The sequence below is a fragment of the Arthrobacter sp. A2-55 genome, assembly GCF_025548615.1.
Taxonomy (GTDB): Bacteria; Actinomycetota; Actinomycetes; order Actinomycetales; family Micrococcaceae; genus Specibacter; species Specibacter silviterrae.
Map to the genome: position 1 here is coordinate 1 of NZ_JAJLOZ010000005.1, position 112705 is coordinate 112705.

Below are 112705 nucleotides of genomic sequence, written 5' to 3' on the forward strand. Positions count from 1 at the left end.
ATGCGGCCATGGCCTAGGCTGGGGCCATGGACTCCCAGCCTGGTTCGATTCCCCAAGCCCTTGCCGGCGCATCAGCCGGAGCCTGGCTCAAGCCCCTGCTCGACGAACAATGGCACGACATGCACGCGGTGGTGCCGCGCGGCTTCCCAGCCTATGCCCGGATCTTCCACCCTCTGGAGCGCGACCGTCCGCAGGACACAGGGTCGTGGCATGGCCATGAACTGCCGGCCATGGGAGAGCTGGAACAGCAGCGGGTGGGCTGGGCCGCCGTCGCCCGGGCCTTTGGCACGCTCATGCACCCGCTGGCCCAGCTCCACCGCCTGATGGGACCGGTGACACCGATGCTCGGGCCCCTGGACGAGGCAGGCTGGCGCTATTCGAAACCGGACATTGGGAACCTTGCTACGGACGTCCTGGCTGCGGTTGCCACCCACCTCTGCAACCACACCGGCACGCCTGACGAAGGCGTAAGTGCCATTTGGGAGGGCTGGGGCGGGCTGGCCACCTCCGCCGGCTATGCCGAGCTGCGCCTGTCTGACGACGGCCAGTGGGACAACCCGTTGTCCCGGGAACCCGGCTCCGGGCTGCTGTCCGCGGCGGTGGCCGACGGCGAAAAACTGGAACTCCCGAACCGCAGCTACTACCTTTTTTCTGCCGGGCCACGGTTCTACACCGACCCCGAATGGGTGAACCGCGTGCCGTGGCACCATTCGCCGCTATGGCCGCAATCGCCCAGCATTTTGTGGCCCGCCGACCGGAGTTGGGTCATGGTGTCGGAAATCGATTTTGACTCCACCGTGGTGGCTGGCAGCAGGGAGCTCATTGCAGCCCTGGTGCAGGACCCTGCAGTCGAGGCGCTTGCGCTGGGGGAGGGCGCCGACCTTACCTGGGATGCCGACGTCCCCAACCGGCCCGCCGGATAACCGGCCCGCCGCTGGCAACGTGCCGCACGGGACGCCTCACCGCCGGTTGCACACGCAGGATCGCTGGCGCATAGGCACAGCAAAACCCGGGTTCGTTTGTGCCCCGCCGCGTCGAAAGTGCGGCGCGGCCCGTATACGGTAGATGTATGTCTAGTTCCGTTGGCGACACAGCCTCATCCAAGCCCATCCGCACCCGCAACATTCCGGCCGAAATTGCCCGCTCATGGCTGCTGGTGCCCGCCACGCGCCCGGAGATCTTTGACGAGTCAGCCAGCTCACGCGCCGACGCCGTCGTACTGGACATTGAAGACGCCGTGGACCCCAAGAAGAAGGACGGCGCCCGCCAGGACGTCATCGACTGGCTGCGCAACGGTGGAAAGGCCTGGGTCCGCATCAATGACGTCCACTCCGATTTCTGGGCCGACGACGTGGCGGGCCTGCGCAACATCCCCGGCCTCCTCGGCGTCATGCTCGCCAAGACCGAGAATGCCGAGCAGGTCAAGGAAACCTACCACCGCCTGGACGGCAAAACCCGCGTCCTGGCGCTCGTCGAGTCGGCGCTGGGCATTGAGGAAGCCAACAACATCGCCCGCGCGGAAGGCGCCTTCCGCCTCGCCTTCGGCTCCGGCGACTTCCGCCGCGACACCGGCATGGCCGCGGACCGTGAGGCCATGGCCTACCCGCGCGCCAAACTGGTCGTTGCCAGCCGCGTCGGCAACCTGCCCGGCCCCATCGACGGCCCCACGGTTGGCACGAACCACCCCATCCTGCGCGAGCAGTCCGCCATCACGGTGTCCATGGGCATGACGGGCAAGCTGTGCCTGGCCATTGACCAGACCAACATCATCAACGAGGTCATCAGCCCCACCCCCACGGACGTTGCCTGGGCCACGGACTTCATGGACGACTTCAAGGCCCGCGGCGGCGTCATCCGCGACGGCTCGGACCTGCCCCGACTGGGCCGCGCCGAAAAGATCATGAAGCTGGCCGTGGCCTACGGCGTCCAGCCCGCGCTCTGAACCGTGGCTGAGACCGGCCCGGCACTGGTCCGCGGCGTTTCGTGGACCCCTGCCGGGCCGTCGCTGTCCCTTACCGCGGACGACGGCGGCGCCCGGGTGCCGCTGCAAGCCGGCCAGTGGCTGCGGTTCAGCGTCCTGGCGGGGAGCGGCATTCCGGCCCGGTACTGCCTGGGGTACTCCAGCGTCCAGGGGCCGGAAGAGTCGCAGCATTTTCCGTGCCCCAGCGGTGCAGCTGCCGAGCGCGGCTACCAGTGCGGCGCGTGCTTTGCCCGCGACGATTTCCGCTTCATGCACGACTTTCACCGCAGCGGCATTGCCCCGCCCGGTCTGAAGGCCTACCTCGCGCAGCCGCACTGGCTGTATGTGGCCACCTTCGCCGATGGCACCACCAAGGTGGGCACGGCTTCCCAGCGCAGCAAGTGGTCCCGACTGGCGGATCAGGGCGCCGTCGTGGCCCGGTATGTTGCACAGGCCGGCGACGGCTCCGTGGTGCGGGTGCTTGAGGACGCCGTGTCTGCGAATCTTGGCCTGACGCAGTTTGTCCGGGGTGCCGGCAAGTTCGCCTCGCTCCTCCAGCCCCGCCCTGCCGCCGATGTGGAGGAGGTCAACCGGGCTGCCGCCGCCGTGGTCAGGGAATTCCTGGGCACGCAGGCCCTTGATGGCTTTGGGGTGGTTTCGGAGCAGTGGGAACGCAGTGCCATTGCGGCTGGTGTGGCTGAGCCCAGCCAGCGCATTGCCTACCCCCAGGAGCTCAAGGCGGGCACCCACGGCATCCGGCTGGACTCGCTGCTGGGTCCTTATGCCTTGGTTGGCGTGGACGGATCCGGGACAGCGTTCCTTGCCGACCTCACGGCCCTGAAGGGGCACAAGATCCTATTCGGCGACTACGCCATCGACGTCCCGGCCCTCCAGGAATCGCTTTTCTAGGCTCCATTCCGTGCTCGAGCAGCGAGCTCTGCGAGCGCGTCAGACCCGGCGTCGAGACCCGGCGTCTGGGTCCGGGAAGGGCGCCCAGCCCCCTCCTCTACACTGGGGGTGTGCTTAACGACTTTTGGGAAACTGCCCCGCCCGCCTACAAATACGCGGTCTTTGGCGGCATGGGCCTGACCGCCATTGGCATCATCATCATCGTAGTGGGCGCAGTGTCCTCCACGCCCGCGCTGACCTTCGTGGGGTTGCCGTTCGTCGGCGTCGGGCTCGTGGCCCACATGGTGTCCCTGGGCCTCCGCGCCCGCGCCGTCCGCAAGTCGCTCAGGGAAGCGGAACAGCGGAACAAGGCCTAAACCGCTGGGGGCGTGCCAAACCGCCGGCGATGGGTGAAATTTCGCACGCCGCCGACTGTTTGGCACGCCGTGGCCATTACTTGTCCGCCGGCAACGGGCGCAACGCCCGCAGGCACATGATGGCCGCGCCGAGCATCAGCACCACGCCCACCAGCGCCACCAGCCCCGAGCCGGAGTCGAAGGCATGCCGGGCGGAGGCCAACAGCGCCTGGCCCTGGGCCGCCGGCAGGCCGGCCGCAACGTCGATGGCGCCGCCCAGCGTTTGCCCCGCCGTGTGGCTGTCACTGGCAGACAGTCCGGCCGGCACGGCAACATTCATGCGGTAGGCGGCGGCGAGCACGCTGCCCAGGATGGCAGTGCCAAGCACCGAACCCACCTCGTAGGCAGTCTCCGAGATGGCTGACGCGGCACCTGCCTTGGCCGGCGGCGCAGCGCTGAGGATGAGGTCGTTGGAGATGGTTTCGGCAATCCCCACCCCGGCACCCAGCACGGCAAAGGCCGCAATGGTGCCCGCCACGGATCCGTCGGCATTGAGCCACACGATCAGGAACCCTGCGGCGTTGAGCAGCAGGCCGCCGGCCACCAGGTGTGAGGGCCGGAAGAACTTTGCCAGGGATGCGGCCAGCAGGCCCGTCACAATGGAAATGACCAGTCCGGGCACCAGCACAAAGGCGGCCGCCGTGGGGGAGAGCCCCACCACCAGCTGCAGGTGCTGGGTGATGAAGTACAGGAAGCCCACCAGGGAGAAAATGCTCAGCAGGTTGGCCATCACGCCGCCGGAAAACACCGGGTTGCGGAACAGCCGGACATCCAGCATGGGGTCCGGCCTGCCCAGCTGGCGGCGCACAAACACCACCCCGAGGGCCAGGCCCGCCACTATAAAGGCCGCGTTGACGAAAGTCAGGCCGGTCTGGGCAATTTCCTTGATGCCGTAAATGGCCGGCACCATGGCTCCCAGTGACAACGCAATGCCCAGCGGATCGATGCGGCCCGGGGCCGGATCCTTGGACGCCGGCACAAAGATCGGGGCCAGGACCAGCAGGGGGATGAGAACCGGGACGGACAGCAGGAACACCGCGCCCCACCAGAAGTGTTCCAGCAGGAACCCGCCTACAATGGGGCCCAGTGCCGCGCCGCCGGAGAAGCAGGCAGCCCAAATCGCGATGGCTGTGCGGCGCTGGTCGTGGTGCACAAACAGGTTGCGGATCAGCGAAAGCGTGGAGGGCATCAGCATGGCGCCGAAGATTCCAAGCAGGGCGCGGTAGCCAATCAATGCCATGGCCGACGGCGCGAAGGCCGCCAGTGCCGACACCAGCGCAAAGCCGGTGCTGCCAATCAACAGCAGGCGCCGTCGGCCAAAGCGGTCGGCCAGGCTGCCCATCGGCACCAGCAGCGCGGCAAGCACCAGCGGGTAGATGTCAATGATCCACAGCAGTTCGGTTGCGGAAGGAACCAGCGCCAGCGAGATGGAGGGGATGGCAAAACTCAGCACCGTATTGTCCACCGAAATCAGCAGCACCGGCAGCATCAGCACGGCCAGGGCAATCCAGGCGCGTGTGCCTGCGCGGGCGGGGCCGGCGGCGAGGGTGGTAGCGGGGGTGTTGAGTGACAGGGCCATGCCATCAACTCTATACCGTCCAGCCGGTATAGTAAACCGTCTGGACGGTGTACTGCATCACTTCTTGTAGTCTTGTCCAATGACTACACAACCTTCGGCGCGCGAGCGTGTCCTTGCCGCCTATGAGGACTTGCTGATCAACGACGGCCCCCGGGCAGCCACCCTGGATGCCGTTGCCGCCGCAGCCGGGGTGTCCAAGGGCGGGCTGCTGTACCACTTCAAGAGCAAGGAAGCCCTGACCGAAGGCCTGCTGGGAAAACTGGCCGAGCTTGCCGCCGTCGACTTTGAACTCATGGCCAATGATCCCGAAGGGTGCGCCAGTTATTACGTGCGGACCAGCGTTTTTGGCGGCACGGTTTTTGACCGCTGCGTGGTCGCCGCCATGCGCCTGGCCCAGGGCGAGGACAGCACCGTGCGGGCGGCATTTTTGGCCATGCACGCCACCTGGTACCGGCTCATCCTGGAAGACATCGGGGACCCTGCAGTGGCGCGCGCAGTCATGCTGCTTGGCGACGGCCTCTACTTCAACGCCGCCCTGTTCGGCCTGCCCACCGATGCCAAGAACGACGGCGGCACCCAGGACGCCGTCGACGTCCAGTCGCTGCTCGCCGTGGTCCGGCAGCTGCGCTCCAGTGTCCGGGCCTGAAGCCCAAGCCACGCCCATCGCCCGGTAACGCTCACCGGGCTCCCACCGCTCGCAAGCTCGCGGCGGGCCCCTCGCCCGGTAAGCTTGAGACCATGACCATCAACCCCGAATTGCAGGGACGCAGCTACCCTGCCGGCGACGTTTACAGCGTTGGACGCGAGTCGATCCGCGAGTTTGCCCTCGCCGTCAAGGCCACCCATCCGGCGCACTTCGACGTCGCTGCCGCACGGGAACTCGGCCACGCCGACCTCGTGGCACCCCCCACCTACGCCATCATCGTGGCGCAGCGCGCAGACGCCCAGCTGATCAACGATCCCGATTCCGGCATTGACTTCTCCCGCGTGGTCCACGCGGAGCAAAAGTTCTCCCACCACCGCCCCATCGTGGCCGGTGACGAGCTCGTGGCCGAACTCCACGTCGACACGGTCCGGGCCATGGGCGGCGGGGCCATGATCACCACACGGGCCGAAATTTCCACCGTGGCCGGGGATGCCGTCGCCACCACAGTTTCCGCCATCCTGGTGCGCGGGGAGGGCCAGTAATGAACTTTTCAGAACTCGCAGTGGGCCAGGTCATCGGCACACGCTCGCTTGAAATCACCCGTGCTGACCTGGTCAAGTATGCGGGCGCATCCGGGGACTTCAACCCCATCCACTGGAACGAGCGCTTCGCCCGCGAAGTGGAACTGCCCGGCGTCATTGCCCACGGCATGTTCACCATGGGCGCGGCAGTGCAGCTGGTGACGGACTGGGCCGGTGACCCCTCCGCCGTCGTCTCCTATGGCACCCGGTTCACCAAGCCCGTGCCGGTGGCGGACCTGGACGGGGCGCCGGGTGCCGTCGTCGAAGTGACCGGAACCATCGGCGCACTGGATGAGTCGGCCGGAACGGCCCGGATTGACCTGGCCGTGACGCTGGACGGGCAAAAGGTGCTGGTCAAGGCGCAAGCCACGGTCAGCATGGCGTGAGCGGGCTCGATTCCAAAACCGTCGGGGCGTGGCGCAACGGCGTGGTCGCGGCCTATGCCGGTTCCGGACTGGTCTTTTCCACCTGGGTCTCCCGCATCCCGGCCATTCGCGACGACCTGGGCCTGACGCCCGGCACCGTGGGGTTGATTCTGCTGTGCATGTCGCTGGGATCCTTTACCTCGGTGGCGGCCTCCGGACTGGTGGTGCTGCGGCTCGGCTCAAAGCTGACCACGCGCGTCTGCACCACCATCCAGGCCGTGGGCATGGTCATCATGGGGCTGGGCGCCAGCGTTTTCGTCAACCCGCTGGTTGTGGGCGCCGGCTTGGTGGTGGTGGGCCTGGGCACCGCCAGCTTCAACACGGCCTCCAACATTGAGGGCGCCGCCGTGGAGCGGGCGCTGGGCAGGCACATCATGCCGCGCCTGCACGGCTCCTTCAGCATTGGCACTGTGGTGGGTGCCGGGCTTGGAGCCCTCGCCGCCTCCGTGCACCTTCCGGTTGCCATCCACGTCTCGGTCATGGCCGCCATTGTCTGGACCGCCATCTGGTTCGCCACCCGCCACTACCAGGCGGACTCGCGTTCCGCGCAGGAGGCGCGCGGGCAAGGAGCCGTCCAGCTGGGCGAGCTTGATTCCGTGCCGGGCACCGGCCCCATCCCCCTTGTCAGGCCGGGAACGACGGCGCGTCCCCCGGCCAAGGGGGCGGGCCCGCCGGCCGATCCGGCTGCTGATGCAGCGGCTGCGCTGGCGGCGGAGTCCCGGAGGCTGGCCCAGGCCAAGCTCGACGGCAAGGCCAAGATTGCGGCCGCCTGGCGGGACCCCCGCACCCTGCTGATCGGCGTGCTGGTGCTGGGGCTCGCCCTGGCTGAAGGTGCCGCGGGGGACTGGGTGGCCTTGGCGCTGGCTGACGGCTATGGCTCGTCCAACGCCACCGGCGCGCTGGGCTACGGCATTTTTGTCTCCGCCATGACGGTGGGCCGCTTTGCCGGGACCACGATCCTGGACCGCTATGGCCGGGTGGCGGCACTGCGGACCAGTGCCGCGCTGGCCGTCGTCGGGCTTGCTGTCTTTGTCTTTGCCCCCAACCAGGAGATCGCCCTCGCTGCCCTGGTGCTGTGGGGCCTGGGTTCCGCCCTTGGCTTCCCCGTGGGCATGTCCGCCGCCTCCGACGACCCCGACCACGCCGCGGCCCGCGTGTCGGTGGTCTCCACGATCGGCTACGGTGCGTTCCTGGGCGGGCCCCCGCTGCTGGGGCTGCTGGCCGAACACATCGGGGTGCTCCACTCCCTGTTGGCCGTCCTGGTCATGCTGGTGGTTGCCTTCATGCTGAGCCCCGTGGTCCGCAAGCCCGCAGGGGCAGTGCCGGAAAGGGCTAGTGTTGAAGGGTGAGTGAGACTGTGCTGCTGAGTTCCCTGACCACCCTTGGCGTGGGAGGGCCCGCACGCAATTATGTGGAAGCGGCCACCGAGCCCGACATCATCGCAGCTGTCCGTGCCGCGGACAGCGCGGGGGAGCCGCTGCTGATTGTTGGGGGCGGCTCCAACCTGGTGATTTCGGACCAGGGTTTTGAGGGCACGGTGCTCAAGATCGCCAGCCAGGGGTATGCCGTCAACGCGGAGGATTCCTGCGGCGGTGCCTCCGTGGTGGTCCAGGCCGGCCACAACTGGGACGACTTCGTCCACCAGTCGGTGCTGCACGCCTGGAGCGGACTCGAGGCGCTGTCGGGCATTCCCGGGTCCACCGGCGCCACGCCCGTGCAGAATGTGGGTGCGTATGGTGCCGACGTGTCCCAGACCATTGCGGCCGTGCGAGTGTGGGACCGCGAAAACAACGCCGTGCACACCTTCACCAACCATGAACTGAAGTTCGGTTACCGGGACTCCATCATCAAGGCAACCACCGTCAATGGATCCCCCCGCTACGTGGTCCTGACGGTGGAATTCCAGCTGCTGCTGGGCCGGATGAGCGCCCCGGTCAAGTATGCCGAGCTGGCCCGCCGGCTGGACGTCGAGGCGGGCAGGCGCGCCAACTCGCTGGAGCTGCGCCGAACTGTCCTGGCCCTGCGCGCGTCCAAGGGCATGGTCCTGGACCCCGCAGACCGCGACACCTTCTCCACCGGTTCCTTCTTCACCAACCCCGTTGTCCCGGCAAACGTTGCGGACGCCCTGCCAGCCGATGCCCCGCGCTGGCCCGCCGGGGAGGATGGCGGCCTGGTCAAGCTCAGCGCCGCCTGGCTCATTGAACACGCCGGCTTTGCCAAGGGCTACGGCCTGGCGGGTGAGCTCGCAGCCGGCGGTCTCGCCGAGGGGAACAACCACGCCGGGGCGCCGCGCGCCTCCCTTTCCACCAAGCACACCCTGGCCGTCACCAATCGCGGGGGAGCCGCGGCAGAGGACATCCTGGCCGTGGCCCGCGAGGTGCGCAACGGCGTCGAACGCAAGTTCAACATCACCCTGCACCCCGAGCCGGTCCTGGTCGGCTGCTCCCTCTAAACTCCGACGCTCGGTTGCAATCGGGGCTGTTTTCACCGACCCTACCGCACATTCGGAGCATTTTTCACGAACGCTTCCTCACCGTCGGCCACCGTCGGCGACGGCCCCCTACCCCGGTAGGGGGTCAGAACGGCTCCCCGGGGTGATGTGCCGGCGGTGCCCTTTTACATAACGTAGAAGTTAGATTCAGACTTTTTCGTTTACGTGATGATTGGGCATCCGTGAGGCACTTTGAGGAGCACAATGTCATCCGCAACGCTTGACTCGACCGAACTGCTGGAAGAGGCGCCTGCCGCCAAACCAGTGAGGAAGCGCCCCGCACGGGACCGCCATGTCACCGACTTCATCCAACTCTGCGAGCAGGTCCGCGATGCCGGCCTCATGGAGCGCGACATCAAATGGTATGTGGGCCGCATGGTCCGCCAGGGACTGGGCTACCTTGCAGTGCTCGCACTGTTCCTCACGCTCGGCCAAAGCTGGTGGCAGCTGGTCACGGCCGTGCTGTTCGCGTTCCTGTGCACGCAAACCGCCTTCCTCTCCCACGACGCCGCCCACCGCCAGGTGTTTGCCTCCGCCAAGAAAAACGCGTGGCTGGCCCGCACTGCCGGCAACCTGTTTGTGGGCCTGTCCTATGGCTGGTGGATGAACAAGCACGGCAAGCACCACCTGAACCCGAACAAGATTGGTGTGGACGGCGACATCGATCCTGGCGCCCTCGTGTTTGACCCAGAGAACGCCGCCAAGCGAACCGGCTTTGCCAAGTGGTTCGCCCGCCGCCAAGGGGCGTTTTTCTTCCCCCTGCTGACACTGGCAGCGCTGGACCTGCACATCTCCGCCGTCGGCCGGGTCCTGGACCGCAAGCAGATTGTTCCCGAGCGCAAGGCAGAGATCGCCATGCTGGCCGTCCGCCTGGTCATCCTCCCGGCCTTCACCGTCCTCTACCTCGGATGGGCGATCGGCCTGGCCTTCATCGCCGTGCAGGTCATGGCGCTGGGCGTCTACATGGGCGGATCCTTCGCCCCGAACCACAAGGGAATGCCGCTGGTTCCCAAGGACGTCAAGATCGACTTCATGCGCCGCCAGACCCTCATGAGCCGCAACATCTCCGGCGGCTGGTGGGTGGATGCAGGCATGGGCGGGCTGAACTACCAGATTGAGCACCACCTCTTCCCCACCATGTCCTCCAAAAACCTCAAGGCCGTCCAGCCCATGGTCCGCAAATATTGCGCCGAGCGGAACATCACGTACACCGAAACCACGCTCGGTCAGTCGTACATGATCGTGATGCGCTACCTCAACCGCGTGGGCCTGGGCCAGCGAGACCCCTTCGAATGCCCCATCACCGCCCAGCTGCGCTCCGCCCGCTGACGCCGATCTGGCACTAGATTGGGTGCATGACCCCCAGCGTCACACCCGCCACCCTGGCCAGGCTCCGACTCGCCGCCCAGTGGATTCTGCCCACGCCCGCCCGCCCCAGCACGGGGCCGGCGGGCGTGGTGCGTTGGCTGACGGCCCTGCAGGGACAGGACTTCCCCGGCGCCCTGTGGTCCATCGGCCTGCGCTCGGGAACCGGCCGCGCCGCCGTCGAGGAAGCTTTCGACCGCGGGGAAATCGTCCGCTCATGCCCACTGCGCGGCACCCTGCATGTCACCGCCGCCGAGGACGTCGGCTGGATACTCTCGCTTACTGCCGGGCGCATGAGCCAGGGCCAGGCAACGCGCCACCGCCAGCTGGGAATTACGACGCCGGACGTGGACCGGGTGCGCGGCCTCGCCCTTGCGCTGCTGGAACAGTTGGGCGGCCGGGCCACGCGCAACGAGCTCTTTGCCGCCTTTGAACGGGCCGGCCAGGGAACCAAGGCCCAGCGCGGCTACCACCTCTTGTTCCTGCTCTGCCTCGAGGGCACCCTGGTCCAGGGCCCCGTCAGCCGCGGAACTGGCAACGGCCAGTTCTACGTCAGCTCCGAGGCGTGGATCGCGAATCCGCGGGTCCTCGACCGAACGGAAGCGCTGACCGAACTGGCCCTGCGCTACTTCCGCAGCCACGGCCCGGCCACCGTCAAGGACTTCCAATGGTGGTCAAAGCTGACCCTCGCGGACATCAAGGCGGGCCTGGACCAGGCGAAGGATCGGCTGGACACGGTGGAATGCGGCGGCGAAACGTACTGGCTTGCCCCCGAAACCGCCGGGCTGCTGGGCGGAACCGCACCCGGCGCGCGCTCGGTCGTTTTGCTGCCGGGCTTCGATGAATACCTGCTCGGCTACACGGACAGGAGCGCGGCCCTGGCACCCCACCACGCGCCGCTGACCGTGCCAGGCGGCAACGGCATGTTCAAGGCAACGGTGGTGGCGGGCGGCCAGGTGGCCGGGACCTGGCGCAAAGCGCAAGGCGCAGCCGAAAAGCAAAGGGAGGTGGCCGGCGTCGTCCTTCCAGACTTTTTCACGGAGCTGGGCCCCAACCAGCTCAAGGCACTGGAAAAGGCTGCGGCCGGGTACAAGCGCTTCCTGGGCTAAAGCTTCCCGACGGCGATGGCCAGCATGCGGCGCAGAGGCTCGGCCGCGCCCCAGAGGAGCTGGTCGCCCACGGTGAACGCGCTGACATATTCCGGACCCATTTCCATCTTGCGGATGCGGCCCACGGGAACGTCCAATGTGCCGGAGGCGGCCACCGGGGTGAGGTCCGCCATGGACGCTTCCTTGGTGTTGGGGACCACCTTGGCCCACTCGTTGTCGTTGGCCAGCAGCGACTCGATTTCGGACACCGACAGGTCTTCGCGCAGCTTCAAGGTCAGCGCCTGGGAGTGGGAACGCATGGCGCCGATCCGCACGCAGAGCCCGTCCATGATGACCTGGTTGTCGGCGGAGGTACCCAGGATCTTGTTCGTTTCCACCCCGGCCTTCCATTCCTCGCGGGACTGGCCGTTGCCCAGGTCGGAATCGATCCAGGGAATCAGCGAGCCGGCCAGCGGCACACCAAATTGCGAGGAGTCAATGCCCTCGCGCTGGTGCGCCAGGACCTTGCGGTCGATGTCCAGAATCGCGGACGCCGGATCAAGAAGTTCCGAGGAAACCTCGGAGTTAAGAGTGCCGAACTGGTTCAGCAGCTCGCGCATGTGGCGGGCGCCGCCGCCGGAGGCCGCCTGGTAGGTCATGGCCGTGCCCCATTCGACCAGGCCGTTCTTGAACAGCCCGCCCAGGCCCATGAGCATGCAGGAAACCGTGCAGTTGCCGCCGATGAAGTCACGGGTGCCGTTCGCCAGGCCCGAGTCGATCACAGAGCGGTTGATGGGATCCAGGACGATGATCGAGTCGTGGTTCATGCGCAGAGTGGAGGCGGCGTCGAGCCACAGGCCGTCCCAGCCGCGGCCGCGCAGCTCGGTATGGACCCGTTTTGTGTAGTCGCCGCCCTGGGCCGTGACGATGATGGGCAGCTTGGCCAAAGTGTCAATGTCAAAGGCGTCTTCGAGGGTGCCGGTGTCGCCGCCTGAAATCGCGGGGGCCGTGCCGCCGGCGTTGGAGGTGGAGAAGAAGACGGGGTTGATGCTTGCGAAGTCGCCCTCGTCCTGCATGCGCTGCATCAGGACGGAACCGACCATGCCGCGCCAGCCAACCAGGCCGACGGAAGGAACACTGTTATTGGTCATGGTGCCAGTTTAGTGGGCGCCGCACTGTGCCCGAAGTTCGTTTCACCCCATGAACAGGCTCGACGGCGTTTCCCGCCTTTCGTGCGCGGCTGAGGCTGGCCGTCAATATTTGATGTTCTTGGCCAGGTCGGGGTATTCCCTTTCCCACTTCTCGCGCAGGCGGGCGGTGCGAAAGCCAATCCAGCTCATCAACAAACACACGGCAGCGAAGCCGAACATCAGCAACACGCCGGAGAAGTCGCCGCCACTCGCCCAGAGCCAGATGCTCGCGATAATCGTTCCAATTGCAAACACGATGGGGATGGAACTCTGGATCCGGATGTTGCGGGGCTTGAGCGGGGTCTCGGCCCCGTTGACATACACGCCGCGGGCGTAGGAGTACGGGCCGTAGTTGCTCAGCATCCGCTTGCGGTCCCGGACGAGGTTGTTGTGGTGCGGTTCGTATGGTTCGTCGGGCTGCTGTGGTGCTAGGTGCGTCATGGGCGCCCGCCCTGACTACTCCGGCGCCACAAATTCCGTCTCGCCCTTGGCCCACAGGGTGAAGCGGTATTCGGTGCCGTTCCTTGACGTGTGCCACCCCTTCACGGGGGATGCGCCGCGGAACGACCATTCCGGCCCCAGGGCAGGCGCCTGGGTGTCACCTGGCACGTCTGTGTTAATAACGGTAATGGCGGCCACGTTGCACGAATCCATGGCCTGGGCGAAGACCTGCCCGCCGCCGAGCACCCACACTTCATTGCCGCCGGGGGACAGCTGCGCCTCCACGAGTGCCTGGTCCAGTGAATCAAGAACGACGGCGCCTGCCGCCCCGGGTGTCGACCCCCACCCCTCCTGGCGGGTCACCACGATGTTGGTGCGCCCCGGCAGGGGCCGGAACTTTGCCGGGAAGGAGTCCCACGTCTTGCGGCCCATGACCACGGGGTGCCCCATGGTGACCCGCTTGAACTGCGCCATGTCCTCGGGCAGCTGCCAGGGCATGCCGCCGTCGGCCCCTATCACTCCCTGGTTGGTCTGGGCCCAGATCATGCCGACAATGGGCTGGGTGAACCGGTACAGCTCGGGGGAATCGGGGGTGCTCATACGGCGATCGGTGCCTTAATCGTGGGATGGTGCCGGTAGTCCACCAGCTCAAAGTCGTCAAACTTGTAGTCAAAAATTGATTCCGGAGTGCGGTTGAAGCGCAGCTGCGGATAAGGGTACGGCTCGCGGGAAAGCTGCTCGCGCACCTGCTCCAGGTGGTCGTCGTAAATATGCACGTCGCCGCCGGTCCAGACAAACTCGCCAGGCTCCATGTCCAGCTGCTGGGCCATCATCATGGTGAGCAGGGCGTAGGAGGCAATGTTGAACGGAACGCCCAGGAACATGTCCGCCGAACGCTGGTACAGCTGGCAGCTCAGCTTCCCGCGGCCGTCCTCCGTGGGGGCAACGTAGAACTGGAAGAAGGCGTGGCACGGCGGCAGCGCCATGTTCTTCAGCTCGCCCACATTCCAGGCGGAAACGATGTGGCGGCGCGAATCCGGATTCTCCCGGAGGGAGTCCATCACGGCGGAAATCTGGTCTATGTGCTCCCCGTCCGGCGTGGGCCACGAGCGCCACTGGACGCCGTAGACGGGACCCAGCTCGCCGGCGTCGTCCGCCCATTCATTCCAAATCTTGACGCCGTTTTCCTGCAGCCAGCGCACATTGGAATCGCCGCGGAGGAACCAGAGCAGTTCCAGGGCCACCGACTTGAAGTGCACCCGCTTGGTGGTGATGAGCGGGAAGGAATCGGCCAGGTCAAAGCGCAGCTGGCAGCCAAAGACACTGCGCGTGCCGGTGCCGGTGCGGTCCGATTTCGCCGTGCCGTTTGCAAGCACGTCCCTCAACAGGTCCTCATACGGGGTCACAATAGTCACGCGCAACAGTCTACTTGCCCAGCTGCCGCAGCCGGCCCTGCAGCAGCGCCAAGAGAGTTCCGTCATCCAGCCCGGCCCGCCGGCCTTCCGCCACCAGATGTTCGACGGCGGCCAGCACCTCGGGCGGCCGGGTTGCCCCGGCAGGTGGCTGGCCCCGGCGGGTGGCCGCCACCACCGTGCCCTGGCGCCGGTGGGTGGTGACGACGCCGGCCGCCTCAAGTTCCCTGTAGGCTCGGGCCACGGTCCCGGCGGCCACGCCGAGATCGCCTGCCAGGCTGCGGACAGTGGGGAGCCGAGTTCCGGGAGGCAGTTCGCCCACGGCGACGAGGGCGGAGATCTGGCTGAGGACCTGTTCGAAGGGGGGAGTGGCCGTTTCCAGGTCGATGGTGATGCGGGCTTCCATGGCGGGCTAACCGTCCAGGTCGGCGGAGGTTTCAGCCGACTCCGGCAGGAAGTCCGCCGGAGAAACAGCCCGGACGGGAAAGACCAGCATCAGTGCCGCCAAGGCAATACAGACGGCACCCAGCGCCGCCAGGTTTGGCTGCGGTGCCAGGGGGTTGGAGTCGGCCTCATTTGGCAGCACCATCACCACGGCGCCGAGAACAGTGAACCAGCCGGAGGCGACTGTCCGGCCAATCCTGAACAATGCGCGCCGCCGCAGGGCACCATCAAGTGCGGGCCAGGCCTTTCCGAGCGCTGGGCGCCGCAACACCTGCCAGGCAGCCAGGGCGCCCGCGGCCGCGACAGCCAAGGCGCACAGAAGCGGAATATCGAAGAATGTCGCGGGCCCGCCTGTTCCGTTCCATCCCGCACTGGTGCCAAGGCCCTCGGTCCTGGCACGCCACACTTGGTTCAGTGCGATGGCCAGTCCCGCCGCGGCGATGATGAGTGCAGCGTAGAGCGGCCAGGGGATGGACTTGCTCAGGTGTTTGTGCGGCAATCCCGGCGTCGCATAGTTGCGCCGTAGCAGCACTTCCAGCCCCGCGTATGTCAGGAGGATGAAGACGGTTGCCACGACAGCCGGCCCCATCCAGCCCAGCCAGGTCATGAGGAGTGCGCCTGCGAAACCGCCCACCACGGCCGCCGGTACTACTGCGGCGATGGTGGAATCCGCGAGGCGCGCCGCATCGAGCCCGGTGTTGGCCAAAGCGCCACGGCCGGGGCCGTGGCCGGCATGGGGCCCGGAGGCGGCCGGGGACGCCACGTCCTCGATGAAAGGAGGTTTCCAGAAAAGCATCGATGCCAGCACCGCAAGATTGGTCAGGGCCAGCCAATTCACCGAGGACGTGGCGGTGGAACCCGGGGCAAGCTGCACCAGGTAGTTTCCGGCAATGGCGGCGAATCCCGATGCCATGGTGGCGGAAATCCGCAGCAGCCGGTTCATGCCAACAGTTCGCAGCGTCTTGTTTTGGACACTGTCCAGGGCTTCGAGGGACCTCCGGGAGGCAATGAGCGCCATTACGGCAAAGGTCCCCGCCGCCAGGATGGCCAGCGACGCACCCAACGCGGTGGCGAGCATCCAGCCGGGCACCCGCCCGTCCAGCGGGCCATACCACGTTCCCTCCGTGGGTGAGCCCGCCAGCCTGACAGGGTGCCCCGGCGCGAAGGCCAGGTACGCCACGGTGCCCGCCGAGAGGAGGAAAACGCCAAGGACAGTCCATCCAAGGGCCGGTTCAATAAAATCCCGCACCCTGCGGTATTCCAGGACGGCCACGCGCTTCGGGGATTTCGGGGCGGGCCAGGAAAGCTGGCCAAGCAGGTGCACCACCAAAACTGCCACCACGGGGCCGATGAGGGCCGCAAGTGGGATCGTGTCCCACGGGTTGGGGACGGCCGCATCAAGGGGAATGGAGGGACCTGCCGATTGCGGCGCGGGCATGATGCCGGCCCTGTTGGCTGCTGCCTCGCTGCTGAGCGCCCAGGTGATGATGCCGGTCCACAGCGTATGGTTGCGGATGTGGTCCAGTGCCCGTTCAGGCCGCGGGCCCCACTTGACCAGCCGCAAGTACAGGTAGGCGATGATGATTGCACCAACGGCGCCCAGTATTAGCGCCTCCGCCCAGTTGATGCCTAACACGGTTTCCCCCTCCGCCAGCCATCTTTGTACCAAGCGTACGGTACAAAGTTGCGGGAGGGGAAGGCTCAGTCCTCGTACGGCTTGTGCTGCTCCACCGCCACGATCCATCCGGGGTTGTTGACCGACACATGGGCCACCAGGATCTCGCCCGGGGCCAGGTGCGGGTCCTTGATGGGAAGCGCGGCGGCCAGGGACGGGTCCATGTGCCCCGCCAAGGTGCGCAGCACGGAAGGCAGCACGGGGCGGTGGGTGCACACGGCCACCGGGCTGGACTTGGCCAGCAGCCGTTCCACCACGGCGGCCGACTTGGCAGGGTTGCGCTTGTGGTCAGCTTCAGTGAGCGCGGGGATGACCTTCACCTTGGCCTTGGTGGCCTGGGCGTACGGGGAAATGGTGGCGATGCAGCGCATCCAGCCGCTGGTGAGGATCTTGCCGGGGTGCCAGGCCATCAGCAGCCGCTGCAGGTACAGCGCCTGCCGTTTCCCGGTGGCAGCGAGGGGGCGGTCACCCTCGGCGCGGGTCCACGCCGAACGCGGCTTTGCCTTGGCGTGGCGGACCACCAGCAGCGGCCACGTGGCCAGTGTTCCTGCCTCAAAGGCGGCGAGCAGGGCATCAAGCGGCTGGACGTCGGAGGGGTTGGACAGCAGCCCGCGCGCCTTGTTGGGGCTGCACCAGACGGCGGTGTCCACTTCCTTCCCGTCGGGCATGGGCGGGAGGTCGTCGACGGCGGCGGCCCAGTAGTGGACTTCCTTCAGGCCGGGCTTGACGGCGTAGCGGATGGCGGGCAGCGGAATGCCCAGGGTGATGGGCAGCCCCACTTCCTCATACACCTCACGCACGGCGCACTCGGCCAGGGTTTCGCCGGCGTCCAGCTTTCCCTTGGGCCAGGACCAGTCGTCGTAGCGCTGGCGGTGTATCAGCAGCAGTTCAAGCTTCTTCTTTTTCACCCGCCAGCACAGCGCCCCGGCGGCGTACACGGACACTCCCGTGCCGCCGTCGTCGGCTGCTTCTTCCAAATGCTCCGTGGTCCGCATTACCGGCGAAGGGTTGAACGCTGTCGGGAATGGCTGGCTATCAGCCAGGACTGGATGTCGGTGAGGGGGCTGCCGTCGGGGTCCAGGTGGTGTCGCTGCCATTCGCCTTCATTGTTCAGGTGCCAGCTAGAGGTGCCGGCATCGAGGTAGCGGTCAAGGAGTTCGTTGACTTCGTCAATGTCGTCCTTGTTGGAAATCCTGACCAGGGCCTCCACCCGGCGGTCAAGGTTGCGGTGCATCATGTCCGCCGAGCCGATGTACACCACGGGGTCCCCGCCATTGGCAAAGGTGAACACGCGGGAGTGCTCCAGGAAGCGCCCCAGGTGGGAGCGCACCGTAATATTTTCGCTCAACTCGGGGACGCCGGGGCGCAGCGAGCAGATGCCGCGCACTATGACGCCCACCTCCACGCCGGCCTGGGACGCCCGGTACAGCGAATCGATGATGGCTTCGTCCACCATGGAATTGACCTTGAAGCGCACCTGGGCCGGCCGTCCGGCGGCCTTGTTGGCGATTTCGGCGTCAATGCGTTCAATCAGCCCGGACCGGACGGAGCGCGGCGCCACCAGCAGCCGTTCAAATTCGGACTTGGGCGCGTAGCCGGACAGCTGGTTGAACAGCTTGGAGAGGTCCTCGCCCACCTGGTTGTCTGCCGTGAGCAGGCCCAGGTCCTCGTAGTAGCGGGCGGTGCGGGGATGGTAGTTGCCGGTGCCGATGTGGCAGTAGCGGCGCAGACCGTCCTGCTCCTGGCGGACCACCAGGGACAGCTTGCAGTGCGTCTTCAGCCCCACAATGCCGTACACCACGTGCACGCCGGCCTGTTCCAGCTTCCGCGCCCAGGAGATGTTGGCCTGTTCGTCGAAGCGGGCCTTGATCTCCACCAGGGCCAGCACCTGCTTGCCGGCCTCAGCCGCGTCCACCAGGGCATCAACAATGGGGGAGTCACCGGAGGTGCGGTACAGCGTCTGCTTGATGGCGCGCACCTTGGGGTCCGAGGCGGCCTGCTCCAGGAACGCCTGCACCGAGGTGGCAAAGGAATCGTAGGGGTGGTGGAGGAGGATGTCGCGGCGGCGCATCGCGGCGAAGACGTTGGCGGCCTTGGACGTCTCGGATTCGTTGAGGTGGCGCGAGGTGTGGCCCAGGTGTTTGGGATAGCGCAGGTCGCTGCGGTCAATGTTGCCAATGATGGAGAGCCCGCGCAGGTCCAGCGGGGCCGGCAGCGAGTAGACCTCGGTGTCCTCAATGTCCAGCTCTCGCACCAGCAAGGCCAGTATGTTCGGATTGATGTCGGTGGCCACTTCAAGGCGCACGGGCGGGCCGAACTTGCGGCGCAGCAGTTCCTTTTCAAGGGCCTGCAGCAGGTTTTCGGCGTCGTCCTCCTCAACTTCCAGGTCCTCGTTGCGCGTGACGCGGAAGGTGTGGTGCTCCAGCACTTCCATGCCCGGGAACAGCTGGTCCAGGTGCTGGGCGATGACTTCCTCCAGCGGAATGAAGCGGGCCACGCGCCCGGGCACAGTGCCGGCGCGGGGGCCGTCCACGGAGACCAGCCGGGGCAGCAGGTCCGGGACCTTCAGGCGGGCAAAGAGCTCCTTCTCGCTGACCGGGTTGCGGACCACCACGGCCAGGTTGAGCGACAGGCCCGAGATATACGGGAAGGGGTGGGCAGGGTCCACAGCCAGCGGCGTCAGGATCGGGAACATCTTTTCCGCGAACATCTCACCCAGCTGGACCTTGGCTGCGTCGTCTAGCTCTTCCCAATGCACCAGGTGGATGTGCTCATAGGCCAGGGCGGGCCGGATTTGGCTGGCAAACACGTGAGCGTGCCGTGCCTGCAACTCGTGGGCTGCGCCGCTGATCTGCTCCAGCACCTCTATGGGGCTCAGGCCGGCCGGGGACGGCACGGCCAGCCCGGCGGCGATGCGGCGCTTCAGCCCGGCCACGCGCACCATGAAGAATTCATCCAGGTTGGAGGCAAAAATGGAGAGAAAGTTCACGCGTTCCAACAGGTGGAGCTCCGGGTCCTCGGCAAGCTCCAGCACGCGGGCGTTGAAGGCAAGCCAGCTCAGCTCGCGGTCCAAAAACCGGTCCGGGCTAATGTCCCCGGACGGGGTCAGGTTGGGCTCAAATTCCGGAATGTCGATGCGGTCCTGCGTGGCCCGCGCCGCCTGGACCTCGCCGGAGCCAAAGCGCTCCCGGCCAAATGACGCTGCGGTCTGCACCGGCCGCGTGTATTCGCGTTTCATGGATGAATCCTCAAAAAAGTTGGTGCTGCTTCACAATCGGTGGTGCCCTGCTTCAACACTACAAGGCGGCGGTGCCGGAACGGGAAATGCCGTGCGGCGGACGGTCACTCATGATGTGGCCGACACCGGCCCGTACATCACATCGGAGTCCCACTTGGTGAATCCGAGTTTTCGGTACAGGGCCACGGCCGGCTCGTTGTCCGCGTCCACGTACAGCATGATGGCGCTCAGGCCGCGGTTTTGCAGGTATTCAATTCCCTGGGCGGTCAACGTCCGCCCCAGTCCCATGCCTTGGGCCGCGGGCGTGACGCCCACCACGTACACCTCACCCATGGCAGCTTGGCCGGTGCGGGCCGGGTGGACCTTGGTCCAGTGGAAGCCCAGGATGTCGCCGGCGTCGTTGACGGCCAGGAAGAACCCTGCCGGGTCAAACCAGGGTTCCTCCATGCGGGCCTGCAGGTCCGCGGGGGTCATGGCGCCCTGTTCGGGGTGGTGGGCAAAGGCAGCGGCGTTGGCCGCCAGCCACGGGCCCTCGTCCTGGTGCGGCACAAAGGTGCGCAGGCGGACGCCGTCGGGCGTGGGAAAGCTGCTTGGTGCAGCAGGGGTGTCCGCCGGCGCGTGGCGGACCAGGCGCATGCGCCACAGTTCGCGGATGGCGCGGTAGCCGTAGCTTGCGGCTAGGTCCGCGGCGGCCTCATGGTCACCGTGCGACCAGGCCTTGATGCCCAGCAGCCCGCGCACCGCCACGAGTTTGTCCACCAGCATGGTGCCGACGCCTTCGTTGCGGTAGTGGGGGTGCACCGCGATCTCCAGCACGCCTTCACTGCCATTAAGCACGACGACGGCCACTCCGGCCAGGTCCTCGCCCTCGGTGGGGGATTTCTCTTCCGGTGCGTGGGTGAGCAGCGTCAGGACGGTGTGCGGGCCGCCTGCCTTCGCCTTGAGCTCCACGAGCGACTGCTCGGAGAACGGCGGGTTGCCGTCCTCGTCTTCGGCCGCCCCCACCAGGTCAAGGATGTCGCGCAGGGCTTCGGGCTGGGGGGTGCCCTCAATCACCGTGACGGGCCAGGTGCTGCTGTTTGCTGGGCTCATGTCCACAGCCTAGTGGGCGCGGGCGGCCCAACGCGAGACACACGGGCGGATTTTCGGGGCCGGCGGCCGGCCGGTTTGCGTGCAGCGGTGCCGCTCGCCTAGAGTTTGAGGGCAGCATCAGGGGGGATGCACCAGTGGGGTGTCCTCGATACGTTCGACCCGTATGTCCTCCACCAAAGAATGGCCCGCCTTCCTCCGGGAAGCGGGCCATTTTGCATGGACCCGGTCCGGGTCAGGCATCCGCCAGTTCGTCGTCGTCGGACGTTTTGCTGATGGTCAGGCGGTAGCCCACATTCCTGACAGTGCTGATCAGGCTCTCGTGGTCGGAACCGAGCTTGGCCCGCAGCCGCCGCACGTGGACGTCCACGGTGCGCGTTCCCCCGTAATAGTCGTAGCCCCACACCTCGTTCAGCAATTGCGCCCGGGTGAAAACCCGTCCCGGATGCTGGGCCAGGTACTTCAGGAGTTCAAACTCCTTGTAGGTGAGGTTGAGTGCGTTGCCGTGGACACGGACGGTGTAGCTGTCCTCGTCGATGATGACCCCTGCCGCCTGGATCTCGTGGCTGACGGCGTCCTCCGCACCGGCCACGCGGGTCAGTGCCAGCCGGATGCGGGCTTCAACTTCGGCCGGGCCCGCGGATTCCAGCACCACGTCGTCGGCCGCCCAGGACGCGGACACGGCAGCCATGCCGCCCTCAGTCAGCACAAGCAGCAGCGGGACGCTGATGCCGGTGGCCCGCAACAGCTGCGTCAGCGAGCGGGAACCGGCCAGGTCCTTGCGGGCATCGACCATGATCAAGTCTGAGGGCTTGGCATCCAGCAGTGCGGTGGGGACGGCGGGGAGAATGTGCACGGAGTGGCTGAGCAGTTCCAGCGCAGGCAAAACATCCACGGAACTTCCGTGGTTGTTGGTCAGCATGAGTATCTGCGACATGACTTCCTCCAAAGTGCGGGGTGCGCATCTTTGAGCGACGAACCACTGAATGTCCTGCTGCCGGGATCCGGCTCGGGTGCGGCTCGGCTGCACCTGGCCCAACGCACCGGCTGCGGGGGTTTTCCACAGTGTACCGCCACAATAGGGCAGGATTGGTGTGTGAAGTCATCAACTGCGGGACTTGTTGGAATTGCCGCGCTCGCTGCCATTGTCGCCGGCCATGCGCTGGGGCTCGCCTACACCGTGGTCCTCGGTGTGGTGCTGGCGGCGGTCTTTGGGCTCGGCTGGCCGCATTACCTGGGCATTCCGGCCAAAAAAACCTTGGGCACCGTCATCGCCTTGACGGGTGCCGGTTCAGCCGCCACGGCAGGCCTGACCCGGGATTCAAACTACCTCACATGGACGCCCATCTTCATTGCAGTTGGTTTTGGCGCCGTCATGGTGGTGCAGCTGATCCGCGGCACCGGCCAGGCACACCGGCTTGAATCCACGCTGGGGGCGGGCGCCGGCGTCGCCATTGCCGGGCTGGCCGGCGGTTGGGTGGCGTCCTACCGGTTCCTGGGCGAACCCGGCATGACGCTGATCACCGCCATTAGTGCCGCCGTCGCCCTGGGCATCGGCATGCTGGCCATTCCGGACCGGGTCTCCGCCCCGCTGGCCATCGTCCTGGCCGCGCTGGCCGGACCCCTGGCGGCGCTGTTGTTTTCGGACGTACGCATCATTCCTGCGGCAGTCCTGGGGGCGCTGCTGGCTGCCGTAATCGCCGGCTTCCACCGCCTGCGGACGCTTTCCGGGCCGGTCCGCAACGTCATCGGGGGTGTGTCGGCTGCGCTGGCCCCCATCCTCTCGCTCGGGGCGCTGGTTTATTTCGTCGATAAACTGCTTCTGACGTAGCTCCGCAAAAGATCACGATAGGATGGCACCATGAGCGTACTTGCCTTGGAAATTTTCTTCATCTGCCTGCTGGTACTGGCCGGCATCACCATGGCCTGGTTCGCCGGTCTGGTGGTGTGGCGCCTGTTCAAGGGCCAGCAGTAGCCTCCATGGCCATTGAGATCCCCACGGGCCTGACCCCCGAACTGGTCCCCCTTTCCTGGCTGCTGGGCACCTGGACCGGGCACGGCCGGCTGGGCGAGGGAGACGCGGATTCGGGCTATTTCACCCAAACCGCGACCTTTGCCGCGAACGGGCTCCCGTACCTCCAGTACACCGCTGAAACCTGGCTCACCGACGAGGATGGCACGGTGCTGCGCCCCCTCGCCGTCGAGACGGGCTTCTGGCAGCTGGACCGCACCCTCAACGACGCCGACGGCGGCCCCGGACTGGTCCCGGCCGACATTGTGCCGGCCTTGCGCACCGCCGACGACGTCGAAGCCCTCCGCAATGCCGACGGCGGCTTCGACATCATGGCCACCATCGTCCACCCTGGCGGCATCTCCGAACTGTATTACGGCAGCATCAAGGGTCCGCAGATCCAGCTGTCCACCGACGCCGTCATGCGCGGCGCCGGCTCCAAGGACTACAAGGCGGCCACCCGCATCTTTGGCCTGGTCAACGGCGACCTCTACTGGCGCTGGGACGCGGCCGCACAGGGCAAGTCCCTCGAGGCCCACGCCTCAGCAGCACTCCACAAGGTCGCGTAGGCGGCTCTGTGCCGCTGCCGGGCCCGGCCGCCGGCGTGATGATAGTCCGGACGGGTCAGGCACGTGCCGGAATAGGCCATTCAGGGAAGGCGTTGCACACGTTATGAGCTATAAGAGTCCTTTGCTAAACCGCCATGGAGCCGTGCTTGCGGGAGGCCTTGATGCGGGCGTTGCCTCGCACTACGGGGATCCGAACCGGGAACAGCGGCTGCTGGCGGGGTACAACGGCCTGCCGCCCACAGCCGTGGTGGACCTCTCACACCGGGGCGTGGTCACGGTGTCCGGCCCCGACAGGCTGAGCTGGCTCAACACACTTTCCTCCCAGGGCGTCACGAAACTTGAACCCCGCGTGGGCACCGAACTGCTGCTGCTGAGCCTGCAGGGCCGCATTGACTACGATGCCCGCGTGGTTGACGACGGAACCACCACCTGGCTGATTGTGGAAACCGCCGAGGCCGCCCCGCTGGCTGACTGGCTGGCGTCCATGAAGTTCATGCTGCGCGTTGAGATTGCCGACGTCTCCGCCGACTGGGCCGTGCTGGGCTCGGTGGCCGAGGTGCCCGAGTGGGACTCCCTGCTCCAATGGACCGACCCCTGGCCCCACATCGGGGCCGGCGGCTACAGCTACGCCGCCGTCGATGAATCCGAACACCCGGGCCTGGAACGGCCGTGGCACGAATACCTGGTGCCGGCTGCGGACCTGGTGGCCACCGTTGGACAGCGCCCCCTCGCCGGCGCCTGGGCTGCGGAGGCCCTCCGGATTGCCGCGTGGCGCCCCCGCCGGGGCGCCGAGACGGATGAAAAGACCATTCCCCATGAACTGGACCTGCTGCGCACTGCAGTGCACCTGTCGAAGGGCTGCTACAAGGGCCAGGAAACCATTGCCCGCGTCCACAACCTGGGCAGGCCGCCGCGCCGGCTGGTTTTCCTGCAGCTGGACGGCTCGCAGCACACCATTCCGGCCGCCGGCAGTGCCGTCTATGACGGCGAGCGCCAGGTGGGCCGCCTGACCAGCGTTGCCCAACATTATGAGATGGGACCCATCGGCCTGGCCGTCATCAAGCGCACCGTGGACCCGGAGGCGGTCCTGATGATTGACGACGACGGCGAAAAGTACGTGGCGGCCCAGGAGCTGATTGTGGCCACCGACGCCGGCCAGGTGGTGGGGCGCGCCAAGGGCTTCCTCCGCACCCCGCACTAAGCCCCGCAGTAGCCGGAAAAAACGTCAACTCCTGTGATCCGCGCCATTGTGCCCCAATAGTCCACGTGGAATAATTCTTATGGGCTAGATGGAAGGCAGGGTCATGGAGCAACAACAAGAGGCACAGAACAAGCGGCTCACGCCCCTGGCTGTCGCGGCACTCGGCCTGTTGGCGGAACGTCCCATGCACCCCTACGAGATGTACCAGGTGCTCATGCACCGCAGGGAAGACCGCCTGGTCAAGATCCGGCCGGGCACGCTGTACCACACGGTGGGCCGGCTGGCAGCGGCAGACCTGGTCAAGGCTGCGGGCACCGAGCGGGACGGAAACAGGCCCGAGCGGACCACTTACGCCATACTCGAAGCCGGCCGCGAAGCCTTGGAAACGGAACTCAAGAAGCTGCTGGCGCAGCCGGCAGTTGAATACCCCAGCTTCCCGCAGGCCGTGGCCGAGGCACACAACCTGCCGGCCGGCGTCGTGCTTGGCCTGCTGGGGCAGCGGATTGCGGCACTGGAAGCGCACGCGGCGGAGCTGGAAGCAGACCAGCGGAACGCAATATCCCGGGGCGTGGAACAAAGGTTCTGGGTGGAAGTGTTGTACCAACAGGCCATCACCAAGGCAGAGCTGGACTGGATCCGGCAGCTGCACTCAGACATCACCACCGGCGCGCTGCCATGGCAGCCGGACGAATTCTTCGACCAAACGGCTCGAAACAAACTTTAAGGAACAAGCATGGAAACCGTGGCAAAACCTTGGCCCGCGCTATGGGCGCTTGTGCTGGGGTTCTTCATGATCCTGGTCGACTCAACCATCGTCTCGGTGGCCAACCCGAAGATCATGGAGGGCCTGCACACCGACATCAACTCCGTCATCTGGGTGACCAGCGCCTACCTGCTGGCATACGCCGTCCCGCTGCTTGTCACCGGGCGCATGGGAGACAAATACGGGCCCAAGAACCTGTACCTGATCGGCCTGAGCGTGTTCACGCTGGCGTCGCTGTGGTGCGGCCTGTCCGGCAGCATCGGCATGCTGATCCTGGCCCGTGCCGTGCAGGGGCTCGGCGCGGCCATGATGACGCCACAGACCATGGCCGTCATTACTCGCATCTTTGCCCCTGACAAGCGTGGCCCGGCCATGGGCCTGTGGGGCGCCACCGCCGGGGTGGCCATGCTGGTGGGTCCCATCCTGGGCGGCGTGCTGGTGGACGGCCTGGGCTGGGAATGGATCTTCTTTGTCAACGTGCCCGTGGGCGTCGTGGCGTTCGTCATGGCCGTCCGCCTGGTGCCGGCCCTGAAGACGCACGACCACAAGTTCGACCTGCTGGGCGTGGCCCTGAGCTCGATCGGGCTGTTCATGCTGGTCTTTGGGATCCAGGAAGGCGAAAAGTACAACTGGGGAGCCATTTCAGGCCCCATCACCGTGTGGGGGCTGATCATTGCCGGCCTGGTGTTCCTGGTGCTGTTCGGGATCTGGCAGGGCACGACGAAGGGCGAGGCCCTGGTCCCGCTGCACCTGTTCAAGGTCCGCAACTTCTCCCTGGCCAACATTGCCATCACCACCATGGGCTTCAGCGTGACGGCCATGAGCCTGCCGCTGTTCTTCTACTACCAGCTGGTGCGCGGCATGACACCTACGCAATCGGCGCTCATGATGGTCCCCATGGCGCTGTTCTCCGGCGTGCTGGCACCGTTTGTCGGCAAGCTGGTGGACCTGGCGAACCCGCGCTACGTGGCGCTGACCGGCTTCGTGCTGATGTCCGTCTCCCTCTTGTGGACATCGTCGCTGATGAGCCCCGACACGCCCATCTGGCTGTTCCTGCTCCCCAGCGGGCTGCTGGGCATTGCCAGCTCCGGCATCTGGGCGCCGCTGTCCACCACGGCCACCCGCAACCTGGGCCCCAGCGAGGCCGGGGCCGGTGCCGGAATTTACAACACCACGCGCCAAATCGGTTCGGTGCTGGGCAGTGCCGCGATTGCCGCCCTGATCTCCGCCCGCCTGGCGGCCGAGATGCCCGCTGGCGCTTCGCAGGGCGCCTCCGGGGTGTCGGGTCAGCTGCCGGCGTTCCTGCAGGCCGGATTTGCGACGGCGATGGGCCAGTCCATCATCCTGCCCGCTGCAGTGGTGGTGCTGGGTGCAGCAACCGCGGCCTTCTTCGCCAAGCCCCGCTCCGTGGAAGCTATTTATGCGGAGTATGAAGGTCAACGGTCGTCTGCAAACCAGCCACACTAAGTCCCGCTGCCATGGCCAGTGCGTGGGCGGGCACGTTGTTGATGTCCGCCCGCCACTGGACTATCAGCCCGGCGGCGAGCGCCTCGTGCGCAGCAATTGAGGTGGCCAGCAGCCCAAGCCCCTGATTCCGGTGGGCGGGGGCCACCAGGGTGCCCAGCCGGGCCAATAACCCCTGAAACTCGGCGTAGGCACTGCACGCAACCGGTCCGGCCGAATGCGCAGCCTCCTGCGGATCGCCGTCCCAGTCCGCGCCAGGATCCCGGCTTTGCCCGGGGAGCCCCATCAGGGTGAACTTGTGGGGCATGGCGGCCAGGCCGACGTCGTTCACGTCGTCGGGCGGGCACATCGCCTCAAGCGCCACGGCCTCCGGGTTCCCGTGGGAGACCATGATGCTCCCTGCCGGCTGGCGGACCTCCAGCTCGTCTGCGAAATACAGGGCCTGGGTGCCGCGGCCACGCCCGCCAAAGCCGCGCGTGAGGCGGAGCATCACGGCATGGTCGCTGAGCTCGTCATCGCTGTGGGCCCGTGCGGCCTCCAGCACGGCGGGAGGGCCGGTCAGGATCGATTGCTCCCACAACCGCACGAACGTCAGCCGGCCGTCGTCGGTGGCATGGGTGATCCGGCTGCCATCCCGGCCCATGACAAGGGAACCCTCCGGCAGGCCCAGCCCGCGTTCCCAGGCGAGCCGGACAATGGGGGCCGAGCTGAGGTCAAAGGTCATGGATTAAACCTTAACGCCCCGCTGCAGGGGTCTGCGCGGGGCATGGGGGCTGGCCGGACGGTGTCAGCCGAAAAGGATCGCGGCCTCGTCGTAGCGGTGCTGCGGCACCACCTTGAGGTTGCCGAGGGCTGCCTCAAAGGGCACGTGCTCAATCTCGGTGCCCTTGAGGGAGACCATGGTGCCCCAGCGTTCCTCCACCACGGAATCAACGGCGGCCATGCCCAGGCGGGTCGCCAGAACCCGATCAAAGCTGGAGGGCACGCCGCCGCGCTGGATGTGGCCCAGGATGGTGGCGCGGGTTTCGATGCCCGTACGGGCTTCAATTTCCGGGGCCAGCTGTTCGCCGATGCCGCCCAGCCGCGGGCGGCCGAAGGTGTCCATGCCGCGTTCTGAATGGGCGGAGTCCCGGTGGTCCGGGACGAACCCTTCTGCCACCACCACCAGGGGTGCGCGGCCGCGTTCGTGGGCTTCCTGGACCCATTCCACAATCTGGTCCATGCTGGTGTTTTGTTCCGGAATCAAGATGGCGTGGGCGCCCGTGGCCATGCCGGCGTGCAGGGCAATCCAGCCCACATGGCGGCCCATGACCTCGGCGATCATGCACCGGTGGTGTGACTCCCCGGTGGTCCGCAGCCGGTCGATGGCCTCGGTGGCAATTTGCACGGCCGTGTCGAAGCCGAAGGTGTAGTCGGTGGCGTCAAGGTCGTTGTCCACGGTTTTCGGCACGCCCACAATTTTCAGCCCGGCATCCGTGAGCCGGCGGGCCGCAGCCAGCGTCCCCTCGCCGCCAATGGCGATCATGGCGTCAATGCCGAGGCGTTCCAGGTGGGCCTTGATGACCTCGGGGCCGCCGTCGCCGTCGAACGGGTTGGTCCGCGAGGTGCCCAGGATGGTGCCGCCCTGCTTGGAAATGCCGCGGACCATCTGGCGGGGCAGGTCCATGATGTCGCCCTCAACAACGCCCCGCCAGCCGTCCCTGAAGCCCACAAATTCGTGGCCGTAGACCTTGATGCCCTTCAAAACAATGCCGCGGATCACGGCGTTGAGTCCGGGGCAGTCGCCTCCGCTGGTGAGAATGCCAATCTTCATGGGTGTTGGGCCCTTCGGTGTGATGGAGTCAATGTGTCTTGAGCGCACCGTTGAGCTCCTCACAGGCCATTCTAGACGGTCATGTGACCGGGGCAACTCTTGACCGCGGGGTGGACACGGATTCCGCCACCGCCGCCGTCACTTCTTGCGCAGCACGCTCACGGCCCCGCCGGCCACCATGGCCAGGCCCGCGCCGAAGAGCAGCCACATGGCCGTCTGGCCGGTGTCCAGCCGCAGGCCGGCCTGGCGGGAGGCGATGACCAGGATGCCCAGGACCACCACGACGGCGCCCCACACCAGGGTGCCGACCCTCACCGGGTGCCGGGTGGACTCAGTTTGTGTTTGTGCTTCGGCGCCCGCGTCTGGGCGCGTGACATTGTCGTCGCCGGGAAAGCTGATGGGTTCTGTTGGGGTGTTCATGGCATTCTCCAGGTTCTTAGTTGCCGGGTGTCGGGACAAAGGCGATGGTGGCTGCGGCGCCGTTGAGGGTGATGGCCAGTCCGCTGCCTTTCAGCCCGGGGTTGAGCTGCGTGGAGGAGTTCTGCACCACCGCGCCCCCGCCTTGGCCGGCACCGCCCTGGACGTCGAGTTTTGACACCGCGAGGTCGCTGGTGACCGTGACGGGGATGTCGGTGGGCACCTTCACCACCACCTTGGCGGCAACTACGTTGAGGGGGATCTGGACGTCAGCCGTGAGGGAGCTGCCTTGGGAGACGTGGGTCAGGTCGATTGCGGCGTTGCCCACCATCACATCGAGCCCTTGTTCGGCCGCACTGACACTGGTGGGGGTCCATGACTGGTTCGCCAGGGGCGTCCAGGGACCGTGCAGCGGGACCACGCTCAGCAGGCCCGCAACCACCAGTGCGATGATCGCAAAGGTGCCCACCCCGCCCGCCGTGCGCCCGAGTATCCCCGAGATGATGATGGCCAGTCCCGCGGTGATGGCTGCGGCGGCCGCGGCGGCCGCCACCTGGTAGCCGTTGAGGTTGATGATCCCGGCTGCATTGAGGATAAGCACCAGTGCGCCCACCATGACGGCCAGTCCCAGCGAGAGCAGGCTTGCTGCAGCACCCAGGCGGGGTGGCGCCTTGAGGGCCGGCCGTCCGTTCTGTCCGAGGGGTCCGTTAGGGCCAAGCGGCCCGTTCGCTCCGAGGGGGCCATTCGGGCCCAAGGTGTGCTCAGTCCAGGCGCCGGCTTTCGCCGCGGGCCCTGCGGCGGCAAGCTGCCTGGGGTCGGGCCCGGTTTCAGTTCCAGCCGCGTAGCCGGGGCCCTGGGCCGCGTATCCGGATCCGTAAGGTGTACCGGTGGCTGCCGCACTGGAGTGCTGCTGCCAGGGTGGGTTTCCCGAGGGCCGCGGCGGCTGCCCCTTGCCCCGGTTGACGGCCCAGACCACGCAGCAAACGATGGCCGCCACCCAGATAACGGGCCAAGGGAACCAGCCGTTGTGGCCGTCCCAGACGAAGGTCTGCCCCGGCCCGGCCAGCCCCAGGCAGGTGGCCACCGCGGCGCCCGTCATGCCGGTGGACCAGTGCCCCCGGGCCACCTGCTCCACGTGGATTCGGCCGTCCGGTTCGGGCAGCAGGGCCCAGGCCAGCCCGTAGGCCAGCAGGCCGACGCCGAAGAACAGTGTGAGCACCACGGTCAGGCCGCGGACAATCACAGGGTCGATTCCCCACCGGTCCGCCAGTCCGCTGCACACGCCGCCCACCCAGCGGCTGCTGCCGCGCTGCACGCCCAGGGAGCGCAGCCACCGGAAGAAGCGTGCGCTGTCCTGCGCTGCGGGCTGTGGCGGCGCGGGGTAGCCCTGGCCCGGGCTTTCCGGCTGCGAAGGCTGCTGCGGGGGCTGCCCGCTTGAGGGGGGCGTGGCGCCTGGGTCGGGCTGTTGGGGGTCATGGGTTTCGTTCATGGTTCAATCGTGTCCCGGCGGTGCCCGCGCCGCCATCGGGGGTGACCCTGAAAGAACCCTGATGCGACCCTTGGAAACTGCGCCGCCGCTCTCCGGTCGTGCTTGGATTGAACCATGAGCGCAAAGATGTACAGGTCCACGGACCGTGTGGTTGCCGGCGTGTGTGCCGGCCTGGCGGATCACCTTGGCCTGCGCGTCGGCACTGTCCGGGCCATCATGGCCGGCTCCTGCTTCCTGTTCGGGGCGGGCGTGGTGTTCTACGCCTGGCTGTGGATCCTGGTGCCCCTCGCCGGGGATGACGCCGCCTCGGGCGCCCCCCAGCTGGCCGACGACGGCGGCCCCCGGCTCAGGCTCTTCCGCCCGGCACCCCCGGCAGAGCCGGCCGCGGCGGAGCTTGGAGCCGGAGGTCCCGCGCAGCCGCAGGGTGACCGCGCCCGTCCGGGCTTTTCGGTGGGGGCCAGGGAAATCCTGGTGGGCGGGGCATTGGTGGTCGCAGCGGTGCTGCTGTTCAGCGCCAGGGCCGGGGTGAACCTCAACCTGGGCACCATCATTCCCTTGGGCGTCATTGCCGCGGGTGCCGTGCTGGCCTGGATGCAGCTTGACGCCACCAGGCGCGTGGGCCTGCTTAACGCGGCAAAGATGGACACCCCCTGGTCGGTGGCCCGGTTTGTGGCGGGCCTGATCCTGGTGGTGGCCGGGGTGCTCATCATCGTCACCGGCTCCGGCTCCTGGGCGCTGGTCTGGGCGTCCGTGGTCGCCTCGGTGGCCGTGCTGGCCGGCGTCGGGCTGGTCCTGGCACCCTGGGCACTGAAGTTTTGGCGCGATCTCCAGGCCGAGCGCGCCGGGCGCATCCGCGAAGCCCAGCGGGCGGAGATTGCTGCCCACCTGCACGACTCCGTGCTGCAAACCTTGGCGCTGATCCAAAAACGGGCGGATTCGCCCCAGGACGTCAGCCGGCTGGCCCGCGCACAGGAACGCGAACTGCGCAGCTGGATCTACCAGGATGCCGGGCAGGACACGGGCCGGCTGGTTGCGGGGATCAAGGCCGTGTGCGCCGAAGTCGAGGATCTCCACGGCCTGCCGGTGGAACTGGTGACGGTGGGGGATGCCGAGCTGGGCGAGCCCATGCGCGCCCTGGTCCAGGCCACGCGTGAGGCCGTGCTGAACGGCGTCCGCCACGGCGGGACGCCCGTGTCCGTGTACGTTGAGGCGGCCCCCTCCGGAGTCGACGTCTTCGTCAAGGACCGCGGGCCGGGGTTCGATCCCGGCGCCGTGCCGCCGGACAGGCTGGGAGTCCGGGAGTCCGTCGTCGGGCGCATGCAACGCAATGGCGGCTCGGCTGAGATCATTAGTTCACCTGACGGCACGGAGGTGCGCCTCCACCTGCCCGGCGGGCCCGCGCAGGCCGCGGCAGCCACCGGCACAGCCAGGAACACGGACGCGGAGGAAGCGAAATGACAGCTGCAGGGCAGCCCATCCGGGTGGTCGTGGTGGACGACCACGCCATCTTCCGCTCCGGGCTCAAGGCGGACCTTGCCCCGGACATCCACGTGCTGGCGGAGGCCGCCACGGTGGAGGAAGCCATTGCCGCCGTCGCCGCCCACACGCCGGATGTGGTGCTCCTTGACGTCCACCTGCCTGGCGGACGCGGCCAGGGCGGGCGCGAGGTCATCTCGGGGTGCGCCGGGATGCTGGGACAGGTGAAGTTCCTGGCACTGAGCGTCTCGGACGCCGCGGAGGACGTGGTCTCCGTGATCCGCGCCGGCGCCCGCGGCTATGTCACCAAATCGATCTCCGGCACGGAAATATCCGACGCCGTCCGCCGGGTTGCCGGGGGAGACGCCGTGTTTTCCCCGCGGCTGGCCGGCTTTGTGCTTGACGCCTTTGGCACGGCCGAGGTGGCCGTGGAGGATGAGCTCGACAAGCTGTCCGCCCGGGAGCTGGAGGTCATGCGGCTCATTGCCCGCGGCTACTCCTACAAGGAGGTGGCGAAGGCCCTGTTTATCTCCATCAAGACCGTGGAAACGCACGTCTCAGCCGTGCTGCGCAAGCTCCAACTGTCCTCCCGGCACGAACTCACCCGCTGGGCCGCCGACCGCAGGCTGCTGTAAGGCGTACGGCGTCCTCCCGTCAGGCCTTTGCGGTGCCCAGGAACTCCTGCAGGCGGCCCACGCCTGTGGCGAGGTCGTCGTCGCCGAGGGCGTAGGACAGGCGCAGGTAGCCGCTGGGGCCGAACGCCTCGCCCGGAACCACGGCCACTTCGGCCTTGTCCAGGATGAGGGCAGCCAGCTCCGCCGACGTGGCCGGGCGGATGCCACCGATCTCGCGTCCCAGCAGGCCCCGAACATCGGCATAGGCATAAAACGCGCCGTGGGGCGTGGGGCACTGCACACCGTCGATCGCGTTCAGCGCCTGCACCATGGCCTTGCGGCGGCGATCGAAGGCCACCTTCATTTCCTCCACGGCCGTCAGGGGCCCGGACACGGCGGCCAGGGCGGCCATCTGGGAAACGTTGGCCACGTTGGACGTGGCGTGGGACTGCATGTTCGTGGCAGCCTTGGCCACATCCGCCGGGGCGATCATCCAGCCCACGCGCCAGCCGGTCATGGCATACGTCTTGGCCACGCCGTTGAGGATCACCACCTTGTCACCCAGCTCCGGGGCGGCCGTGGCAATCGAAGTGAAGGGGACGCCGTCGTAGGTCAGGTGCTCGTAGATTTCGTCCGTGATGACCCACAGGCCCTTCGACGCGGCCCACAGCCCGATCTCCCGCGTTTGCTCGGCGGAGTACACGGCGCCGGTCGGATTGGACGGGGACACAAACAGCAGCACCTTGCTGCGGGGCGTCACCGCGGCTTCAAGCTGGTCCACGGTCACCAGGTAGCCCTGTTCCGGTCCGGCAAACACCTCAACGGGAACGCCGCCGGCCAGCCGGATCGCCTCCGGATAGGTGGTCCAGTACGGGGTGGGGATGATGACCTCATCACCCGGATCGAGCAAGGTGGCGAAAGACTCGTAGACGGCCTGCTTGCCGCCATTGGTGACCACCACCTGGGCGGGCTCGGCGGAGTAGCCCGAATCCCGCAGCGTCTTGGCCACGATGGCGGCCTTGAGCTCCGGCAGGCCCGCTGCGGGGGAGTAGCGGTGGTACTTGGGCTGTCGGGCTGCGGCAATTGCCGCCTCCACTATGTAGTCGGGGGTGGGGAAGTCCGGCTCACCGGCACCAAATCCAATCACGGGGCGCCCGGCCGCCTTCAGCGCCTTGGCCTTGGCGTCGACGGCCAGTGTGGCGGATTCGGCGATGGCGGCGATGCGGGCGGAGATGCGGCGCCCGGCGCCATGGTCAGCTGTCAGTTCGGCAGACATCAGGGTACTTTCTTCTCAGGGTGAGCCTTACAGTGCATTCGGGTCACTTCGACTTCGTCTTCTACTTTAGGCGCATCGGGTGCCCGGTTCGACGTAGCCACTTAAGAATGCGTAGAATGGAGAACTGGTGCTAAAACACCATGATGGTGCACGCCTTGAACCGGATGGAACAACCGGTGCCGGTTTGGAAAACGGGTGTTCAAGACGGTAAGTTATTCATGGCGTTCGGCGTCATGGGGCCCCCAGGGCTCCAAAGGGTAGTGGCGCAATTGGTAGCGCAGCGGTCTCCAAAACCGCAGGTTGCAGGTTCGAGTCCTGTCTGCCCTGCGTTTAGGCGCAGCGGGTTTGGTCCTTGTGAAGTGCAAGTGAATTACTTGTGGATTCGTGGGCCAAACCCATCTCCGTCTAGCGAATAAGTTGCACAAGACGGGGTCCGAGATCCGGGCCCGGGTGTTTTCCAACAAACGATGAGTGAGGCACTGGTGACCGAATCTGCGGCAAGCCGCTCCGAGGGCCGCCCTGCCAAGAAGACCGGCAAGTCAGGTGGGCCAGGATTCTTTGGCCGCATAGCCACCTTCCTTCGCCAGGTCATTGGCGAGATGAAAAAGGTCGTCACGCCCACTCGCCAGGAGTTGATCAACATGACCGCCGTCGTGCTGGTATTCGTGGTCATTGTGATGGGAATCGTCACCGTCCTGGACTTTGGCTTCGGCAAGGCCGTGCTTTGGGTCTTTGGCGGCCACGTATCCACTGAGCAGTAAACGCTCGACTTTGGCCGGCCCCGAAAGCGATTTTCGACAAGGGGTCGGTTTGAGCCATTTAAGAAACGCACAAGGAAAGCAGGAAATTCGTGTCTGAGCAGGAGCCCGAGGCTAACTACAGTGAGCCGGAGCAGGACACTGTGGTTGCTGATGCTGCAATCAGTGCCGACCTTGATGCCCCCGAGGCTGACGCAGCAGCGGTTGAAACCGAGCCGGCCACCGCGGTCGACGCCGAGCCGGCCACGGCGGAAGGCGACGAAGCAGCGGAAGCTGACGCCGCCGTCGTGCCTGCCGAGCCCGAGGTGGACCCGGCCGAGGAATTCAAGGCCAAGCTGCGCCGCCAGGAGGGTGACTGGTACGTCATCCACTCCTACGCCGGCTACGAAAACCGCGTCAAGGTCAACCTTGAATCCCGCAGCCTGTCGCTGAACATGGAAGATTTCATCTTCGAAGTCCAGGTCCCCATGGAAGAAGTCGTGGAGATCAAGAACGCCCAGCGCAAGGTTGTGAACCGCGTTCGCATTCCCGGCTACGTGCTGGTCCGCATGGACTTGACGGATGCCTCCTGGGGCGTGGTCCGCCACACCCCCGGCGTCACCGGCTTTGTCGGCAACGCCCACAACCCCGTGCCGCTGCGCCTGGACGAGGTCTTCTCCATGCTGGCCCCGATCTTCGAGGAGCAGCAGGCCGAAGTGACCGGCGTCCCGCTGCGCCACGATCCGCTGGATGCCGAAATCGACTTCGAGGTCGGCGAGGCCGTCATCGTCAAGGACGGCCCGTTCGAGACCCTCTCCGCCACCATTTCGGAGATCAAGCCCGAATCCCAGCAGCTGGTGGTGCTGGTATCCATCTTCGAGCGCGAGACCCCCGTCACACTCGCCTTCAACCAGGTCACCAAGATCTAGTTGCCCCTAAGTTTCGCTTCGCGGGGGCTTGCTTAGTTCCCGCGGGGCGTTCGGCCGGACGCCATCCGGCCACCCACCTTGGACGCGCTCCGTCGTCCAGGACAGATATTGAGAGAAGGACCCTACATTGGCTCCCAAGAAAAAGGTCACCGGCCTTATCAAGCTGCAGATCCAGGCAGGCGCCGCCAACCCGGCCCCGCCAATCGGTCCCGCGCTTGGCCAGCACGGTGTCAACATCATGGAATTCTGCAAGGCGTACAACGCTGCCACGGAATCCCAGCGCGGAAACGTCATCCCCGTTGAAATCACGGTTTACGAAGACCGTTCCTTCACGTTCGTCACCAAGACCCCGCCGGCTGCTGAGCTCATCAAAAAGGCTGCAGGCGTCGCCAAGGGTTCAGCCACCCCGCACACCGTCAAGGTTGCCCAGCTGACCAAGGCACAGGTCACCGAGATCGCCACCCAGAAGCTGGTCGACCTCAACGCCACGAGCATCGAAGGCGCTGAGAAGATCATCGCCGGCACCGCCCGCTCCATGGGCATCACCGTCGAGGCCTAAAGCCCCGGCATCCGGTGGTCGGGCTTGTCGCGACCGCCAATCAGCATCACCAAAAACATAAAGAACGACGCCGGCCAGTCTCCCCCTGGGTGCCTGGAGGCGGACGTACGTGGCAGGGCCCGCGCGGTCCAAACGACCACAACTGCACAAGGAGAAACAAGCAGCATGGCAAAGCGCAGCAAAGCATATAAGGCAGCCGAAGCCAAGATCGATGCGGAAAAGGTTTACGCACCGTTCGAGGCCATCAAGCTCGCCAAGGAGACCAACCCCTCCAAGTTCGACGCCACCGTTGAGGTCGCGTTCCGCCTGGGCGTTGACCCCCGCAAGGCCGACCAGATGATCCGCGGCACGGTCAACCTGCCCCACGGCACCGGCAAGACGGCCCGCGTCCTCGTTTTCGCAACGGGCGAGCGCGCCGAGGCCGCTATTGCAGCCGGCGCCGACTTCGTGGGCACGGACGAACTGATCGAAAAGATCCAGGGCGGCTGGACCGACTTCGACTCAGCAGTGGCAACCCCGGACCTTATGGGCAAGGTGGGTCGCCTGGGCAAGATTCTTGGCCCCCGCAACCTCATGCCGAACCCGAAGACCGGCACGGTCACCAACGACGTCGCCAAGGCTGTCAATGACATCAAGGGCGGCAAGATCGACTTCCGCGTCGACAAGCACTCCAACCTTCACTTCATCATCGGCAAGGTGTCCTTCGACGCCGTCAAGCTGGCGGAGAACTACGCGGCAGCGCTGGAAGAGGTGCTTCGCCTGAAGCCGTCCGCTTCCAAGGGCCGCTACCTGCAGAAGGCCACTGTCACCACGACGTTCGGCCCCGGCATCTCGGTCGACCCCGCGGCAACAAAGGTACTCACCGACGCCTAAGCCACAGGCTTTGGAACATGGGGGCCGGTCTAGCTATTCGCTACGCCGGCCCCCATTTTTTGTATGGTTAAGTCACAGGCAGGCACGCACAAGCAATCTTGGGAGCATGACATATGACCGTCACCATCAGGGAGGCAACTCGTGAGGATGCGGCGGCGCTGGCCGGCCTGGCTGCGGTGACTTTCCCATTGGCCTGCCCGCCCGACAGCCGGGCGGAGGACGTAGCCGCCTTCATCGTGGACAAGCTGGGGGAGGACTCCTTCGACGGCTACTTGACCGACTCCCAACGCGTGGTTTTTGTGGCCGAGGACTCACAGCCCGGCGGAGGGTCCCAGTTGCTCGCATACACGATGCTGGTGGACGCACCGCCGCAGGACGCGGACGTGGCGGCTGTTGTGGGCAGCCCTTCCGGGGTGGAACTGAGCAAATGCTATGCACACCCCGATGTCCATGGAGCGGGCATCACCGCGCAGCTCATGGCGGAAAGCCTTGGGTGGGCGCGGTCGCGGGGTTCCGCACAGGTGTGGCTCGGCGTCAATGATGAGAATGCCCGGGCCAGGAAATTCTATGAAAAGCACGGCTTTGCCGTTGCCGGGGAGCGAAGCTTTCGGCTGGGGAACAGGGTGGAGCATGATTTTGTCATGGTCCGGCCCGCATAACGCAAGTCTCAGGAGTACAGGGAAATGAACGATGTCCAGATCGAACAACTGCGGGTGCCCGAGACGCTCGACGGCGACGGCGCCGCGGACTTCCTGCGCGCCGTGGACGTCTCCCGCCAGGTCCGCCTAAACACCTGGGGCAATGACGACCTGGCCTATACCGGTGCGGAGATGCTGGCGCTCTGCCACGACCCGTACGAATGGTATGTGATGTTGGTGGCCCGCCTCGGCGGGGAGATCGTGGGCAGGGCCGGCGTCGCCATGCCCCTGGACGACGACACGGAACTGGCCCATGTCACGCTGGATGTGCTGCCATCGGCGCAAGGCCATGGCATTGGCAGGAAGCTGCTGGAGGCGGCCGAAACGTTTGTGCAGGGGGAAAACCGGCACATTGTGGTTGTGGAAACCAACCATTCGGCTGCGGACGCTGCCGCCGGGGGCGAGGACGCCGTGCCCGCCGCAAACGGCGCCGGTTCGCTGCCCCTGAGCAGCAGGGAAGCGCGGTTTGCCTTCAGCGCCGGCTACCAGCTTGAGCAGGTGGAGCAGTTCAGCAGCTGTGCCCTGCCCCTGAACCCGGACAGGGCACAGGAGCTCTCCGATGGCGCGAAGGCCGCCCAAGCGGGCAAGTACGACGTCCATGGATGGACGGACCACTGCCCGGACCGGTGGGCCGCGGACGTGGTTCGGCTGGAGCGGGGCCAGGACCCGGAGGGCGGGGACACCTGGGATGTGGCGCGGCTGCGGGAATCAGAGGAATTGTCACTTCAGACGGGGCGGCACACCCTGGTGAGTGCCGCAGAGTGCGTGGCCACCGGGTCCCTGGTGGGGTTTACCTCCATTTCGGTGCTGGGGTACCGGGAGGACGTGGTGTTCCAGGACGACACCGTGCTGGCAGAGGAACACCGGGGGCAGGAGTTGGGCCTGCGGATCAAGGTGGCCAACATGGAACGGCTGGCGCGTGAATTCCCGCAGTCCCGCACGGTGTACACGTGGAACGCCGCGGACAATGCGTACATGCTGGCGGTGAACGCCAAGCTGGGATTTGCCGCGGCGGGCGTTACGGGGCAGTGGCAGAAGGATTTCGCGGCAGCGCTGTAGCAATCTGCCCCCCGCCTGGCCGCGGGTTCCCGGCTTCGATTTGGCGTCACCCGGACCTCTCTTGTATTCTTAAGGAACCAAAGACCGTCGGTCGATGGAAATCACCCCCGCAATGCAGGTGCACCATGTGCCGCGCAACACGGAACCAGGGAAAGTTTCCATCCGAAAGTCCTGTTCAGGACGGCCAGCGCAGGTGCACAAAGCTTAAATGGTGTAGACCCCGGTGAATGCCGGTTGACCCGCCGTGAAACGCCCCGTACATCTGTGCGGGGCGTTTTGTTTGTCCCGCCAGCTTCCCCGTGGAGCGTGGGACGGGACCTGCAGGGACCGGCACCAATTCCCGGAAGGAGGGTTATGGCAACGCCAACAAAGGTGGCTGCGGTCAAGGAAATCACTCAAGATTTCAATGATTCCACTGCAGCAGTCCTAACCGAATACCGTGGGCTCACCGTTGCCCAGCTCAAGGAGCTGCGCGTTTCTCTCGGCCAGGACACCAAGTTCTCGGTCGTCAAGAACACCCTGACAGCCATCGCGGCCAAGGAAGCGGGTGTTGACGCCTTCGAGGGTCAGCTGAGCGGCCCCACCGCCATTGCTTTCATCAAGGGTGATGCTGTAGCTGCAGCGAAGAGCCTGACGGATTTTGCAAAAGCCAACAAGGCGCTGATCATCAAGACCGGCATCTTCGAAGGCAAGGCTCTCGACGCTTCTGAGGTAGCCGCACTGGCCGCCCTTGAGTCTCGCGAACTGCAGCTGGCCAAGGTCGCCGGCATCCTCAAGGCTCCGATGGCCGCCGTCGCGCGCACCATCGAGGCCCTGCGTGTCAAGCTGGCCGAAGGCGCCCCCGTCGAGGAAGCGCCTGCCGCTGTCGAAGAGGCTCCGGCCCCTGAAGCTGCCGCTGCCGAAGAGGCACCGGCCGCCGAGACCACCGAGGCCTAGTCCTCATGGGGGATTCGTCCCCTCTAGTTTTTCCCTAAATCCATGAGGACTTAGGTTTATAGATTCGGCCCTCCGGGCCACGTACACAGAAGGAGCGCCACCCATGGCTAAGCTCACCAACGACGAGCTCATTGCAGCTTTCAAGGAACTGACCATCATCGAGCTCTCCGAGTTCGTCAAGCTCTTCGAAGAGACCTTTGAAGTTACCGCTGCCGCTGTTGCAGTTGCCGGCCCCGCCGGTGGCGGCGCTGCTGAGTCTGAAGACGAGCAGACCGAATTCGATGTCATCCTTGAAGCCGCTGGCGACAAGAAGATTGCAGTGATCAAGGAAGTTCGCGCCCTCACGTCCCTCGGACTGAAGGAAGCCAAGGACGTCGTTGACTCCGCTCCGAAGGCTGTCCTCGAAGGTGCAACCAAGGAAGCTGCCGAGAAGGCCAAGGAAGCCCTCGAAGCTGCCGGCGCCACGGTTACCCTCAAGTAATCACCTCGCATTCCATGAAGGGGCCCCGCACCGACAAGGTGCGGGGCCCCTTCGCGTGTACGCCCACCCCCGCCAAGCGACGCTCCCTCACTTTTCGCGGTCTTTCCCCCGACGCTCCCTCACTTTATGGCCATATCTCCTCGACGCTCGATTACCTTTCGCGGTGTTTTTTCGAAACGCTCCATCACTGCCTTGCGTGGCGACCGGCGGGCAAACACCGACCGGGAGGGAGCGCCGCCGGAAACACCGCGAAAGGTGAGGAAGCGTCGGGGCGATTGCCGCGAAAGGTGAGGGAGCGTCCTATTCGGGGACGGAGATGTCCGCCACGGTGGCGCCGAACGCTGCGATGAGGGCGTCTGCTTCGACGAACATGCTGTAGCCGTGTTCGCCGGCCCCCATGGCCACCCTGCGCCCAACCACGGATTCATCGACGAACACGGGCCACGCGGTGGTGCTCCCAAGCGGCGTGATGGTGCCGCGCTCATAGCCTGTGGCCGCCAGCGCAATGTCTGCAGGGGGCATTTGCAGCTTGTTCACGCCCACGGCATGGCGCAGCTTGGGCCAGGAAATGGACCGGCCGCCGGGGACCAGGGCAAAGAGGAACGTGTTGTCACTGCGTTTGACCACCAAAGATTTCACTATGTCCCCGGGCGTGACGCCCATCAGGGAGGCTGCTTCAGCCAGCGAATTTGCCGCCGGGCGGGCAAAGATTTCCACGGCCAGCCCGCGCCCGGCGGCATCCGCCGAAACGCGGGCATGGCCCTGAAGCACTTCGCTCACTCCGCATCCCGGAACAGCAGGAGGGCCTCTCCCTGGCCGCCGCCGCCGCACAGGGAGACGGCTGCCTTGCCGGAGCCGCGGCGGGCCAGCTCAAACGCGGCGTGCAGGGCCAGGCGTGCGCCGGAGGTGCCGATCGGGTGGCCCAGCGCAATGGCTCCGCCGTGGATGTTGCACTTCTCCAGCGGGAAGTCGAGGTCGCGGAGGGACTGCACGGCCACGGACGCAAATGCCTCATTGACCTCAATGAAGTCCAGGTCCTCGGTGGTCCAGCCGGCCCTGTCCAGGGCGCTCTGGATGGCGTGCGAAGGCTGCGAGTGCAGGGAGTTGTCGGGCCCCGCCACTTGGCCGGGTTTCCCCACCACGGCGAGCCATTCAAGTCCGTGTTCGTCGGCGTAGGCGCGGGTGGAGAGGACCACCGCGCAGGCGCCGTCGGACAGCGGGGATGAGTTGCCAGCCGTGATGGCGCCGTCGGCCGTGAATGCGGGCCGGAGCGGGGCGAGGGTTTCCACCGTGGTGGCTGCCCGGATGCCTTCGTCGCGGGTAAGGACCAGCGGATCCCCCTTGCGCTGGGGCACGGTGACCGGCACAATTTCGCGATCGAATACGCCGGCTTCCTGTGCAGCCGCGGCGCGTTGGTGGGACGCTGCGGCCACCTCGTCCTGCGCGGCGCGGGTAATGTTCAGCCTGATGTTGCCGCGTTCCGTGGAGAGCCCCATGGATTCGCCGTCGAACGCGTCCGTGAGGCCGTCGTGCGCGGCCACATCGAGTGCCTGGACGGCCCCGTAGCTCCAGCCTTGGCGCGAACCGGGAAGAATGTGCGGGGCCCGTGTCATGGATTCCTGGCCGCCGGCCACCACCACGTCGGCATCGCCGGAGCGGATCATGCGGGCCCCGTCGATGATGGCCGTCAGCCCCGAGAGGCACACCTTGTTGATGGTCACGGCCGGCACGTTCCAACCGATTCCGGCGCCGACTGCACTCTGGCGTGCCGGGTTTTGGCCTGCCCCGGCCTGGAGCACGTGGCCCATGACAACATATTTGACATCCTGCGGACTGAGCCCGGACCGCTCCACTGCCGCGGCAATGGCCTTAGCACCAAGTTCGACGGCGGTGAAGCCCGCCAGCTGCCCGTTGAGGCGCCCCTGCGGGGTGCGCGCTCCTGCGAGAATTACCACGTCATTTGCCTGTGTCGTCATGCGAGGATGCTCCTTACACATCATCCGGGCCGGTCATCGTCGACCGGCTCACCGGGTCCCTATTGAATCTAACAGTAGGGGAGGCGGGGAAAATTCCGCGACATCAGGGGTGTGCGGTCGAAATATGGGACCCAATAATTTGGCGTTGGGCGTCCCCGCTGTGGGCCGCGGAACATTCATAGTTGCGCATTTGCCCGCAGTGGGGTAGACACGTGGGGCACTTTGCCTGTAGTGTAGTTCTTTGCGTATCCCTCTTAACCTTCAGCCTTCATATAGCGGTGGGCTTTGCTTAGGACAAGAGTTGGAACAACGCGCATCTTGGGTAGATTCAACTCCCATGATGGGTGTTTTTGCAACTTCTTGACCAGCGTTCGCCTTGGTTTGATGACCAAGCGGCGAATCGGGTGAGGGTTCACAAGAACAAGCCTGCAGGTCTGTGGAAGGATCCCTCTTGGTCGCCTCGAGCACCTCTAATGTAAATAACGCTGCAACCGCTATCGATTCAAACAGCACGGACGGTGCTAAGAGTCGCCTCTCATTCGCAAAGATTCACGAGCCGCTTGACGTGCCGAATCTGCTTGCACTCCAGACCGAGAGCTTTGACTGGCTCGTCGGCAACGGGCGCTGGCAGGACCGCATGCAGACAGCCGTTGATGCCGGCGATGACAGTGTGGCCGTAACCTCCGGATTGGCTGACATCTTCGAAGAGATCTCCCCGATTGAGGACTTCCAGGGCACCATGTCCCTGTCCTTCACGGAACCGGAGTTCGCCGACCCCAAGTTCACCGTTGACGAATGCAAGGACCGCGACGCCACGTACGCCGCCCCCCTGTATGTCAAGGCTGAATTCATGAACAACCTCACGGGTGAAATCAAGCAGCAGACCGTGTTCATGGGCGATTTCCCGCTCATGACCGACAAGGGCACCTTTGTCATCAACGGCACCGAGCGTGTTGTTGTGTCCCAGCTGGTCCGTTCCCCGGGCGCATACTTTGAGCGCACCGCAGACAAGACCAGCGACAAGGAAATCTTCACCGCCAAGATCATCCCTTCACGTGGTGCCTGGTTTGAGCTGGAGATTGACAAGCGCGACCAGGTCGGCGTGCGCCTTGACCGCAAGCGCAAGCAGTCCGTCACCGTGCTGCTGAAGGCCCTTGGCTGGACCGAAGGCCAGATCCTGGAGGAGTTCGGCGAGTTCGACTCCATCCGTGCCACGCTGGAAAAGGATGCCACCACCGGCCGCGAGGACGCGCTCCTGGACATCTACCGCAAGCTGCGCCCGGGCGAGCCGCCCACCGTTGACGCCGCAGACGCACTGCTGCACAACCTGTACTTCAACGCCAAGCGCTACGACCTGGCCAAGGTTGGCCGTTACAAGATCAACCGCAAGCTCGGCATCGACCTGCCCCTGAGCAGCCCGGACGCCTCCGTGCTGAGCGTGGATGACATCGTCGCCATGATCAAGTACCTGGTGACCCTGCACGCCGGCGGCAAGACCACCAAGGGCAAGCGCGACGGCGCCGAAGTTGACCTGCGCGTTGACGTCGACGACATCGACCACTTCGGCAACCGCCGCATCCGCGCGGTGGGCGAGCTCATCGAGAACCAGGTCCGCACGGGCCTGTCCCGCATGGAGCGCGTGGTGCGCGAGCGCATGACCACCCAGGATGTTGAGGCCATCACGCCCCAGACGCTGATCAACATCCGCCCGGTTGTCGCCGCGATCAAGGAGTTCTTCGGAACGTCGCAGCTGTCGCAGTTCATGGACCAGAACAACCCGCTGGCCGGCCTGACGCACAAGCGCCGCCTGTCCGCGCTGGGCCCGGGCGGTTTGTCCCGCGACCGTGCCGGCATGGAAGTCCGTGACGTCCACCCGTCGCACTACGGCCGCATGTGCCCCATTGAAACCCCTGAAGGCCCGAACATTGGTTTGATCGGTTCGCTGGCTTCCTACGGGCGCATCAACCCCTTCGGTTTCATCGAAACCCCCTACCGCCGCGTCAAGGACGGCATCGTCACCGACCAGGTGGACTACCTGACGGCCGACGACGAGGTTGATGTTGTCATCGCCCAGGCCAACGCGCCGCTGGACGACGACAACCACTTCACCGAGGAATCCGTCCTGGTCCGCCAGCGTGGCGGTGGCGGCGAGCCCGTGCTGATCCCGGCCGACGAGGTCGAGTACATGGACGTCTCCCCGCGCCAGATGGTGTCGGTGGCCACGGCCCTGATCCCGTTCCTGGAGCACGACGACGCCAACCGCGCCCTCATGGGTGCGAACATGCAGCGCCAGGCCGTGCCGCTGGTCCAGTCCGAGGCCCCCTTCGTAGGCACCGGCATGGAGCGCGCCACGGCAGTTGACGCCGGTGACGTGGTCATCGCCAAGAAGGCCGGTGTGGTCTCCGAGGTCTCCGCCGACATCGTTGTGATGTTGAACGACGACGGCACGGAAACCAACTACCCGATCGCCAAGTACCAGCGCTCCAACCAGGGCACGGCCTACAACCAGCGCGTCCTGGCCTCCGAGGGCCAGCGCCTGGAAGTTGGCGGCATCATCGCCGACGGTCCCGCAACGGACATGGGCGAGCTCGCCCTGGGCAAGAACCTCCTGGTCGCCTTCATGTCGTGGGAAGGGCACAACTACGAGGATGCCATCATCCTGTCGCAGCGCATTGTTGCCGAAGACGTGCTTTCCTCCATCCACATTGAAGAGCACGAGATCGACGCCCGCGACACCAAGCTTGGTGCCGAGGAAATCACCCGGGACATCCCGAACGTTTCCGAGGAAATCCTGGCCGGCCTGGACGAGCGCGGCATCATCCACATTGGTGCCGAGGTTGAAGCCGGCGACATCCTGGTTGGGAAGGTCACCCCGAAGGGCGAAACCGAACTGACCCCGGAAGAGCGCCTGCTGCGTGCCATCTTCGGCGAGAAGAGCCGCGAAGTCCGCGACACCTCGCTGAAGGTTCCCCACGGCGAGTCCGGCACAGTCATCGGGGTGCGCGTCTTTGACCGCGACTCCGACGACGACCTGCCTCCCGGAGTGAACCAGCTGGTCCGCGTCTACGTGGCCAACAAGCGCAAGATCACCGACGGTGACAAGCTTGCCGGCCGCCACGGCAACAAGGGTGTCATCTCCAAGATCCTGCCGATCGAGGACATGCCCTTCCTTGCCGACGGCACGCCCGTCGACATCGTCCTGAACCCCCTGGGTGTTCCCGGCCGCATGAACGTCGGACAGGTCCTGGAGATCCACCTGGGCTGGGCCGCCAAGAACGGCTGGAAGATCGAAGGCGAGCCGGACTGGGTGCAGAAGCTGCCCAACCTGCCGCGCGAGATCGGCCAGACCAAGGTTGCCACCCCGGTGTTCGACGGCGCCCGCGACACGGAGATCACCGGCCTGCTGGACTCCACCAACGTCACCCGCGACGGTGTGCGCCTGGTGGATGCCTCCGGCAAGACCCTCCTGTTTGACGGCCGCTCCGGCGAGCCGTTCCCGGACCCGGTTTCTGTGGGCTACATGTACATCCTGAAACTCCACCACCTGGTGGACGACAAGATCCACGCCCGTTCCACCGGCCCCTACTCCATGATCACCCAGCAGCCCCTGGGCGGTAAGGCGCAGTTCGGCGGACAGCGCTTCGGTGAAATGGAAGTGTGGGCCTTGGAGGCCTACGGCGCGGCGTACACGCTGCAGGAACTGCTCACGATCAAGTCTGATGACATCCACGGCCGCGTCAAGGTGTACGAGGCCATTGTCAAGGGCGAGAACATCCCGGAGCCGGGCATTCCGGAGTCCTTCAAGGTGCTCATCAAGGAAATGCAGTCGCTGTGCCTGAACGTGGAAGTCCTTTCCACCGACGGCACCACGATTGAAATGCGTGACTCGGATGAAGAAGTCTTCCGGGCCGCGGAGGAGCTGGGCATCGACCTGTCACGGGCCGAGCCGAACTCTGTCGAAGAAGTTTAGTAAGGCTCGACGGCGGCAGCGAGCTGCGCCGCCGTCGAACCTTCACTTCCTCCCGTACCCGACACAGACATTCAGACTTTAGAGAATTAGAGAGAACAGGACCCATATGTCCAGCGAATCCTCCTTCGGCCTCATGCAGATCGGCCTGGCCACCGCGGAAGACATCCGCGATTGGTCGCACGGCGAAGTCAAGAAGCCGGAAACCATCAACTACCGCACGCTCAAGCCCGAGAAGGACGGCCTCTTCTGCGAGAAGATCTTTGGCCCGTCCCGCGACTGGGAATGCTACTGCGGCAAGTACAAGCGCGTGCGCTTCAAGGGCATCATTTGTGAGCGCTGTGGTGTTGAAGTCACCCGCGCCAAGGTGCGCCGCGAGCGCATGGGCCACATTGAGCTGGCCGCCCCCGTCACGCACATCTGGTACTTCAAGGGCGTCCCGTCACGACTGGGCTACCTGCTGGACCTGGCGCCGAAGGACCTCGAAAAGGTCATTTACTTCGCCGCCTACATGATCACCAGCGTCGACGACGAGGCACGCCACGCCGAATTGCCGAACCTCCAGACCGAGCATGACCTGGAGAAGAAGCGCATGGTCGACACGCGCGACTCCGACATTGCCACGATCGCCCGCGACCTTGAGGGCGAATTGCAGCGCCTGGAAGGTGAAGGCGCCAAGGCTGCCGAGAAGAAGAAGGCCCGCGACTCCGCGGACCGCCAGATGGCCAATGTGCGCAAGCGCGCGGATGCCGACATCGACCGCCTCGAGCAGGTTTGGGACCGTTTCAAGGGCCTGAAGGTTGCCGACCTCGAAGGCGACGAAGCGCTGTACCGCGAACTGCGTGACCGCTACGGCATGTTCTTCGAAGGCTCCATGGGTGCCGAGGCCATCAAGAAGCGCCTCGAGACCTTTGACATGGCCGGCGAAGCCGAGATCCTGCGCGACATCATCCAGAACGGCAAGGGCCAGCGCAAGACGCGTGCCCTCAAGCGCCTGAAGGTTGTCAACGCGTTCCTGACCACCAACAACAGCCCCCTGGGCATGGTGCTGGATGCCGTTCCGGTGATCCCGCCGGAACTGCGCCCCATGGTGCAGCTCGACGGCGGCCGCTTTGCGACGTCGGACTTGAACGACCTGTACCGCCGCGTGATCAACCGCAACAACCGTCTCAAGCGCCTGCTTGACCTGGGTGCCCCGGAGATCATTGTCAACAACGAGAAGCGGATGCTTCAGGAAGCCGTTGACTCGCTGTTCGACAACGGCCGCCGCGGCCGTCCGGTCACCGGGCCCGGCAACCGCCCGCTGAAGTCGCTCTCCGACATGCTCAAGGGCAAGCAGGGGCGTTTCCGCCAGAACCTCCTCGGCAAGCGCGTTGACTACTCCGGCCGTTCGGTCATTGTTGTCGGCCCGCAGCTGAAGCTGCACCAGTGTGGTCTGCCCAAGCAGATGGCGCTGGAGCTCTTCAAGCCCTTCGTGATGAAGCGCCTGGTTGACTTGAACCACGCGCAGAACATCAAGAGCGCCAAGCGGATGGTGGAGCGTTTCCGCCCCCAGGTGTGGGATGTGCTCGAAGAGATCATCACCGAGCACCCGGTGCTGCTCAACCGTGCACCAACCCTGCACCGCCTGGGCATCCAGGCGTTCGAGCCGCAGCTTGTTGAAGGCAAGGCCATCCAGCTTCACCCGCTGGTTTGTGGCGCCTTCAACGCTGACTTCGACGGTGACCAGATGGCAGTGCACCTGCCGCTGAGCCCCGAGGCCCAGGCTGAGGCACGCATCCTGATGCTGTCCAGCAACAACATCCTGAAGCCGTCGGATGGCCGCCCGGTCACCCTGCCCTCGCAGGATATGATCATCGGCCTGTACCACCTGACCACCAAGCGTGTGGGTTCGGCGGGCGAAGGCAGGGTCTTCTCGACCCCCGCCGAGGCCATCATGGCGCACGACGCCGGCCAGCTGCACTTGAACTCGCAGGTCAAGATCCGCCTGACGAACTTTGTGCCAAACGCGGAATGGGAAGCACCGGAGGGATGGGAGCCCGGCCAGCCGGCCATCGTTGCCACCTCGCTGGGCCAGGTCATCTTCAACGAGACCCTGCCTGCCGACTACCCGTGGGTTGAGAAGGTTGCCGATAAGGGCCAGCTCTCCGAGATCGTCAACGACCTCGCCGAGCGCTACCCCAAGGTGGTCGTGGCGGCAACGCTGGACAACCTGAAGGATGCCGGTTTCTACTGGGCAACCCGATCAGGGATCACCGTTGCCATCTCGGACATCAAGGTGCCCGAGTCGAAGCCGGCCATCCTGGAAGGATACGAAGTCAAGGCTGCCAAGGTGCAGGCCCAGTTCGACAAGGGCCTCATCGCCGATGAGGAACGCCGCCAGGACCTGATTGACATCTGGAACCAGGCAACGAACGAAATCGCCGAGGCAATGCGTGCATCCTTCGCCGCGTCCAACACCATTAACCGGATGGTTTCCTCCGGCGCCCGTGGTAACTGGATGCAGGTTCGCCAGATTGCCGGTATCCGCGGCCTGGTGGCAAACCCGAAGGGTGAAATTATCCCCCGCCCGATCAAGTCCTCCTACCGTGAGGGCCTGTCGGTCTTGGAATACTTCATCGCCACGCACGGTGCCCGCAAGGGTCTGGCCGATACGGCCCTCCGTACGGCCAACTCGGGTTACCTGACCCGCCGCCTGGTGGACGTTTCGCAGGATGTCATTGTTCGTGAAGACGACTGTGGCACCGAGCGCGGCCTGACCCTGCCCATCGCGGTTGTGACCGAAGATGGCGAGATCAAGCTGCACGAGGAAGTCGAGAACAGCGTGTACGCGCGCACCTTGGCTGCCGACGTCGTTGACGCGAGCGGCACTGTGCTGGCCACGGCGGGCGACGACGTCGGGGACGTCCTCATTGCGAAGCTGTTCGCGGCGGGCATTGCCGACATCAAGGTCCGCTCCGTGCTCACGTGTGAGTCCACGGTGGGAACCTGTGCACTGTGCTACGGCCGTTCGCTGGCCACCGGCAAGACGGTCGACATTGGTGAGGCCGTGGGCATCATCGCCGCACAGTCCATTGGTGAGCCCGGCACGCAGCTGACCATGCGTACCTTCCACACCGGTGGTGCTGTTTCGGCCAGCCGTGGCGAGGACATCACCCAGGGCCTGCCCCGTATCCAGGAGCTCTTCGAGGCCCGCACCCCCAAGGGTGTGGCCCCGATCGCGGAGGCTGCCGGACGCATCAACATTGATGAGTCCGAACGCACCATGCGACTGATCCTGACCCCGGACGACGGCACCGAAGAGATCGCCTACCCGGTCCTGCGCCGTGCCCGCCTGCTGGTTGCAGACGGCGAGCACGTGGTGGTTGGCCAGAAGCTGATCGTCGGCGCTGTCGACCCGAAGCAGGTGCTGCGCATCCTCGGCCCGCGAGCTGCCCAGAAGCACCTCGTGGAGGAAGTCCAGGGCGTGTACCGCAGCCAGGGCGTGGGCATCCACGACAAGCACGTGGAAGTCATCGTCCGCCAGATGCTGCGCCGCGTCACTGTCATCGAGTCCGGAGACTCCAACCTGCTGCCCGGCGAGCTCGCCGAGCGCGGCCGCTTCGAGACGGAAAACCGTCGCGTCGTGTCCGAGGGCAAGAAGCCGGCATCCGGGCGCAACGAGCTCATGGGCATCACCAAGGCCTCGCTCGCCACCGAGTCCTGGCTCTCCGCCGCTTCCTTCCAGGAAACCACCCGCGTCCTGACGCAGGCGGCCATGGAAGGCAAGTCGGACCCGCTGCTGGGCCTGAAGGAGAACGTCATCATCGGTAAGCTGATCCCGGCTGGTACGGGTCTGCCGCGCTACACCAACGTCACGGTGGAGCCGACCGAAGAGGCCAAGGCCAACCTGTTCACCGGTCCGAGCGCGTTCAGCGACTTTGACTACGTGGGCGGCGTGGGAGACCTTGGGGCGGAGTTCCGCGCCATCCCGTTGGATGACTACGATCTCGGCACCAACTTCTCCGGCTAACACCTGAAAGTTCGACGGCGGTGAGTCACCTGTGAAAGGTGGGTCACCGCCGTCGTGCTTTAAGCCCGGGGGCTACCGGGCGTAGCCGCCTGCCTTCCACGCCTCCCAGTCCCAGGAAGACAGGAACTTTTGTCCGCTGGCCAGCCCTGTTGTGAACATGGCTTCCTTGTCTGCCGGGGTCAGGTGGAAGTCGGTGGCCCGGTAGTTGGTGGTGTCGACGAAGATGGTCCGGGCGACCGCTTGCGGGTCGTTGACGTAGCCGCGGTCGTGGGCGCCCATCATGGTGCTCAGCAGCGACTTGGCCAGCTGGATGTTGCTGTTGTCCGGTGCCCAGTCCTCGGTGCGGATGCTTGTCTGCCCGGACAGCTTGACGCCGAGTGTGGGCCAGCGGGACGGGCGGCCGTCATGCCTGTCGAAGATGGCCATGGGGAAGTTGGAGAGCAGTCCGCCGTCGGCACAGACTATGTGGTCGTGCCCGGTCACGGAGGTGTTGGCCGGCATTTTCCAGGGCCGGAAGAAGAACGGAATGGAGGCCGAGGCCCGGATGGCGTCCGCCACGGAAGTCTTGTCGGGGTCAAGGCCCAGCAATTCCTCATAGTCCCACGGAAGGCGCAGCATGAGGCCGCGGGAAACATCGGAGACAATGACCACCAGCTTGTAGCGGTGTGCCGGCGGAAGGGCGCTGCCGGGGTCATCTTCCTTCAGGTCGGCCCAGGTATAGACGCCCTGCCCGGCCAGTGTCTCCGAGATCCAGTCGTGCAGGAAGCCGCCGGTGAACAGCCCCTCGTGGAACAGCAGCCCGGCGGATTCGCCCAGGCCGGGCAGGTGGGCCAGGAATCCCGACTCGTCCTCAAAGCGGGCAAAGTCAAGGCCGTCCATGACTGCCTTGACCTGGGCAACGGACATGCCGGAGGCCAACAGGCCCGCCACGATGGCGCCGGCGGAGGTGCCGGCCACCCGGTGAATCGAGTAGGGATCGGTGTGTTCGGCCAGGGCCGACACCGCGCCCACCAGCCCGGACCCCTTGACTCCGCCGCCCTCAAGAACCAAATCTGCATCTGCCATGACGCACCTGCCATTCGCCTGTTGTCCGCTCCACATGGGGGTGCTGCAGGTGGGAGACCGGCCAAGGTGCGGCGTGGAGTACCTTTGAGATTGCGCGCACCTGGCGGCCCTGTCAAGGCTTCAGCATCCCCGGATTTCAGGGCCGTGCCCAAGGCGTGGTAACGTAGGGGTAATTGTTAGTGTGGCAGTGGATAAGAGCGCCCGTTTCCCATGGTTGTCCAGGGGATGCGGTTCGCGGGTCCGGGTTGTACGGTTCTTGTACAGCGAATGCCACATTTTTGCATGCCTAGGCGCTGTGAAGTCGCCAAGTCTGCGACTACCAGTAAACAGCTTTTCCCGGTGAATGCGTTTTTGCGTTTGGCAGGACAGGCAACACGAGAAGACTCTCGAGAAAACAACGGAGAACACGAAAGTGCCTACGATTAACCAGCTGGTCCGAAAGGGCCGGACACCCAAGGTCACCAAGACCAAGGCTCCCGCATTGAAGGGCAGCCCCATGCGTCGCGGCGTCTGCACGCGCGTTTACACCACCACCCCGAAGAAGCCGAACTCGGCACTGCGCAAGGTTGCCCGCGTGCGCCTCAACGGCGGCGTTGAAGTTACCGCCTACATCCCCGGTGTAGGCCACAACCTTCAGGAGCACTCCATCGTGCTCGTCCGCGGAGGCCGTGTCAAGGACCTTCCCGGTGTTCGTTACAAGATCGTCCGCGGCGCATTGGATACCCAGGGCGTCAAGAACCGCAAGCAGGCCCGCAGCCGCTACGGTGCAAAGATGGAGAAGAAGTAATATGCCTCGCAAGGGTCCGGCCCCCAAGCGGCCGCTAGTTGTAGATCCCGTATACGGCTCCCCGTTGGTCACCCAGCTGATCAACAAGGTCCTGATTGACGGCAAGAAGTCCACTGCAGAGCGCATCGTCTACGGTGCCCTCGAAGGTGTGCGTGAGAAGACCGGTGCTGATCCCGTGGTTGCCTTGAAGAAGGCCATGGAGAACATCAAGCCGAGCCTTGAGGTCAAGTCCCGCCGTGTTGGTGGCGCCACCTACCAGGTTCCGGTTGAGGTCAAGCCCGGCCGCCAGACCGCCCTGGCCCTTCGCTGGCTGGTTGGCTACTCAAAGGCCCGCCGCGAAAAGACCATGACCGAGCGCCTGCGCAACGAAGTTCTGGATGCCTCCAACGGCCTTGGTGCTGCTGTCAAGCGTCGCGAAGACACCCACAAGATGGCCGAGTCCAACAAGGCCTTCGCCCATTACCGCTGGTAACTAGAGCCTTCGGGGTTTCCGGCGGCTACAAACCGCCCGGAGACCTGCTAGCTCATCTCTAGAAAAGGGAGAGAACGTGGCACAGGACGTGCTTACCGACCTTAACAAGGTCCGCAACATCGGCATCATGGCCCACATTGATGCCGGCAAGACGACGACGACCGAGCGCATCCTGTTTTACACGGGTGTGAACCACAAGATCGGCGAAACCCACGACGGTGCTTCGACGACCGACTGGATGGAACAGGAAAAGGAACGCGGCATCACCATCACGTCTGCCGCCGTGACCTGCTTCTGGAACAAGAACCAGATCAACATCATTGACACCCCTGGCCACGTTGACTTCACGGTGGAAGTTGAGCGCTCCCTGCGTGTTCTCGACGGCGCCGTTGCTGTCTTTGACGGCAAGGAAGGCGTGGAGCCGCAGTCCGAGACTGTTTGGCGCCAGGCCGACAAGTACAACGTTCCGCGCATCTGCTTCGTCAACAAGATGGACAAGCTCGGTGCCGACTTCTACTTCACCGTTGACACCATCATCAACCGCTTGGGTGCCAAGCCCTTGGTCATGCAGCTGCCGATCGGTGTCGAGAGCGAGTTCATTGGCGTTGTCGACCTGCTGACGATGAAGGCATTCGTCTGGGCCGGCGACTCCAAGGGCGACGTCACCATGGGTGCCGCCTACGAAGTCCAGGAGATCCCCGCGGATCTGCAGGAGAAGGCTGAAGAGTACCGCGCTGCCCTCGTTGAGGCTGCAGCCGAGTCCTCCGAAGAACTGATGGAAAAGTACCTCGAGGGCATCGAGCCTTCCATTGAGGAACTGAAGGCCGGCATCCGCCACCTGACCGTCAACTCCGAGATCTACCCGGTGTTCTGTGGTTCTGCATTCAAGAACCGCGGTGTTCAGCCGATGCTCGATGCTGTCATCGACTACCTGCCGAACCCCTTGGACGTTGGCGCCATGGTCGGTCACGACCCCCGCGACGAGTCCATCGAGATCAAGCGCGAACCGAACGAGACGGAGCCGTTCTCGGCTCTTGCCTTCAAGATCGCAACGCACCCGTTCTTCGGCCAGTTGAACTTCATCCGCGTGTACTCCGGTCGGGTAACCTCCGGTACGCAGCTGCTGAACTCCACGAAGCAGAAGAAGGAGCGCATCGGCAAGCTCTTCCAGATGCACGCCAACAAGGAAATGCCGGTTGACGAGATCCACGCAGGTCACATCTACGCGGTGATCGGCCTCAAGGACACCACCACCGGTGACACCCTGTGCGATCCGGCGAACCCGATCGTGCTCGAGTCGATGACCTTCCCCGAGCCCGTGATCTTCGTCGCCATCGAGCCGAAGACCAAGGGTGACCAGGAGAAGCTGTCCACGGCCATCCAGAAGCTCTCCGCTGAGGACCCGACGTTCACCGTCAACCTCAACGAGGACACCGGCCAGACCGAAATTGGCGGCATGGGTGAGCTCCACCTGGATATTCTGGTGGACCGCATGCGTCGCGAATTCAATGTTGAAGCCAACGTTGGCAAGCCGCAGGTCGCGTACCGCGAAACCATCAAGCGTGCCGTTGCCAAGCATGACTACACGCACAAGAAGCAGACCGGTGGTTCAGGTCAGTTCGCCAAGATCCAGATCGCCATTGAGCCCCTGGATACTGCCGAAGGCGCAATGTACGAGTTTGTCAACAAGGTCACCGGTGGCCGTGTTCCCCGTGAATACATCCCCAGCGTTGACCAGGGCGTCCAGTCCGCACTGCCTGACGGCGTGCTGGCCGGCTACCCGATGGTTGGCATCAAGGCCACGCTGCTTGACGGCGCGTCCCACGATGTTGACTCTTCGGAAATGGCCTTCAAGATCGCCGGTCGCATGGCGTTCAAGGAAGCCGCCCGCCTGGCCAACCCGGTTCTGCTCGAACCGTTGATGGAAGTTGAAGTCCGCACCCCTGAGGAATACATGGGTGAAGTTATCGGTGACATCAACTCCCGTCGCGGCCAGATGCAGTCCATGGAGGACGCAAGCGGTGTCAAGGTCATCAAGGCCCTTGTTCCCTTGTCCGGCATGTTCGGTTACATCGGTGACCTGCGGTCCAAGACCCAGGGTCGTGCCGTGTACTCGATGAAGTTCGACAGCTACTCTGAGGTCCCGAAGGCTGTAGCCGACGAGATCATCCAGAAGGCCCGCGGCGAATAACCGCACTTTTGCACGGGGTCCGTTCGGCACTTTATGCTGAGACGGACCCCGCGCAGGCAGTAATTTCTTAAATATCAAAAGCCCCCAGTAGACTTACTTTCGATTTCGGCGGCGAAAAGCGCCGCTGAGAGTATGTCAACTGAAAACGTTCTAGGAGGAACCCGTGGCGAAGGCAAAGTTCGAGCGGACTAAGCCGCACGTTAACATCGGCACCATCGGTCACGTTGACCATGGTAAGACCACGTTGACGGCTGCCATTTCCAAGGTACTGTACGACAAGTACCCCACACTCAACGAGCAGCGTGATTTCAGCTCCATCGACTCGGCCCCCGAGGAGAAGCAGCGCGGCATCACGATCAACATCTCTCACGTTGAGTACCAGACCGAGAAGCGCCACTACGCACACGTAGACGCCCCCGGACACGCTGACTACATCAAGAACATGATCACCGGTGCTGCGCAGATGGACGGCGCAATCCTGGTGGTTGCTGCGACTGACGGCCCCATGGCCCAGACCCGCGAGCACGTTCTGCTTGCTCGCCAGGTTGGCGTTCCCTACCTCCTGGTTGCACTCAACAAGTCCGACATGGTTGACGACGAAGAACTCCTCGACCTGGTCGAAATGGAAGTTCGCGAGCTCCTCTCCTCACAGGGCTTCGACGGCGACGAGGCTCCGGTTGTCCGCGTCTCCGGGCTGAAGGCACTCGAAGGCGACCCCAAGTGGGTCAAGTCCGTTGAGGACCTGATGGACGCAGTGGACAACCACGTTCCGGACCCGATCCGCGACAAGGACAAGCCGTTCCTGATGCCCGTTGAAGATGTCTTCACGATCACCGGCCGTGGCACCGTTGTTACGGGCCGCGCCGAGCGTGGAACCCTCAAGATCAACTCCGAAATTGAGATCGTCGGCATCCGTCCGGTCCAGAAGACCACGGTTACCGGTATCGAAATGTTCCACAAGCAGCTCGACGAGGCTTGGGCCGGCGAGAACTGTGGCTTGCTGCTCCGCGGCATCAAGCGCGAAGACGTAGAGCGCGGCCAGGTCATCGTGAAGCCGGGTTCCATCACCCCGCACACGAACTTCGAAGGCAACGTCTACATCCTGGCCAAGGATGAGGGTGGGCGTCACAACCCGTTCTACTCCAACTACCGCCCGCAGTTCTACTTCCGCACCACGGATGTTACCGGCGTTATCACCCTGCCTGAGGGCACGGAAATGGTCATGCCTGGCGACAACACCGAAATGACCGTTGAGCTGATCCAGCCCATCGCCATGGAAGAAGGCCTCGGCTTCGCCATCCGCGAAGGTGGCCGCACCGTTGGTTCAGGTCGCGTTACCAAGATCATCAAGTAGCATCTGACTACTGGGATCAACCAAGGGAAGGTCCCCGGCTTCGGCCGGGGGCCTTCCTTTTTTCGGTACGCCCAGCATGGGCATTTGCTTGGAGGTGAAAGTCCTCTGGAGGAGAAGGTGGTTTAACTTCTAGCTGATGGCAACTGCGTCACCGTGAGGTGGGGTGGGGAGGAAGCCGGAGGCAAAGCCCTGCACCGAGGGACACGAACCGCATAGAAGGCATGCTGGTTGGGGTAAGTCGGCCGAAGACGGTGAAGCCCGTTCCACCGAAACGGCCAGTGTGTAAATGCGGCGGCGGCAGGGGGAAAGTAAATGTTCTTATCTGGGGAGGTCTGTCCTAGTGCGCCATCCTGCAACTTGGGGTGGAGCGGTGCGGCTCTAAGGGTCGTCACTGATGGGGCAGAAGTCAGCCGAGGCCATAGTACCCACCGGGATCTGCTGGGTGGTGGGGAAGGGCTGAACGTTGGGAATTGATGGTTTGAAGCGGTATTTCTCGTGACTCATTGTCATCGCAGTAAATCCATGAGGAGTGGAGCAGATGGTTTGTTGGAGGTACCGGTGAATCCGGGAGGGCCCCTGTCTGTGCGTAGTAGTGAGATTCCGGCGGGTATCGGGGATGACGTCAGGGACCAGCAGGATCTTTGGGAGAAGGTTTTCTCCCGGCAGAACCTGATGGTCGCGTTGAAACGTGTTGAGCGTAATCGTGGTGCTGCCGGTGTTGACGGGTTGGGTACGGATGAACTCCGTGCCTGGTGCCTGGAACATTGGGTGCAGGTCCGGGAAGCGTTGGATGCGGGTACTTATGCTCCGTTGCCGGGGCGTCAGGTGATGATTCCAAAGCCTGACGGCGGGGAGCGGATGCTGGGGGTGCCGTCCGTGCTGGATCGGTTGATTCAGCAGGCAATCGCGCAAGTCCTGTCCCCGGTCTTTGATCCGGGGTTCGTGCCGGTCTCGTATGGGTTCCGGCCGGGCAGGAGCGCCCATGATGCCGTGAAGGTCGCCCAAACGGTGATCGGACAGGGGTATCGGTGGGTTGTTGAGGTTGACCTAGATGCGTTCTTTGACCGGGTGAACCATGACGTGCTCATGGCCAGGGTTGCACGGAAAGTGAAAGACAAGCGGGTCCTGAAATTGGTTCGTCGCTATCTTGAAGCGGGGATCATGGCCGACGGTGTGCGGAGGGAAACAACGGAGGGCACCCCTCAGGGGTCGCCCCTGTCTCCGTTGCTTTCGAACATCATGCTGGATGACTTTGACCAGGTGTTCTGGGATCGTGGGCACCGTTTCGCTAGGTACGCCGATGACATCAGAATCTTTGTGAAGTCGAAAAGGGCCGCGCAACGGGTGCTGGTACAGGCGACGAAAGTCCTTGAATCAGACCTGAAATTGAGGGTGAACCGGGAGAAATCCGTGATCAATCCGGCAAGTGTTGCAACGTTGCTGGGTTTCGGGTTCTACTCCACCAAGGCCGGGGTCAAGATCCGGATCGCTGCGAAGGCGTTCAAACGCATGAAGGCGCGGATCAAGGCGCTGACCTCGCGGAAGTGGAGTGTCTCCATGGAATACCGCATCGAGCAATTGAACCGCTACGTTCGGGGGTGGATGGGCTACTTCCGGCTGTCACAGACACCGGGAAAGTTCTCCGACCTTGATCAGTGGTTCAGGCGCCGGATGCGCCAAATCCTGTGGAAGCAATGGAAACGGATACGTACCCGTATCGCACAGATGCAACGCCTCGGGGTACGGCCGGATCTGGCTTACCAATGGGGCATGAGCAGCAGGGCCTACTGGCGTATAGCTGCGTCCCCAGTGCTGGCACGGGCGCTGCCCAACCAATACTGGGTGGATGTTGGCCTCATTCTCTTTCGCGATGCATGGGATCGTTTTCAACGACCTAGCGAACCGCCGTATGCGAGGCCCGCACGTACGGTGGTGTGAGAGGAGGGGCGGGAAACCCGCCCCTCCTACTCGATTGTCTTCGCTGTCCCCCACGGGTGGCAGCTGGAACGTTATCCACAATTGATGGATTTACTATCCCCTGTCGTCTCAACTTGGCCTAGGCTGGAATTCGCCGCCAGTTCGCCCGCCAGCTAAGGATGAAGATGGGAAACTCCCAGCCTCCGCCGTTTCCTCCCGCAGTGCCCTGGGCTCAGCAGCTTGATGGTGCCTACCAGCAGGGGTTTCGCGACGGACACCTTGCCGGCTGGCACGACGCCGTGGCAGGGGGTGCTGCAGGCGCGGCGGCGGGGAATTCGGGAGCCGTGGGCGCTTCCGCATCGCCGCCTGCAGCTGTGCCGGCAGAACCCGTTTCATCTCCTGTGCAGCACCCCGGCCCTTCGCAGTGGCTCGGCGGGCCGGCTGTGCCGGCGGCTCCATTCGCCCACTTTGGGCCCGCGGTTGTTCAGCGGGCGCCAGCCGCGGGTCCCGGCGCCACCCTGAGTGCCCCGCCGGCGCCCCCTCAGCCGCTGGATCCTGCGGAGCTTGCCCGGAGGAAGGCGCGGCGCGAAGCCCAGAACATCAACATCACCCTTTACATTGCGAGCATGCTGCTGGTTGCCGCCTCCGCCCTGTTCGTGGCCAGCGCAGCGCCGGTGCCTGTGCGCCTCATCGGCGTCTGGCTTGTCACCGGCCTGCTGTATGGGGCCGGGCTGCTGCTCCATGGTGCCGTTGACCGGCTGAGGCCCGCGGCCCTGGCATTTGCCGGAACCGGACTGGCGATTGTGCCGTTCGCCGGGCTCGCCACCTTCAGCCTTGGCTTCCCGGATGCACCCGCCGTCTGGCTGGCAACGTCGCTGATCGGCACCATTGCCTACGTTGTGGCTGCCGTCAGGCTTTCGAGCCGCCTGGTTGTGTACCTCTCGATGGCCTTCCTGCTGTCCACCGCCTGGTCGTCCGTGGCGGTTCTGGGAGCTGCGCTGGCCTGGTATTTCACGGCCCTGGTCATCTTTTCCGCCGTACTGTTGCTGGCCGGACACCTTCTTCACCGGCGCGAGGTCCGCCCGGACGGACGGCCCAGCCTGTTCGCCCGGCCGTTGGCGGAGCTGGGACCCTGGTTTGCCCCAGTTGGGCTCGTTGCTTCGCTATTGTTCGCGCTGCAGCTCAACGCAGCCGACCATGCCATGGTGCTTGCATCCGGTGTGATCTTCTACGCGGTGATGGCATGGCTGGATGTTCCAGGGCCCCGTCGGTGGAATTTCCTCGGCCTGCAACTTTCGCTCGCATTGGCGGCGCCCTTCGCGGGCTGGATGGTGGGCGAATCCATGGCTTGGTCAGCCGGCTCCATGACGGTGGTGCTGTCCGTCCAGGCAGTGGCGCTGGCTTTCACCCGCACCGCGATGGGCAGCTGGCTGCGCAGTCCGCTGTGGGTGGACAGGGACGTCTTCATTGCCGTTTCCGCGGTGGCCGTGGCAGCAGTGCCATGGTCATATGGACTGGTTCCCGGTGCTGACGGTTCGGGGGATGGGCATGGAGCCCCGCCGTTCCCATCGTCGTGGGGCTGGCCACCGGAATGGCAGTCGTTCCGGCGTTCCTGCCGAAAGGGGAGTGGCTGCCGCTCCCGGCTGTGGGTGCGGCCATCGTGGCGGCCTCCTTCCTCAGCGCCGAAGCCTGGACGGTGGTGCTGGCCGTGGTCCTGGCCTACCTGGTGTTTCGGCTGCTAACCAGCAGCACACCCCTGCTGCGCCGGTTCATGGCGGCAGCGGCAAGGTTTGCCGCCACAGCGCTGGCAGCTTCAGCCCTGGCCGCCTGGATTCCGGCGCAACCGGTGAAACTGGCCGCAATTCTTGCCGTGACGGCCGTCATTTCCGCCGGCCAGCTATTGGTGGACACCTTGATGGGGCGGATCGGCGTCCCCAACCCGGTGACCGACTGGTCGGGCCGCGCCTGGGCTGCCGTGGGCCTGGCGATGGCCCTGGCCCTCGCCAACCTCCACATGATCCAGGAATTCGGTGGAGGCCACCCCACGGATTCTGCCGTGGATCCTGCCTTTGCCCTGGCCGCGGCGGCCCTGACCGCAGCGGCATGCTCCATTCATTTGCCATGCTGCCGCGCATGGGGCCCTATGTTGCCGCGGAACTGGTCGCTCCCAGCGTCCTGTTGGTTGGGGCCCTCAGCGCAGAGTCTGTTTTCGGGGCCCCTGGCGCTGCTGCCGGCTGGGGCCTTTTGGTGCTTTTCCTGGCGGCCATGGGCCTGCGCCTTCGATTGCGTCAGGACCGCATGCACCGGTGGATCTATTGGTGGGGTGCCCGGGCGGCCTCCTTGATGGCTGCCGCAGCCTTGTACCGGACATGGGCAGCACACGTGTCCGGGCCGGCGTTCGGGGGCGGTCCGGTAACGATCGGGCAGGTCGTCCTCGTGGCACTGGTGCCGCAACTTCTTATTCTGGCTTGGGCCCACTGGCACGGATACGGCCCCCGGGGACTGTCCGTGGACATGCTGGCCACGCTGTGCCTGACAGTGCTGGCAGCCGGGCTGGGGGCGATGGATGGCCAGGACGGTTCATGGCCGGAGATCACGGCCGTTGCACTGGTGGTGGCCGCTGTGGCTGTGCTGGGGCACGTCGTGGCCGTGCGGCCCGACGGCGCACTGGCTGTGGCGTGGGCTTCGTCGGGCGCCATGTCCCTTGTCGCACTGTTCCACGTGGGGGACAGGCGCACGCTCGAAGCCGCCCTGGCCCTGATTGTGGTGGCTGCCGCAAGCTGCGCAGCCCGGGCGGTCCAGGCCACCCTGCGCGGAGCACATTTCCTGCTGGCCAGAATTGCCGCCACCATCCTGGCCGGTGTGCTCGTCACTGAATTCACCAAGAGTCCCGCCGTGCTGAGCCTGGCCATGGCGGCCATCCTGCTGCTGCAGTGGATTGCGCAGTGGGTGGCGATGCGCAGCACCTTCGCTGCCGGGGGAGAACCGCACATTCTGCGCTCCAGCGTGTGGCTGCTGCTGGCTGCACAGGCGGCCTTGCCCCTGACATACCTCCTGGAGGCCGGGGGACTGGGCGCCCCCGCCGGACACCGTTGGGTGGTGGTCCTGGAACTGGGACTGCTGGCGGGAACGTCCGTCGTGGCCCGGCAGGTGTTCCGCGCCCGCGGTGCATCCTACCTGGCCATCGCCGCCGTCGTGGGCGCCTCCGCCACCGTTGCTCCGGTGCTTTGGCCGGGTGCCACTGCCCTGATGCTGACGGGGCTGAGCGCAGCTGCCGTCGCTTGGCGGTGCGTCCACACCCCGCGGAAAGCGGAATTCCGCTGGTACTGGGCGGCCGCCGTGGCAGCCTTCCTCCTGACGGCAGGCGCAGTGGACAGTGGCGCAGGGGTGGGGATCTTTGCCATCGTCTGGCTGGTGGCAGGTCTGGCACTTATATCCGGTGCCCAGCTGGAGCGACTGCCGTGGATGGCTCTTCCGGGTGCTCTTGCGGTCCTTTGGGCAGGGGTGCTGGTCCAGGCCCAGGTCTTTGACCTGACAGGACGGGCAGGGCTTTCCGCCCTGGCCGGGTTTGTGCTGGTCGTGGGGGCCCTCTACCTGGTCCGCCTGGTGTTGTGGGACCTGGTGCCGGCGTCGCCCAAACAACTTTGGAGCATTGTTGGCGTGGCGCTTGGTGGGGGTGTGCTGTTCTCGCTCGAGTCCATGGTCGATTCGGATGTCGTACTGGTTGGCGCCGCCGCCTTCACCGGCGTCGCAGCGTTGGCCTGCGTCGAGTCGCCTCCCCGCTGGCGGCCCCACGTTGTTGACGCAGCCGTGCTGGCGTCCGCGCTGGCCTGGTTCAGGGCAAGCTCGGTGCATGTCGACCTGGGACTGTTCTGGTTTGTGGAGTGGGTGGCACTCGCCCTGGGTGCCCTCGCGGTGCTTCGCTTTGCGGGGAAACGCGTGGAGCATGGACGCTATCTGCTGATTGCCTCGGCGTCCTTTGCCAGCCTGGCCGGGCTCCTGACAGTCTTCAGCGGTAACACCCTGCAACAACTGCTGTCGCTACTGCTGTTCGTGGCACTGCTGGTGGGCGGCCTGGCGCTGGGGGAGCGCATCTTCACGGTCTGGGGTGCCATCGGGGTGGCAACAACAGTCCTGTGGTACCTCCGGGGGTACACCTACGTATTACTGGCCCTTTTGGCCCTGGGACTCATAGCCCTTGCAGTGTGGCGGCTGAACCGGAAGAAGCCGTCGGAAGGTGCAGCCCAGCCCCGACAGGCACAGGAACTGCCGTGACATTCCCCACAGCAACAGCCGGCGGGCGCCCGCTGCGGCCGCGCAGCGCCGCCGGCTGCAGGATCCGGACGCGTCGGCCGGGGCCGACCCCGACTCCCCGGTTGGCAATTGTGGGCATATTCCGGCATACTTATTGAGTTGTTCAAGTGCCTTTTCGCGTCCCGGTCGAGATAATGCTCGATGCAGGGTCCAAGCTGAGGACCAAACATAACCCACCCTCGCAAGTTTTGCGGGTACGTGCGTGGCTTGTCCGCGACACGCCCGACCGCGGGGGTCGGAGCTTCGGCGGATTGAGGAACCCGGAACTGTCCGGATTCAGTTCGTTGGAAGCGCGGCACGAGAGATGCCGCTTTGAACAGGAAAAGTAAACAGTGTTTACGTCAACAGCATCGCTACTACAGGTTGCTTCGTTACAGGAAAGAGAGTCACGACGCCATGGCGGGACAAAAAATCCGCATCCGGCTGAAGTCATATGACCACGAGGTCATTGATGTTTCGGCTCGGAAGATCGTTGAGACGGTCACGCGCGCAGGCGCAACGGTAGTCGGCCCGGTGCCGCTGCCCACCGAGAAGAACGTTTACTGTGTAATTCGTTCCCCTCACAAGTACAAGGACAGCCGCGAGCACTTTGAAATGCGCACGCACAAGCGTCTGATCGACATCATCGACCCCACGCCCAAGGCGGTGGATTCGCTTATGCGTCTCGACCTGCCGGCTGACGTGAACATCGAAATCAAACTGTAGGGAGGTGCTGAGAAACTATGACCGCGACCCGAAACACTAAGGGCATCCTGGGCACGAAGCTCGGCATGACCCAGGTCTGGGACGAGAACAACAAGCTTGTTCCCGTAACCGTCGTCCAGGCCGACTCCAATGTCATCACCCAGCTGCGCAACGCAGAAGTTGATGGCTACACCGCAGTTCAGATCGGCTACGGCCAGATCGACCCGCGCAAGGTGACCAAGCCGCTGGCCGGCCACTTTGAAAAGGCAGGCGTCACGCCTCGCCGCCACGTGGTGGAACTGCGCACCGCAGACGCTGACAGCTACACCCTCGGCCAGGAACTCTCCGTTGAGATCTTCGAAGCCGGCCAGAAGGTCGACGTCGTCGGCACTTCCAAGGGCAAGGGCTTCGCCGGTGTCATGAAGCGTCACGGCTTCAAGGGCGCCCCGGCCTCGCACGGTGCACACAAGAACCACCGCAAGCCCGGTTCCATCGGTGGCGCCTCCACCCCAGGCCGCGTCTTCAAGGGCATGCGCATGGCAGGCCGCATGGGTGCCGAGCGCGTAACGACCATGAACCTGACGGTTCACGGCGTCAACGCCGAGAAGTCGCTGCTGCTGATCAAGGGTGCCGTCCCCGGTGCCCGCGGCTCGGTCGTCCTGGTACGCACCGCCGTGAAGGGAGCATAAGTAAATGGCTACTGTAAAAGTTGACCTGCCCGCAGAGATCTTTGACGTACAGACCAACGTGCCGTTGCTGCACCAGGTCGTCGTTGCCCAGCTCGCTGCTGCACGCCAGGGTACGCACAAGACCAAGACCCGCGCCGAAGTTTCCGGTGCCGGCCGCAAGCCGTTTGCCCAGAAGGGCACCGGCCGCGCCCGCCAGGGTTCCATCCGCGCCCCGCACATGACCGGCGGTGGCGTTGTCCACGGCCCGACCCCTCGTGACTACAGCCAGCGCACACCCAAGAAGATGAAGGCTGCAGCCCTGCGCGGCGCCCTCTCCGACCGGGCGCGCAACGGCCGCATCCACGTTGTTGCTGAACTCGTTGCTGGCACCACGCCGTCCACGAAGGCTGCCAAGGCAGTTCTGGCCGGCGTGTCCGACCGCAAGAACCTGCTGGTTGTCATTGAGCGCGCCAACGACGTTGCCGCACTGAGCGTTCGCAACATCACCAACATCCACGTCCTCTACGTTGACCAGCTCAACACCTATGACGTGCTTGTTTCCGATGACATTGTGTTCACGCAGGCTGCCTACGATGTCTTCGTTTCCGGCCGCGCCGCTGCCGAGGCTTTTGCCTCCAGCATGCTGTTGGTTGAAGATTCCGTGGACGCTGCCGATGCTGCCGAGGGCACCATCAAGGGCAACAAGGACTCGATGAAGTACCACGTGCCTGGTTCACGCTGGTACGACGCCACGGTGGCCGAGGTTTGGTTCGCAACGGTTGAGGAAGCCAAGGCCGCAGGCTTTGTTCCCGCCGGTGGCGAGTCGGCCCAGACAATTGAGGAGGACGCCAAGTGAGCGCCGTCACCATCAAGGATCCGCGCGACGTAGTGCTTGCACCCGTCGTCTCGGAAAAGAGCTACGGCTTGATCGACGAAGGCAAGTACACCTTCCTGGTCGACCCCCGCTCGAACAAGACCGAGATCAAGCTGGCCGTGGAGAAAATCTTCTCCGTCAAGGTCGACTCGATCAACACCATCAACCGTGCCGGCAAGCGCAAGCGCACCAAGTTCGGATGGGGACAGCGCAAGAACACCAAGCGCGCAATTGTTTCCCTTCGCGAAGGCACAATCGACATCTTCGGCGGTCCGCTTTCCTAAGCGGAGACCACTTTAACGAGGAAATAAACTATGGGAATCCGTAAATACAAGCCGACAACCCCGGGCCGTCGCGGCTCGAGCGTTGCCGACTTCACTGAAATCACGCGGTCGACGCCGGAGAAGTCTCTGGTCCGTCCCCTGCCCAAAAAGGGTGGCCGCAATAACACCGGTCGTATCACGACTCGTCACAAGGGTGGTGGCCACAAGCGCCAGTACCGCCTGATTGACTTCCGTCGCCACGACAAGGACGGCGTCAACGCACGCGTTGCTGAGATCGAATACGATCCCAACCGCACCGCACGCATTGCCCTCCTGCACTACGTTGATGGCACCAAGCGTTACATCATCGCCCCGAACAAGCTCAAGCAGGGCGACTTCGTCGAAGCCGGCCCCGCAGCTGACATCAAGCCTGGCAACAACCTGCCGTTGCGCAACATCCCCGTGGGTACTGTTATCCACGCTGTGGAGCTGCGTCCCGGCGGCGGTGCCAAGATGGCCCGTTCAGCAGGTGCGTCTGTTCAACTCGTCGCCAAGGAAGGCAAGTTCGCCCAGCTGCGTCTGCCCTCCGGTGAAATCCGCAACGTTGATGCGCGCTGCCGCGCCACCATCGGTGAAGTGGGCAACGCTGAGCAGTCCAACATCAACTGGGGCAAGGCAGGGCGCATGCGCTGGAAGGGCGTCCGCCCGACCGTGCGTGGTGTCGTGATGAACCCTGTCGACCACCCGCACGGTGGTGGTGAGGGCAAGACCTCCGGTGGACGTCACCCGGTCAACCCGAACGGTAAGCCGGAAGGCCGTACCCGCCGTCCCAACAAAGAGAGCGACAAACTGATTGTTCGTCGCCGTCGTACTGGCAAGAACAAGCGATAGGAGCCTGGAGACATGCCACGTAGCCTGAAAAAGGGTCCCTTCGTAGACCAGCACCTCTTTGTGAAGGTAGCTAGGGAAAACGAAAAGGGCACCAAGAACGTCATTAAGACCTGGTCCCGCCGCTCGATGATCATCCCGGACATGCTGGGTCACACGATCGCCGTGCACGATGGTCGCAAGCACATCCCCGTGTTTGTCACCGAGTCGATGGTCGGGCACAAGCTCGGCGAATTCGCCCCCACGCGGACATTCCGCGGCCATGTCAAGGACGACCGCAAGGGCAAGCGCCGCTAGGCGCTTAGCTTTTACGGCTAAGACGAGAGAAGGATAGCAATGGAAGCCAAGGCAAGTGCGCGTCATCTGCGCGTCACGCCTATGAAGGCCCGGCGCGTCGTCAACCTGATTCGTGGCAAGCAGGCGAATGAGGCATTGGCGATTCTGAAGTTTGCCCCCCAGGCAGCTTCAGAGCCGGTATTCAAGGTAGTCCAGTCCGCAGTGGCTAACGCCCGCGTTCTGGCAGATCGCGACAGCATCGCGTTCAACGAAAACGATCTGTACATCAGCGAAATCTTCGTTGACGAGGGCCCGACCATGAAGCGGTTCCAACCGCGTGCACAGGGTCGCGCCTTCCAGATCAAGAAGCGCACCAGCCACGTCACCGTGGTTGTCGCTACCCCCGAGAAAGAGGAGGCTCGCTAAGTGGGACAGAAAGTAAACCCGCACGGGTTCCGTCTCGGGATCACCACGGACCACCGTTCACACTGGTTCGCGGACAGCAACAAGCCCGGGCAGCGGTATAAGGACTTCGTAAAGGAAGACATCCAGATCCGCGCACTCATGTCCACGGGCATGGACCGGGCCGGCATTTCCAAGGTTGAGATCGAGCGGACCCGCGACCGTGTACGTGTGGACATCCACACCGCACGTCCGGGCATCGTCATCGGCCGCCGCGGAGCTGAAGCAGACCGCATCCGCGGCGAGCTCGAAAAGCTCACCGGCAAGCAGGTTCAGCTGAACATCCTGGAAGTGAAGAACCCGGAAGCAGACGCTCAGCTTGTTGCCCAGGGCATCGCCGAGCAGCTGACTTCACGTGTGGCTTTCCGCCGCGCCATGAAGAAGGCCATGCAGTCCGCACAGCGCACCGGCAGCGTCAAGGGCATCCGTGTCGCTTGTGCCGGCCGACTGGGCGGCGCTGAAATGTCCCGCACCGAGTTCTACCGCGAAGGTCGTGTGCCCCTGCACACCCTGCGCGCCAACATCGACTACGGCTTCTTTGAAGCCAAAACCGTGTTCGGCCGCATCGGTGTCAAGGTCTGGATCTACAAGGGCGATGTCACGAGCAAGGAACTGGCTGCCCAGGCAGCCGCAGCTCCCGCCCGTGGCCGTGGCCCGCGTCGTGACGGCGATGACCGCGGTCCCCGCGGCCCCCGCGCCGGTGGCGACCGTCGTCGCAACGACCGTCCCGAGCGCACCGAGGCTGCTGCCCCGGTGGAGGCTCCCGCAGCTTCGGCTCCGGCAGTAGAAGGAGGGCAGGCTTAAATGCTTATCCCACGTCGAGTAAAGTTCCGCAAGCAGCACCACCCGGGTCGTTCCGGGCAGGCTACTGGCGGAACCACGGTCACGTTTGGTGAGTGGGGCATTCAGGCCCTGACGCCCGCCTACGTCACCAACCGCCAGATCGAGTCCGCTCGTATCGCCATGACCCGCCACATCAAGCGCGGTGGAAAGGTGTGGATCAACATCTACCCCGACCGCCCGCTGACGAAGAAGCCTGCTGAAACCCGCATGGGTTCCGGTAAGGGTTCCCCCGAGTGGTGGATTGCGAATGTCAAGCCCGGCCGTGTTCTCTTCGAACTCTCCGGTGTATCAGAAGAGGTAGCTCGCGAGGCACTGCGCCTGGCAATCCACAAGCTGCCGTTGAAAGCACGCATCGTGCGTCGCGAAGGTGGTGAGTAGAGATGTCAGTTGGTTCCAAGGAACTTGCCCCTGCACAGCTTGACGGGTTCGACAACGAGCGTCTTGTTGAAGAACTCCGGAAGGCCAAGGAGGAACTGTTCAACCTGCGTTTCCAGTCCGCCACCGGTCAGCTGGAAAGCCACGGTCGCTTGCGCGTTGTAAAGCGCGACATCGCCCGCATCTACACAGTGCTGCGCGAACGCGAGCTGGGCATTCGCCCGGACGTCGCCGCTGCCGCACCGGTGGAGAAGGCCTCTAAGAAGGCTGACAAGGAAGCCAAAAAGGCCTCCAAGAAGGCTGAAAAATCTGAGGAGGACGCCAAGTGAGCGATTCTGTGAACAACATTGAAGAAGGCGTCACGGCGCCTGTCCGCAACGAGCGCAAGAAACTGCGCGGCTACGTCGTCTCCGACAAGATGGAAAAGACCATCGTCGTCGAGGTCGAGGACCGCGTGAAGCACGCACTCTATGGCAAGGTTCTGCGCCGCACCTCCAAGGTGAAGGCCCACGATGAGGAGAACAGCGCCGGCATCGGCGACCTGGTCCTCATCAGCGAAACCCGGCCGCTCTCGGCTACCAAGCGGTGGCGCCTGGTCGAGATCCTCGAGAAGGCCAAGTAAACCTTCAGCTTCGTGCTGATTGATTACCCCTGTGTTGGGCCCGTCACCGTTCGCGGTGGCGGGCCCACGCTGCGTTAATGCCCGACGGCGGCCGGCCGTGGAGCCGGCCCCAGCGGCCGATCCCGCAGCACCTGGCCGAGCGGGCACTTAACGTGGATGTGCCGCTGCAGCACCCCCGTTAAGTGCCCGTTGGGCCGGGGTGGGCGGCAAGCGCAAGGTGTGGTATCGCCGTCGTGCTAGGATTGTCTATTGCTGCGCCTTTTCTGTGCCGCCGTTTTCGGCAGTGGCAGTGGGTGCGCAATTACCTCGTAAATGCTCGTGCCACTACAAACTGCCGTTCGAATCATGGATCAGTCCATCAACCGGTGCGGAAAGTGCAGTTGGCATGAGGCATTTAGGCGTGTGCTGGCAAAATCCAGGCACGTCGAGAGACATCCCGATCAATACGTTCCGCAAGGCTTGTCCACAGCTGGATTGTGGCCAAGAACCGGCGCGACGAACAGGAGACACTAGTGATTCAGCAGGAGTCGCGGCTTAAGGTCGCCGACAACACGGGGGCCAAGGAAATCTTGACCATCCGCGTTCTCGGTGGGTCTGGGCGCCGCTACGCAGGCATTGGCGACACAATTGTCGCTACCGTCAAGGACGCAATTCCCGGCGGAAACGTAAAGAAGGGTGACGTCGTCAAGGCTGTCATCGTTCGTACCAAGAAGGAACGCCGCCGTGCGGATGGTTCCTACATCAAGTTCGACGAGAATGCAGCAGTGCTTCTCAAGAACGACGGGGACCCCCGTGGAACCCGTATCTTCGGCCCGGTTGGCCGTGAACTTCGTGACAAGAAGTTCATGAAGATCATCTCGTTGGCTCCGGAGGTGCTGTAACTGATGGCAAAAATCAAGAAGGGTGACCTGGTTCAGGTCATCACAGGCGGCAAGCCCGAACGTGGCGGCGACCGTGGCAAGCAGGGCAAGGTCCTGAAGGTTTTCCCCGAGACCAACCGCGTGTTGGTTGAAGGCATTAACCGCGTCACCAAGCACACCAAGGCCGGCCAGACGGAACGTGGCACCAACACCGGTGGCATCGAAATCGTTGAGGCACCCATTCACATCTCAAACGTTGCCGTGGTGGACCCGTCCACCAAGAAGCCGACCCGCGTTGGCTACCGCATCGAGACCGTTGAGCGCGATGGCCGCGAGCGTCAAGTACGCATCCGCGTTGCCAAGGCCTCGGGGAAGGATCTGGCATGAGCGCCGCAGTTGCAGAGAACACGCCCAAGATCACGCCCCGCCTGAAGACCCGCTACGCAGCGGAAATCAAGGCGGCGCTGGTTGAGGAATTCAAGTACGCGAACGTCAACCAGGTTCCGCGCCTGGTCAAGGTCGTTGTCAACATGGGTGTTGGAGATGCCGCCAAGGACTCCAAGATCATTGACGGCGCCGTCCGCGACCTCACCGCCATCACCGGCCAGAAGCCCCAGGTTTCCAAGGCCCGCAAGTCCATCGCACAGTTTAAGCTGCGCGAAGGCATGCCGATTGGTTGCCACGCAACCATTCGCGGTGACCGCATGTGGGAATTCCTGGACCGCCTGGTCACGCTGGCACTGCCCCGCATCCGCGACTTCCGCGGCCTGAGCGACAAGCAGTTTGACGGCAATGGCAACTACACCTTCGGCTTGACCGAGCAGGTTATGTTCCACGAGATCGACCAGGATTCCATTGACCGCGTACGCGGCATGGACATCACTGTCGTGACCACCGCCAAGACCGATGACGAAGGCCGCGCGCTGCTCAAGGCGCTTGGCTTCCCGTTCAAATCCGAAGATAAATAATCTACGTAAAAGGTCCGTTCCGTTGGTTCAGCCTGTCGAAGCCTGATTTCGACAAGTTCCGCCCACGTGAAGGAAACCGTTACGAGGAAGGGCAAGCGCCCAAATGACAATGACAGATCCTGTCGCAGACATGCTTACGCGTCTGCGCAACGCAAACTCGGCACACCACGATTCCGTGACCATGCCGTTTAGCAAGCTTAAAGGCCACATCGCCGACATCCTCAAGGCCCAGGGTTACATCGCTGGCTGGAAGGTTGAAGACGCCGAGGTTGGCAAGAAGTTGACCATCGACTTGAAGTACGGCCCCAGCCGCGAGCGTTCAATCGCCGGCCTGCGCCGCATCTCCAAGCCCGGGCTGCGCGTTTACGCAAAGTCCACGAACCTCCCCAACGTGTTGGGTGGTTTGGGTGTCGCCATCCTGTCGACGTCCTCCGGTCTTTTGACCGACCGTCAGGCTGCCAAGAAGGGCGTGGGTGGGGAAGTCCTCGCCTACGTCTGGTAGTAGAGAGAAGGGAAAGAATAATGTCACGTATTGGACGTCTCCCCATCTCCGTGCCTGCCGGCGTCGAGGTCAAGGTTGAAGACAACCTGGTCTCCGTCAAGGGCCCGAAGGGATCGCTTGAGCACACTGTGCCCAGCCCCATCCTGGTCGCTCTCGAAGAGAACACCATCACGGTTACCCGCCCCAACGATGAGCGCGCCTCGCGTTCACTCCACGGCCTGACCCGCACCCTCATCGACAACCTGATCATCGGTGTCACCAAGGGCTACGAGAAGAAGCTGGAAATTGTTGGTACCGGTTACCGCGTCGTCGCCAAGGGCGCCAACCTGGAATTCGCCTTGGGCTTCAGCCACCCGGTTGCCGTTGAGGCACCCGAGGGCATCACACTGACCGTTGAGAGCCCCACAAAGCTCTCCGTGTCAGGCATTGACAAGCAGCAGGTGGGCGAAGTTGCTGCCAACATCCGCAAGCTGCGCAAGCCCGACCCGTACAAGGGCAAGGGCGTTCGCTACGCTGGCGAGATCATCCGCCGCAAGGTCGGAAAGGCTGGTAAGTAACCATGGCACTGTCCGTAAGAGGAAAGTCCAAGGCCGCAGCACGCGGCCGTCGTCACCTGCGCGTTCGCAAGCGCGTCAGCGGCACCACCGTGCGTCCGCGCCTGGTGGTCAACCGCTCAGCCCGCCACGTATTCGTGCAGGTCATTGACGACACCCAGGGTGTAACCCTGGCGTCGGCGTCGACCCTGGAAGCAGACCTGCGCTCCTTCGAGGGCGACAAGACTGCCAAGGCAAAGCGCGTCGGCGAGCTCGTAGCCGAGCGCGCCAAGGCTGCCGGCATCGACGCTGTTGTGTTCGACCGCGGTGGCAACCGCTACCACGGCCGTGTCGCAGCCATTGCCGACGGCGCACGTGAAGGCGGTCTGGCACTGTGACCGAAAACATTAACAAGGAGAACACTGTGTCAGAAGCAACTGCAGCTGACGGTTCCGCCGCGACGGCTGACGCCGCAGCAGCAACCACCGGCCGTGGTGGCCGAGACGGTGCACGCGGGGGTCGCGATGGCGGCCGTGGCGGTCGTGACGGCGGCCGTGGCCGCGGTCGTGACGGTGGCCGCGAGGCCGAGAAGAACCAGTTCATCGAGCGTGTTGTCAACATCAACCGCGTCGCCAAGGTGGTCAAGGGTGGCCGTCGCTTCAGCTTCACCGCCCTTGTGATCGTCGGCGACGGCAACGGCATGGTTGGCGTCGGCTACGGCAAGGCCAAGGAAGTGCCCGCGGCCATCGCCAAGGGTGTTGAGGAAGCGAAGAAGTCCTTCTTCCGCGTTCCCCTCATTGGCAAGACCGTTCCGCACCGCGTCCAGGGTGAAGCCGCTGCCGGCGTCGTCCTGCTGCGTCCGGCTGCTGCCGGTACCGGTGTTATCGCCGGTGGCCCGGTCCGCGCCGTACTGGAATGCGTTGGTATCCACGATGTGCTGTCCAAGTCACTCGGTTCTTCCAACGCCATCAACATTGTTCACGCAACCGTTGATGCACTGAAGCGCCTGGAAGACCCCAAGGCTGTTGCGGCCCGCCGCGGACTGCCCTTGGATGAGGTTGCTCCGGCCGTGCTGTTGCGCAATATGCAAAAGGCAGGTCTGTAATGACTACACCGAAGAACATTCAGCCTTCCGACGCGAAGCTGAAAATCACCCAAATCAAGGGCGTCGTTGGCGCCAAGCAGAATCAGAAGGACACCCTTCGGTCCCTGGGTCTCAAGCGCATCGGTCACACCGTTGAGCGCTCTGCCGACGCAGTGACTGCAGGCATGGTCAACACGGTTCCGCACCTGATCAAGGTTGAGGAGACTAAGTAAAGTGGCTGAGAAGAATACTGCTGAAAAGCAGAACGCACTGAAGGTTCACCACCTTCGCCCGGCACCGGGTGCCAAGACGGCCAAAACCCGTGTTGGCCGTGGTGAAGGATCCAAGGGCAAGACCGCTGGCCGCGGCACCAAGGGCACCAAGGCCCGCTACCAGGTCAAGGCCGGCTTTGCCGGCGGCCAGCTGCCGCTGCACATGCGCCTCCCGAAGCTTCGCGGCTTCAAGAACCCGTTCCGCGTCGAGTTCCAGGTTGTCAACCTGGACAAGCTGAACGAGCTCTTCCCCGAAGGCGGCGTTGTCACGGTCGACACCCTGGTTGAGAAGGGCGCCGTTCGCAAGAACCAGCCCGTGAAGGTGCTGGGCACCGGCGACATCACCGTCAAGGTTGACGTCACCGCCCACGCATTCTCCACCAGCGCAGCAGAGAAGATTGCTGCTGCCGGCGGATCGACCACCGAACTCTAATAAGTTCGTGGATGCGCACATCTAGCGATTAGACTCTTGGTGGGCGGAGCACTTGTTCCGCCCGCCAGGAGTCTTTTGCGTAACTGGCCCCGCGGCGCCCGGTTTCCGTGTTGCCGGCCGCGGTTTCAGTGCGAGCCAGATCACCCACTAGAATCAATCCTTGGGTTTCACTTGAGAACCCACCTACTTACTACATATCAGGAGGACGCTTGCTTACCGCATTTGGCCGCGCCTTTCGCACGCCTGATCTGCGACGCAAGTTGTTGTTCACGCTGGGAATCCTCGCCATCTTCCGCTTGGGTGCATTCATCCCCTCGCCCGGAATCGACTACCGCAATGTCCAGCAGTGCGTGAACTCGGCTAACACAAGCCAGGGGATCTACCAGCTTGTCAACTTGTTTAGTGGCGGCGCCCTGCTGCAGGTTTCCATCTTCGCACTGGGAATCATGCCCTACATCACTGCCAGCATCATCGTCCAGCTCCTGCGCGTGGTCATTCCCCGCTTCCAGGAACTGCACCTTGAAGGCGCACAGGGACAGGGCCAGCTGACGCAGTACACGCGTTACCTCACCATTGCCCTGGGCCTGCTGAACGCCACCACCCTGGTGACGCTGGCCCGGTCCGGACAACTGTTTGCCGGCTGTGGTGCAGCAGGAACGTCCGGAGCATTGATTCCGCATGACAACCTGATCACCATCAGCCTGCTGATAGTCACCCTGACGGCCGGCTCCGGCCTGATCATGTGGATGGGCGAGCTCGTCACCGAGCAGGGCGTGGGCAACGGCATGTCGCTGCTGATCTTCGTGGCCATCGCCGCCCAGTTCCCGACTTCCCTCGGCGCCATCTTGAAGACCCAGGGTGTGGGCACGTTCTTGATCGTGATGGTCCTCGGCCTGGTGGTCATGGGACTTGTCGTATTCGTGGAGCAGTCCCAACGCAGGGTGCCGGTCCAGTACGCCAAGCGCATGATCGGACGGCGCACCATGGGAGGGACCAGCACCTACATTCCCATCAAGGTGAACATGGCCGGCGTCATCCCCGTCATTTTCGCCTCCTCGATGCTGTACCTGCCGGCCCTGCTGGCGCAGTTCGCTACACCCAAGAACAGTACGAACATTCCTGCGTGGATTGAGTGGATCAACAACTACCTCACGCGTGGCGACCACCCCATCTACATGCTCATGTACTTCCTGCTGACTGTTGGCTTTACGTACTTCTATGTCGCAATCACTTTCGATCCTGAAGAAGTCTCTGACAACATGAAGAAGTACGGTGGGTTCATCCCCGGCATCCGTGCCGGCAAGCCCACCCAGGATTACCTGCAGTACATCATTTCGCGCGTCACGCTGCCGGGAGCCCTCTACCTGGGCATCGTCGCCCTGATTCCCCTCATCGCACTGGTCATGGTCGGGGCAAACCAGAACTTCCCGTTCGGCGGGACGTCCTTGCTGATTGTGGTCGGCGTCGGGTTGGAGACGGTCAAGCAGATCGACGCGCAGCTACAACAACGGCACTACGAAGGGTTATTGCGATGACAAGAATGCTGATCATTGGGCCTCCCGGGTCTGGAAAAGGTACGCAGGCGGAGCGGATCTGTTTGGAGCTGGGCATTGTGGCCATCTCCACCGGTGACATCTTCCGGGCCAACGTCAAGGGTGAAACACCCCTGGGCGTGGAAGCCAAGAAGTTCATCGACAACGGTGACTTCGTCCCTGACAGCGTCACCAACCGGATGGTCCGTGACCGGCTTGCCCAGGACGATGTGGCGGAGGGATTCCTGCTTGACGGCTACCCCCGCACCACCGCCCAGGTGGACGAACTGGACAACATTCTGGCCACGGCCGGAGTCCAGCTCAATGTGGTCGTGCAGCTGACGGCGGACGACGAGGAACTCGTCAAGCGCCTTCTGGGACGGGCCCGTGAAACGGGACGCAGCGATGACAACGAATCCGTCATCCGCCACCGCCTGGACCTGTACCGTGAACAGACCGAAGTTGTGGTTGCCCGCTATGCGGAGCGCGGCATCCTCGCCAAGGTGGACGGGCTGGGCGACATGGACGATGTCACCGCCCGCATCATGGATGCAATCAAGAACGTTTAGCACCACCCGGCACGCACTGTTGGTGCCATCTTAATTGCCAGGGCTCCTTCCCGCAGTGTGGGGAGGAGCCCTGGAACGTTTCCAGCGAAGGGATCCGCCATGGCCATGGGCCAGCAAAGGATTGAGTACAAGACCATCGACCAGATGCGCACCATGCATCGCAGCGGGCTCATCCTTGACGACGCGCTCAACCAGACAGTGGCCGCCGCGGCCCCCGGTGTGACCACCGGGGAGTTGGACGCCCTGTTTGCCTCACTGATCAAGCGGGCTGGCGCCACCTCCAATTTCCTGGGCTACTACGACTACCCGGCGTCGATCTGCACCTCGGTCAACGAAGAAGTGGTCCACGGGATCCCCGGGGCGCGCGCACTGCAGGCCGGGGACGTGCTGTCCATTGACGGCGGGGCCATCGTGGAGGGCTGGCATTCCGACTCCGCCCGCACCACCATTGTGGGCGGACCGGATGCCGAGGACCCCCAGGACCGCCGCCTCAGCGACATCACGGAGGAAGGCATGTGGTGCGGAATTGCCGCCATGGCCTCCGGCAAGTACGTGGGCGACATCGGCAACGCCATCGACGACTATGTCACCTCGCAGCCAGGCCAGGCGCTGGGCATCCTGGAGGACTATGTGGGGCACGGCATCGGATCGGCCATGCACATGGCCCCGGACGTGCTCAATTACCGGGCCCGGCACCGCGGACCGAAGCTGAAGCCGGGCATGTGCCTGGCCCTGGAACCCATGCTGGTCCGCGGGAAGCTGGAGACCAAGACCCTGGCCGACGACTGGACTGTGGTGACCCTGGACAAGGCGCGGGCTGCCCATTGGGAGCATTCCGTGGCCCTGCATGCCAAGGGCATCTGGGTGCTCACCGCGGCCGACGGCGGTGCGGAGCGGCTTGCACGCTACGGCGTCACCCCGGCGCCGGTGGGCTGATCCGGCCCCTACGCCACGGCACTTTTTGCCTTTGTGCCCCCTCCCGCCACTTCGTGGCCGGGTGGGGCACAAGTGTTTAAGCCGCGTTTCCCCGGCGTCCACCTTTGCGCCATCCGGGATGCGGAATGACTGCATAACTTGGTGGTTGACACGGCAGCGGACCCGCCCACAGGGCGTGCGGACCGGCCTGCCCCACCAGCAAAAGGAGTGCAGCCACATGCGCATTTATGCCCACCGCGGGGTCTCAGCACACTATCCAGAAAACACGCTGGCGGCCTTCGCCCGCGCCGTGGAGCTCGGGCTTGACGGCATTGAACTGGACGTCCACCTCTCGGCCGACGGGGTCGCCGTCGTCATTCATGACGAAACGGTTGACCGCACCACCAACGGCATCGGCGTGATTGCAGACTTTACGGCACGGCAGCTGAACCTGCTCGACGCCGGCCACCGCCAGCATGTGCCCACGCTCGCCCAGGTGCTTGAGGTGGCGGCCGGCAAGGTGCGGGTGAATATTGAGATCAAGGACGCGGCCGCCGCCGGGCCCGTCCTGGAGGCCGTGGGCCGCCACCCCGAACTTGACTGGTTTGCCTCCTCCAGCGACTGGCAGGCACTGGCCGCGATGAAGCAGCAGGCCCCGGGCAGCGACTGCTACCCGCTCACCCTGGGCCACTTTGCCGGCCCTGAGGCGCCCGGCGCCGTGGCGGAGGCACTGGATTTCGCGGTCCTGCACGGCAGCTCCGGCGTGTCCGTTTGGGAGGCCGCCCTGGACCAGGACATGGTGGACATGATTCATTCCCGCGGGTTGGAGGTCTGGGCCTGGACCGTGAACGACGAGGACCGGGCCCGGGAGTTGGTGCTGCTGGGAGTGGACTCGCTCTGTGTCGATGATCCCGAGCTGATCCGCAACGCCGTGTCGAAGGCAGGGCTGGCCGGTGCAGCTAACAAGTAGCCGGGCCGCGGCGGCCGCCGTGGTGAAGGGCAGCCCGCGCCCAAAGGCGGCAAACAAGCGCTGGACGCCACGGGCACGCCGTGATGCGTGGGTGTTCCTGGCCCTGGCGCTGCCCAACCTGGTGTTGATTGCCTTCTTCACCTACCGGCCGCTGTTTGTGAACATGTACTACTCCACGCTGGATTGGACCCTGGGTTCCATGGACGCCACCGTGGTGGGCCTGGGGAACTACATTGAATTCTTCACCTCGGGCGACGCCCCGGCCGTGCTCGGCGCCACCGCCATCTTCACGGCGGCGACAGTGGGCGGGTCCATGGTGTTGGGCCTGCTGGTGGCCGTGGCGCTGAACCAGAAGGTGCCGGGGCGGACCATTGCACGGTCGGCCGTCTTTGCCCCCTACGTGCTGTCCGGGGTGGGCGTCGGCATGGTGTGGCTGTTTATCTTCGACCCGGTCTATGGGGCGCTCGCGTGGATGCTGCGCGGCGTGGGGCTGGCCAGCCCGCAGTGGATCAACAACCCCAACCTGGCGCTCGCCATGGTCATCATCGTGTACGTGTGGAAAAACCTGGGCTACTGCGCTGTCGTGTACCTGGCGGGGCTCCAGTCGATGCCCCGGGATGTCCTGGAGGCTGCCGCCCTGGACGGGGCGGGGGCCCTGCGCCGCTTTTGGTTCATCTCCTTCCCGCTGCTGTCCCCGACCACGTTCTTTCTGCTGATCACCACCCTGCTCAGCTCGCTGCAGGCCTTCGACATCATCAAGATCATGACGCCCACCGGCAACGGGACGGGCACGCTGATCTTCGAGTCCTACCTGCAGGCCTTCGGCGCCTACAACCGGGCCGGGTATTCGGCGGCCATCTCGGTGGTGCTGTTTGTCCTGCTGCTGGTCATGACCGGATTGCAGCTGCGCTTTGTTGAACGAAAGGTCCACTACGCGTGAGCACCCAAACAGCTGAATCCTTTGATGAACGCGCCACACGGTTCGACCCTGCTGGCGGGGCTCCGCCGTCGGGCAGCCAGGGCGATTCCCGGCACCGGCCCCTCTCCTGGCGAAACCTGGCCCGCACCGCCGCCACGGGTTACCTGCCCTTGCTGCTGGCCACGCTGGTGGTGGTGGCCCCGCTGGGCTGGATGGTGCTTTCCTCCCTGAAGGCCCCGGGCGAAATCATTACGACCAGCCTGAGTGTGCTGCCGCACAGCCCCACCCTGGACAACTATGCGCAGGCGGCCACCACGGTGCCCTTTGCCCGGTTCTTCCTCAACAGCGTGGTGGTCACCGTCATTGGCTCCACCATCAAGTGCGTGCTGGCGGTGCTGACGGCCTACGCCCTGGTGTTTGTGAATTTTCCCTTCAAGAAGGCGATCTTCCTGGCCATCCTGGTGGCACTGATGGTCCCACCGCAGGTTTCCGTGCTGCCCAACTACATTTTCATTGCCGGGCTGGACGGGCTGAACACCTACTGGGGCATCATCCTGCCGGGCCTGGGGACGGCATTTGGCACGTTCCTGCTGCGCCAGCACTTCCTGACCCTGCCGGCGTCCATCCTGGAGGCGGCGGAAGTTGACGGCGCCGGGCACTTCCGGCGGCTCTGGCAGGTGGCGGTGCCAATCTCCGGCCCCAGCATCGCCACCGTGGCGCTGGTGACCATCGTGGGGGAGTGGAATGACTACATTTGGCCCCTCATCGTCACCGACAGGCCGGAGATGATGACCCTGCCCGTGGGCCTGACACTGCTGGCCAACAGCGACTCGACCTCGCAGGCCTGGGGCGTGCTCATGGCGGGCGCCGTCATCGTCATCATCCCCATCCTTGTTGTTTTTGCCGCCCTGCAGCGCTTCATCGTTGCCGGCCTGACCCAGGGCTCCGTCACCGGCTAGCCCCATCCGATTTCCTCTCCACTGAAGCTCCCTGAAGAAAGAGAAACCCATCATGTCATCATCACTGAACCGCAGAAATTTCCTCTCCGTGGCCGCACTCGGCCTCGGTGCAGCCACCCTGGCGGCCTGTGGCGGCCCCAGCACCTCCGGTGCCGGCGCCACGGCGGCCACCACCGACTGGTCCAAGGTCAAGCCGGCCGCCAAGATCACGTTCATGTCCAGCCACCCCGGCAAGTCCGCTGACATTGAGGCCCAGCTCATCAAGGAGTTTCAGGCCGCCAACCCCGGCATCACCGTTGACCTGGTCACAGGCGGCGCCAACTACGAGGAAGTCGCCCAGAAGTTCCAAACCGCCCAGGCCGGCAACAACGTCCCGGACGTGGTTGTTGCCTCCGACGTCTGGTGGTTCCGGTACGCCATCGCGGACACCGTGGTGGCCAATGACGCGTTGTTGAAGGCTGTGGGGGATGCCACCGGCGACTTCAACGCCACCCTGTTTGGCGACTACAGCTATGCCTCCAAGCACTGGGCTGTGCCGTACGCCCGCTCCACCCCGCTGTTCTACTACAACAAGGACCACTTCAAGGCCGCCGGCTTGCCGGACCGGGCACCCAAGACGTGGGACGAATTTTCACAGTGGGCGCCCAAGATCCAGGCTGCGAACGCCAAGAAGCCGGGCTACCAGCACGCCTACCAGTACCCGGCGCTGGCCGGATATGCCGGCTGGACGCTGCAAAACGTGCTGTGGGGCCAGGGCGGCGGCTGGTCCAAGGAGTGGACCCTGACGGCAAACTCGGCGGAATCCGTCAAGGCCATGCAGTGGGTCCAGGACACCATTGTGAAGGACGGTTGGGCCGGCGTCTCCTCCAAGGACGCCGTCTCCGACATGACTGCCGGGGCTGTAAGCGCCACCGTCAGCTCCACGGGCGACCTGGTGGGCACGCTCAAGGCGGCCAAGGCGGCCAACATGAACATTGGCGTGGGCTTCCTGCCCGGCGGCCCCGTCTCCGCATCGCCGGTGTGCCCCACCGGCGGGGCCGGGCTGGTCATTGCCTCGAAGACCTCCCCGGAGCGCCAGCTGGCCTCCGCAAAGTTCGTCTCCTTCATGACCAATGCCCAAAGCACAGCGAAGTTCTCGGCAGCAACGGGCTACATGCCGGTCCGCACGGACGCCGACATGGCTGCCGTGCTGGCCACCACCCCGCAGATCCAGGTGGCCCTGGACCAGCTGAAGGTGACGCGCAGCCAGGATTACGGCCGCGTGTTCCTGCCCGGAGCGGACCAGGAAATGGCGGACACCGCGGCGAAGATCATGAACCAGAAGGCGGATGTCAAGGCCACCCTGACGGCGCTCCAGGACAAGCTGGATGGCATCTACACAAAGACGGTCAAGCCCAAGCTCAAGGCCTGACGCGGACGGGGAGGATAATCGGGGGAAAGAGGGCGGCGGCAGGACACCAGGGGGTACGGCATGGCGAACGGGAACGCAACGGCGGGGACGGGGGCCATCACCGATGTCCCCGGCATCCGGGTCGGGAACGCGCAAAGGCTCGACGGCGGCTGGCTGTCGGGCGTAACCGTGGTCCTGCCGCCGCCGGGCACCATCGGCTCGGTCGATGTGCGCGGCGGCGGTCCGGGAACCCACGAAACCGACGCGCTTGACCCCACCACCCTGGTCCCCACCGTGGATGCGGTGGTGCTGACGGGCGGCAGCGCCTACGGGCTCGCTGCCGCCGGCGGCGTCCAGCGTTGGTGCGAACAAAACGGGCTCGGCTTTGCCGTGCCGGGCGGGGTGGTGCCCATCGTCCCCGCCGCTGCAATCTTTGACCTGGGCCGCGGCGGCGACTTTGCCGCCCGGCCGGGCGACGCCATGGGGTACGAAGCGGCACTGGACGCAGCCCGCCCGGCCCGGGCTGCCGCCGTCGTGCGTGGCAACGTGGCTGCCGCCGTCGTGCGTGGCAACGTGGGTGCCGGCACGGGTGCGGCCATTGGCGGCGGGACGTTCAAGGGCGGGCTGGGGACCGCATCGGTGCGGCTCGCGGGGGACAACAGCGGTGTCGTGGTGGGCGCCCTGGCAGTGGTGAACGCGGCGGGGCTGCCGTGGCAGCCCGGGATGCAGGCTCCGCCCGCCGGGCCGGGCCTGAACACCACGCTGGTGGTGGTGGCGAGCAACGCCGTCCTGACCGTGGCGGAAGCCCACAGGACAGCGACAGCCGCCCACGCGGGAATGGCTAGGGCGCTGAACCCCGTCCACACCCTGGTCGACGGCGACACGGTATTTGCCCTTGCCACGTGCGAGCTCGAGCTGGTCCGCGACCCGCAGCTGCCCGTTGCCGCCATGGTTGAGCTGCAAAGTGCCGCAGCCGAGGCCGTGCGCCTGGCCATCCTCGACGGCGTGGCGAGTGCGGAAGCTGTGAAAACACCGGCCGGTGAATGGCTGCCGTTCCCACTTCAGGGCGCTTAAAGTCACAGCTGTTCCACCATTGCCCAATTTAACTTATTTGGCGCTTTGCCGTAGAGTGGGTTGTTGGTTGTCTGTGCCCGCCCTCGCGCGGGGTCCGCAGCAGGGAATGGCTGTGCGCCAAATCCCGGCTCAGCGGCAGCAGGCAAACAAACCATGAGTAGTAAATCCAATGCTGGCGGTGTTGGGCCCGGTCTGGGCCAGGCGGCGCCGGCGCAACAAAGTTAGCGGAGGATATGGCCAAGAAAGACGGGGTCATTGAGATCGAGGGCGTTGTGACTGAAGCGCTGCCCAATGCGATGTTTCGTGTTGAGCTGACGAACAAGCACATCGTTCTTGCCCATATCTCAGGAAAAATGCGCCAGCACTACATTCGTATCCTCCCTGAGGACCGGGTTGTGGTGGAGCTGAGCCCTTACGACCTCACCCGTGGTCGTATCGTCTACCGCTACAAGTAACCACAACTGCAATCACGCAAAGGAATGCCATGAAGGTCAAGCCGAGCGTCAAGCAGATCTGCGACAAGTGCAAGGTGATTCGCCGTAACGGGCGCGTCATGGTGATCTGCGAGAACCCGCGCCACAAGCAGCGCCAGGGCTAATCCTCCTCAATTTCTTGAGGCAGGACCCGGGCAGCCGCTCACGTAAGTAAATAAATAAGGCAGCACAAGTTGGACGAAGGCGGAGCAATCCGCAACCGGCCAACGGACCCCCGGTCGGAGGCCGGGGCCGCATTGGAAGAAAATGCGGGTGTACTGTCTACGACCTCCGGTTTACCAAAGGAGCAGCCAGATATGGCACGTCTCGCTGGCGTAGACCTTCCCCGCGAAAAGCGGTTGGAAGTAGCGCTTACATACATCTACGGCGTGGGCAAGACCCGTGCAAAAAAAGTTCTTGCTGACACGGGAATCTCCCCGGACGTCCGCGTCAAGGACTTGACCGACGCTGAACTCGTTCAGCTGCGTGACAACATCGAAGGCAACTACAAGGTTGAGGGTGACCTTCGCCGCGAGGTGGCCGCCGACATTCGCCGCAAGGTTGAAATCGGCAGCTACCAGGGTATCCGCCACCGTCGCGGAATGCCTGTGCACGGCCAGCGCACGAAGACCAACGCTCGCACCCGCAAGGGCCCGAAGCGCACCGTCGCAGGCAAGAAGAAGGCCGGCCGCTAGTCCCCACTTGCCGGCCTGGAAAATTGCTTCGCAATTTTTTCAGGAACCTGGCAAGCGTGGGCCCCAGCGCCCGCCGCCCAAATAAAACTTTCGTAGGAGAATAAAATGCCCCCAAAGACTCGTGGAGCGGTTCGTAAGCCGCGTCGCAAGGATAAAAAGAATATTGCGCTGGGCCAAGCCCACATCAAGAGCACTTTTAACAACACCATCGTTTCCATCACGGATCCCAACGGTGCAGTCATCTCGTGGGCCTCGGCCGGCGAGGTTGGCTTCAAGGGCTCGCGCAAGTCAACTCCGTACGCTGCACAGATGGCTGCCGAGGCAGCTGCCAAGCGCGCCCAGGAGCACGGCCTGCGCAAGGTTGACGTGTTTGTAAAGGGTCCGGGCTCGGGCCGCGAAACGGCAATCCGTTCGCTGCAGGCTGCTGGTCTCGAGGTTGGCTCCATTCAGGATGTCACCCCCAGCGCCCACAACGGCTGCCGTCCGCCCAAGCGCCGTCGCGTCTAACGGCATATTGGCGGCGCCAAGTTGGCCTTTCCCCCCCTTCCGCTCAAACCGGAGGGTGCGGGGGAGGGCCAACTTCGCCGCCGTTAAGTCGTCAGCCGCCATTTCCACTACCTGTGTTGCGTCATATAGCGGATGCTCGCTGAAAGGAAACCCCAGTGCTCATTGCACAGCGCCCCACCCTATCTGAAGAAGTAGTTTCCGAAAACCGGTCCCGGTTCGTCATCGAACCGTTGGAACCCGGCTTCGGTTACACCCTGGGAAACTCCCTCCGCCGGACCCTGCTGTCCTCCATTCCCGGCGCTGCTGTCACCAGCATCCGCCTCGATGGCGTCCTGCATGAGTTCACCACGGTTCCCGGTGTCAAGGAAGATGTCACCGAGATCATCCTGAACATCAAGGGCCTTTCCGTGTCCTCGGAGCATGACGAGCCCGTCGTTGCCTACCTGCGCAAGCAGGGCCCCGGCACCGTCACGGCTGCAGACATTGCCCCGCCGGCCGGGGTGGAATTCCACAACCCCGACATGCACATTGCCACGCTGAACTCGAAGGGCAAGTTCGAGCTCGAACTGACCATTGAGCGCGGCCGCGGCTACGTTTCGGCAGCCCAGAACAAGAGCGCGGATTCAGAGATCGGCCGCATCCCGGTTGACTCCATCTACTCTCCCGTCCTGAAGGTGACCTTCCGCGTGGAGGCCACCCGTGTTGAGCAGCGCACCGACTTCGACAAGCTCATTGTTGATGTGGAGACGAAGCAGGCCATCTCCCCGCGGGATGCCATCGCCTCTGCAGGAACCACGCTGGTTGAGCTCTTCGGCCTGGCCCGCGAGCTGAACACGGCCGCCGAAGGCATCGAGATCGGCCCGTCCCCGACGGACGCCGCCCTCGCCGCCGACATGGCCCTGCCGATCGAGGACCTGGACCTGACCGTCCGCTCCTATAACTGCCTCAAGCGTGAGGGCATCCACTCCGTGGGTGAACTCGTTGCTCGCTCCGAGGCTGACCTGATGGACATCCGCAACTTTGGTGCGAAGTCCATTGACGAGGTCAAGGCAAAGCTGGTTGAACTGGGCCTCTCCCTGAAGGATTCCCCTCCAGGATTTGACCTGGCCGCCCGTGCCGCTGCCATCGACGAAAACGACGACGCCTACGGCGACGACGAAGTCTAAAGACGAACAACCAACTTTGGTTGCCAGGGCGGCCGCGCCATTGCCGGCGTAGCCGCCCTGCGACCGACACTTGAGGAGAAACACCATGCCTACCCCCACAAAGGGTCCCCGCCTCGGCGGCGGAGCGGCTCACCAGCGCCTGATGCTCGCGAACCTGTCCGCTTCACTGTTCGAGCACAAGCGGATCACCACCACCCTGACCAAGGCCAAGCGCCTGAGCCCCTACGCAGAGCGACTGGTCACCTTCGCCAAGCGCGGGGACCTCGCCTCACGCCGCCGCGTGCTCGGCCTGATCAGCGACAAGGGCATTGTCCATGAGCTGTTCACCGACATCGCCAAGGCTGTCGAGAACCGCGACGGCGGCTACACCCGCATCACCAAGATCGGCAACCGCAAGGGCGACAACGCCCCCATGGCCGTCATCGAACTGGTGCTGGAGCCCGTCAGCCCCAAGCAGGCCGTTGTGAAGGAAGCCACCGCAGCTGCTGCTAAGGCTGCCCCGGTTGAAGAAGCTCCGGTTGAGGAAGCTGCTGCCGAGGAAACCGCCGTCGAGGAGGCCGCCGAGGCCAAGTACGCCGGCTCACGCCCCGCCACCGCCGACAACGAAGCCCCCGAGGGCTTCGAGGTCAAGGGCAACGAGGACTCCATGAAGTTCCACGTTCCCGGCTCGCGCTGGTACGACGCCACGGTTGCCGAAGTTTGGTTTGACACGGCCGAGTCCGCTGAAGCTGCCGGCTTCGCCCCGGCCGGCGGCGAAGCTGCCCAGGCTGTTGAAGCTGAGTAATCACGCTCCAACGCCACGGTAGACTTGTGGCCATGAACGAACAAGAACCCGCTGTCCCCACTCCTGGGGGCGGCGGGTTTTTGCGCGTCCGCCTGGACATCGCCTACGACGGCGGCCCGTTCAGCGGGTGGGCTGTCCAGCCGGGACGCCTCACCGTCCAGGGCGTGCTCGAGGAGTCGCTGGCACTGCTCCTCCGCCGGCCCGTCCGCCTCACCGTGGCCGGACGGACGGATGCCGGCGTGCATGCCCGCGGGCAGGTCGCCCACTTGGACGTCACGCCCGGGGAGTGGGAAGGGTTGCGGCGGGGGCACGACGTCGACCCTGCTGTTTCGTTGCGCCGTCGCCTCAACGGGGCGCTGGGCCGGGTGCTGGGGGCGCTGCACGGGACCGTGGAGGTTGCGGCCGCGAGCAAGGCCCCGGACGGCTTTGACGCGAGGTTCTCCGCCCTCTGGCGCCGGTACAGCTACAGGATTGCTGACGCCTCCGTGCGCCGGGACCCCCTCCAGCGCGCTGTCACACTGTGGCACAACCATGAGCTGGACGAGGCCTTGATGAACCAGGCTGCCCGGCCGCTGCTGGGCCTGGCGGACTTCCGGGCATTCGCCAAGCCGCGCGAAGGATCCACCACGGTCCGCACCCTGCAGCGGCTTGACTTTGAACGCGGACCGGACGGTGTGATTAATGTCAACGTCCAGGCGGACGCCTTTTGCCACAACATGGTCCGCGCCCTGGCCGGGGCCGCCATGAGGGTGGGCGACGGCCGCGAGCACCCGGGATGGATGCACCAGCGGCTGGTGGCCGGAATCAGGGATGCAAAGTCTGTTTTGGCGGCCCCGCATCCCCTGATTCTGGAGGAAGTCCACTACCCGGACGACTCCCTCATGTTGGAACGGGCCGAGCTGACGCGGGCACGCAGGTCGGTTCCGGAAGCCGCGGACAAGGGCTGCTGAGCCTTGGCCGCGACCGGCGTTCGTCCGCTTTGACCAGCGGGGCACTTTAACGCTATTGTTGGTAGTCGTTGTGCGTGTCCCATCTCGATACCACACGCCCTTGAAGGTCCGGTTGCAGGACTGCCAACTCAATGGGCGTCATCGAGTGGTGGATGGATAACTGGTGTTAGAGCCCTCACCTCTGTTCCGGTAAACGCATAGATAGCAGGTGTCAACCATCTGTGACACCACCTAAGAACAAGAAACGAAGGCAAAAACCGTGCGTACGTATACCCCGAAGCCCGGCGATATCAACCGTCAGTGGCACATCATTGATGCCAACGACGTTGTCTTGGGCCGTCTTGCCAGCCAGACCGCAACACTGCTGCGTGGAAAGCACAAGCCGACCTTCGCTCCCCACATGGACATGGGCGATTTCGTCATCATCATCAACGCCGAGAAGGTGGCCCTGACCGGCGCCAAGCTCGAGCAGAAGCGCGCCTACCGCCACTCCGGCTTCCCGGGCGGCCTCTCAAGCGTGAACTATGCAGAACTGCTGGAATCCAACCCGGTCCGCGCCGTGGAGAAGGCCGTCGCCGGCATGCTCCCGAAGACCAAGCTGGGCAACGCCCAGATTTCCAAGCTGAAGGTCTACCGCGGTGCCGAGCACCCGCACGCCGCCCAGCAGCCCCAGACGTTCGAAATTACCCAGGTCGCCCAGTAGTCCTGGCCACCAACCCAAATATTTATCAAGGAGAATCGTGGCTCAGAACACTGAAGAGCTGAACACCGAGGCCGTTGTGGCCGAGGAAGAAGTTTTGACCAGCTACACCAGCGAAAGCGCACCCGCCGCCGACGCAGCCCCCAAGAAGGAACGCCCGGCCCTGACGGTCTCCGGCGCAGCCGTTGGACGCCGCAAGCAGGCCATTGCCCGCGTGCGCGTGATCCCCGGCACCGGCAAGTGGGTCGTGAACGGCCGCGAGCTGGCCGATTACTTCCCGAACAAGCTGCACCAGCAGGAAGTCAACGACCCGTTCCGCATCCTCGACCTCGACGGTGCCTACGACGTCATCGCCCGCATCCACGGCGGTGGCCCGTCCGGCCAGGCCGGTGCACTGCGCCTGGGCGTGGCCCGTTCACTGAACGAGATCGACATTGACAACAACCGCGCCACCCTCAAGAAGGCCGGCTTCCTGACCCGTGACGCCCGCGTCATCGAGCGCAAGAAGGCAGGCCTCAAGAAGGCCCGCAAGGCATCGCAGTACTCCAAGCGCTAGAAACTCGCGCTCCCAAAAGGCCGGTCGCCCCGCGACCGGCCTTTTGGGTCCCCTGCGCGGTTTCCAGCGCTTGGCTCCATCCGCGCTGGCGTTGGACGCCCACCAAAAGTCCCCGGTTCGCAACGCGAACCGGGGACTTTTGCGTAACCACCCCCCGCGCCCTGGACGCCCCTGGGCGGCTTTCCCAGTTGCATGATTTAGACTGGGCGGGATGTCTAGATTATTTGGAACAGACGGTGTCCGCGGATTGGCCAATGGCCTCCTGACGGCAGAACTCGCATTATCGCTGGCCCAGGCCGCCGCGGTGGTGCTCGGCCACGATCAGATGAGCGAGGGCAAACGGCCACGGGCAGTGCTGGCGCGGGACCCTCGCGCCAGCGGCGAATTCATCGGTGCGGCAGTCGCGGCGGGCCTCGCCAGCGCCGGCGTGGACGTCTATGACGCAGGCGTGCTGCCCACACCGGCCACGGCCTTCCTGATCGCCGATCTTGGCGCAGACTTTGGCGTGATGATTTCCGCCTCGCACAACCCCGCCCCGGACAATGGAATCAAGTTCTTCGCCCGCGGCGGCACCAAGCTGCCGGATGACGTTGAGGACGCCATTGAGTCACAGCTCCAACAGGACGCCTTCCGTCCGGTGGGCGTGGACGTGGGACGGATCCAGCGTTTCTCCGACGCCGAGGACCGCTACATCGTGCACCTGCTCGGCACGCTGCCGCACAGGCTGGACGGGCTGAAGATTGTGCTGGACTGCGCCAATGGTGCCGCCAGCGGCTGTTCCCCCCAGGTCTTTACCGACGCCGGCGCCCACGTCACGGTCATCGGTGCGGAACCGGACGGGCTGAACATCAATGCCGGGGTGGGGTCCACCCACCTGGAACTGCTGCAGGCAACCGTGCTGTCCACCGGGGCAGACCTTGGCATAGCGCACGACGGCGACGCCGACCGCTGCCTGGCCGTGGACCACGACGGCAACATCATCGACGGCGACCAGATCATGGCTGTGCTGGCCCTGGCCCAAAAGGAAGCCGGGGAGCTGAAGGACAATGTCCTGGTGGCCACCGTGATGAGCAACCTGGGCCTGAAGATCGCCCTCCGCGACGCCGGCATCACGGTCCGGGAAACCGCCGTGGGTGACAGGTACGTGCTGGAGGAAATGCGCCGCGGCAACTACACGCTCGGCGGCGAGCAGTCCGGCCACGTTATTTTCTCCGAGTACGCCACCACGGGAGACGGGCTGCTGACCGGCCTGCAGCTCGCCGCGCAGGTTGCCAAGACCGGCAAGCCCCTTCAGGAGCTGGTCCGTGCCATGACCAAGCTGCCCCAGGTGATGGTCAACGTCAAAGGCGTGGACAAGAGCCGGGCGAACATTGTGCCTGCCGTCAAGGCGGCCGTGGCCAAGGCCGAGGCCGAGCTGGGCGAGAGCGGCCGTGTGCTGCTGCGCCCCTCGGGCACGGAGCCGCTGGTACGGGTCATGGTGGAAGCCGCGGACGTTGACACGGCCAAGCGCATTTGTGACGAGCTGGTCACCGTGGTGCGCACCGAATTGGCGCTTTAGGACCGCTACGCGGGGATCGGCGGATCCCAAAGATCGGCTGATCGCGGCACAACTTTAAGGACGTGAGGGCGGCAACTCCGGTGGAGTTGCCGCCCTCAGTGGATGTTAGGGAATGTGGAGCCTATTGGCGCGATCGGAGCGAATCGCGGATTTCGGTCAGGAGGACGATCTGCGGATCCTCGGCGGCTTCTTCTTCCGTAATGCCGAGCTTGGCATTGCGGCGGGCAATGATGTGGTTCATCGGGACGACCACTGCAAAGTAAATGGCGGCGGCAACCAGGATGAAGTTCACAAGCACGGTGAGGAACACACCGAACTTGATCGCGTTACCGTTGAGGGTAACGAGGGCAAAGCTGTCGAAATTGGGGGAACCAAAAAGTGCTGCAATAAGCGGCATGAGTATGTTGGCTACGAGTGAGTTGACGACTGCACCGAATGCGGTACCCATGACGACGGCGACGGCAAGGTCTACGACGTTGCCCTTCATGATGAAATCTCTGAATCCCTTTAACATGCCACCAAAATACCTCAGATATTCCGAATGGGGCTGCAGACGTTAAATTAATATTATTTCGTGTCCCCGTCGTTATTTGTAGCCGGGCGCTCCCTGCAGGCCGAGGTATTGCTCATAGGTGGGGATGCCGCGGGCGCGCATGTCCAGGGCGGCTGCCGTGCCCACATAGCGCAGGTGCCAGGGCTCGTACAGGTACCCGGTGACGGCCTGCAGGCCTGGCGGGTAGCGGACCACGAAGCCGTAGTCCGCCGCATGGGCGGCCACCCAGCGCCCGGCAGCTGTTTCCTCCACGCAAATCGTGAATTCACAGTCGGCCCCAACGTTGGCGTCGCCTATGTCCAGGGCCAGGCCCGTCTGGTGCTCGGAATAACCGGGCCGGGCGGAGGAGGTGTCTGCGGACTCCTGCCCTTTTTGGGCCACATAGCTGCCGTAGAGGGACACTTGCGTGGCATAGGACCTGTAGCTGCTTTGAACAGTGATGGACACTCCATTGCTGCCGGCCGCGGCAAACATGCGTTCCACGGCGGCGGCCGCCTCCCGGCGCAACAGGACCAGCTCACCTGGGCCCGCCGGGACGTTGGGTGTCACCAGGTCCGGCGGCTGGTAGTCCAGCGGGTTCAGCGGGTGGTGCTTGTTGACCAGCACCAGCACGCTGGCGGGATTGGACATGTTGTGCACGGCGGCGGCCTGGGGCCCCGACGCGACCGGGGGCACGGGTGCGGCAGTGGTGGGTGCGCCGCCGGGGATGGACGACGGCGGTGTCCCGGCGTGGGCGGCCAGCCCGGCTGCCGCCGTGGGCAGGACAGGCGGTGCGCCTGACGCCGGCCCGTTCCCGGCCACAGCGGCAGGTTCGGGGGAGCGCTGGGCGGGCGCCGCCGTCGTGCTTTGGAAAGGGTAGGCGGACTGCACGCCCACCGCGGCGGCCAACACCACTGCGGCGCCGGCCGCGGAGAGCAGCATGCCGCCCGGGCGCGGCCAGGACAGGGCCTGCACCGTCCGCTGCCACCGGGATAGGGGAGCCCTGCGGGCCTGGTGGAAGCCAAGCAGCGGCATCTACACCTTCCTTAGGAGCATCCGGCGGATCGAGTGGTCGGATTCCTTGGTGAGCACCAGCTGTGCCCGGCCCCGGGTGGGGAGCACGTTTTGGAGCAGGTTGGGCTCATTGATCGATTTCCAGATCCGGGTTGCCGTTTCCACGGCCTGGGTGTCGGAGAGGTCGGCGTAGCGGCGGAAGTAGGACTCCGGGTTGGCGAACGCGCCCGTGCGCAGTGAGCGGAAGCGGTCGATGTACCACTGTTCGATGTAGCGGGTCTTGGCGTCAACGTAGATGGAGAAGTCGAAGAAGTCGCTCACGGCCAGCCCAGAGCGGCCGTCCTGGCGGGGGCGGGCGGCGGCCAGGACGTTGAGCCCCTCCACGATGAGCACGTCGGGGCGCCGGACCACCACCTGCTTGTGCGGGAGGATGTCGTACGTCAGGTGCGAATACATGGGCGCCCTGACCTCCTCGGCGCCGCTCTTGACGGCACTGACAAAGCGCAGCAGGGAACGGCGGTCGTAGGACTCGGGGAAGCCCTTGCGCGCCATGAGCCCCCGGCGCTCCAGCTCGGCGTTGGGGTACAGGAAACCGTCTGTGGTCACCAGTTCCACGTTGGGGGTGTCGGGCCACCGGCGCAGCATCTCACGCAGCACGCGGGCAGTGGTGGATTTCCCCACAGCCACGGACCCCGCCACGCCAATGACGAACGGGGTGCGCTTGCCGTGCTCGCCCAGGAATGTGGTGGTGGCGTTGTGCAGGTGGCCGGCGGCGCCCACGTACAGGTTCAGCAGCCGGGACAGGGGGAGGTAGACATCGCGGACCTCCCTCATGTTAAGTTGGTCACCCAGACCGCGGAGCCGCAGGATGTCCTCTTCGTTGAGGGGCTGCTCTATCTGGTTGGCAAGCCTTGACCAGGTCTGGCGATCCAGTTCCACGAACGGGGAGGCGCCTTCGCCAGTGCTGGACTCGGATCTTTGCGATGTCACAACCCTGATTCTGCCTTGTTTGCGGTTCAGCACGAAATGGCCCGGCCGCCAGGGCGGGGCACCGCCGCGCAGTTTTTGGGGCCGCCTTTGGGGTAGGAGGTAGAACGTCCTGCCCATTGGCAAGCGATTATGATTGGTTTTCATGTGTGGAATTGTTGGCTATGCCGGAACTGCCCCGGCCATTGGAACGTCGGGAACAGGCTCGCACCAGGCACTGGATGTGCTGATGGAGGGGCTGCGGCGGCTCGAATACCGCGGCTATGACTCCGCAGGCGTGGCCGTGGTGGCCGACGGCGGCATTGCCATGCGCAAGAAGGCCGGCAAGCTGGCCAACCTGACCGCCGAGCTGGAGGCCAACCCGCTGCCCAGCTCCATGACCGGGATTGGCCACACCCGCTGGGCAACCCATGGCGGGCCCACCGACAAGAACGCACACCCGCACGTGGTGGACGGAGGCCAGCTGGCCGTGATCCACAACGGCATCATTGAGAACTACGCACCCCTGAAGGCCGAGCTGCTCAAGCAGGGCTACAGCTTCATCTCCGACACCGACACCGAGGTGGCCGCCGTGCTGCTCGGCAGCATTTACCGGAAATTGACCACGACGGCGGGGGCCGCGCTGGGTGCCAAGGATGCCCAGTCCGCATTGACCCGGGCCATGCAGCTGGCGGCCCAGCGCCTGGAGGGCGCCTTCACCATCCTCGCCACGCACGCCGAGCAGCCGGGCGTGGTGGTGGCCGCGCGCCGCAACTCGCCCCTCGTGGTGGGACTGGGCGACGGCGAGAACTTCCTGGGCTCGGACGTGTCCGGGTTCATTGACTACACGCGCCGCGCCGTGGAGCTGGGCCAGGACCAGGTGGTCACCATTACGGCCGGCACCGTGGACATCACCGACTTCCACGGCCAGCCTGCCGAGGGCAAGGAATACCTGGTCGACTGGGACGCCGCCGCGGCGGAAAAGGACGGCTACCCGTCCTTCATGGAAAAAGAGATCCACGACCAGCCCGAAGCCGTTGCCGCAACCCTGCTGGGCCGCTCCGACATTGACGGCAAGCTGACGCTGGACGAAATGCGCATTGACGCCGATGTCCTGAAGACCGTGAACAAGATCATCGTGCTGGCCTGCGGCACGTCCGCCTATGCCGGCCAGGTGGCCAAGTACGCCATTGAACACTGGTGCCGCATCCCCACCGAAGTGGAACTCTCCCACGAGTTCCGCTACCGGGATCCGATTGTCGATGAAAAGACGCTCATCGTTTCCCTGTCCCAGTCCGGCGAGACCATGGACACGCTCATGGCCGTCCGCTACGCCCGGGAGCAGGGGGCCAAGACGGTGGCCATCTGCAACACCAACGGCTCCACCATCCCGCGCGAATCCGATGCCGTGCTGTACACCCACGCCGGACCGGAGATCGCCGTCGCCTCCACCAAGGCGTTCCTGGCCCAGATCACGGCCGCCTACCTGCTCGGCTTGTATTTGGCACAGTTGCGCGGCAACCTGTTCCAGGGCCAGATCAAGGACATCCTGGCCGACCTGGCCAAGGTGCCGGCGAAGATCGCCCAGGTCCTGGACAACGACCAGCAGATCAAGGACCTGGCCCGCAGCATGTCGGACGCCCGCTCCGTGCTGTTTTTGGGCCGCCACGTGGGCTTCCCGGTGGCCATGGAAGGCGCCCTGAAGCTGAAGGAGCTGGCCTACATCCACGCTGAGGGCTTTGCCGCCGGTGAGCTCAAGCACGGGCCCATTGCCCTGATTGAGGAAGGGCAGCCGGTGTTTGTGGTGGTCCCCTCGCCCCGCGGCCGCGACTCGCTCCACGCCAAGGTGGTCTCCAACATCCAGGAAGTCCGGGCCCGCGGCGCGAAGACCATCGTCATTGCCGAAGAGGGCGACGAATCGGTGCGCGCCCACGCCGAGCACGTCTTCTACATCCCGGAAACAACCACGCTGCTCGCGCCCCTGCTGGCCACCGTCCCCCTGCAGATCTTCGCCTGCGAGCTGGCCACCGCGAAGGGCTACGACGTGGACCAGCCGCGCAACCTGGCCAAGTCCGTCACCGTCGAGTAGTCCGTGGCGCCCGGCCGCCCGCCGGGCCGCCGAAGGTTTTTGCCGCCGCTCCCGCTTTTTGCCACCGCTATTGCGGCGACAAAAGGCGGGAGCGGCGGCATTTTTGGTTAGGCTGGGGACATGATTATTGGCATTGGTGTGGACGTTGTTGACATTGAACGCTTTGGCCGCCAGCTCGAACGCACCCCGGGGCTGCGCGACAGGCTGTTTGTGCCGGCCGAGCGCGGGCTGAACACGCAGTCGCTGGCCGCCCGCTTCGCCGCCAAGGAGTCCGTGGCCAAGGCGCTCGGTGCCCCGGCCGGCATGAACTGGCAGGACTGCTGGATCGGCCTGGACGAACACGGTCCCACCATCAACGTCAAGGGCACCGTGGCCGCCGTCGCCAAGGCCAAGGGAATCCGGCACTGGCACCTGTCCATGAGCCACGACGGCGGCATCTCCACAGCCATGGTGATCGCCGAGAGCTGACGTGCTGCGCGCCTACACCGCCGCCGCCGTCCGGGCCGCGGAACAACCGCTGCTTGACGCCGGACTAGGGCCCGAGCTGATGATCCGCGCCGCCCACGGCCTGGCAATGGGGGTGCGGCGAGTCCTGCGGGAGCGGGGGCAGGGGGTGTACGGCGCCCGGGTGGTGCTGCTGATCGGCTCCGGCAACAACGGAGGGGATGCACTCTTCGCCGGCGCGCACCTGGCTGCAGGCGGGGCCCGGACGACGGCGCTGCTCACCACCGCGCGCACCCACCCCGACGCGCTGGCCGCGTTCCTCAAAGCCGGGGGCAGGGTTATGAGACTGTCCGCGGCTCCGGTGCCAGCGGCTGCCTCGGTTGGGACGGCGTCCAAGGATACGGGTCCCGGGGGCGCTGCTCCTGCGCCGGAGGCGGATGGCCGGCTGGCCTTTCTTGCCGAGGCGAGCGCGGCCGACATCGTCGTGGACGGATTGCTGGGCACGGGCGGCCGTGGCGGCCTGCGGGAACCTGCAGCCAGTGTGGTGGCACGATTGTGCGAAATAACGATGGGCGGCGCGGGGCCATCAGTGGTGGCGTGCGATGTGCCCAGCGGCGTTGACGTCAGCACGGGCGAAGTGCACGGGCCGGTGCTGGCAGCACGTCTCACTGTGACATTCGGGGCCGCCAAGACGGGCCTGCTGTGTTCGCCGGGGGAGCAGCTGTGCGGCGAGGTGGAAGTGGTGGACATCGGCCTGGGCAAGATGCCCGGCCCCCCGGACGTGTGCCGGCTGGAAACCGCCGACCTAACTGCGCTGCTCCCGCATCCGGAGGCTGCGGCCCACAAATACACGCGGGGGGTGGCAGGGATCATTGCCGGCTCCGCCCGCTACCCCGGTGCGGCGCTGCTGGCGGTTGCCGCAGCGTCCGCCTGCGGGCCCGGCATGGTCACCTACCTTGGCGACGGCGCCGTCTCCGCGGCTGTGCACCTGCGCAACCCCGAGGTGGTGTGCTCGGCGCAACAGCCGGGCGAACTGCACGTGCAGGCCTGGCTTGCCGGCCCGGGCATTGACGGCCCCGGAGAGCAACTGGACCGTGCCCGTGCGGCGATCGCGTCAGGGCTGCCCACCGTGGTGGACGCCGGCGCGCTGGGCCTGGTGGGCCGGGCAGCCCATGCGGCCTTGAACCAGCCCGGGCCCGCGGCATCCGGACGCTTGGGGGACCCCTCCCATGCAGGCGGCCAGTCCAATCTGCTCCTGACCCCGCATGCCGGCGAGCTGTCCGCCCTGCTCGCCAGGCTGGGGACGCCCATGGGGCGGGAAGCCATCGAGGCCGCGCCGCTGGCAGCCGCCCGCGAGGCGGCCAGGATCACGGGCGCCACGGTACTGCTCAAGGGGCCCACCACGGCGGTGGCGGCACCCAACGGAACCGCATTCACCCAAGCCGACGGAACGGCGTCGTTGGCCACAGCCGGCAGCGGGGACACGCTGGGAGGCATCCTGGTGGCGCTGCTTGCCATGGGCGCAGCCGGCGGCGGCCCGGGGGAGCCGGACCTGGCACGGACCGCCGTTCTCGGCGCCGCCCTGCATGGCAGGCTGGCCCGTGAGGCCCCCGGGCAGCCCCTGAGCGCAGGGGTCCTGGCGGCCCGGATTCCGGTGGTCTGGGCCGCACTGCTCGGGTGAATCCGGGCCACAGATCAGTTTTTGGCAAGCAACGGCAACATGAGGAGAGCACGTGGAACTTTGGCCAGGCAGCCCCCACCCGCTGGGCGCCCACGCGGACGCAAACGGCACCAACTTTGCCTTGTTCAGCGACGGGGCGGAGGCGGTCCACCTGTGCCTGTTTGACGCCGACGGCACGGAAACCCGCCTGCAGCTGACTGAGGTGGACGGCTACGTCTGGCACGGCTACCTTCCCGGCGTGGGGCCTGGGCAGCACTACGGCTACCGCGTGGACGGGCCCTGGGACCCGGCCAACGGACTGCGTTTCAACGCCAACAAATTGCTGCTGGATCCGTATGCACGGGCCATTGCGGGCGCGGTCACGTGGGGCCAGCCGGTGTACGCCTACCAGTTTGGCGAACCACTCACCCGCAATGACGACGATTCCGCGTCGCACACCTACCGGTCCGTGGTGGTGGATGCCGGCTTTGACTGGCAGGGCGATGCCGGCCCCGACACCCCGTACCACCAGAGCGTCATCTATGAGGCCCACGTCAAGGGGCTCAGCAAGCTCCACCCGGACGTCCCGGAACACCAGCGCGGCAGCTATGCCGCCGTGGCCCACCCCGCCGTGGTGGCCCACCTCAAAAACCTGGGCGTGACCGCCGTCGAACTCATGCCGGTGCACCAATTTGTGCAAGATGACTCGCTTGCCGCCAAGGGCCTGCGGAACTATTGGGGCTACAACACCATCGGCTTCTTTGCCCCGCACAATGAATACGCTTCGACCGCGGACCCCTGCGATCAGGTGCGCGAGTTCAAGGGGATGGTCAGGGAACTGCACCGCAACGGGCTGGAAGTGATCCTTGACGTGGTCTACAACCACACGGCCGAAGGCAACCACCTTGGCCCCACGCTTTCCTTCCGCGGCATCGACAATGACGCGTACTACCGGCTGATGGACGGGGACAAGGAGCACTACCTGGACTACACGGGCACCGGGAACTCCCTCAACGTCCGCCAGCCGCACTCGCTGCAACTGATCATGGATTCCCTTCGGTACTGGGTGACCGAGATGCACGTGGACGGCTTCCGCTTTGACCTGGCCGCCACCCTGGCCCGCGAATTTTACGACGTCGACAAGCTCTCCAGCTTCTTCGAAATGGTGCAGCAGGACCCGGTGGTTTCGCGCGTGAAGCTCATTGCGGAGCCATGGGACCTGGGTCCGGGCGGCTACCAGGTGGGCAATTTCCCGCCGCAGTGGACGGAATGGAACGGCAAGTTCCGGGACACCGTGCGCGACTTTTGGCGCGGCGAATCGGCCACCCTGGGCGAGTTTGCCTCCCGGCTGACCGGCTCCTCCGACCTCTACGAACATTCCGGCCGGCGCCCCGTGGCGTCCATCAACTTCGTCACCGCCCATGACGGCTTCACCCTGGCGGACCTGGTCAGCTACAACGACAAGCACAACGAGGCGAACGGGGAGGAGAACCGGGACGGCGAATCCAACAACCGCTCCTGGAACCTCGGCGTGGAGGGGCCCACGGAGGATCCTGCCGTGAACGCCCTGCGCGCCAGGCAGCAGCGAAACTTCCTCACCACGCTGCTGCTGTCCCAGGGCGTGCCAATGATCCTGCACGGGGATGAGCTGGGCCGGACGCAGCACGGCAACAACAACGCATATGCCCAGGATTCGGCCCTCACGTGGATCAACTGGGACGCAGCCGACACGGGGCTGGTGGAATTTGTGGCGCAACTGGCCAGGCTGCGGGCAGGCCACCCCGTGTTCCGCCGTCGTCGTTTCTTTGACGGGCGACCCGTGGAGCGCGGGGACGACGGCGCCCTGCCGGACATTGCCTGGCTGCGCCCCGACGCGGCGGCCATGACCGGCGCGGACTGGGACAGCGGATTTGGGCGCAGCATCGGCGTGTTCCTCAACGGCGACGGCCTGCCCGAATGCGATGACCGGGGCCGGCCAGTGGTGGACGACTCCTTCCTGATGCTTTTCAACGCGGGGGACGACCCCGTGGATTTTACCCTGCCGGACAGCGGCTACGCCGAGACGTGGGTGGTGGAGATCCACACCGACGGAGTCAGCGCCGACACTTTCACGGCCGGTAACGTGGTGGCGCTCGCCGCCCGGTCCACGCTGGTGCTGAGGGCGCCCGGGCGAAGCTAGCTTCTGGGGGGTGTGGGGGTGTCTGGGAGGGCCACCCACATGGCCGTGGCGGGCCGGATCCAGATGGCAGGATGGAGGCATGACTTTTCACGCCGCGGAAAACCGCTATGAAACCATGCCCTACCGCCGAGTCGGCCGCAGTGGACTGAAACTGCCCGCCGTCTCGCTGGGACTGTGGCACAACTTTGGGGACGACAAGCCGTTCGAGGTCCAGCGCGCCATTTTGCGCCGCGCCTTTGACCTGGGTGTCACCCATTTTGACCTGGCCAACAACTACGGTCCGCCGGATGGCAGCGCCGAAACCAACTTTGGCCGCCACTTCAAGGACGACTTTGCCGCACACCGGGACGAGCTGGTCATTTCCACCAAGGCCGGCTACTACATGTGGCCCGGCCCGTACGGGGAGTGGGGCTCCCGCAAGTACATGCTCTCCAGCCTGGATGCCTCCCTGGACCGCATGGGCGTGGACTACGTGGACATCTTTTACAGCCACCGCCCGGACCCAGAGACGCCGATGGAGGAGACCATGGGCGCCCTCGACACGGCGGTGCGCTCCGGAAAGGCACTGTACGCAGGCATTTCCTCCTACACGCCCGCCCAGACGCTGGAGGCCGCGCGCATCCTGAAGGAGATGGGCACGCCCCTGCTCATCCACCAGCCGTCCTACTCCATGCTCAACCGCTGGACGGAAAACGGCGAGCCGAACCTATATGAAGCCCTCGACGCCGTCGGCGCGGGCTCCATTGCCTTCTCACCTCTCGCACAGGGCATGTTGACAGACAGGTACCTCAACGGAGTTCCGGCCGATTCCCGCGCCGCCAAGGAGCGCTTCCTGCACGAGAACGACCTCACCGAGGACAAGATGGCCCGCGTGAGGGCGCTCAACGATATTGCGGCCTCGCGCGGGCAGTCGCTGGCACAGATGGCCATTGCGTGGATCCTGCGCGAGCAGGTCAAGGGCAGCCCCGTCACCTCCGCCCTTGTGGGAGCCTCAAGTGTCAAGCAGCTGGAAAACAACGTGGCCGCCATCAACAACCTGGCCTTCGCTGGGGAAGAGCTGAAGGCAATCGATCAGTTTGCTGTGGAGTCTGACATCAACAGATGGGCCCAAAAGTAGCGAAGAATCCCCCAATGGCGCCTCGAATGTGACATTTTGACGAGACAATCCTGCCCAAAAGGAACAATTTAGGCGCAGGAGGCGTTGACTAGAATGGTCCGTAGGCGCCATTGGGGCGCCATGCCCTTGTGAATTTTAGAAGGAGTTCTGTGTCCAATCATCCAATTCGGGTTGCCATAGTCGGCGTGGGAAACTGCGCCTCATCGTTGGTCCAGGGCGTCCAGTACTACCGCGATGCCGATCCCACCGTCAAGGTTCCGGGCCTGATGCATGTCGAGTTCGGCCCGTACCATGTCAATGACGTCACCTTCGTTGCCGCTTTCGACGTGGACAGCAAGAAGGTGGGGCTGGATTTGTCCGACGCCATCGGTGCCAGTGAAAACAACACCATCAAGCTAGCCGATGTGCCGCCGCTGGACGTGCCCGTGCTGCGCGGCCACACCTTGGACGGCCTCGGCAAGTACTACCGCGAAACCATCGTCGAATCCGACGCCGAACCGGTGGACGTGGTGGCCACGCTCCAGGACCTCAAGGTTGACGTCCTGGTGTGCTACCTGCCGGTGGGTTCCGATGCCGCCGCCAAGTTCTACGCGCAGTGCGCCATCGACGCCGGCGTCGCATTTGTCAACGCATTGCCGGTCTTCATCGCCGGCACCAAGGAATGGGCGGACAAGTTCACCGAGGCCGGGGTGCCGATCATCGGCGACGACATCAAGAGCCAGCTGGGCGCCACCATCACGCACCGCGTCATGGCCAAGCTGTTTGAGGACCGCGGCGTGGTCCTGGACCGCACCTACCAGCTCAACGTTGGCGGGAACATGGACTTCAAGAACATGCTGGAGCGCGACCGCCTCGAGTCCAAGAAGATTTCCAAGACCCAGGCCGTCACGTCCAACACCTCAGCGGTGCTGGCAGCCGACGACGTCCACATTGGCCCGTCCGACTACGTCGCGTGGCTGGATGACAGGAAGTGGGCGTTTGTCCGCCTCGAGGGCCGCAACTTTGGCGACGCGCCGGTGTCGCTGGAGTACAAGCTGGAGGTGTGGGACTCGCCGAACTCGGCCGGGGTGATCATCGACGCGATCCGTGCCGCGAAGATCGCGCTGGACCGCGGCATTGGCGGACCCATCCTCTCCGCCGCCAGCTACTTCATGAAGTCCCCGCCGGTCCAGCACAACGACGACGACGCCCACCAGCTGGTGGAAGCGTTCATCCGCGGCGACATCGAGCGCTAAAACCGACCCTCGGTTGCAAACGGGGCACTTTTCCCCGACCCTCGGTTGCAAACGGGGCACTTTTCCCCGACGCTCGGTTGCAAATGGGCGTAAAAGGGCGGACGCTCCTGCACTTTTGTGCGGGAGCGTCCGCCCTTTAGTGTGTCCCGGTCAGCCGGAGGCCGCGAATCCGGCTACGACGGCAGGGTCGGTCCATGCACGTCGCATGGCCGCCTTAATCTGCCGGACTGCGCTGTCGAAACCGTCGGCGAGGTGGCCCCTGTCAAAAATGAGCACGTCCCAGCCCGCATTGCGGAACGCCGCGTTTCGACGCGCGTCGCTATTGGCCTGCAACTCATCGTTGTGGGTTCCGCCGTCGTACTGGATGGCGATCCGCCGTTTCCGGTAGCCGAGGTCGGCGGACGGCGCATTCGGGGTGGACCACAAGGCCAGTTGCAATTCCGGTTCTGGCAGTCCGGCGTCGAGCATGGCCAGGCGAAGCATGGTTTCGGGCCCGGAATCGGAGCCCACGCGCATCAATTCAAGTGCCGCCCTGGCGCGCACGATGCCCTGCAAATTTCCGTGCCTGGCCATCATGTTCCGCAGCGACGCAATTGTGACGTACGGTTCGCTGCGCCCTTCAAAGACGATGCGGGGGATGCGGATGAGCTGGTCGCCCATGCAGACGAGGTTGGGCAGGGGCAGGACGCGGGCCAAATCCAGCCATGTCCGGGCGCGGGTGCTCACCGCCAGGCCGTCAACCGTTTCGATTTCGTCCTCGAACGCGAGCAGCGTGTGCCCTGTAATGCCCTTTCGACGGGTTTCGGGCAGTTTTCGGGGCTTGCTCAGGTGCAGTTCCGTTGAATCCTCCAACCAGGGTGGGAGGATCAGCCCGTGCAATTGTGCCGCCGTCGTATGGGAGATCCACGCACCGGGCGTGGCCGCGCAGAGCGCCCGGGCCGCTTCGGGCAGTGTGAACTCCCACGAAGTGGGCCGGTACAGTCCATACCCGGCACCCGCGAAATTTGCTCCCCGGAGCTTGTCCCTGGTGAAACCCATTGATTCGGCCTCGCTGAGAGTGAAGGGCGAGTTAGGAATCGGGTGGTCAGCTGGCGTGTCCATTCCTACATTATGTCCGTCAATCAAATACCGCACCGGAAGTTATCCACAGGCCGGGGCGCTTCACAGTTGTTCCGGCACGGAGCGACGGCGGACAGTGCGGGAGCGTTGGGAAAATGTGCCCCGGTTGCAACCGAGCGTCGGGGAAAAGTGCCCCGATTGCAACCGAGCGTCGGGTTTTAGGGGGCGAGCCAGAGGGTTGTTTCTGCTGCGATCGTTGCTCCCGTCCCTGCTGGGTCACCGGAGGTGAGGACCACCTTGGCGAGGTCGACGCCGGAAGGCAGCGGGGCGGGCGTGGCGGCAAAGTTGCTCAGCACCTCCCAGCCGTTCGGGCGCCGGTAATGCACCACCTCGGCGCCGGGCTCGCTGAGCCATTCCAAGGATTCTTCCGCCTGCAGCTTCCGCCGCCAGGCCAGCGCGGAGCGGTACATTTCCAGGGTGGACCCGGCCACGCCGTCCTGCCCGGCAGCTGCCAGGGAAGCAAACCAGGCCGGCTGGGGCAGCCACGGGGTGCCGCCGAAGCCCAGGTTTGCCTGTGCGGCATCCCACGGCAGCGGAACCCGGCAGCCGTCGCGCCCCTTGACCTTGTGTCCCGTGCGGAACCAGGTCGGATCCTGCAGGGACTCCTTGGGCAGGTCCGCGACCTCAAAAAGCCCCAGTTCCTCGCCCTGGTACAGGTACGCGGAACCGGGCAGCCCCAACATGAAGAGCGTTGCGGCCCGGGCCCTGCGCAAACCCTGCGCCAGATCGGGGACGGGAGCGGCGCCGTCGGCCATCAGCCAGGCCTCCAGGTCCGCAAGGGTGCTGCCGTCGGGCAAGGCATAGCGGGAGGGATGGCGGACGACGTCGTGGTTGGAGAACACCCAGGTCGAGGAGGCGCCGGAGGACGCGGCCTCGGACAGGCACTTCTCGGCAATGGAGCGGAATTCGACGGCATTGAAGGGCGCCTGGAGCAGGTCGAAATTGAAGGCCTGGCCCAACTCCGAGGGGCGGGCGTACTTCAGCCGCCGGTCGGTGAACGGCACCCAGGCCTCGGCCACGGCGGCCTTCGGCGGATCATATTCATTGAGGACGCCACGCCAGCCGGCGAAGATTTCGTGGACGGCGTCGCGGTCAAAGAGGGGATCGGAGCCGTCGTCGACCAGGATTTCCAGCTCCGGCTTGGAACGCAGCGGCAGGGACATGTCCTTGGCCAGGCCGTGCGCCACGTCCACGCGGAAACCGTCCACCCCGCGGTCCGCCCAGAACCGCAGCGTGGTGTGGAAGTCTTCGCGGACCTCGGGATGGTCCCAGTTGAAGTCCGGCTGTTCCGTGGCGAACAGGTGCAGGTACCACTGGCCGGGCTTGCCTGCGCCCGGCCCCGCCTGCTCCACCACGCGTGTCCAGGCGGCGCCGCCAAAGTGGGACGGCCAGTCCGACGGCGGCAGCTCGCCGCGGTCCCCGAGCCCGTCGAGGAAGTGGTACCTGGCACGCTCGGGGGAACCGGGGGCGGCGGCAAGGGCGGCCTTGAACCATTCGTGCCGGTTGGAACTGTGGTTCGGGACCACGTCCACGATGACCCGGATGCCGGCGTCGTGGGCGGCAGCGACCATGGCCCCAAAGTCGTCAAGGGAGCCCAGCCGGGGATCAACATTGCGGTAGTCGTCGACGTCGTAGCCGCCGTCGGCCAGTGCCGAGGGGTAGAAGGGGCTCAGCCAGATGGCGTCGATGCCCAGGGCCGAGAGGTATCCCATGCGGGCCGTGACGCCGGGAAGGTCGCCCATGCCGTCGCCGTTGGCATCGGAGAAGGACCTCGGGTAGATCTGGTAGACGGCGGCCTGGCGCCACCACTGGGCGTCCGGGCTGGGCAGGCTGGGGGTTGTCATGATGCGTGGATCCTCTCATCACTGGCACAAGGCCACTGGGCCGGGCGGGCAGCTGCACGGCAGCACGGGCGCCGACGGCCCGGCGAGCCGCCGCCCGCACCTACTGGTGAGGATACCAACAGTTGCCGGAACCGCGGTCCAGGCGGGGCGGCAGGGCCGTGGGATAGCATGGCAGGAACGCGAGGAGTTGGTGATGATCAAGCGGCCAGGCCGTCCACATTTCCGCCACGGGCCAGCCGTGAAAGGCCACGTTCGCATTGCCTCGGCCGTCCTGCTCATGACCGTGTTGACCGCCGTCACGGCGTGCGGCCAGCTCACTCCGCCGGGCCCGGCGGGCGCCCCTGACAGCTCGGGCGCCCCTGATGCGTCGAGCAGCTCGGGCGCCTCGCATTCTCCCGACGCCGTAGACCTGTCCATTTCCCTCACGGAAGCCCCGGGCGCCCCGGTGCACCATTTTCGCCTGCTCGCGGAGGGAACCACGGTGTCCGGCGGGTCCACGCTGCCGGATCCTGCAGCCGCGCTCGCCGCCGTCAGGCTCCACGGCACCGACATTTTCTTCCCCGTCCCGGGACCTCCGCGCGCCTGCACGCAGCAATACGGCGGACCGCAGGTGGCCGTTGTCACGGGCTGGTTCGGAGGCCGCGCTGTCCACTCCACTTTCACGCGGACCGACGGCTGCGAGATTGCGCGCTGGCAGGCCCTGGCCCCGCTGCTCGGCGCCCTGGCCGGAGGCACGGGCGCCGTCTAGGCCGCATTCGAAACGGACAAGGGGGTGGCTGCTGCCATTCGCCGCCGGCGCACCGGGAGCGAATGGCAACAGCCACCCCCCTACCTCAAAACGGCAGCTACCGCGGCCGAGTTGGGATTAGCTGACTAGAGGCGCAGGCCTGCGCCCGGGGCTGCGCCCTTGGGCTTGCCCGGTTTGTCCGCCCCGCCTGTCTTGCCGTTCTCAGGAACGACGGCGGCGCCGCCGTCGGTGATGATCACGGAGACAAACGTCTGGGTTCCCGTGTCGCCGAAGGAAACCCGGCCCAGGTAGGAACCCGGGGCGAGGCCCGTCCAACTAAGCGTCACATCGCCCGGCTTGCCATTGGCCAGCTGCAACGGGTTCGGCGACACCGAGGCGTTGCCCACGCTGCCGCCCAGCACAGCGGCGTCAACGGTTGCCTTGACAGGCGCCCCGCCCGTGCTGGAGTACAGGTTGGCCAGGATGGTGTACGTTCCCGGCTGCGGGTTGCGCAGTGAAAGCGACTCGCTGGAGGAACCCGTACGGACGTCGTAGTAGCTTCCGGCCGGGTTGAACACCACCATGTCGTAGTCCGCCGTCGGATCCGAAGACAGCACCTGGAACTTGGCCAGCGTGGTGCCCGCAGGAACCTTCACTTCCTTCAGGAAGTTGGACTTGTTCGGCACGGTGACCAGTGGGCCGGGAACCAGCTCAATGGCCGTGGAGTCGGCCTTGGACAGGCCGTCCAGGGTCAATGCCACGGGCGAGTTGCTGCCCGAGACCACCGGGATCTTGGCGCTGCCGGTGCCGGACCCCGACGTGAATGCGAGCTCCGGGGCCACCAGGGCAGGCAGCGGCCGGACGGCAACGGGTGAGGTCACGGTGGTGCCCGGTCCCTGCCAGGAAATGCCGCCCATGGCAAACTCGCCGAGGGCCGCGTTCACGTTTTCAAAGGTGACCTTGAATTCGCGCTGCTGGCCGGCCTTGGCAAAGTTCAGCGAGGACGGCACCACCTTGACATCGACGCCGGGAACATTGGCGGTGGCCTTGTACATCCCGGGTGTGAGGGCCGTGACCGTGCGGGTTACGGTGACCTTCCCGGCCAGGCTGCCCACGGCAAAGGACGGCAGGTTCATGTCCCGGGGCGCGGTGCTGCCAAGCCCGGGGATGCCCAAGTCGATTCCGGTGCCCTGGATGAACTTGAGGTAATCGACGTCTCCGGCATCAAAGACAAACCCTGGGTTCAGGGCCTTGGCGACGGCGGCCTGGCCGGCACCGGTGGCAAACACATCGGTGTTCCTGCTGCCGTCGGCATTGACCACGGCGCCCGCCGTCGTCATCATGGCGGACTTGACCACGGCCGGTGACCAGCCCGGGTTCTTCGCCATGAGAAGCGCGGCAAAGCCGGCCACATGCGGGGATGCCATGGACGTTCCGGACATCATGCCGAACTGGTCGCCGCCAGAAGCGATGGGCGACACGCCGGCCAGCACGGCCACGCCGGGGGCGGCGACATCGGGCTTGAGCAGGTCCGAACCCGTGGCACCCAGCGGCCCGCGGGAGGAGAAACCGGCAACCTGGGGCTGCGGGTCCACGGGGAGGCCCGTGGTGTCCCTGTCCACCAGGGAAACCAGGATGTCCGGGTTCGCCGTGACCTTGTCCTTGATGAGCTGCGTTGCCGGCGGGTTGACGTGGACCGTGGGCACTGAATGCAGGTCCACGTCCTCGGAGGAGGACGTGACGTTGGCGAGGATCATGCCCACGCCGCCGGCACGCTTGACCTCGGCGCTCTTGGCGACACGGTCAAACACGCCGCGGTCGCACACCACCACCTTGCCTGCGACCTTGGCGGCATCCAGTGAATTGGGGCCGCACAGTTCAGGGGTGGCAGCGCCCGCCGCGGCAGCCGTTGCCGCCAGGACCACGTGGCTGGGGGCCACGCCGTGCGCCATCATGCTGGCGCCGCGGAACTTGGTGCCGTCGGAGAATTCCGCCGTGCCCTGCAGCTCGGAGGAGAAGGAGATGGCGGCCACCGTGGTCACCCAGGGGGCGCCGTGGTTGACGGTGCCGGCCGTGGGGCCGGAGTTGCCTGCCGAAGCGGCCACAAAGATGCCGGCGGAGGTCGCGGACAGGAAGGCCAGCGACACCGGGTCAGTGGTGGTGGAGGTGCTGCCGGAGATGGAGTAGTTCAGCACGTCCACACCGTCCAGGATGGCCTGGTTGACGGCCGCAACGGACGCGGAAGAGTAGCATCCGCCCGTGTTGGGGTCGTTGTCTTCCCAGCAGACCTTGTAAATGGAGAGCTTGGCGGCCGGGGCCACGCCGCCGGTGATTCCCATGTTGCGGCCGCCGATGGAGGCGCTGATGTTGGCATTGCCGGCGGCCGTGCTGGCCGTGTGCGTGCCGTGGCTGGCCACGTCCACGGGGGAAATGACCTCCTGCGGGGCGCGGTTGGCCGGCGGCACGTACTTCAGGAAGTCGTCGGCAAAGTAGTGGGCGCTGAGCACCTTGGAGTTGCACGCGGTGCCGTCAAACGCGGCTCCCGTGCCCACGCCCTTTTGGCATTCGCCGGTAAAGGTCTCGCCATTGGCCTTGAGCATGGCGATCTTGCCGTCCCCGGTCCGGTAGGGGACGCCGACTTGCGGGGCACCCGTCAGTGGCTTGACGGCCTCGCCTGCGAAGAACGGGCTCGACGGCGTGTAGCCGGTGTCGATGACGCCCACGACAACGCCCTTCCCGGCCTGGTCCTGTCCGCCGAATGCCGTGTTCCAGCTGCCGTTCTGGCCGCTTAGGCCCAGGAAGTCGGTGCTGGAGTAGTCGGGCGCGTTTTCCGTGTCGGGCGCCACGGCCAGGACGTTGGGGTCCTTGGCGAGACCCAGGGCCTGTTCAGCCGAGAGTTCGGCGGAGAAGCCGTTGATGGCGGCCGTGAACGTGCGCTTGACCGTGACATTTTCCGTCTTGGCGACGGCCGCCTGCTTGTTTTGCAGGTGTGCCTGGTATTTCTTCACCTCCGGCCTATTGGCGTCGAGCTTGTGCCCCGGCTTCGGCTTGGTGGGCGCCAGGCCGGCCGTGCCGCCGTCGTACATGGCAGCGGGCTGCTCAGTCAGGACCACAATGTAGCGCCCTGCCTGGTAGTCCAGCGGATTGATGTCCTTTTGGGTGCTGGTGGGCGCGGCCGCCTGGCCCGGGCTGGCCGAGGCCGGCAGTGCCCCCATGGTGCCCAGGAGCAGTGGCAGGCCGGCGCACAGTGCGACAGCCCTCCGCATCCCCGGGCTTCGAAACAGTGTTCTCCCCATTTGATTCATGGTGCTGTGAACCTTTCAACGAAAACTCCCCCCGGCTTCGTTGCCTGGAGGGTGCAACAAAGGCTGGCCGGAGGGAAACCCAGAGTGATGGTTGGGTGCACTTTCCCTGCCGAGGCAGCCATCTGACATACCCTACCGGGTCGTTTGACATTTGTGACAAAGGGCACAGAAACGTTTTTGCGCCAGTGCCCTAAAACACGGGGCCCCGGCCGGCGGGGCTTATGCCCGCGCCGTCAGCAGCCCGGAGGGGCCGTGTATTGGTACGTCAGGGCCAGGTCATAGCTGGCCATGGTTTGCGCCGCGGTGTTTTCCCAACCGAAGCCCTCCGCATGCACCGAGGCGGCACGGCCCATGTCGGCACGGGTTTGCGGGAAGTCGTGCAGCGAGGCGATGGCCTCAGCCCACAGTGCGGCCGTCCGCCCGTCCACCAGCAGGCCGGTCCGCCCGTCGCTGACAGCGCGGGGTAGCCCGCCCACGTTGGTGGCGATGACCGGCGTGCCGCAGGCCTGCGCCTCCAGTGCCACGAGGCCGAAGGACTCGCTGGCTGAGGGCACCGCCACGACATCGGCGCTTCTGTACCAGCCGGCCAGTTCCGCCGGTCCCACGGGGGGAAGGACGACGGCGGCACCCGTCAGGCCGGCGTCGTCGAGCATGGCGGCCAGATCGTAATTGTCCCTGCCGCTGCGTGCGCCCAGGAACGTCAGGCGCAGCGGAATGTCGGGACGCTCCCGGCGGAGGACGGCCGCGGCCTTCACCAACACATGCGGGCCCTTGAGCCGTTGCAGCCGGCCGGCAAAAACGACATGGAATTCCTCGGCACCAATGCCCTGTTCCTGCCGCGACCTGTCGCGGAACGCCGGCTTGAACACCTTCAGGTCCACGCCCGGGGAGACCACATCGATGCGCTGCTCACAGCCGTCGTAATGGCCTTCGAGCTCGGCCGCCTCGGAGGTGGTGTTGGCGATGAGCCGGGTTGCGGCGGCCACAATGTGCTGTTCGCCGTCCTCGCGGATGCCCGGCTCGGCGGTTTGGCCGGGCAGCAGGTGCTTGTTCTTCACCCGGGCCATGGTGTGCATGGTGTGCACCAAGGGAAGGTCCAGCCGTTTCGCCACCAGGATCCCCGCCATTCCGGAGAGCCAGTAGTGCGAGTGGACCACGTTGGCGGGGATCCCCGCCGTGAACGGGACGCCGGCGGTTCGGGAGGAGCCGGAGGTGAGGGAGGCAACGTGGTCCGCAACGGCGTCGGCCATTTCCGTGACCAGTTCGGGCAGGTCCTCCTTGGACACCTTGCCGAACGGGCCGGCGGTGATGTGGTGGACGTGGACGGACGGTGCCAGCTCCACCGTGTCCGGCTGGCCTGCCGCCGTGCGGCGGGTGTAGATGTCCACCAGGATCCCGGCCGCTGCCAGCTCCAGGGCCAGGTGGTGGACGTAAACGTTCATGCCCCCGGCGTCGCCACCGCCGGGCTGGTCCAGCGGCGAGGTGTGGAGTGAGAGCATGGCAACGCGGCGGACCTGGTGCACGGATTGCCTCTTTTGCGGTGCAGTGGATATAACTCTCCTATCTTTCCACCGCTTTGAAGCGACCACCACTTGCCGCCACCACTTGCCGCCCGCGCCTTTCATGCCTTCCGGGCACGGCGGCCGCGCGGGAAGGCCTAAAATGAACACGTGAACTCCACCCAAGACCGGCAACCGGCCCGCGATTTCGCCCCGGAACGGCAAGCCATCATCGATCTCCCCGCCATTTTCCACAACGTCCGCTGCCTGCGGTCCATGGTGGCGCCGGCGAAGTTCATGGCCGTGGTCAAGGCGGACGCCTACGGCCACGGCATGCTGCCCGTGGCCCGCACCGCCCTGGCTGCCGGGGCCGACTGGCTCGGCACGGCCCACGTCAGCGAGGCCCTGCAGCTGCGCGGGGCCGGGCTGGACGGCCCGGTCCTGGCCTGGCTGCACACGCCGTCAACGGACTTTGGCGCCGCGATCGCGCAGGGTATCGACCTGGGCTGTTCCGGCTGGGAGCTCGAGCACATTGTCGCCGCCGCCCGCGAACTGGAGCGGCCGGCGCGAATCCACCTCAAGATTGACACCGGCCTGGGCCGCAACGGCAGTTCCATGGCGGACTGGGACGACCTGGTGTCCCGCGCCATTGCCTTCCAGGATGACGGACTGCTGCGCGTGGTGGGCGTGTTCAGCCACCTGGCCGTGGCGGATGAGCCCCACCGGCCGGAAACCGACCAGCAGCTGGAATGCTTCCGGCAGGCCGTGGCCATTGCCGAGGACGCCGGCGCTGACCTCCAGTTGCGCCACATCGCCAACACCCCGGCCACGCTGTCCCGCCCGGACTCGCACTTTGACATGGTGCGGGTGGGCCTGGGAATCTATGGCCTGAGCCCCTTCGACGACCAGACTTCAGCCGCACTGGGCCTGCGCCCCGCCATGACGCTGCAGACCCGGGTTGCCTTGTGCAAGGACGTGCCGGCCGGGCAGGGCGTCTCCTACGGCCTGCACTATGTTGCCGATGCGCCCACCACCCTTGGCCTGATCCCCCTGGGTTATGCCGACGGGGTGCCCCGCGTTGCCACCGGCGGGCCCGTGCGCGTCAATGGCACCACCTACCCCGTGGTGGGCCGGATTGCCATGGACCAGATGGTCATTGACTTCGGCCCCCGCGGCCGCGACGGTTTTGCCGACGCCGAGGTTCCGGGGTCCGCGCTGGGTGCCGCCGCCGTCCTGTTTGGCAACGGAGACGACGGCGGCCCCCTGGTCGAGCAGTGGGCGGAAGCTGCGGGGACCATCAACTATGAGGTGGTCACCCGCATCAGCCAGCGGGTTCCGCGCACGTACATCGACCTGCCGGAAGGCGCCTGATGGAGTGGGAGTTCACCACTGCCACGGCGGAGCAGACGCAGCAGCTCGCCGAGCGGCTGGCCGGGATGCTCCGTGCCGGCGACCTGATCATCCTCACGGGCGGGCTGGGCGCGGGGAAAACCACGTTCACGCAGGGCCTGGGCCGGAGTTTGGGAGTGCGTCCGGGCATCATTTCGCCCACCTTCGTGCTGGTGCGCATCCACCCGAACCTGCCCGGGGGCCCGAACCCGGGCGGACCGGACCTGGTCCATGTGGATGCCTACAGGCTGGGGTCTGCCGCCGAAATTGACGACATCGACCTGGAAAACACCATGGACACCTCCGTCACCGTGGTTGAGTGGGGCGCCGACAGGGTGGAACACCTTGCGGCGAACCGCCTGGAAATAACACTCCTGCGCACCGTGGGTTCCGGCGCTGCGCCAGCCTCCGGCGCAGCCTGGTCCGAGGACTGGGCCGACGACGAATCCGACGACGAACCGCGGGTCCTGCGCCTGCGGGCCATCGGGCCGCGTTGGGACGGCGCCGACTTTTCGGTGCTCGGCCAGCCGGCAAAAACTACGGACTAGGCTGGACACGTGCGAATTTTGACCCTTGACACCTCCGCCGTGGCCAGTGCCGCCGTGCTGGACTTCGAACCCTCGGATCCCGTGCGGACCCTGCAGGTGGTGGGCAACTTTGCCACCGCCGACACCCGCAGCCATGCCGAAGTGCTGGCCCCGGGGGTGAAGTCCCTGTTTGGCGACCCCGTCACGGAGGGCCCTGCGCTGGACGCCATCGTGGTGGGCACCGGCCCCGGCCCCTTCACCGGCCTGCGTTCAGGGATCGCCATGGCGCGCACGCTCAGCTTCACCTGGGGCGTGCCGCTGTTCGGCCTGATGAGCCTGGACGCCCTGGCCCAGCAGGTTTTTGACTCGCCCCGCCACAACGACGCCGGCCGGGCTGTGGGGCCCCTGGCCACGAGTGCCTTTGTGGTCGCCACTGACGCCCGCCGCAAGGAAGTGTATTGGGCCAGGTACAGCGCCGGGGCCGAGCTGTTGGAGGGCCCGCACGTGGGGCCTGCGTCGGAAATTTCCGGGGGACAGGTCTTTGGCGCAGGGGCGGGGCTGTACGCCGACGTGTTGGAAGCTGGCGGGTGCCGGGTGGAACCCGCCTTCGCCCAGGCCCAGCCAACGGCCCTGCACCTGGGCAAGGCCGTTGTGCACCGGATTTCCACCGCTGGGTCGCTGCAGGACGCCGGCTTCCTGGACTCCTCACCGCTGTACCTGCGCGAATCCGACGCCAAGGTGCCCGGGCCGCGGAAGCGGGCGTTGTGAGTGCGGCGGGCCGCGCAGCCGGACCACCGGCCACACTGCGCGACATGGTCCCGGCGGACATTGACTTCATCACGGAGCTGGACGCGCGGCTCTTTGGGGTGGACTGCTGGCCCCGGCACATGTTCGAGGACGAGTTGTCCCGGCCCGAAACCCGGCGGTACATCGTCGCGGAGGTGCCGGACGGCGTCGGACGCATGAAAACCGTGGGCTACGCCGGGCTCATGTGCGTTCCGCCCACAGGCGATATCCAGACCATCGGAGTGCTGCCCGACTATGAGGGGCGGGGCATTGCCCGGGCCATGATGGCCCTGCTGATTGGCGAGGCCGCCCGGCGTGGCGCCCGCGACATGCTGCTGGAGGTGAGCGCCAACAACCCCCGCGCGCAAAGGCTCTACAGGAGGTACGGCTTTGAACACATCCACACGCGCCGCCGGTACTACCGGGACGGCTCGGACGGGCTCATCATGCGCCTGACCCTGCCGGATCCCGCAGCAAGCACCGATGCGAAGGACCCTTCATGAACCACGAAAACCCGCTGATCCTGGGCATCGAGTCCTCCTGCGACGAGACAGGCGTGGGGCTGGTGCGCGGCACAGAGCTGCTGGCCAACACGGTGTCCTCCTCCATGGAGGAACACATCCGCTTCGGCGGCGTCATTCCGGAGATCGCCTCCCGGGCCCACCTGGACGCCTTTGTGCCCACTTTGCAACAGGCGCTCGCCGACGCCAGTGTGTCGCTGCAGGATGTCGACGCCATCGCCGTCACGACCGGCCCCGGCCTGGCCGGCGCCCTCATGGTGGGGGTCAGCGCCGCCAAGGCGCTGGCGCTGGCCACCGGCAAGCCGCTGTACGCCATCAACCACCTGGTGGCGCACGTGGGGGTGGGGCTGCTGGATGAGTCCATCGCCGCCATGCACGACGCCGGTGCCCTGCCCTCGAACCTCGGCGCACTTTTGGTCTCCGGCGGCCATACCGAGATCCTGCGGGTGCGCTCCATTGCCTCCGACGTGGAGCTGCTGGGAGCCACGATTGACGATGCCGCCGGGGAGGCCTTTGACAAGGTGGCCCGGCTGTTGGGGCTGGCCTACCCGGGCGGGCCGGCCATCGACAAGCTGGCCCGGAGCGGAAACGCCAAGGCCATCCGCTTCCCGCGCGGGCTCACTGTCCCCAAGTACATGGGCACCGCGGAGCAGCCGGGCCCGCACCGCTACGACTTCTCCTTCTCCGGCCTGAAGACCGCCGTGGCCCGCTGCGTGGAAGGGTATGAGGCCCGGGGCGAGGAGGTCCCCGTGGCGGACGTGGCGGCGTCGTTCCAGGAGGCCGTGATGGACGTCATCACGGCCAAGGCGGTGCTGGCCTGCCGTGAAAATGGCATCACCACTGTGCTGCTGGGCGGCGGGGTGGCGGCCAATTCTCGCCTGCGTGAACTTGCGCAGCTGCGTTGTGCCGCAGCGGGCATCACCTTGCTGGTGCCAAAGTTCTCGCTGTGCACCGACAACGGCGCCATGGTGGCCGCCCTGGGCGCCCAGCTTGTCATGAGCGGCGTGGCCCCCAGCGACCTCGCCTTCGCACCTGACTCCTCACTGCCCGTCAGCAGCATCAGCCTCTAGCGCGAACAGT

112 protein-coding genes and 1 tRNA gene are annotated in these 112705 nt (G+C 65.2%); 86 read left to right on the forward strand and 27 right to left on the reverse strand.

What is annotated here, in order from left to right:
• Positions 1–26 precede the first annotated feature (26 nt).
• The 4 genes from LPN03_RS02450 (at position 27) to LPN03_RS02465 (ending at position 3225) form a co-directional block, all read left to right on the forward strand.
• Positions 27–923, forward strand: coding sequence for a hypothetical protein (locus tag LPN03_RS02450; protein ID WP_262452979.1), 897 nt, complete (start codon positions 27–29; stop codon positions 921–923).
• A gap of 146 nt (positions 924–1069) precedes the next feature.
• Entirely contained in the window at positions 1070–1942 is an 873-nt protein-coding gene (locus tag LPN03_RS02455) for an HpcH/HpaI aldolase/citrate lyase family protein (RefSeq protein ID WP_165182506.1), read from the forward strand.
• 3 nt (positions 1943–1945) lie between these two features.
• Complete coding sequence (locus LPN03_RS02460; protein WP_262452980.1) at positions 1946–2869, forward strand: DUF2797 domain-containing protein; 924 nt, start codon at positions 1946–1948, stop codon at positions 2867–2869.
• Positions 2870–2979: 110 nt separating this feature from the next.
• A complete protein-coding gene (locus LPN03_RS02465; RefSeq protein WP_165182504.1) occupies positions 2980–3225 on the forward strand; it encodes a DUF3188 domain-containing protein in 246 nt (81 codons plus the stop codon).
• A gap of 76 nt (positions 3226–3301) precedes the next feature.
• On the opposite strand, the gene LPN03_RS02470 is transcribed toward LPN03_RS02465, so the two are convergent.
• Positions 3302–4843 carry an MFS transporter gene (locus tag LPN03_RS02470; protein WP_262452982.1) on the reverse strand — a complete coding sequence of 514 codons (1542 nt, stop codon included), beginning with the start codon at positions 4841–4843 and terminating at the stop codon, positions 3302–3304.
• A 79-nt stretch (positions 4844–4922) separates the two neighbouring features.
• Between LPN03_RS02470 and LPN03_RS02475 the strand changes: the two genes are divergently transcribed.
• The 7 genes from LPN03_RS02475 (at position 4923) to LPN03_RS02505 (ending at position 11460) form a co-directional block, all read left to right on the forward strand.
• Positions 4923–5489: a TetR/AcrR family transcriptional regulator gene (locus LPN03_RS02475; RefSeq protein WP_165182502.1), complete on the forward strand. Its 567-nt coding sequence runs from the start codon at positions 4923–4925 to the stop codon at positions 5487–5489.
• Between the two features lie 92 nt (positions 5490–5581).
• Positions 5582–6031: a MaoC family dehydratase N-terminal domain-containing protein gene (locus LPN03_RS02480; RefSeq protein WP_262452983.1), complete on the forward strand. Its 450-nt coding sequence runs from the start codon at positions 5582–5584 to the stop codon at positions 6029–6031.
• Positions 6031–6456: a MaoC family dehydratase gene (locus LPN03_RS02485; RefSeq protein WP_262452985.1), complete on the forward strand. Its 426-nt coding sequence runs from the start codon at positions 6031–6033 to the stop codon at positions 6454–6456. Before LPN03_RS02480 ends, LPN03_RS02485 begins: the two co-directional genes overlap by 1 nt.
• Positions 6453–7844, forward strand: a complete 1392-nt coding sequence (locus LPN03_RS02490; protein ID WP_262452987.1) for an MFS transporter — start codon at positions 6453–6455, stop codon at positions 7842–7844. The genes LPN03_RS02485 and LPN03_RS02490 overlap by 4 nt, the downstream gene beginning before the upstream one ends.
• A complete protein-coding gene (locus LPN03_RS02495; protein ID WP_262452989.1) occupies positions 7841–8947 on the forward strand; it encodes a UDP-N-acetylmuramate dehydrogenase in 1107 nt (368 codons plus the stop codon). Before LPN03_RS02490 ends, LPN03_RS02495 begins: the two co-directional genes overlap by 4 nt.
• A 243-nt stretch (positions 8948–9190) precedes the next feature.
• A complete protein-coding gene (locus tag LPN03_RS02500; protein ID WP_165182497.1) occupies positions 9191–10315 on the forward strand; it encodes a fatty acid desaturase family protein in 1125 nt (374 codons plus the stop codon).
• Between the two features lie 26 nt (positions 10316–10341).
• Positions 10342–11460: a winged helix DNA-binding domain-containing protein gene (locus LPN03_RS02505; RefSeq protein WP_165182496.1), complete on the forward strand. Its 1119-nt coding sequence runs from the start codon at positions 10342–10344 to the stop codon at positions 11458–11460.
• On the opposite strand, the gene asd is transcribed toward LPN03_RS02505, so the two are convergent.
• From asd to LPN03_RS02555, 10 genes are all read right to left on the reverse strand, one after another.
• Positions 11457–12590: an aspartate-semialdehyde dehydrogenase gene (gene asd, locus LPN03_RS02510; protein WP_165182495.1), complete on the reverse strand. Its 1134-nt coding sequence runs from the start codon at positions 12588–12590 to the stop codon at positions 11457–11459. The two genes, LPN03_RS02505 and asd, sit on opposite strands and share 4 nt — an antisense overlap.
• Positions 12591–12692: 102 nt before the next feature.
• Positions 12693–13070, reverse strand: coding sequence for a tripartite tricarboxylate transporter permease (locus LPN03_RS02515; RefSeq protein ID WP_165182494.1), 378 nt, complete (start codon positions 13068–13070; stop codon positions 12693–12695).
• Between the two features lie 15 nt (positions 13071–13085).
• Positions 13086–13670, reverse strand: a complete 585-nt coding sequence (locus LPN03_RS02520; RefSeq protein ID WP_165182493.1) for a dihydrofolate reductase — start codon at positions 13668–13670, stop codon at positions 13086–13088.
• Positions 13667–14485 carry a thymidylate synthase gene (locus LPN03_RS02525; protein ID WP_165182492.1) on the reverse strand — a complete coding sequence of 273 codons (819 nt, stop codon included), beginning with the start codon at positions 14483–14485 and terminating at the stop codon, positions 13667–13669. The genes LPN03_RS02520 and LPN03_RS02525 overlap by 4 nt, the downstream gene beginning before the upstream one ends.
• Positions 14486–14495: 10 nt before the next feature.
• Entirely contained in the window at positions 14496–14888 is a 393-nt protein-coding gene (locus LPN03_RS02530; protein WP_165182491.1) for a GntR family transcriptional regulator, read from the reverse strand.
• A 6-nt stretch (positions 14889–14894) separates the two neighbouring features.
• Positions 14895–16562: a hypothetical protein gene (locus tag LPN03_RS02535; protein WP_262452993.1), complete on the reverse strand. Its 1668-nt coding sequence runs from the start codon at positions 16560–16562 to the stop codon at positions 14895–14897.
• 65 nt (positions 16563–16627) lie between these two features.
• Positions 16628–17596, reverse strand: a complete 969-nt coding sequence (locus tag LPN03_RS02540) for an NUDIX hydrolase (RefSeq protein ID WP_165182489.1) — start codon at positions 17594–17596, stop codon at positions 16628–16630.
• Positions 17596–19839 (reverse strand): RNA degradosome polyphosphate kinase, encoded by a 2244-nt coding sequence (locus LPN03_RS02545; RefSeq protein WP_262452996.1) that lies wholly within the window; start codon positions 19837–19839, stop codon positions 17596–17598. Before LPN03_RS02545 ends, LPN03_RS02540 begins: the two co-directional genes overlap by 1 nt.
• Positions 19840–19947: 108 nt before the next feature.
• A complete protein-coding gene (mshD, locus tag LPN03_RS02550; protein WP_165182487.1) occupies positions 19948–20931 on the reverse strand; it encodes a mycothiol synthase in 984 nt (327 codons plus the stop codon).
• Positions 20932–21163: 232 nt separating this feature from the next.
• Positions 21164–21865, reverse strand: coding sequence for a winged-helix domain-containing protein (locus LPN03_RS02555; RefSeq protein ID WP_165182486.1), 702 nt, complete (start codon positions 21863–21865; stop codon positions 21164–21166).
• 159 nt (positions 21866–22024) lie between these two features.
• Between LPN03_RS02555 and LPN03_RS02560 the strand changes: the two genes are divergently transcribed.
• From LPN03_RS02560 to LPN03_RS02580, 5 genes are all read left to right on the forward strand, one after another.
• Positions 22025–22759, forward strand: a complete 735-nt coding sequence (locus LPN03_RS02560; RefSeq protein ID WP_240902106.1) for a permease — start codon at positions 22025–22027, stop codon at positions 22757–22759.
• A 149-nt stretch (positions 22760–22908) separates the two neighbouring features.
• On the forward strand, positions 22909–23508 hold the full coding sequence (locus LPN03_RS02565; protein WP_262453002.1) for an FABP family protein: 600 nt from the start codon (positions 22909–22911) through the stop codon (positions 23506–23508).
• A 103-nt stretch (positions 23509–23611) separates the two neighbouring features.
• Positions 23612–24709: a YgfZ/GcvT domain-containing protein gene (locus LPN03_RS02570; RefSeq protein ID WP_165182484.1), complete on the forward strand. Its 1098-nt coding sequence runs from the start codon at positions 23612–23614 to the stop codon at positions 24707–24709.
• 103 nt (positions 24710–24812) lie between these two features.
• Complete coding sequence (locus LPN03_RS02575) at positions 24813–25433, forward strand: PadR family transcriptional regulator (RefSeq protein ID WP_262453004.1); 621 nt, start codon at positions 24813–24815, stop codon at positions 25431–25433.
• A gap of 9 nt (positions 25434–25442) precedes the next feature.
• Positions 25443–26939 (forward strand): DHA2 family efflux MFS transporter permease subunit, encoded by a 1497-nt coding sequence (locus LPN03_RS02580; protein ID WP_262453006.1) that lies wholly within the window; start codon positions 25443–25445, stop codon positions 26937–26939.
• Here the strand turns inward: LPN03_RS02580 and LPN03_RS02585 are convergent.
• The 4 genes from LPN03_RS02585 to LPN03_RS02600 all read right to left on the reverse strand — a co-directional run bounded on the left by LPN03_RS02585 (position 26887) and on the right by LPN03_RS02600 (position 30655).
• A complete protein-coding gene (locus LPN03_RS02585; protein WP_262453008.1) occupies positions 26887–27660 on the reverse strand; it encodes a GNAT family N-acetyltransferase in 774 nt (257 codons plus the stop codon). The two genes, LPN03_RS02580 and LPN03_RS02585, sit on opposite strands and share 53 nt — an antisense overlap.
• 63 nt (positions 27661–27723) lie before the next feature.
• A complete protein-coding gene (locus LPN03_RS02590) occupies positions 27724–28749 on the reverse strand; it encodes a 6-phosphofructokinase (protein WP_165182480.1) in 1026 nt (341 codons plus the stop codon).
• Positions 28750–28887: 138 nt separating this feature from the next.
• Complete coding sequence (locus LPN03_RS02595) at positions 28888–29169, reverse strand: LPXTG cell wall anchor domain-containing protein (RefSeq protein ID WP_165182479.1); 282 nt, start codon at positions 29167–29169, stop codon at positions 28888–28890.
• Between the two features lie 16 nt (positions 29170–29185).
• Positions 29186–30655, reverse strand: coding sequence for a PspC domain-containing protein (locus LPN03_RS02600; protein WP_262453012.1), 1470 nt, complete (start codon positions 30653–30655; stop codon positions 29186–29188).
• A 114-nt stretch (positions 30656–30769) separates the two neighbouring features.
• Here LPN03_RS02600 and LPN03_RS02605 point away from each other — a divergent pair, with 114 nt between their 5' ends.
• Both LPN03_RS02605 and LPN03_RS02610 read left to right on the forward strand, forming a co-directional pair.
• Entirely contained in the window at positions 30770–32113 is a 1344-nt protein-coding gene (locus tag LPN03_RS02605) for an ATP-binding protein (protein ID WP_262453013.1), read from the forward strand.
• Positions 32110–32766 (forward strand): LuxR C-terminal-related transcriptional regulator, encoded by a 657-nt coding sequence (locus LPN03_RS02610; protein WP_165182476.1) that lies wholly within the window; start codon positions 32110–32112, stop codon positions 32764–32766. Before LPN03_RS02605 ends, LPN03_RS02610 begins: the two co-directional genes overlap by 4 nt.
• 19 nt (positions 32767–32785) lie before the next feature.
• Here LPN03_RS02610 and LPN03_RS02615 read toward each other — a convergent pair whose 3' ends face one another.
• Positions 32786–34021 (reverse strand): pyridoxal phosphate-dependent aminotransferase, encoded by a 1236-nt coding sequence (locus LPN03_RS02615; RefSeq protein ID WP_165182475.1) that lies wholly within the window; start codon positions 34019–34021, stop codon positions 32786–32788.
• A 254-nt stretch (positions 34022–34275) separates the two neighbouring features.
• Between LPN03_RS02615 and LPN03_RS02620 the strand changes: the two genes are divergently transcribed.
• From LPN03_RS02620 to rplL, 9 genes are all read left to right on the forward strand, one after another.
• Positions 34276–34348, forward strand: a tRNA-Trp gene (locus tag LPN03_RS02620).
• Positions 34349–34488: 140 nt separating this feature from the next.
• Positions 34489–34782, forward strand: coding sequence for a preprotein translocase subunit SecE (gene secE / locus LPN03_RS02625; protein ID WP_165182474.1), 294 nt, complete (start codon positions 34489–34491; stop codon positions 34780–34782).
• 89 nt (positions 34783–34871) lie between these two features.
• The gene (nusG, locus tag LPN03_RS02630) at positions 34872–35687 is read left to right on the forward strand and encodes a transcription termination/antitermination protein NusG (RefSeq protein WP_262453015.1); all 816 of its coding nucleotides are present in this window, start codon (positions 34872–34874) and stop codon (positions 35685–35687) included.
• 127 nt (positions 35688–35814) lie between these two features.
• On the forward strand, positions 35815–36246 hold the full coding sequence (gene rplK / locus LPN03_RS02635; protein WP_165182472.1) for a 50S ribosomal protein L11: 432 nt from the start codon (positions 35815–35817) through the stop codon (positions 36244–36246).
• A gap of 165 nt (positions 36247–36411) precedes the next feature.
• The gene (rplA, locus tag LPN03_RS02640) at positions 36412–37119 is read left to right on the forward strand and encodes a 50S ribosomal protein L1 (RefSeq protein WP_165182471.1); all 708 of its coding nucleotides are present in this window, start codon (positions 36412–36414) and stop codon (positions 37117–37119) included.
• Between the two features lie 113 nt (positions 37120–37232).
• Positions 37233–37778 (forward strand): GNAT family N-acetyltransferase, encoded by a 546-nt coding sequence (locus LPN03_RS02645; RefSeq protein WP_262453016.1) that lies wholly within the window; start codon positions 37233–37235, stop codon positions 37776–37778.
• Positions 37779–37802: 24 nt separating this feature from the next.
• The gene (locus LPN03_RS02650) at positions 37803–38876 is read left to right on the forward strand and encodes a GNAT family N-acetyltransferase (RefSeq protein WP_262453018.1); all 1074 of its coding nucleotides are present in this window, start codon (positions 37803–37805) and stop codon (positions 38874–38876) included.
• A gap of 354 nt (positions 38877–39230) precedes the next feature.
• On the forward strand, positions 39231–39812 hold the full coding sequence (gene rplJ / locus LPN03_RS02655) for a 50S ribosomal protein L10 (protein ID WP_165182468.1): 582 nt from the start codon (positions 39231–39233) through the stop codon (positions 39810–39812).
• 103 nt (positions 39813–39915) lie between these two features.
• A complete protein-coding gene (gene rplL, locus LPN03_RS02660; RefSeq protein ID WP_165182467.1) occupies positions 39916–40293 on the forward strand; it encodes a 50S ribosomal protein L7/L12 in 378 nt (125 codons plus the stop codon).
• 300 nt (positions 40294–40593) lie between these two features.
• On the opposite strand, the gene LPN03_RS02665 is transcribed toward rplL, so the two are convergent.
• Both LPN03_RS02665 and LPN03_RS02670 read right to left on the reverse strand, forming a co-directional pair.
• On the reverse strand, positions 40594–41073 hold the full coding sequence (locus tag LPN03_RS02665; RefSeq protein WP_262453021.1) for an aminoacyl-tRNA deacylase: 480 nt from the start codon (positions 41071–41073) through the stop codon (positions 40594–40596).
• A complete protein-coding gene (locus tag LPN03_RS02670; RefSeq protein ID WP_262453023.1) occupies positions 41070–42269 on the reverse strand; it encodes an acetyl-CoA C-acetyltransferase in 1200 nt (399 codons plus the stop codon). Before LPN03_RS02670 ends, LPN03_RS02665 begins: the two co-directional genes overlap by 4 nt.
• A 451-nt stretch (positions 42270–42720) precedes the next feature.
• On the opposite strand from LPN03_RS02670, the gene rpoB reads away from it, so the two are divergent.
• Both rpoB and LPN03_RS02680 read left to right on the forward strand, forming a co-directional pair.
• Positions 42721–46239, forward strand: coding sequence for a DNA-directed RNA polymerase subunit beta (rpoB, locus tag LPN03_RS02675; RefSeq protein ID WP_165182464.1), 3519 nt, complete (start codon positions 42721–42723; stop codon positions 46237–46239).
• A gap of 106 nt (positions 46240–46345) precedes the next feature.
• A complete protein-coding gene (locus LPN03_RS02680; RefSeq protein ID WP_262453026.1) occupies positions 46346–50248 on the forward strand; it encodes a DNA-directed RNA polymerase subunit beta' in 3903 nt (1300 codons plus the stop codon).
• A gap of 72 nt (positions 50249–50320) precedes the next feature.
• Here LPN03_RS02680 and LPN03_RS02685 read toward each other — a convergent pair whose 3' ends face one another.
• Complete coding sequence (locus LPN03_RS02685; RefSeq protein ID WP_262453027.1) at positions 50321–51313, reverse strand: patatin-like phospholipase family protein; 993 nt, start codon at positions 51311–51313, stop codon at positions 50321–50323.
• Positions 51314–51725: 412 nt separating this feature from the next.
• Between LPN03_RS02685 and rpsL the strand changes: the two genes are divergently transcribed.
• From rpsL to LPN03_RS02715, 6 genes are all read left to right on the forward strand, one after another.
• Entirely contained in the window at positions 51726–52100 is a 375-nt protein-coding gene (rpsL, locus tag LPN03_RS02690) for a 30S ribosomal protein S12 (RefSeq protein WP_038464715.1), read from the forward strand.
• 1 nt (position 52101) lies between these two features.
• Positions 52102–52572, forward strand: a complete 471-nt coding sequence (gene rpsG, locus LPN03_RS02695; RefSeq protein WP_165182461.1) for a 30S ribosomal protein S7 — start codon at positions 52102–52104, stop codon at positions 52570–52572.
• Positions 52573–52648: 76 nt separating this feature from the next.
• Entirely contained in the window at positions 52649–54763 is a 2115-nt protein-coding gene (gene fusA / locus LPN03_RS02700) for an elongation factor G (protein WP_165182460.1), read from the forward strand.
• A 163-nt stretch (positions 54764–54926) separates the two neighbouring features.
• Positions 54927–56117: an elongation factor Tu gene (gene tuf, locus LPN03_RS02705; protein ID WP_165182459.1), complete on the forward strand. Its 1191-nt coding sequence runs from the start codon at positions 54927–54929 to the stop codon at positions 56115–56117.
• 582 nt (positions 56118–56699) lie between these two features.
• Positions 56700–58055, forward strand: coding sequence for a group II intron reverse transcriptase/maturase (gene ltrA, locus LPN03_RS02710; protein ID WP_262453032.1), 1356 nt, complete (start codon positions 56700–56702; stop codon positions 58053–58055).
• Between the two features lie 164 nt (positions 58056–58219).
• Positions 58220–59776, forward strand: a complete 1557-nt coding sequence (locus LPN03_RS02715; protein ID WP_262453033.1) for a hypothetical protein — start codon at positions 58220–58222, stop codon at positions 59774–59776.
• Here the strand turns inward: LPN03_RS02715 and LPN03_RS02720 are convergent.
• The gene (locus tag LPN03_RS02720) at positions 59754–60146 is read right to left on the reverse strand and encodes a hypothetical protein (RefSeq protein ID WP_262453034.1); all 393 of its coding nucleotides are present in this window, start codon (positions 60144–60146) and stop codon (positions 59754–59756) included. The two genes, LPN03_RS02715 and LPN03_RS02720, sit on opposite strands and share 23 nt — an antisense overlap.
• Between LPN03_RS02720 and LPN03_RS02725 the strand changes: the two genes are divergently transcribed.
• The 39 genes from LPN03_RS02725 (at position 60138) to glmM (ending at position 88672) form a co-directional block, all read left to right on the forward strand.
• The gene (locus tag LPN03_RS02725) at positions 60138–62309 is read left to right on the forward strand and encodes a hypothetical protein (RefSeq protein ID WP_262453035.1); all 2172 of its coding nucleotides are present in this window, start codon (positions 60138–60140) and stop codon (positions 62307–62309) included. The genes LPN03_RS02720 and LPN03_RS02725 overlap by 9 nt on opposite strands.
• Before the next feature lie 435 nt (positions 62310–62744).
• On the forward strand, positions 62745–63053 hold the full coding sequence (rpsJ, locus tag LPN03_RS02730) for a 30S ribosomal protein S10 (protein WP_003803825.1): 309 nt from the start codon (positions 62745–62747) through the stop codon (positions 63051–63053).
• A gap of 17 nt (positions 63054–63070) precedes the next feature.
• Positions 63071–63721, forward strand: coding sequence for a 50S ribosomal protein L3 (rplC, locus tag LPN03_RS02735; RefSeq protein WP_165183264.1), 651 nt, complete (start codon positions 63071–63073; stop codon positions 63719–63721).
• A gap of 4 nt (positions 63722–63725) precedes the next feature.
• A complete protein-coding gene (rplD, locus tag LPN03_RS02740; protein ID WP_262453046.1) occupies positions 63726–64556 on the forward strand; it encodes a 50S ribosomal protein L4 in 831 nt (276 codons plus the stop codon).
• Positions 64553–64858 carry a 50S ribosomal protein L23 gene (gene rplW, locus LPN03_RS02745; RefSeq protein WP_038464693.1) on the forward strand — a complete coding sequence of 102 codons (306 nt, stop codon included), beginning with the start codon at positions 64553–64555 and terminating at the stop codon, positions 64856–64858. The genes rplD and rplW overlap by 4 nt, the downstream gene beginning before the upstream one ends.
• Before the next feature lie 30 nt (positions 64859–64888).
• Positions 64889–65728, forward strand: coding sequence for a 50S ribosomal protein L2 (gene rplB / locus LPN03_RS02750; RefSeq protein ID WP_165183262.1), 840 nt, complete (start codon positions 64889–64891; stop codon positions 65726–65728).
• Positions 65729–65740: 12 nt separating this feature from the next.
• Positions 65741–66022, forward strand: a complete 282-nt coding sequence (rpsS, locus tag LPN03_RS02755; RefSeq protein WP_003803803.1) for a 30S ribosomal protein S19 — start codon at positions 65741–65743, stop codon at positions 66020–66022.
• A 39-nt stretch (positions 66023–66061) separates the two neighbouring features.
• Positions 66062–66427 (forward strand): 50S ribosomal protein L22, encoded by a 366-nt coding sequence (rplV, locus tag LPN03_RS02760; protein WP_044576432.1) that lies wholly within the window; start codon positions 66062–66064, stop codon positions 66425–66427.
• Positions 66428–67267 carry a 30S ribosomal protein S3 gene (gene rpsC, locus LPN03_RS02765; RefSeq protein WP_165183261.1) on the forward strand — a complete coding sequence of 280 codons (840 nt, stop codon included), beginning with the start codon at positions 66428–66430 and terminating at the stop codon, positions 67265–67267. It abuts the gene before it with no gap.
• Positions 67268–67684, forward strand: a complete 417-nt coding sequence (gene rplP / locus LPN03_RS02770; protein WP_165183260.1) for a 50S ribosomal protein L16 — start codon at positions 67268–67270, stop codon at positions 67682–67684.
• A 2-nt stretch (positions 67685–67686) separates the two neighbouring features.
• Complete coding sequence (rpmC, locus tag LPN03_RS02775; RefSeq protein WP_165183259.1) at positions 67687–68010, forward strand: 50S ribosomal protein L29; 324 nt, start codon at positions 67687–67689, stop codon at positions 68008–68010.
• Entirely contained in the window at positions 68007–68303 is a 297-nt protein-coding gene (gene rpsQ / locus LPN03_RS02780) for a 30S ribosomal protein S17 (RefSeq protein WP_370875213.1), read from the forward strand. Before rpmC ends, rpsQ begins: the two co-directional genes overlap by 4 nt.
• Positions 68304–68815: 512 nt before the next feature.
• A complete protein-coding gene (rplN, locus tag LPN03_RS02785; RefSeq protein ID WP_054013196.1) occupies positions 68816–69184 on the forward strand; it encodes a 50S ribosomal protein L14 in 369 nt (122 codons plus the stop codon).
• Positions 69185–69187: 3 nt separating this feature from the next.
• Positions 69188–69550, forward strand: coding sequence for a 50S ribosomal protein L24 (gene rplX, locus LPN03_RS02790; RefSeq protein WP_165183258.1), 363 nt, complete (start codon positions 69188–69190; stop codon positions 69548–69550).
• The gene (gene rplE, locus LPN03_RS02795) at positions 69547–70131 is read left to right on the forward strand and encodes a 50S ribosomal protein L5 (RefSeq protein WP_165183257.1); all 585 of its coding nucleotides are present in this window, start codon (positions 69547–69549) and stop codon (positions 70129–70131) included. Before rplX ends, rplE begins: the two co-directional genes overlap by 4 nt.
• Before the next feature lie 103 nt (positions 70132–70234).
• On the forward strand, positions 70235–70633 hold the full coding sequence (gene rpsH / locus LPN03_RS02800) for a 30S ribosomal protein S8 (protein WP_165183256.1): 399 nt from the start codon (positions 70235–70237) through the stop codon (positions 70631–70633).
• Between the two features lie 20 nt (positions 70634–70653).
• Positions 70654–71190 carry a 50S ribosomal protein L6 gene (gene rplF / locus LPN03_RS02805; protein WP_165183255.1) on the forward strand — a complete coding sequence of 179 codons (537 nt, stop codon included), beginning with the start codon at positions 70654–70656 and terminating at the stop codon, positions 71188–71190.
• 2 nt (positions 71191–71192) lie between these two features.
• Entirely contained in the window at positions 71193–71564 is a 372-nt protein-coding gene (gene rplR, locus LPN03_RS02810; RefSeq protein WP_165183254.1) for a 50S ribosomal protein L18, read from the forward strand.
• A gap of 26 nt (positions 71565–71590) precedes the next feature.
• Entirely contained in the window at positions 71591–72271 is a 681-nt protein-coding gene (rpsE, locus tag LPN03_RS02815; RefSeq protein ID WP_262453050.1) for a 30S ribosomal protein S5, read from the forward strand.
• The gene (rpmD, locus tag LPN03_RS02820; protein WP_165183252.1) at positions 72271–72483 is read left to right on the forward strand and encodes a 50S ribosomal protein L30; all 213 of its coding nucleotides are present in this window, start codon (positions 72271–72273) and stop codon (positions 72481–72483) included. The genes rpsE and rpmD overlap by 1 nt, the downstream gene beginning before the upstream one ends.
• Position 72484: 1 nt before the next feature.
• Positions 72485–72955: a 50S ribosomal protein L15 gene (gene rplO / locus LPN03_RS02825; protein ID WP_262453052.1), complete on the forward strand. Its 471-nt coding sequence runs from the start codon at positions 72485–72487 to the stop codon at positions 72953–72955.
• Between the two features lie 209 nt (positions 72956–73164).
• On the forward strand, positions 73165–74490 hold the full coding sequence (secY, locus tag LPN03_RS02830) for a preprotein translocase subunit SecY (protein ID WP_165183250.1): 1326 nt from the start codon (positions 73165–73167) through the stop codon (positions 74488–74490).
• Positions 74491–74495: 5 nt separating this feature from the next.
• Positions 74496–75056: an adenylate kinase gene (locus tag LPN03_RS02835; RefSeq protein ID WP_262453081.1), complete on the forward strand. Its 561-nt coding sequence runs from the start codon at positions 74496–74498 to the stop codon at positions 75054–75056.
• Between the two features lie 99 nt (positions 75057–75155).
• Positions 75156–75992 carry a type I methionyl aminopeptidase gene (gene map / locus LPN03_RS02840; RefSeq protein ID WP_262453055.1) on the forward strand — a complete coding sequence of 279 codons (837 nt, stop codon included), beginning with the start codon at positions 75156–75158 and terminating at the stop codon, positions 75990–75992.
• A 217-nt stretch (positions 75993–76209) separates the two neighbouring features.
• A complete protein-coding gene (locus LPN03_RS02845; protein ID WP_262453056.1) occupies positions 76210–76941 on the forward strand; it encodes a glycerophosphodiester phosphodiesterase in 732 nt (243 codons plus the stop codon).
• Between the two features lie 19 nt (positions 76942–76960).
• Entirely contained in the window at positions 76961–77881 is a 921-nt protein-coding gene (locus LPN03_RS02850) for a carbohydrate ABC transporter permease (RefSeq protein ID WP_262453082.1), read from the forward strand.
• Between the two features lie 116 nt (positions 77882–77997).
• Positions 77998–78819 (forward strand): carbohydrate ABC transporter permease, encoded by an 822-nt coding sequence (locus LPN03_RS02855; RefSeq protein ID WP_262453083.1) that lies wholly within the window; start codon positions 77998–78000, stop codon positions 78817–78819.
• Positions 78820–78871: 52 nt separating this feature from the next.
• Positions 78872–80230: an ABC transporter substrate-binding protein gene (locus LPN03_RS02860; RefSeq protein WP_262453057.1), complete on the forward strand. Its 1359-nt coding sequence runs from the start codon at positions 78872–78874 to the stop codon at positions 80228–80230.
• A 60-nt stretch (positions 80231–80290) separates the two neighbouring features.
• Positions 80291–81283, forward strand: coding sequence for a P1 family peptidase (locus tag LPN03_RS02865; protein ID WP_262453058.1), 993 nt, complete (start codon positions 80291–80293; stop codon positions 81281–81283).
• Between the two features lie 233 nt (positions 81284–81516).
• Positions 81517–81738 (forward strand): translation initiation factor IF-1, encoded by a 222-nt coding sequence (gene infA, locus LPN03_RS02870; protein WP_009358723.1) that lies wholly within the window; start codon positions 81517–81519, stop codon positions 81736–81738.
• Between the two features lie 29 nt (positions 81739–81767).
• Positions 81768–81881 (forward strand): 50S ribosomal protein L36, encoded by a 114-nt coding sequence (gene rpmJ, locus LPN03_RS02875; protein ID WP_011775570.1) that lies wholly within the window; start codon positions 81768–81770, stop codon positions 81879–81881.
• Between the two features lie 192 nt (positions 81882–82073).
• Entirely contained in the window at positions 82074–82451 is a 378-nt protein-coding gene (gene rpsM, locus LPN03_RS02880) for a 30S ribosomal protein S13 (protein WP_054012280.1), read from the forward strand.
• A 105-nt stretch (positions 82452–82556) separates the two neighbouring features.
• Positions 82557–82958 carry a 30S ribosomal protein S11 gene (rpsK, locus tag LPN03_RS02885; protein ID WP_054012279.1) on the forward strand — a complete coding sequence of 134 codons (402 nt, stop codon included), beginning with the start codon at positions 82557–82559 and terminating at the stop codon, positions 82956–82958.
• Between the two features lie 155 nt (positions 82959–83113).
• On the forward strand, positions 83114–84124 hold the full coding sequence (locus LPN03_RS02890; RefSeq protein WP_165183243.1) for a DNA-directed RNA polymerase subunit alpha: 1011 nt from the start codon (positions 83114–83116) through the stop codon (positions 84122–84124).
• An 85-nt stretch (positions 84125–84209) separates the two neighbouring features.
• The gene (gene rplQ / locus LPN03_RS02895) at positions 84210–84908 is read left to right on the forward strand and encodes a 50S ribosomal protein L17 (protein ID WP_165183242.1); all 699 of its coding nucleotides are present in this window, start codon (positions 84210–84212) and stop codon (positions 84906–84908) included.
• Between the two features lie 32 nt (positions 84909–84940).
• Positions 84941–85858 carry a tRNA pseudouridine synthase A gene (locus tag LPN03_RS02900; protein WP_165183241.1) on the forward strand — a complete coding sequence of 306 codons (918 nt, stop codon included), beginning with the start codon at positions 84941–84943 and terminating at the stop codon, positions 85856–85858.
• A 259-nt stretch (positions 85859–86117) separates the two neighbouring features.
• Positions 86118–86561, forward strand: a complete 444-nt coding sequence (gene rplM / locus LPN03_RS02905) for a 50S ribosomal protein L13 (protein ID WP_165183240.1) — start codon at positions 86118–86120, stop codon at positions 86559–86561.
• Between the two features lie 37 nt (positions 86562–86598).
• Entirely contained in the window at positions 86599–87114 is a 516-nt protein-coding gene (gene rpsI, locus LPN03_RS02910; RefSeq protein WP_165183239.1) for a 30S ribosomal protein S9, read from the forward strand.
• A 211-nt stretch (positions 87115–87325) separates the two neighbouring features.
• Positions 87326–88672, forward strand: a complete 1347-nt coding sequence (glmM, locus tag LPN03_RS02915; protein WP_262453064.1) for a phosphoglucosamine mutase — start codon at positions 87326–87328, stop codon at positions 88670–88672.
• A 121-nt stretch (positions 88673–88793) separates the two neighbouring features.
• On the opposite strand, the gene mscL is transcribed toward glmM, so the two are convergent.
• The 3 genes from mscL to coaA all read right to left on the reverse strand — a co-directional run bounded on the left by mscL (position 88794) and on the right by coaA (position 91208).
• Entirely contained in the window at positions 88794–89186 is a 393-nt protein-coding gene (gene mscL / locus LPN03_RS02920) for a large conductance mechanosensitive channel protein MscL (protein WP_165183237.1), read from the reverse strand.
• A 72-nt stretch (positions 89187–89258) separates the two neighbouring features.
• A complete protein-coding gene (locus tag LPN03_RS02925) occupies positions 89259–90239 on the reverse strand; it encodes a D-alanyl-D-alanine carboxypeptidase family protein (protein ID WP_262453066.1) in 981 nt (326 codons plus the stop codon).
• Positions 90240–91208 carry a type I pantothenate kinase gene (coaA, locus tag LPN03_RS02930; RefSeq protein WP_262453067.1) on the reverse strand — a complete coding sequence of 323 codons (969 nt, stop codon included), beginning with the start codon at positions 91206–91208 and terminating at the stop codon, positions 90240–90242.
• Between the two features lie 142 nt (positions 91209–91350).
• Between coaA and glmS the strand changes: the two genes are divergently transcribed.
• From glmS to LPN03_RS02960, 6 genes are all read left to right on the forward strand, one after another.
• Positions 91351–93273, forward strand: a complete 1923-nt coding sequence (glmS, locus tag LPN03_RS02935; RefSeq protein ID WP_165183235.1) for a glutamine--fructose-6-phosphate transaminase (isomerizing) — start codon at positions 91351–91353, stop codon at positions 93271–93273.
• Between the two features lie 120 nt (positions 93274–93393).
• Entirely contained in the window at positions 93394–93741 is a 348-nt protein-coding gene (locus LPN03_RS02940; protein WP_165183234.1) for a holo-ACP synthase, read from the forward strand.
• Between the two features lies 1 nt (position 93742).
• On the forward strand, positions 93743–95398 hold the full coding sequence (locus tag LPN03_RS02945) for a bifunctional ADP-dependent NAD(P)H-hydrate dehydratase/NAD(P)H-hydrate epimerase (RefSeq protein ID WP_262453070.1): 1656 nt from the start codon (positions 93743–93745) through the stop codon (positions 95396–95398).
• A 52-nt stretch (positions 95399–95450) separates the two neighbouring features.
• A complete protein-coding gene (glgX, locus tag LPN03_RS02950) occupies positions 95451–97556 on the forward strand; it encodes a glycogen debranching protein GlgX (protein WP_262453071.1) in 2106 nt (701 codons plus the stop codon).
• Between the two features lie 79 nt (positions 97557–97635).
• Positions 97636–98673 carry an L-glyceraldehyde 3-phosphate reductase gene (gene mgrA, locus LPN03_RS02955; protein ID WP_165183231.1) on the forward strand — a complete coding sequence of 346 codons (1038 nt, stop codon included), beginning with the start codon at positions 97636–97638 and terminating at the stop codon, positions 98671–98673.
• Positions 98674–98822: 149 nt separating this feature from the next.
• Positions 98823–99908, forward strand: coding sequence for an inositol-3-phosphate synthase (locus LPN03_RS02960; RefSeq protein ID WP_165183230.1), 1086 nt, complete (start codon positions 98823–98825; stop codon positions 99906–99908).
• A gap of 150 nt (positions 99909–100058) precedes the next feature.
• On the opposite strand, the gene LPN03_RS02965 is transcribed toward LPN03_RS02960, so the two are convergent.
• Positions 100059–101009 (reverse strand): endonuclease domain-containing protein, encoded by a 951-nt coding sequence (locus LPN03_RS02965; RefSeq protein ID WP_262453073.1) that lies wholly within the window; start codon positions 101007–101009, stop codon positions 100059–100061.
• A 176-nt stretch (positions 101010–101185) separates the two neighbouring features.
• Positions 101186–102871: a glycoside hydrolase family 13 protein gene (locus LPN03_RS02970; RefSeq protein WP_262453075.1), complete on the reverse strand. Its 1686-nt coding sequence runs from the start codon at positions 102869–102871 to the stop codon at positions 101186–101188.
• 193 nt (positions 102872–103064) lie between these two features.
• On the opposite strand from LPN03_RS02970, the gene LPN03_RS20875 reads away from it, so the two are divergent.
• Entirely contained in the window at positions 103065–103619 is a 555-nt protein-coding gene (locus tag LPN03_RS20875) for a hypothetical protein (protein ID WP_370875212.1), read from the forward strand.
• Positions 103620–103744: 125 nt separating this feature from the next.
• Here LPN03_RS20875 and LPN03_RS02980 read toward each other — a convergent pair whose 3' ends face one another.
• On the reverse strand, positions 103745–106894 hold the full coding sequence (locus LPN03_RS02980) for a S8 family serine peptidase (RefSeq protein ID WP_262453076.1): 3150 nt from the start codon (positions 106892–106894) through the stop codon (positions 103745–103747).
• A gap of 242 nt (positions 106895–107136) precedes the next feature.
• On the reverse strand, positions 107137–108426 hold the full coding sequence (gene mshA, locus LPN03_RS02985; RefSeq protein WP_165183415.1) for a D-inositol-3-phosphate glycosyltransferase: 1290 nt from the start codon (positions 108424–108426) through the stop codon (positions 107137–107139).
• A 147-nt stretch (positions 108427–108573) separates the two neighbouring features.
• Here mshA and alr point away from each other — a divergent pair, with 147 nt between their 5' ends.
• The 5 genes from alr to tsaD are packed head-to-tail and all read left to right on the forward strand — an operon-like array spanning position 108574 to position 112695.
• Positions 108574–109773 (forward strand): alanine racemase, encoded by a 1200-nt coding sequence (alr, locus tag LPN03_RS02990; RefSeq protein ID WP_165183416.1) that lies wholly within the window; start codon positions 108574–108576, stop codon positions 109771–109773.
• Positions 109773–110339, forward strand: coding sequence for a tRNA (adenosine(37)-N6)-threonylcarbamoyltransferase complex ATPase subunit type 1 TsaE (tsaE, locus tag LPN03_RS02995; RefSeq protein ID WP_165183417.1), 567 nt, complete (start codon positions 109773–109775; stop codon positions 110337–110339). The genes alr and tsaE overlap by 1 nt, the downstream gene beginning before the upstream one ends.
• A 9-nt stretch (positions 110340–110348) precedes the next feature.
• Entirely contained in the window at positions 110349–111086 is a 738-nt protein-coding gene (gene tsaB / locus LPN03_RS03000) for a tRNA (adenosine(37)-N6)-threonylcarbamoyltransferase complex dimerization subunit type 1 TsaB (RefSeq protein ID WP_165183418.1), read from the forward strand.
• A gap of 44 nt (positions 111087–111130) precedes the next feature.
• The gene (rimI, locus tag LPN03_RS03005; RefSeq protein WP_165183419.1) at positions 111131–111607 is read left to right on the forward strand and encodes a ribosomal protein S18-alanine N-acetyltransferase; all 477 of its coding nucleotides are present in this window, start codon (positions 111131–111133) and stop codon (positions 111605–111607) included.
• Positions 111604–112695: a tRNA (adenosine(37)-N6)-threonylcarbamoyltransferase complex transferase subunit TsaD gene (gene tsaD / locus LPN03_RS03010; protein WP_165183420.1), complete on the forward strand. Its 1092-nt coding sequence runs from the start codon at positions 111604–111606 to the stop codon at positions 112693–112695. Before rimI ends, tsaD begins: the two co-directional genes overlap by 4 nt.
• Positions 112696–112705: the final 10 nt, after the last annotated feature.

Coding starts and splice junctions, on each gene's coding strand:
- LPN03_RS02450 (WP_262452979.1), top strand. CDS start 27: ATGGACTCCCAGCCTGGTTCGATTCCCCAAGCCCTTGCCGGCGCATCA.
- LPN03_RS02455 (WP_165182506.1), top strand. CDS start 1,070: ATGTCTAGTTCCGTTGGCGACACAGCCTCATCCAAGCCCATCCGCACC.
- LPN03_RS02470 (WP_262452982.1), bottom strand. CDS start 4,843: ATGGCCCTGTCACTCAACACCCCCGCTACCACCCTCGCCGCCGGCCCC.
- LPN03_RS02475 (WP_165182502.1), top strand. CDS start 4,923: ATGACTACACAACCTTCGGCGCGCGAGCGTGTCCTTGCCGCCTATGAG.
- LPN03_RS02480 (WP_262452983.1), top strand. CDS start 5,582: ATGACCATCAACCCCGAATTGCAGGGACGCAGCTACCCTGCCGGCGAC.
- LPN03_RS02485 (WP_262452985.1), top strand. CDS start 6,031: ATGAACTTTTCAGAACTCGCAGTGGGCCAGGTCATCGGCACACGCTCG.
- LPN03_RS02500 (WP_165182497.1), top strand. CDS start 9,191: ATGTCATCCGCAACGCTTGACTCGACCGAACTGCTGGAAGAGGCGCCT.
- LPN03_RS02505 (WP_165182496.1), top strand. CDS start 10,342: ATGACCCCCAGCGTCACACCCGCCACCCTGGCCAGGCTCCGACTCGCC.
- asd (WP_165182495.1), bottom strand. CDS start 12,590: ATGACCAATAACAGTGTTCCTTCCGTCGGCCTGGTTGGCTGGCGCGGC.
- LPN03_RS02515 (WP_165182494.1), bottom strand. CDS start 13,070: ATGACGCACCTAGCACCACAGCAGCCCGACGAACCATACGAACCGCAC.
- LPN03_RS02520 (WP_165182493.1), bottom strand. CDS start 13,670: ATGAGCACCCCCGATTCCCCCGAGCTGTACCGGTTCACCCAGCCCATT.
- LPN03_RS02530 (WP_165182491.1), bottom strand. CDS start 14,888: ATGGAAGCCCGCATCACCATCGACCTGGAAACGGCCACTCCCCCCTTC.
- LPN03_RS02540 (WP_165182489.1), bottom strand. CDS start 17,596: ATGCGGACCACGGAGCATTTGGAAGAAGCAGCCGACGACGGCGGCACG.
- LPN03_RS02545 (WP_262452996.1), bottom strand. CDS start 19,839: ATGAAACGCGAATACACGCGGCCGGTGCAGACCGCAGCGTCATTTGGC.
- mshD (WP_165182487.1), bottom strand. CDS start 20,931: ATGAGCCCAGCAAACAGCAGCACCTGGCCCGTCACGGTGATTGAGGGC.
- LPN03_RS02555 (WP_165182486.1), bottom strand. CDS start 21,865: ATGTCGCAGATACTCATGCTGACCAACAACCACGGAAGTTCCGTGGAT.
- LPN03_RS02565 (WP_262453002.1), top strand. CDS start 22,909: ATGGCCATTGAGATCCCCACGGGCCTGACCCCCGAACTGGTCCCCCTT.
- LPN03_RS02570 (WP_165182484.1), top strand. CDS start 23,612: ATGAGCTATAAGAGTCCTTTGCTAAACCGCCATGGAGCCGTGCTTGCG.
- LPN03_RS02575 (WP_262453004.1), top strand. CDS start 24,813: ATGGAGCAACAACAAGAGGCACAGAACAAGCGGCTCACGCCCCTGGCT.
- LPN03_RS02580 (WP_262453006.1), top strand. CDS start 25,443: ATGGAAACCGTGGCAAAACCTTGGCCCGCGCTATGGGCGCTTGTGCTG.
- LPN03_RS02585 (WP_262453008.1), bottom strand. CDS start 27,660: ATGACCTTTGACCTCAGCTCGGCCCCCATTGTCCGGCTCGCCTGGGAA.
- LPN03_RS02590 (WP_165182480.1), bottom strand. CDS start 28,749: ATGAAGATTGGCATTCTCACCAGCGGAGGCGACTGCCCCGGACTCAAC.
- LPN03_RS02595 (WP_165182479.1), bottom strand. CDS start 29,169: ATGAACACCCCAACAGAACCCATCAGCTTTCCCGGCGACGACAATGTC.
- LPN03_RS02600 (WP_262453012.1), bottom strand. CDS start 30,655: ATGAACGAAACCCATGACCCCCAACAGCCCGACCCAGGCGCCACGCCC.
- LPN03_RS02605 (WP_262453013.1), top strand. CDS start 30,770: ATGAGCGCAAAGATGTACAGGTCCACGGACCGTGTGGTTGCCGGCGTG.
- LPN03_RS02610 (WP_165182476.1), top strand. CDS start 32,110: ATGACAGCTGCAGGGCAGCCCATCCGGGTGGTCGTGGTGGACGACCAC.
- LPN03_RS02615 (WP_165182475.1), bottom strand. CDS start 34,021: ATGTCTGCCGAACTGACAGCTGACCATGGCGCCGGGCGCCGCATCTCC.
- secE (WP_165182474.1), top strand. CDS start 34,489: ATGAGTGAGGCACTGGTGACCGAATCTGCGGCAAGCCGCTCCGAGGGC.
- rplA (WP_165182471.1), top strand. CDS start 36,412: ATGGCAAAGCGCAGCAAAGCATATAAGGCAGCCGAAGCCAAGATCGAT.
- LPN03_RS02645 (WP_262453016.1), top strand. CDS start 37,233: ATGACCGTCACCATCAGGGAGGCAACTCGTGAGGATGCGGCGGCGCTG.
- LPN03_RS02650 (WP_262453018.1), top strand. CDS start 37,803: ATGAACGATGTCCAGATCGAACAACTGCGGGTGCCCGAGACGCTCGAC.
- rplJ (WP_165182468.1), top strand. CDS start 39,231: ATGGCAACGCCAACAAAGGTGGCTGCGGTCAAGGAAATCACTCAAGAT.
- rplL (WP_165182467.1), top strand. CDS start 39,916: ATGGCTAAGCTCACCAACGACGAGCTCATTGCAGCTTTCAAGGAACTG.
- LPN03_RS02670 (WP_262453023.1), bottom strand. CDS start 42,269: ATGACGACACAGGCAAATGACGTGGTAATTCTCGCAGGAGCGCGCACC.
- LPN03_RS02680 (WP_262453026.1), top strand. CDS start 46,346: ATGTCCAGCGAATCCTCCTTCGGCCTCATGCAGATCGGCCTGGCCACC.
- LPN03_RS02685 (WP_262453027.1), bottom strand. CDS start 51,313: ATGGCAGATGCAGATTTGGTTCTTGAGGGCGGCGGAGTCAAGGGGTCC.
- rpsG (WP_165182461.1), top strand. CDS start 52,102: ATGCCTCGCAAGGGTCCGGCCCCCAAGCGGCCGCTAGTTGTAGATCCC.
- LPN03_RS02715 (WP_262453033.1), top strand. CDS start 58,220: ATGGGAAACTCCCAGCCTCCGCCGTTTCCTCCCGCAGTGCCCTGGGCT.
- LPN03_RS02725 (WP_262453035.1), top strand. CDS start 60,138: ATGCTCCATTCATTTGCCATGCTGCCGCGCATGGGGCCCTATGTTGCC.
- LPN03_RS02720 (WP_262453034.1), bottom strand. CDS start 60,146: ATGGAGCATGCCGCTGCGGTCAGGGCCGCCGCGGCCAGGGCAAAGGCA.
- rpsJ (WP_003803825.1), top strand. CDS start 62,745: ATGGCGGGACAAAAAATCCGCATCCGGCTGAAGTCATATGACCACGAG.
- rplC (WP_165183264.1), top strand. CDS start 63,071: ATGACCGCGACCCGAAACACTAAGGGCATCCTGGGCACGAAGCTCGGC.
- rplD (WP_262453046.1), top strand. CDS start 63,726: ATGGCTACTGTAAAAGTTGACCTGCCCGCAGAGATCTTTGACGTACAG.
- rplB (WP_165183262.1), top strand. CDS start 64,889: ATGGGAATCCGTAAATACAAGCCGACAACCCCGGGCCGTCGCGGCTCG.
- rpsS (WP_003803803.1), top strand. CDS start 65,741: ATGCCACGTAGCCTGAAAAAGGGTCCCTTCGTAGACCAGCACCTCTTT.
- rplV (WP_044576432.1), top strand. CDS start 66,062: ATGGAAGCCAAGGCAAGTGCGCGTCATCTGCGCGTCACGCCTATGAAG.
- rplP (WP_165183260.1), top strand. CDS start 67,268: ATGCTTATCCCACGTCGAGTAAAGTTCCGCAAGCAGCACCACCCGGGT.
- rpmC (WP_165183259.1), top strand. CDS start 67,687: ATGTCAGTTGGTTCCAAGGAACTTGCCCCTGCACAGCTTGACGGGTTC.
- rplX (WP_165183258.1), top strand. CDS start 69,188: ATGGCAAAAATCAAGAAGGGTGACCTGGTTCAGGTCATCACAGGCGGC.
- rplE (WP_165183257.1), top strand. CDS start 69,547: ATGAGCGCCGCAGTTGCAGAGAACACGCCCAAGATCACGCCCCGCCTG.
- rpsH (WP_165183256.1), top strand. CDS start 70,235: ATGACAATGACAGATCCTGTCGCAGACATGCTTACGCGTCTGCGCAAC.
- rplF (WP_165183255.1), top strand. CDS start 70,654: ATGTCACGTATTGGACGTCTCCCCATCTCCGTGCCTGCCGGCGTCGAG.
- rplR (WP_165183254.1), top strand. CDS start 71,193: ATGGCACTGTCCGTAAGAGGAAAGTCCAAGGCCGCAGCACGCGGCCGT.
- rpmD (WP_165183252.1), top strand. CDS start 72,271: ATGACTACACCGAAGAACATTCAGCCTTCCGACGCGAAGCTGAAAATC.
- LPN03_RS02835 (WP_262453081.1), top strand. CDS start 74,496: ATGCTGATCATTGGGCCTCCCGGGTCTGGAAAAGGTACGCAGGCGGAG.
- map (WP_262453055.1), top strand. CDS start 75,156: ATGGCCATGGGCCAGCAAAGGATTGAGTACAAGACCATCGACCAGATG.
- LPN03_RS02845 (WP_262453056.1), top strand. CDS start 76,210: ATGCGCATTTATGCCCACCGCGGGGTCTCAGCACACTATCCAGAAAAC.
- LPN03_RS02860 (WP_262453057.1), top strand. CDS start 78,872: ATGTCATCATCACTGAACCGCAGAAATTTCCTCTCCGTGGCCGCACTC.
- LPN03_RS02865 (WP_262453058.1), top strand. CDS start 80,291: ATGGCGAACGGGAACGCAACGGCGGGGACGGGGGCCATCACCGATGTC.
- infA (WP_009358723.1), top strand. CDS start 81,517: ATGGCCAAGAAAGACGGGGTCATTGAGATCGAGGGCGTTGTGACTGAA.
- rpmJ (WP_011775570.1), top strand. CDS start 81,768: ATGAAGGTCAAGCCGAGCGTCAAGCAGATCTGCGACAAGTGCAAGGTG.
- rpsM (WP_054012280.1), top strand. CDS start 82,074: ATGGCACGTCTCGCTGGCGTAGACCTTCCCCGCGAAAAGCGGTTGGAA.
- rpsK (WP_054012279.1), top strand. CDS start 82,557: ATGCCCCCAAAGACTCGTGGAGCGGTTCGTAAGCCGCGTCGCAAGGAT.
- rplQ (WP_165183242.1), top strand. CDS start 84,210: ATGCCTACCCCCACAAAGGGTCCCCGCCTCGGCGGCGGAGCGGCTCAC.
- LPN03_RS02900 (WP_165183241.1), top strand. CDS start 84,941: ATGAACGAACAAGAACCCGCTGTCCCCACTCCTGGGGGCGGCGGGTTT.
- glmM (WP_262453064.1), top strand. CDS start 87,326: ATGTCTAGATTATTTGGAACAGACGGTGTCCGCGGATTGGCCAATGGC.
- mscL (WP_165183237.1), bottom strand. CDS start 89,186: ATGTTAAAGGGATTCAGAGATTTCATCATGAAGGGCAACGTCGTAGAC.
- LPN03_RS02925 (WP_262453066.1), bottom strand. CDS start 90,239: ATGCCGCTGCTTGGCTTCCACCAGGCCCGCAGGGCTCCCCTATCCCGG.
- glmS (WP_165183235.1), top strand. CDS start 91,351: ATGTGTGGAATTGTTGGCTATGCCGGAACTGCCCCGGCCATTGGAACG.
- LPN03_RS02940 (WP_165183234.1), top strand. CDS start 93,394: ATGATTATTGGCATTGGTGTGGACGTTGTTGACATTGAACGCTTTGGC.
- mgrA (WP_165183231.1), top strand. CDS start 97,636: ATGACTTTTCACGCCGCGGAAAACCGCTATGAAACCATGCCCTACCGC.
- LPN03_RS02965 (WP_262453073.1), bottom strand. CDS start 101,009: ATGGACACGCCAGCTGACCACCCGATTCCTAACTCGCCCTTCACTCTC.
- LPN03_RS02970 (WP_262453075.1), bottom strand. CDS start 102,871: ATGACAACCCCCAGCCTGCCCAGCCCGGACGCCCAGTGGTGGCGCCAG.
- LPN03_RS20875 (WP_370875212.1), top strand. CDS start 103,065: ATGATCAAGCGGCCAGGCCGTCCACATTTCCGCCACGGGCCAGCCGTG.
- LPN03_RS02980 (WP_262453076.1), bottom strand. CDS start 106,894: ATGGGGAGAACACTGTTTCGAAGCCCGGGGATGCGGAGGGCTGTCGCA.
- tsaE (WP_165183417.1), top strand. CDS start 109,773: ATGGAGTGGGAGTTCACCACTGCCACGGCGGAGCAGACGCAGCAGCTC.
- rimI (WP_165183419.1), top strand. CDS start 111,131: ATGGTCCCGGCGGACATTGACTTCATCACGGAGCTGGACGCGCGGCTC.
- tsaD (WP_165183420.1), top strand. CDS start 111,604: ATGAACCACGAAAACCCGCTGATCCTGGGCATCGAGTCCTCCTGCGAC.